This window comes from Xenorhabdus sp. TH1, from assembly GCF_037260955.1.
In the GTDB taxonomy this organism is placed as follows: Bacteria; Pseudomonadota; Gammaproteobacteria; order Enterobacterales; family Enterobacteriaceae; genus Xenorhabdus; species Xenorhabdus griffiniae.
Window position 1 is genome coordinate 2843015 of sequence record NZ_CP147734.1, and the last position, 115343, is coordinate 2958357.

The 115343-nt window shown below is 46.8% G+C and carries 53 protein-coding genes, 1 tRNA gene and 3 pseudogenes (1 of these 57 cut by a window edge); 24 read left to right on the forward strand and 33 right to left on the reverse strand.

Going from position 1 to position 115343, the window contains the following annotated elements; all coding sequences use genetic code 11:
* The 4 genes in view from WDV74_RS12610 to WDV74_RS12625 are tightly spaced (at most 38 nt apart) and all read right to left on the reverse strand, a layout consistent with a single transcriptional unit that may run on beyond the window.
* Positions 1 to 4581, reverse strand: partial view of a TcdA/TcdB pore-forming domain-containing protein gene (locus tag WDV74_RS12610; RefSeq protein WP_338883113.1) — the 5' portion only. It extends 1701 nt beyond the left edge of the window; the window shows 4581 of its 6282 coding nt (coding positions 1-4581); it begins with the start codon at positions 4579 to 4581; the stop codon falls past the left edge of the window.
* A gap of 38 nt (positions 4582 to 4619) precedes the next feature.
* A complete protein-coding gene (locus tag WDV74_RS12615; protein WP_338883114.1) occupies positions 4620 to 6785 on the reverse strand; it encodes a type I secretion system permease/ATPase in 2166 nt (721 codons plus the stop codon).
* Complete coding sequence (locus tag WDV74_RS12620) at positions 6785 to 8170, reverse strand: HlyD family type I secretion periplasmic adaptor subunit (RefSeq protein WP_338883115.1); 1386 nt, start codon at positions 8168 to 8170, stop codon at positions 6785 to 6787. The genes WDV74_RS12615 and WDV74_RS12620 overlap by 1 nt, the downstream gene beginning before the upstream one ends.
* A complete protein-coding gene (locus tag WDV74_RS12625) occupies positions 8170 to 10299 on the reverse strand; it encodes a type I secretion system permease/ATPase (RefSeq protein ID WP_338883116.1) in 2130 nt (709 codons plus the stop codon). Before WDV74_RS12625 ends, WDV74_RS12620 begins: the two co-directional genes overlap by 1 nt.
* 428 nt (positions 10300 to 10727) lie before the next feature.
* Here WDV74_RS12625 and WDV74_RS12630 point away from each other — a divergent pair, with 428 nt between their 5' ends.
* On the forward strand, positions 10728 to 11594 hold the full coding sequence (locus WDV74_RS12630) for a GyrI-like domain-containing protein (RefSeq protein WP_338883117.1): 867 nt from the start codon (positions 10728 to 10730) through the stop codon (positions 11592 to 11594).
* A gap of 495 nt (positions 11595 to 12089) precedes the next feature.
* Here WDV74_RS12630 and WDV74_RS12635 read toward each other — a convergent pair whose 3' ends face one another.
* Positions 12090 to 12713: a helix-turn-helix transcriptional regulator gene (locus tag WDV74_RS12635; protein ID WP_338883118.1), complete on the reverse strand. Its 624-nt coding sequence runs from the start codon at positions 12711 to 12713 to the stop codon at positions 12090 to 12092.
* A gap of 383 nt (positions 12714 to 13096) precedes the next feature.
* Between WDV74_RS12635 and WDV74_RS12640 the strand changes: the two genes are divergently transcribed.
* Positions 13097 to 13792: a LuxR C-terminal-related transcriptional regulator gene (locus WDV74_RS12640; protein WP_338883119.1), complete on the forward strand. Its 696-nt coding sequence runs from the start codon at positions 13097 to 13099 to the stop codon at positions 13790 to 13792.
* A 37-nt stretch (positions 13793 to 13829) separates the two neighbouring features.
* Here WDV74_RS12640 and iolB read toward each other — a convergent pair whose 3' ends face one another.
* From iolB to iolG, 6 genes are all read right to left on the reverse strand, one after another.
* Entirely contained in the window at positions 13830 to 14660 is an 831-nt protein-coding gene (iolB, locus tag WDV74_RS12645; RefSeq protein WP_338883121.1) for a 5-deoxy-glucuronate isomerase, read from the reverse strand.
* A gap of 24 nt (positions 14661 to 14684) precedes the next feature.
* Positions 14685 to 15575 (reverse strand): myo-inosose-2 dehydratase, encoded by an 891-nt coding sequence (gene iolE, locus WDV74_RS12650; protein WP_338883122.1) that lies wholly within the window; start codon positions 15573 to 15575, stop codon positions 14685 to 14687.
* Positions 15576 to 15630: 55 nt separating this feature from the next.
* Positions 15631 to 17535 (reverse strand): 5-dehydro-2-deoxygluconokinase, encoded by a 1905-nt coding sequence (gene iolC, locus WDV74_RS12655; RefSeq protein ID WP_338883123.1) that lies wholly within the window; start codon positions 17533 to 17535, stop codon positions 15631 to 15633.
* Between the two features lie 89 nt (positions 17536 to 17624).
* Positions 17625 to 18758 (reverse strand): Gfo/Idh/MocA family oxidoreductase, encoded by a 1134-nt coding sequence (locus WDV74_RS12660; protein ID WP_338883126.1) that lies wholly within the window; start codon positions 18756 to 18758, stop codon positions 17625 to 17627.
* Between the two features lie 193 nt (positions 18759 to 18951).
* The gene (locus WDV74_RS12665) at positions 18952 to 20664 is read right to left on the reverse strand and encodes a solute:sodium symporter family transporter (protein WP_338883128.1); all 1713 of its coding nucleotides are present in this window, start codon (positions 20662 to 20664) and stop codon (positions 18952 to 18954) included.
* 185 nt (positions 20665 to 20849) lie between these two features.
* Positions 20850 to 21836: an inositol 2-dehydrogenase gene (gene iolG, locus WDV74_RS12670; RefSeq protein WP_338883129.1), complete on the reverse strand. Its 987-nt coding sequence runs from the start codon at positions 21834 to 21836 to the stop codon at positions 20850 to 20852.
* A gap of 565 nt (positions 21837 to 22401) precedes the next feature.
* On the opposite strand from iolG, the gene WDV74_RS12675 reads away from it, so the two are divergent.
* A complete protein-coding gene (locus WDV74_RS12675) occupies positions 22402 to 22551 on the forward strand; it encodes a hypothetical protein (protein WP_338883130.1) in 150 nt (49 codons plus the stop codon).
* A 483-nt stretch (positions 22552 to 23034) separates the two neighbouring features.
* Here WDV74_RS12675 and WDV74_RS12680 read toward each other — a convergent pair whose 3' ends face one another.
* The 5 genes and pseudogenes from WDV74_RS12680 to WDV74_RS12700 form a co-directional block, all read right to left on the reverse strand.
* Positions 23035 to 24045, reverse strand: a complete 1011-nt coding sequence (locus tag WDV74_RS12680) for an NAD(P)-dependent alcohol dehydrogenase (RefSeq protein ID WP_338883131.1) — start codon at positions 24043 to 24045, stop codon at positions 23035 to 23037.
* A pseudogene (locus tag WDV74_RS12685) lies at positions 24017 to 24866 on the reverse strand (acetolactate decarboxylase). Before WDV74_RS12685 ends, WDV74_RS12680 begins: the two are co-directional and overlap by 29 nt.
* Positions 24856 to 25278 carry an aldo/keto reductase gene (locus WDV74_RS12690; RefSeq protein WP_338883132.1) on the reverse strand — a complete coding sequence of 141 codons (423 nt, stop codon included), beginning with the start codon at positions 25276 to 25278 and terminating at the stop codon, positions 24856 to 24858. The pseudogene WDV74_RS12685 and the gene WDV74_RS12690 overlap by 11 nt, the downstream one beginning before the upstream one ends.
* 776 nt (positions 25279 to 26054) lie before the next feature.
* Positions 26055 to 27989, reverse strand: coding sequence for a 3D-(3,5/4)-trihydroxycyclohexane-1,2-dione acylhydrolase (decyclizing) (gene iolD / locus WDV74_RS12695; protein ID WP_338885608.1), 1935 nt, complete (start codon positions 27987 to 27989; stop codon positions 26055 to 26057).
* A gap of 22 nt (positions 27990 to 28011) precedes the next feature.
* Positions 28012 to 29523 (reverse strand): CoA-acylating methylmalonate-semialdehyde dehydrogenase, encoded by a 1512-nt coding sequence (locus WDV74_RS12700; RefSeq protein WP_338883133.1) that lies wholly within the window; start codon positions 29521 to 29523, stop codon positions 28012 to 28014.
* A 234-nt stretch (positions 29524 to 29757) separates the two neighbouring features.
* On the opposite strand from WDV74_RS12700, the gene WDV74_RS12705 reads away from it, so the two are divergent.
* Both WDV74_RS12705 and WDV74_RS12710 read left to right on the forward strand, forming a co-directional pair.
* Positions 29758 to 30582: a MurR/RpiR family transcriptional regulator gene (locus WDV74_RS12705; RefSeq protein ID WP_338883134.1), complete on the forward strand. Its 825-nt coding sequence runs from the start codon at positions 29758 to 29760 to the stop codon at positions 30580 to 30582.
* Positions 30583 to 31188: 606 nt separating this feature from the next.
* Complete coding sequence (locus tag WDV74_RS12710) at positions 31189 to 32853, forward strand: condensation domain-containing protein (RefSeq protein WP_338883135.1); 1665 nt, start codon at positions 31189 to 31191, stop codon at positions 32851 to 32853.
* A 39-nt stretch (positions 32854 to 32892) separates the two neighbouring features.
* On the opposite strand, the gene WDV74_RS12715 is transcribed toward WDV74_RS12710, so the two are convergent.
* Entirely contained in the window at positions 32893 to 34101 is a 1209-nt protein-coding gene (locus tag WDV74_RS12715) for a transposase (protein WP_338883137.1), read from the reverse strand.
* 22 nt (positions 34102 to 34123) lie between these two features.
* Between WDV74_RS12715 and tnpA the strand changes: the two genes are divergently transcribed.
* Complete coding sequence (gene tnpA / locus WDV74_RS12720; RefSeq protein WP_338885521.1) at positions 34124 to 34540, forward strand: IS200/IS605 family transposase; 417 nt, start codon at positions 34124 to 34126, stop codon at positions 34538 to 34540.
* Positions 34541 to 34612: 72 nt separating this feature from the next.
* Here tnpA and WDV74_RS12725 read toward each other — a convergent pair whose 3' ends face one another.
* On the reverse strand, positions 34613 to 35179 hold the full coding sequence (locus WDV74_RS12725) for a transposase (protein WP_338883139.1): 567 nt from the start codon (positions 35177 to 35179) through the stop codon (positions 34613 to 34615).
* Positions 35180 to 35236: 57 nt separating this feature from the next.
* Entirely contained in the window at positions 35237 to 36082 is an 846-nt protein-coding gene (locus tag WDV74_RS12730; RefSeq protein WP_338883140.1) for a transposase, read from the reverse strand.
* Positions 36083 to 36338: 256 nt separating this feature from the next.
* Between WDV74_RS12730 and WDV74_RS12735 the strand changes: the two genes are divergently transcribed.
* Positions 36339 to 37376 (forward strand): zinc-dependent alcohol dehydrogenase family protein, encoded by a 1038-nt coding sequence (locus tag WDV74_RS12735; RefSeq protein WP_338883141.1) that lies wholly within the window; start codon positions 36339 to 36341, stop codon positions 37374 to 37376.
* A 202-nt stretch (positions 37377 to 37578) separates the two neighbouring features.
* Here the strand turns inward: WDV74_RS12735 and hpaR are convergent, their stop codons facing one another.
* Complete coding sequence (hpaR, locus tag WDV74_RS12740; RefSeq protein WP_338883143.1) at positions 37579 to 38028, reverse strand: homoprotocatechuate degradation operon regulator HpaR; 450 nt, start codon at positions 38026 to 38028, stop codon at positions 37579 to 37581.
* Positions 38029 to 38415: 387 nt separating this feature from the next.
* Here hpaR and WDV74_RS12745 point away from each other — a divergent pair, with 387 nt between their 5' ends.
* The 10 genes from WDV74_RS12745 to hpaA all read left to right on the forward strand — a co-directional run bounded on the left by WDV74_RS12745 (position 38416) and on the right by hpaA (position 48379).
* The gene (locus WDV74_RS12745) at positions 38416 to 39048 is read left to right on the forward strand and encodes a fumarylacetoacetate hydrolase family protein (RefSeq protein WP_338883144.1); all 633 of its coding nucleotides are present in this window, start codon (positions 38416 to 38418) and stop codon (positions 39046 to 39048) included.
* Entirely contained in the window at positions 39045 to 39809 is a 765-nt protein-coding gene (locus tag WDV74_RS12750) for a fumarylacetoacetate hydrolase family protein (protein ID WP_338883145.1), read from the forward strand. Before WDV74_RS12745 ends, WDV74_RS12750 begins: the two co-directional genes overlap by 4 nt.
* Entirely contained in the window at positions 39806 to 41272 is a 1467-nt protein-coding gene (hpaE, locus tag WDV74_RS12755) for a 5-carboxymethyl-2-hydroxymuconate semialdehyde dehydrogenase (protein WP_338883146.1), read from the forward strand. The genes WDV74_RS12750 and hpaE overlap by 4 nt, the downstream gene beginning before the upstream one ends.
* A gap of 32 nt (positions 41273 to 41304) precedes the next feature.
* Positions 41305 to 42186, forward strand: coding sequence for a 3,4-dihydroxyphenylacetate 2,3-dioxygenase (gene hpaD, locus WDV74_RS12760; protein WP_338883147.1), 882 nt, complete (start codon positions 41305 to 41307; stop codon positions 42184 to 42186).
* A 12-nt stretch (positions 42187 to 42198) separates the two neighbouring features.
* Positions 42199 to 42588, forward strand: coding sequence for a 5-carboxymethyl-2-hydroxymuconate Delta-isomerase (locus WDV74_RS12765; protein ID WP_338883148.1), 390 nt, complete (start codon positions 42199 to 42201; stop codon positions 42586 to 42588).
* Positions 42589 to 42790: 202 nt separating this feature from the next.
* On the forward strand, positions 42791 to 44263 hold the full coding sequence (locus WDV74_RS12770; protein WP_338883149.1) for an NAD-dependent succinate-semialdehyde dehydrogenase: 1473 nt from the start codon (positions 42791 to 42793) through the stop codon (positions 44261 to 44263).
* 5 nt (positions 44264 to 44268) lie between these two features.
* Positions 44269 to 45072 (forward strand): 2-oxo-hept-4-ene-1,7-dioate hydratase, encoded by an 804-nt coding sequence (hpaH, locus tag WDV74_RS12775; RefSeq protein ID WP_338883150.1) that lies wholly within the window; start codon positions 44269 to 44271, stop codon positions 45070 to 45072.
* 18 nt (positions 45073 to 45090) lie between these two features.
* Positions 45091 to 45858, forward strand: coding sequence for a 4-hydroxy-2-oxoheptanedioate aldolase (hpaI, locus tag WDV74_RS12780; protein WP_338883151.1), 768 nt, complete (start codon positions 45091 to 45093; stop codon positions 45856 to 45858).
* Between the two features lie 170 nt (positions 45859 to 46028).
* Positions 46029 to 47396 (forward strand): 4-hydroxyphenylacetate permease, encoded by a 1368-nt coding sequence (hpaX, locus tag WDV74_RS12785; RefSeq protein ID WP_338883152.1) that lies wholly within the window; start codon positions 46029 to 46031, stop codon positions 47394 to 47396.
* Between the two features lie 56 nt (positions 47397 to 47452).
* Positions 47453 to 48379 carry a 4-hydroxyphenylacetate catabolism regulatory protein HpaA gene (gene hpaA / locus WDV74_RS12790; protein ID WP_338883153.1) on the forward strand — a complete coding sequence of 309 codons (927 nt, stop codon included), beginning with the start codon at positions 47453 to 47455 and terminating at the stop codon, positions 48377 to 48379.
* A gap of 194 nt (positions 48380 to 48573) precedes the next feature.
* Here hpaA and WDV74_RS12795 read toward each other — a convergent pair whose 3' ends face one another.
* Positions 48574 to 48768 (reverse strand): hypothetical protein, encoded by a 195-nt coding sequence (locus tag WDV74_RS12795; protein WP_338883154.1) that lies wholly within the window; start codon positions 48766 to 48768, stop codon positions 48574 to 48576.
* A complete protein-coding gene (locus tag WDV74_RS12800) occupies positions 48752 to 49066 on the reverse strand; it encodes a hypothetical protein (RefSeq protein ID WP_338883155.1) in 315 nt (104 codons plus the stop codon). Before WDV74_RS12800 ends, WDV74_RS12795 begins: the two co-directional genes overlap by 17 nt.
* A 327-nt stretch (positions 49067 to 49393) precedes the next feature.
* On the opposite strand from WDV74_RS12800, the gene hpaB reads away from it, so the two are divergent.
* The 3 genes from hpaB (at position 49394) to dtpB (ending at position 53532) form a co-directional block, all read left to right on the forward strand.
* Positions 49394 to 50956 carry a 4-hydroxyphenylacetate 3-monooxygenase, oxygenase component gene (gene hpaB, locus WDV74_RS12805; protein ID WP_338883157.1) on the forward strand — a complete coding sequence of 521 codons (1563 nt, stop codon included), beginning with the start codon at positions 49394 to 49396 and terminating at the stop codon, positions 50954 to 50956.
* 23 nt (positions 50957 to 50979) lie between these two features.
* Positions 50980 to 51498 (forward strand): 4-hydroxyphenylacetate 3-monooxygenase, reductase component, encoded by a 519-nt coding sequence (gene hpaC / locus WDV74_RS12810; RefSeq protein ID WP_338883158.1) that lies wholly within the window; start codon positions 50980 to 50982, stop codon positions 51496 to 51498.
* A 579-nt stretch (positions 51499 to 52077) separates the two neighbouring features.
* The gene (gene dtpB, locus WDV74_RS12815) at positions 52078 to 53532 is read left to right on the forward strand and encodes a dipeptide/tripeptide permease DtpB (protein ID WP_338883159.1); all 1455 of its coding nucleotides are present in this window, start codon (positions 52078 to 52080) and stop codon (positions 53530 to 53532) included.
* 141 nt (positions 53533 to 53673) lie between these two features.
* On the opposite strand, the gene fbaA is transcribed toward dtpB, so the two are convergent.
* From fbaA to tkt, 4 genes are all read right to left on the reverse strand, one after another.
* The gene (fbaA, locus tag WDV74_RS12820; protein WP_338883161.1) at positions 53674 to 54750 is read right to left on the reverse strand and encodes a class II fructose-bisphosphate aldolase; all 1077 of its coding nucleotides are present in this window, start codon (positions 54748 to 54750) and stop codon (positions 53674 to 53676) included.
* A 57-nt stretch (positions 54751 to 54807) separates the two neighbouring features.
* Positions 54808 to 55974: a phosphoglycerate kinase gene (gene pgk, locus WDV74_RS12825; protein WP_338883162.1), complete on the reverse strand. Its 1167-nt coding sequence runs from the start codon at positions 55972 to 55974 to the stop codon at positions 54808 to 54810.
* Positions 55975 to 56048: 74 nt separating this feature from the next.
* The gene (gene epd / locus WDV74_RS12830; protein WP_338883163.1) at positions 56049 to 57068 is read right to left on the reverse strand and encodes an erythrose-4-phosphate dehydrogenase; all 1020 of its coding nucleotides are present in this window, start codon (positions 57066 to 57068) and stop codon (positions 56049 to 56051) included.
* Between the two features lie 289 nt (positions 57069 to 57357).
* Positions 57358 to 59352: a transketolase gene (gene tkt / locus WDV74_RS12835; protein ID WP_338883165.1), complete on the reverse strand. Its 1995-nt coding sequence runs from the start codon at positions 59350 to 59352 to the stop codon at positions 57358 to 57360.
* 574 nt (positions 59353 to 59926) lie between these two features.
* Here tkt and WDV74_RS12840 point away from each other — a divergent pair.
* The gene (locus WDV74_RS12840) at positions 59927 to 60478 is read left to right on the forward strand and encodes a GNAT family N-acetyltransferase (protein ID WP_338883166.1); all 552 of its coding nucleotides are present in this window, start codon (positions 59927 to 59929) and stop codon (positions 60476 to 60478) included.
* 46 nt (positions 60479 to 60524) lie between these two features.
* Here the strand turns inward: WDV74_RS12840 and WDV74_RS12845 are convergent.
* A tRNA-Asp gene (locus WDV74_RS12845) sits at positions 60525 to 60601 on the reverse strand.
* Between the two features lie 137 nt (positions 60602 to 60738).
* Positions 60739 to 61488, reverse strand: coding sequence for a DNA polymerase III subunit epsilon (dnaQ, locus tag WDV74_RS12850; RefSeq protein WP_338885610.1), 750 nt, complete (start codon positions 61486 to 61488; stop codon positions 60739 to 60741).
* Between the two features lies 1 nt (position 61489).
* Between dnaQ and rnhA the strand changes: the two are divergent.
* Positions 61490 to 62022 (forward strand): annotated as a pseudogene (gene rnhA, locus WDV74_RS12855) (ribonuclease HI).
* 8 nt (positions 62023 to 62030) lie between these two features.
* Here rnhA and WDV74_RS12860 read toward each other — a convergent pair.
* The gene (locus WDV74_RS12860) at positions 62031 to 62747 is read right to left on the reverse strand and encodes a methyltransferase domain-containing protein (RefSeq protein WP_338883167.1); all 717 of its coding nucleotides are present in this window, start codon (positions 62745 to 62747) and stop codon (positions 62031 to 62033) included.
* A gap of 52 nt (positions 62748 to 62799) precedes the next feature.
* Between WDV74_RS12860 and gloB the strand changes: the two genes are divergently transcribed.
* Both gloB and mltD read left to right on the forward strand, forming a co-directional pair.
* Positions 62800 to 63555: a hydroxyacylglutathione hydrolase gene (gene gloB / locus WDV74_RS12865; protein ID WP_338883169.1), complete on the forward strand. Its 756-nt coding sequence runs from the start codon at positions 62800 to 62802 to the stop codon at positions 63553 to 63555.
* A gap of 72 nt (positions 63556 to 63627) precedes the next feature.
* On the forward strand, positions 63628 to 64959 hold the full coding sequence (mltD, locus tag WDV74_RS12870; protein ID WP_338883170.1) for a murein transglycosylase D: 1332 nt from the start codon (positions 63628 to 63630) through the stop codon (positions 64957 to 64959).
* 12 nt (positions 64960 to 64971) lie between these two features.
* On the opposite strand, the pseudogene WDV74_RS12875 reads toward mltD, so the two are convergent.
* The 4 genes and pseudogenes from WDV74_RS12875 to WDV74_RS12890 form a co-directional block, all read right to left on the reverse strand.
* Positions 64972 to 65104 (reverse strand): annotated as a pseudogene (locus WDV74_RS12875) (IS982 family transposase); the annotation flags it as partial.
* Between the two features lie 167 nt (positions 65105 to 65271).
* Positions 65272 to 66945, reverse strand: a complete 1674-nt coding sequence (locus WDV74_RS12880) for a cyclic peptide export ABC transporter (protein ID WP_338883172.1) — start codon at positions 66943 to 66945, stop codon at positions 65272 to 65274.
* Positions 66946 to 67049: 104 nt separating this feature from the next.
* The gene (locus tag WDV74_RS12885) at positions 67050 to 88274 is read right to left on the reverse strand and encodes a non-ribosomal peptide synthase/polyketide synthase (protein WP_338883173.1); all 21225 of its coding nucleotides are present in this window, start codon (positions 88272 to 88274) and stop codon (positions 67050 to 67052) included.
* Positions 88271 to 114211 carry a non-ribosomal peptide synthase/polyketide synthase gene (locus WDV74_RS12890; protein ID WP_338883175.1) on the reverse strand — a complete coding sequence of 8647 codons (25941 nt, stop codon included), beginning with the start codon at positions 114209 to 114211 and terminating at the stop codon, positions 88271 to 88273. Before WDV74_RS12890 ends, WDV74_RS12885 begins: the two co-directional genes overlap by 4 nt.
* Between the last annotated feature and the right edge of the window lie 1132 nt (positions 114212 to 115343).

Here is a 115343-nt window from a genome sequence, read left to right on the forward strand (position 1 = left end):
GGTCTGTTCCTTCGGGGGTGCCAGATTCGGTTTAATCAGTGTTCCATCGCTACGTATCCAGTAACGATGTGCCACACCGGCCGCATCCGTACCGAATAGAGTGACCAGCTCGGCACTGGTCGGTTGGATAAGCCGCGCACCCAGTGTATACACCGAAGTCTCACGTTGCGTGCTATTGCTCTCGTAACCTCGCAGTACAGTCTTAAGTGCATCACCGTGCCGATCTCTGTTTGCCGAAAGCTGGAGTAACTCATCATCACCCACCGCACTGACTAACTCCATGCGGTCACCGGTGATCCGGTAGCTCAACTCAGCTTCTCTCTCCTTCAACTGATAACGGCGCGCCAGGTAGACCGCATCACCTTCTTGCCATAGCCGACTGATCTTGCCTGCATTCTGGTTGAACCATGGTTCAAACTGCGCGTTGACTTGCCCAGTGGCAATGTCTACCCGCCATGCCACCGCATTATCGGCATCGTAGAAATAAGCATGGTCGTCCATTACTGCACCCAATTGGGCATGTTTAGCTTGTTCGTGAGTCGTATCGGTGAACAGCATTCGTTTGTTGGAGACATCATAGAAAGCCCGGCCAACATCATGCCCGTTGTGATTGTAGTTCTCCACTACCACATACTGCCCGTGCAACTGATGTGCCTTGGCCAGGTCATTTAAGTGTTGCTCAATTTGCTGGCCGGGCACTTGCCACTTGCTCGCATCTTCGCTTATCACCTGTGTTGTCAAATTGGAAAAATCGACTTCGCTCACTTCATTTTTGCCGTTGACTACCAATATCTGGCCGTTCTGAGTGGGATCGAGTTCGACCACAACACCACCAATTACCAATCGGTTCTTCGAGACGCTGATAGTATTACTGGCGAGTTGGCTGCTATCGATGATCCAGCGCGACGGTACAGGGTTACTGCCAGCCACGACGTCACTTATGAGCTTCACGCTGGTGCCTTCATTCAACCCGATCAGGTATTCACCTCCTGCCCCCTTGATCTCGTAATGCAGATAGCCGTGCAGTTCTTTAGGAAGCTCAGGCACGATCAGTTTCCTGTTGCGTTGATCGAGTACCACTTCAATCGGGGTTGCTACATATTCCTGATGGATCCTGCGGATCGTCGCCTCACCCGGGAAAATGTAAAAATCATAATCAAAGCGTTTATCCTTTTCGAGTCTGCGAATGACATCGAAACCCGTGTCATGACGCGTAGTTGCACCAGGAAGTTGCATATATTCGTACCTGATAAAGGATTTGGGTGTCCCCGGCAGGATTAATACGCTACTGTCACTGTGATCGAGTTTATGAGAGGCATCCTTGTAGCCGATCCCGCTACGTATCTCGATCGCCTGGCTGCGGTCATGAACCATCTTGGGAAAGTCGCCGACCCAGAAGAAATAATTGATTTCTCCTGAACCAGTAGAGCCTGAATGGGTGCGATAAATGTACTGACTGTCAAAGCCAATCTGGTTATTGCGCAGATCCAGAGTTTTAATCACAGCGCCGGCTAATGGTATCAACACCTTCTTCTCGCTGTCATACCGATAGCCATTACCCTTGTAAGCCTTGTCGAGCATATCGAAGTAACGACCCACCTCTTTAACATCGTCAGCAACGGCACCAAACGCTTGCGCCAACGCGGTAAAGCCCACGGCGAGTCCGCCAAGGAGCACTCCTGCGCCACCCAGTACAGCGGAGGCCGTTGAAGCACCAAGCAGCCCCGCACCCACCCCGGCAGTACCTGTAACAAAGCTGGCCGAATCGAATGCGAGCTGGGTTCCGAACACCGCCTTCTGTGTATCCGTTTCGGCATGGGCGAGTTCATAGGCATCCAACCCAACCAAAGCTCCACCAAGAAGCACGCCTATACCTTCATTAGCGGTATGAGCCAGAGTTGAAGAAAACTGATTGAGCGAGGTTTCAGCAACCACCACTTCACCACGTAATGCCGTGCGCACCAACTCGATAACGTTGGTGGCATCGTTCACACCAGCGTGAATCATCTGGGCGTAATTAAGGTAACTGTGGATTTTGAGTGCGGTGGCCAGATCAGGCGAAACATTCTCATGGGCCGCATCATTGCGATTTTTGTCGGCAAACCATTGGATTAGCGTCTGTACTGCAAATCCAGCATTCAGCCCATCAACCGGAGCTACCTCACCACCAACGCCATTAAACTGTAACTTGCCGCGTTCAAGATCAAAATGTTTACCCAAAGTGAGTATATGTTCATCGACAAAGCGGCGGAATTCGAAAACAGTGGCATCGTTACTGCTCACCAAAAGCGTCTCCTCAAGCTGATCGCGATTGATGAATTGGACACTATAACGGCCTTCCTCCTGTTCCTTAATGCTGCCAAGTACTGGCATCCAACGATGATCAAGCTTATGTTCCTGAGCCAGCGCTGTAATGGCCTTATCAAATTTTGCGCCCCACTGTTCGGTATCAAGAGTAGCCAATGAGGTGCGTAACTGAGCATCCTCGGCAATTTTCACTTGAGCATTGACTGCTTGCTTGACCCACTGTCGTTGTTCTATCACAGTGGCAAGTTCGTCTGGGCGGGTTAAATCGGCAACATCTAAGCCATTGCCTACGGGGACATTTGCCATTTTGACGGGATCAATCTCCACCAGATTGAAGGTAGGTGCAGACTGGCTACCAAACGCGCTATAGTGAACAGCCAGGCCACGCTTCACTAAATGTTTTTCCATCGCACGTAAAAAATTAGCTGAATTATCGAATGCAAATATCCCGAAATTTGGATCATAGAAATAGTAACGACGCCCTTTAGCGCCGACAGTGCTCCCCACCATCATGGCATGGTTTTGGGTATTGAGAGCGAACGTCGAAGTTCCAGTCGCTTCCTGCAACAAAGAAACCACCTTAGACAAGGTAACCTTCTCTTCCAGCACTTTTGACGCCTGGCTAGCCTCAACATTAGAGTGCAGTCTTGCCAGACTATTTTTTAGCAGTGTGGAACTACCCGCTTGGGGGGAAGCGGCGGCAAAGAAGAGTTTTTCCACCAGACTATTGATACTTGTTTCACCACCATTGGCGAGTGCTACCGCCATAGCTCTGACCAAGGGATAACAGCGGCCACCAGATGCGTCCCCAACCAACGACAGATAGAAATCTTGTGGTATCAGACGACTGAAGCTGCTACCTGCCCGCTGAAAGTCTTCACTGAACACCGCTGTCTGTTTCAATACCTTGTCGATATATTCAGCCCGACTAACTTCGGTAATACGACCGCTCAAAGCTCCTCGTTGTTTAGGGGTAAGCGGGCTGTCAAGAAACAGTTTTTTCATCTCCAGGATTGACATTCCATCATTAAAACCTGGAATAGTGATATCCTGAAAGTTCTGTAATCCATCAGAAAATTCAGTGCTTCTCGGCCCACTTCGCTGATAAGCTTCGACAATAGCATAACGCTCACCCACGTTATAATCGTGTTCCTGCCCACCTTGAATAGCGGTATCATCAATCCGCACTACTGCATCTGTACCATTTTTGGACTTGATCTGCTGCCACAACCAGCTTTGTTCCACAGAAAACACTTCGCGCAAAACTGAATCGTATTTCTCCTTGTAGTGATCCAGCGTGATATTGATATACCTTATCTTTTCATCAATCCGAGAAATCTCAGAACTGTCTCTGGTTTTTCTTCGCTTTTCATAGAGTGTACTGCGGGTATCCACCAACGGCTGGGTTTCTGCTCCGATCGCAGCCTGAACCTGGTCACGCAACTTAAGCCACCCAGTAATTGCCGGATGATGAGGAGAAAATTCCCCTTGTTCATATACACCATCCGAGATCCCTTCAACTGACACACCAAACTGCTCAGCAGCCTTTTTCAGTTTTTGATGGATCTTCTCACGATAAGTGGCGAATTGGGCCTTGCTACGCTCAGTCGCTTGACTGTCAGCTTCCTGAATTAATATGGGTTCCTCACCACGACGCAATGTCGGCCAAATATTCTGACCTTCTCGCTGATACTCCTGACGTTGGAACACCAATTGCCATTTACCCTCAACATATTGCATGTAGGCCGCGGCGAGACCTTCAGCGGTGTTTGCTACCTGATAATCCTTAAAATCCACTGCCATGACCACGTTATCATAGAGCAGCGAACTGTTGACGCGTCCGTCGTGATAGACTCGGTAAGTATCAGCATCAAGGTCGGTTACCACCAGTGAACATCCCGATAACGATCCCGTGAACAGAAAACTTCCCGGAATGGGATGCTTAGGAATATCTACATAGGCCGGCAACGCATTAGCCTGGTTTGCACCGTTATAGCCAAGGAAATAGGCTGGCACGCTGTTAGCATCACTACCGGCTATCTCATTCGGGCTTCGATCAGCATATTCAATCTCATATAAGCCTGACTTAACTTTCACCAATTTGGCGTTTCCTTCTGTCGGAAGTCGCCCTGCTCTAACCAGAGTCTCGGCACTGATAGTGTTGGATTTTGCAAATAATTCAGGATTGATAGCAAACTGCTGGATATCAGCACTGCCCTGGCGGGATACCGCCTGAGCGGGCGCAAGCAGTGATGGGTAGCTGTTATTGGGCATGAACACTTCTCCTTATAAAAAAATCCTACTGATGCTCTTTACGGGGTTACTTTTTCTTTCATCTGCAAGGCCCACAACCGGGCATAGAGTCCGCCCATGGCAAGCAATTGCTCGTGGCTGCCCTGCTCAACGACTTGCCCCTGATCGAGTACCAAAATTCGATCAGCATGGCGCAAGGTATTGAGGCGATGAGCAACACTGATCACAGTGCGACCTTGAGCAATGTGCTGCAAGTTAGCTATCACCGCCGCTTCCGATTCATAATCCAAGGCACTCGTGGCCTCATCCAGCAGCAGAATACCTGGATTAGTCAGCAAGGCTCTGGCCAGAGCAATACGCTGACGCTGTCCACCAGACAGAAGCACGCCCTTCTCACCCACCTGAGTGTTGTATCCCTGTGGCAGGTGGCGAATAAATTCGTCTGCCCCAGCCAAAGTCGCTACCTGAATCACTTCAGCATCACTGGCTTGCGGCCGACATTGGCGGATGTTTTCTGCCACCGAGCCTGAAAACAGTAAACTCTCTTGTGGTACGACACTCATGTTGCGACGCAGCTCCACCGGATCTGCAATCGCCAGATCGATCCCATCCACTAATACTTGCCCGTGTTGGGGGATATAAAGGCGCTGTAACAACCGCGTCAGGGTGGATTTGCCCGAACCTGATGGCCCTGTAATACCCACAAATTCACCAGGTCTAATTTCGATATTGAGGTTACGTAATACTTCCTGACCTTCCTCGCTATAGCGAAAACGTACACCTTTGAAGCTCACTCCACCTTGTAATTTGGGGATTGAAGCCAGACCTCCGCTACCGTTTTCTCCCTCTTCATCAAGGATGTCACCGAGCCGGTTCAATGAGATTAACGTGTGTTGAAAGTCCTGCCAGACCTGGGCTAAGCGCAGGATCGGTTGGGTAACGTGCTCCGATAGCATATTAAAGGCCACCAGCTCCCCCAAACTGAGTTTTCCCTCCATCACCATAATAGCTCCCCACCACAGTAGCAGGGCGGAGGTCAGTTTCTGGATCAGCCCTATCCCCTGTCCGGCGAGGAGTCCTACCACTTTGGCGCGAAACGAGGAACGAACAAACGCAGATAGCTGCTGCTCCCAACGACGCGCGAAACCCGCCTCAGTCGCACTGGTCTTAATCGTTTCAATGCCGGTCACTGATTCGATCAGGAAAGCAGTGTTGTCAGCCCTTAACTCATATTCCCGCAACACCCTGGCACGCAGCACAGGTCCAACGATCATCCAGAACAGGAAATAGAGCACCAGAGAGCCGAGTACCAGCCATGTTAGTTCAGGGGCATAGAAGAACATCACCGCCACAAACAAGCCGACAAAGGCCAAATCCAGTACCATCGTCAGTGCTGAACCGGTAAGAAACTGTTGTATCTGGCTCATTTCACGCACTCTGGCGATGATTTCTCCCGTCTGACGCTGCCGGAAATAGTCCATTGGCAGGGCAATTAAGTGCTGATAGAGACGACTGGAAAGCTCAGCGTTGACTTTACTGGCAAGGTTCGCGAACAGCCAGGAGCGGAGAAAACTATAAACAGGCTCGCACACGGCCAAAATAAGCATGGCAAATCCGAGCACCTGTAAACTTGACAGACTGCGGCTGACCAGCACCCTATCGATCACATTCTCGAACAACATAGGGGTGACTAAGGCAATCAACTGTAGCATCAAAGACACGAGGAGCACGTTTCTGAACTGGGCGACATGCTTACGAATGGAAGGTATAAACCAGCCAAAACCGAATTTCTGTCGTTTCGGTTGCTCGGCCGCCTCCGCCAGTAACACAACCCTGCCTTGCCAATGGTCGGCGAGAAGAGTCCGGGGATAGTGCTTCTCTTTACCCAAGTTTGGCTGATACAAGACAACAAACTCGCCTTCAACCCTTTCCAGTACTAACCATCCCTGTTCTGTATCCAATAAGACAGGCAGGGGAAGATGTTCGAAACGGCTCATCTCTGTGGTGATATAGCGAGCCTTTAAGCCGATCCATCGGGCACAACGGCAAAGATCTTGGTAGTCCGTGCGCCCTTGAGTGTGTCCGAGACGGTGACGCAATAACTTCGGCTCCACCGCCACATTGAAATGGCGGGCGGCGTAGGCCAGAGCCAAAAGACCACTATCTACGACGGTAGACTCGTCTCCGCCAGATGGCTCTAATAGGGTAGATTCGATAGCTGGCATTAGCGTTCCTTCAATGCTTCGGACTGGTACTGTTGCAACGGACTGATCAGGTAGTCAATTACCCGTCTATCCCCGGTACGAATTTCGGCGGTAACACTCATACCTGCTTGTAATGGGACTTCACTCTCATCCACTGCAATAGAGGTTCGCTCCATTCGAACCCGAGCAGGGAATACCAGCCCCAGCTGCTCATCCTTAACTGCATCCTTAGAGATATGAGCCACCTTGCCCCGTACAGTGCCATAGCGGGTATACGGGAAAGCATCGACCTTAATTTCTACCGACTGACCTGCGTGCACAAATCCCACATCCTTGTTCAAGACCATCACTTCGGCTTCAAACAGAGTATCATCAGGGACGATCACCATCAGTTGTTGAGCCGATTGCACGACGCCCCCCAACGTGTGGATCGCCAATTGCTGCACCACCCCATCAACGGGTGCCCGCAGGGTATACAACCGCAACTTTTCGCGAGTTTTAATTAACTGCTGCGCCATGACAGCGATTGCGGTCTGTGCTGCGTTCAACTGGTCATAATATTCGCGGTTGATCTTCGCCAGGTAGCGCTCTCGGCTTTCCTGCAATCCTTGATATTGCTCTTCAAGGACAACCAATTCGGCATGTTGTTGGGAAAGAGAACGTTCTACCTCCAGCCTTTCTTTCTCTTGCCCCAGTAGCTCAACTTTTGATAGCAAATTTTTGGCAGCTAGGATCCGGTGCGCTTCAAGACGTACCTTGATATTGGCTGCAAGATCCGCCAATGCGGAGATATCGGCACGACGAGCGTACTGGTTCGCCTGATTAACCTTCATTTCGCCATCCAGACTGTTTAGATTGGCAACCACTTCTTTCCAGATACTCGCCAAATGCTCTCTCGCTTGCATGGCCTGTGCTGGTGGCGTACTTTGCGGAACCACGAAATTTTCGATAGGAGCATCGGTCAACAGGGCCTGCAATCTCGCCTGTTCCAACTGTTTGAAGTTAAGCTGCTCCTGCAACTCCTTCAACTCAGCTTCAACGCCTAAGGTGTTGAGTTTGATAAGTACATCTCCCGCTTTTACTCTCTGTCCATCGCGAACGAATATCTCTGCAATTTCACCAGTCTCAAGGGGTTGAATTACTTTAGAATTGCTGGATACAAGTAATTTCCCCACAGCATTGGCATGGATATCCAGCCGACCAACAATTGACCAGATCAAAGCGATTAGTAATAACAGAGTCAGTGCTCCCGCAGTGAGCCTTGCCCAAGGTGCTGGAGGACGTTCAATGATCTCCAGATAGCCAGGCTGAAACTCGTACTCGTCACGGGTACGCTTTGGTGCCTTGGGTGCATAACGTTCCTGACGCCAAGCCAAAAGTGCGGTTTTCAGATGCTTGAACGACATCACACCACCTCCTGCCGCAATTCCTGTTGCAACTGCCACAGTCTGGCGTAGCAACCGCCCTTAGCCAGCAACTGGTGATGGCTGCCCGATTCAGTGATCTGGCCCTGTTCTACCGTGATGATGCGATCACAATCACGCACCGTAGACAGGCGGTGAGCAATGGTGATAACGGTACGTCCCTGGGAAATCTCAGCCATGTTAGCCTGGATTAAGGCTTGAGACTCATCATCAAGGGCGCTTGTCGCCTCGTCAAAAATCAAAATCTTGGGATTAGCCATCAGCGCCCGAGCGATAGCAATGCGTTGGCGCTGCCCTCCAGACAGAGAACTACCTGCTTCAGCCAGCACAGTGTCATAACCCAGAGGCAACTGGAGGACAAAATCATGAGCACCTGCTAATTTGGCAGCAGCTATCACCTCCTCCAGCGAAGCAGTAGGCTCCTTGAGTGCAATGTTATGGCGCACACTGCGGTTAAACAGGTAATTCTCCTGCAATACGACACCGATCTGGCTACGCAGGCAGGTAGGATTGAGTTGATGCAGAGGAATACCATCGATCAAGATCTCTCCTCCATCTGGAGCATAAAGTCTTTGTAGCAGACGGGCCAGAGTGCTTTTCCCTGAGCCGGAAGGACCAACTATTCCCAAAGACTCGCCGGCCTTGATATGCAGAGTGATCCCTTTCAGTACAGGCTCTTGATCGGGTTGATAACGGAACACCACATTACGCAGCTGTAAATCACCGTTAAGCGGCGTCTGGGGATAAATATCCCCTTGCGCCTGCTCAACAGGCAGATTGAGCATGTCGCCAAGTTTGTCAACAGCGACTCTGGTCAGGACAAATTGCTGCCACAGGTCGATCATCTTAGCGATAGGTTGGCTGATGTGTGACACCATCATATTGAACGCGATTAGCTGACCAATGGTAAGCTCCAGAGCAATAACCTTGTTCGCTCCTAACCAGATAATCCCGACACTCGTTACCTTCTGTAGCAACATCACCCCGTGGCTGACGAAGCTATTAAGAACCTGAGTACGGAAACTGGCTTCAACCATATTTGCGGTCTGAGACTCCCAACGCCGCTGCATATTAGGTTCCACCGCCAGACTCTTGATGGTTTCGACACCGCTAACGGATTCGTTCAAAAAAGAAGTATTGCAGGCCGCAGTCTGGAACTGCTGTTCAATCCGTCGTTGCAGCGGTTTTGAACTCAACCAGGCCAGCAAGAAATAGAGAGGCAATAACGCCAGTACCACGCAAGTCAGAGGCCATGACAGCCAGGCCATGACTCCAAAGAAAACAAAAGTGAAGGCAACATCTACACATAAGGTCAGCATAGAGCCAGTCAAAAAGTCACGAATACTATCAAGCTCTTGCACCCGAGTGATAATAGAGCCTACCTGACGGTGTTTGAAGTAGAGCAGAGGCAAACCCAGCAAATGCCGGAAGAGTTTAACGCCCAAGGTAATATCGATACGGTTAGCGGTATGCGCAAACAGGTATTCACGTAACCCTCGAAGTATCACTTCGAACACCCCTACCACTATTAACACGATCACCAGCACATCCAGGGTGGACAATGCCCTGTGTACCAACACCTTATCCATCACTACCTGGAAAAGCAAAGGAGCCACAAGCGCGAGTAGTTGCAGCATCAGGGAGAAAATCAGCACCTCACCGAGGAGGTGACGGTGATGAATAAAGGCAGGAATAAACCAGGAAACATCGAACCTGTGGCAACCCTCCCGCAACTGGATCACTTCACAACTCCACCTGGCTTCAAGTTCATCAATAGGAAGCACTTCAGGTGAAGCAGAATAAGGAGACTGGATCAGCGCCTGATTAGGAGAGAGGCGTACTAATACAACAAACCCTCCCTGTTTGTCCCGAAAAGCCAAAGGTAACTGTTTTGGTGTTAGCTTATGGAATTTTAAACGGCATAATGCCATATCAACATTATGTACTTTACCGTATTCTTTTACTGCAAATTTCAGCTTGCTATCAGAGGACAAAGAAGGCGTTTCTTGAGCTTCACCTTTAATCAACTGCAACAATAATCGGCAACAGTTAAGGGCAGAAGACAACGTATCGGTAGATATATTGTCCTTATCAATCGTAGTACCCATCATGTGATTCCATTCTCATGTTATTGGAAAAAAGCATATTAATAGGATGGTTAATCCACATTAACTAAGGATATCTGTATGGCTGTGGAAAAATTTTTTCATAGTTAAAATAACTAAAAGGTATGATCACAAATAATGATAATTACAAATACTATAATTATTACCAACATCAATCCAGAAAAATAATCACCATTAAAATCAATTACTTAAATTAAAATAGCAATATTTGTTATTGGATTGTTTTTTATTTCTGCCTGTTTTGTATCTATATAAGTTGCAATTGACAACACGATATGAAACCTGATTTCTCCCCGCTTCGCGGGGAGAAATTACACGCATCTTGAAGTTGGATTGGTATAACTCAGCAATAATCATCATGTTCTGCTACAGGAAACTAAATAACATCGCCTTGTACCAGATAGGTTGGATATATGACGATGATTAAACAACGATTGGATGCCCTTCTTCATTACATTGATGAACATATCGATACACATATGGATGGAGAAAGTTTGAGTAACATTGCAGCTTGTTCTAAATATCACTTTCACAGATTGTTTTCCGCAACTTACGGTATTGGTGTTGCTGCATATATCAGGCAAATTCGATTGAAAAGAGCTATTTATGAATTAGCGTACAACGATAATTCAGTCATAGATATTGCTCTTGCATGTGGATATGAAAGTCCTGAAGCATTCTCCAGGGCGTTCAAAAGTTCGGTTGGTCAAAGTCCTATTGAATTCAGAAAAAAACCTGATTGGTCTGTCTGGCATACCCACTACCAAATCATAAATAATATTAGGACTAAAATGATGAGTGAGAAATTATCTCCTGTTGAAGTAAAAATCGTCAATTTTCCAGAAACCACCGTGGCAGTAATGGAACACAAAGGCTCACCCTCAAATATTGGTAATACAATTAGAGAGTTCAAGGCGTGGAGAATAAGCAATAAATTATCCCCAGAGCGTCACCGAACTTTTAATTTTGTTTATGCAGATCCTGCAAACGTTGAACCACAAGAGTATCAGTTTGATTTGTGTGTAGAGATCTCGCCAAAGTTTGAGGTTAAGAACGAAAAAATTGCATTAAAAACCATTCCATCAGGAAAATATGCTTATGTTAGATACACGGGCTCAGATGAGGGAATCACCCCCATAGTCAATTACTTATATAGAAATTGGTTATCAGAGCATAATCAGGAAGTTCGGGATTTCCCACTATTTTTTGAACGAGTAAAGTTGTTCCCAACAGTGACTGAAGCCGAAGCTGTCACTGATATTTACCTGCCTCTGGCGTAAAGTTTTGCTACGTTAGCTTGTAGCATATTAGCTTGACGATAGTTCCAGTCTCTTAATCAGATCTCTTCGATTAAGAGACTGGCTACTATGTTTATAGTTCAAAAAACGAACTAAAATTGCCCTGGTGTGGGCGAGTAACATTTTAATTCAAAATAATGAAAATAATTTGTCTGCGTAGAAGGAGAAGTATCTTCCTACTTTAACATCTAAACAAAATATAAATTTTATCTTATGTTTTGATAATGAAATTAATACACCAGACAAATATCAAAATCAACATATAAAAAAACAAATGTTGATTTTAGGGATGAATAAGTGTGTCATTATTTAATGATGAGTAAACAAAAAAACAAACAAATAAATTTAACTTTATGATATTCCTTAATAACGTGATATATCTGTTGTCAATAGCAAAGCGAAAACCAAGAGTATTATTTACCTCACATACAGTATGGCTATTAACCTCTAAGTTGTATAAATATTCATATGATACATCTATGTGATAAGGAAGTTTTCTCTATATCCGAACCTTTCTTCCATTATGTCTCCAATAACTATCCAATTATCCAAACTCTCTCTATTCGATTCTTTGATATGAAACTGCTGCTGTTTTGGATCGAAACATAGTTTTGGATTGTTACCCTGGTAGTTACCTCTCCTGATTATTAATAAATCACCTGAATTATGTTGACCTGATAAATCATCCTCAAGTAAAACGGCAACAATATTAGGCCCTGTGCCAAAATAATAAGTCAGCTGCCTTCCAACAATCAGGGAACCTATCTTACCGTCCAGAAATTCGGGAGTAACACATTCAGATTGCATAAATAATGGAACAGCACAGGGATTCATGTTCCCCTCATAAGAAACGATCCCATCCAAACGCTCTTTTTCTGCGATATCAGTTGATTCTATTTCACTATATGATACGCCAAAGAAATTAGAGATTTTCTGTATTGTGGAAGAGTGAACGTTTTGAACCCTATCTTCTAAGATATTATAAATAGTTGTACGATTAAGACCTGTTTGCTCACAGAGCGATACTCTTGTCTCTCCTCTGGAATCGAGTAAATATTGCAAGTTTTTTCTCAGGTGTTCCACTTTTTGCTTCTTATACATACTAACGCCCAGAAAAATATATAACTAGTTAATTTATATGATTTTTTAGACTAAACGCTTTTTATAAGGGGAGGAAAGGGTGAAAAACACTCTTGTTATTTAACGGTAAAAGTGATAATGGTTTTTTCTTAGATGTAATTATTTTATATAGAAAATATTAATTGAGTAAATTATATCTTTGAATAGACTAGCAAAAATAGATAATAAATAGCATAAAAGCAGATAAAAATAGATAAAATATGGCTTTCACCGATATCTTAAATTTCAATTTTCCAATTACCTTGGAAAATTAACCTTGATGAATATCGAGTCAATACAAGTAGAAAAATAAATACAAACGTCCTTATTTACAATGAATAAACTAACAATTATTTGAGATAGAGATGAGTTTATCCTATAAAAATAATGAACCCTATTTCAAGGGACTAATTGCCATGATGGAACATCTCAGCGATCCTTGGGGTATTAAGGATCTGGATTCCAGGCATATCTATATGAATAAAGCAGCTTATCTTTACACCAACACACCAGAATATTTTGACATTGAAGGTAAGTTAGACTGTGAATTTCCAACTGATTGGTCCGATGACGAATTTTCACAAGATCTCAAAGAGCATGATCGGAGAACTGAGGAAGCAAAAGATAGAGTTTCCATTATCGAAACACATTATTGGTACGGAAAAAACAGTTTGGCCCCTTTCATCAGTGAAAAATTTCCCGTGTATAACGATGAAAAAGAGTGTATTGGAATAGTTTGGAATGCTAAACCGTTAAGTAGCTTCTCTCCCTTAAAATACATTAATCGCCACAAACCCAGCATACTCACTACAGAAGCAACCACAGACCTGTTTACTCGTGGTGAGCTGGATATTATCTTCTTCATGCTGCAAAGACGCTCAAATAAGGAAATTGCCCAAATATACAACGTTAGCCACAAAACGATAGAAAATAGAGTTTATAACATCTATCAAAAAGCGAACGTTCATTCACTCCAGCAATTTGAGGAGTTTTGCAGACACTTACAGTTAGACAGCTACATACCAGAACGCCTCATTGAGAGAGGCATTCTATTTCTCTGAAGAAGCCAAATATTGCTCCCCTAAATGGGAGCAATACCTAACGGCTGGCATGTTTCTCCGCATATTCTTTGCCATTAACCCATTGATGATCTTTTTCCCAGGTAAATAACCACTTGCGTGTCGGACCAGCCATAACATTGAGGTAGTAACTGTCATAACCCGCAATGGTAGCCACAGGATGATACCCTTTTGGCACCATCACCACATCCTTGTTATAAACCGCCATTGTTTCATCCAACGAGCGGTCGTCGGTATAGACTCGCTGGACACAGAAACCCTGGGGTGGATTAAGGCGATGGTAGTATGTCTCTTCCAAGTAAGTTTCTTGCGGCTCATTGTCAGTATCGTGCTTGTGGCTAGGATAAGAACTGGTGCATCCTTCATCGGTATAGACTTCAACAACCAGCAGACTATCCGCCGGTTGATCATCTGGCAGGATATTATGGACATAGCGTCGATTATTACCATTGCCGCGCTGTTCAGCCCCAATATCTTGTGGGGCGATTAAGCGGGTGGGATAACTGCCTTTTCCTTTCGCCTGACATACCGCCAGTTCCAGTTGAGTCTCGGCAACGATTTCCATCATTTCATTAGGTGCCACATAGACGGCATAAGGCTTTTTACGCTCAAATGGATCCATGCGCTCCCCAATTTTTTCAAACCGTTGCTGAGGTGTTACTACCGTGGCTTTTCCTGCCACCAGTACCAAACACGTCTCATTTTCTGAAGCGGGTAACGTGATGATTTCCCCTACATTCAGTTCATAAACCGCAAAATGAACATATCCCCAGTCTGCTGTTTCCGGCGTAATATGCTGCGTTCGTTTGCCCTGATTTGGTGCGTGGTATTTTGACAGTAGTTTAGACATTTAACCTCCCCTCAATCTCCGCGTTTAAATCAATCCCGCTTCTTTGGCAAATTTATGCAAATTACGATACCCCAGCGTGGCATAAGTCAGTGGGTGGGCAACAGCAGGATCTTGCTCTGCTTCAACCACCAACCAACCGTGATAGTTATTCGCTTTCAAGATCGCAAAAATAGCCGGATAATCGACGCAACCATCTCCTGGTACGGTAAAAACACCGCTCAATACCGCATCCAGAAAACTGGTTTTGCGATTTTTGATATCTTTTAACACGTCTGGACGAATGTCTTTGCAATGCACATGATTAATACGTGTGCACCAACGTCTTGCCACCGTTAACGGATCATCCCCCGCAAAAGTGAGATGTCCGGTATCCAATAACAATCCCACTTCCTCACCCGTATTTTCCATCAGGTTATCGATGTCTTCGGCACTTTCAATCACCGTTCCCATGTGATGATGATACGCAATCTGTATGCCTTGTGACTGAGTATAACGGGCAAATTCTGTCAGTTTTTCACCATATTCCTGCCAACGCTCTGCCGGAAACAGTGGACGAAGATACACTGGCTTATCCTGATTGCCATGAATGCAATGAGTCACTTCGGCAAACACCATCACAGTAGCCCCCAATTCCCGCAACAGGGTTAAATGCGGTTGAACAGCAGCTATTTCTTCTTTAACACTGCGTGTTAATAGTTCAGCAGAATACCAGCCAGATACGAGTTTTAAATCATGAGCGGCCAAAATGGGGCCTAAAATCTGTGCCTGGCGAGGGAATTTATTACCCAACTCAAAACCTGCAAACCCTGCTTGTCGCCCTTCTGTCAGGCAAATTTCTAACGGTGTTTCTGCCCCCAAGGACGGCAAGTCATCATTGGTCCAGGTCAGGGGGTTGATGCCAAGTTGAACAGCCATGAGGTTCCTCCTGTAAGGTGAAAAAAAATGATGTTCTATTTGCTTTTTTATTCAGTTAGCTACGCTGATTCCAGTAGTCAATCAGGTTGTGATAATTAGTTTTTATTTTCTGGATAAGCGTTTCATCATCTATTTCTTCCGCCAGCCATTGCAGTGAAGGCTGACCAAATAGCGTTCTGCCAACAGCAAAACCTTTGACGATAGATTTACCCGCTGCTGCATTGAAACTGGCTTTTAAGATCGTTTCCGGTGCATCAAGGCCAAGGATCACAACCCCATGACAATAAGGGTCACGCTGTCCAATTAATGCAGCGATTTGGTCCCAGGTTGCAGATTGCATCGGTGGCAATTTCCACCAGTCCGGTTTAATACCAAGATTGTAAAAACGCTGGAGCGCCCGTAGATAAAGCTCATCAGAATGGGGCATATCGACTGGCAAAATCACTTCCAGCAACAATTCATGACCAGACTGACAACAGGCGGCATAAACTTCTTGTACGGTTTTTTCCTGTTCCAGACGCAGTGGGTGGCGATCTTCTGGATGAAAGAAAACTAAACATTTAACAATATGTTCCCGCGGCCAACTAACTAGCTGGGAACCAATATCACCATGTTCGAGGCAAAGTGGTCGGGAGCCAGGCAGTTCAATCGGACGACCAATCCATAACCCTTTCCCTGTTGCAGCATTCAGTACATCTTGACCAAAACTGCTGTCACATAATATCCCCGCTCTTCCTGCCAAATAAGCTTCTGTGCTGACTTCCTGACTGGCACGGAACAGGAGTTGTTTCAACTGTGGAATTCGCTCAAGACCAGCATTCACCTCGCGCGCCATTTCGACAAACTGGATACGATGATCAAATGCCATGACACATAATTCATCCCATTGTTTATGACGATTGCTAACCCGATGCAGGTGATTGAGATGTGGATCTAAATCTGGGGATCGTACTTCTGTTGCTCGCCTTAAATAGTTATCTAACTCCGTCTTATCTGGCATAGCGGGCGCACACCCATGACGGGAAACAACCAACGCTCCACAAGCATTGGCATAAGTGCAAGCCTGTTCCCAACTTTCGTTATTAAGGTAGCCGCGCAATAAACCAGACATAAAGGCATCCCCAGCCCCCAAAACGTTCAAGACTTCTACCTTGACGCCCCGTACAGTGATCCCCTCGTCTAAGGTATCGGGAATATTGGCAGCAAATACCGAACACCCTAATGCACCACGCTTACAAACCAATGTTGCCGCCGTTAATGTCCGTATTCGACGCAAAGCTTCGACAGTATCCGTAGTGCCACCCGCAATATGAAATTCCTCTTCGGTTCCCACAATCAAGTCAAACAGGGAAAGCACTTCTTGCAATTGTGCTGTCACTGGTTCAGAAGCGATATAACGAGTTTCACCGTCACCTAATGATGTCAATCCCCACAGTACCGGACGATAATCGATATCAATAACAGTCCTGACACCATTGCGGCGGGCGTAAGTCAGAGCAGTCAAAACAGCATCACGAGTTTGTGGATGGGAAAGGTGAGTTCCGGTGATCGCCAGACAACGGGCAGATGCAATATAATCTTCACTGAAATCATCTCGGGAGATCGCCATATCAGCGCAATTATCACGGTAAAAGATCAGCGGAAAAGTTTCGTTATCTTTAATGCCGAGTAAAACCAAAGCCGTTAGCCGCTCTTTGTCGGTGATCAAATGGCTGGTATCACAACCCACCCGCTCCAGTTCTTCACGCAAAAATCGGCCCATGTGTTCATCACCAACCCTTGCCAGCATTGAGGATTTTAATCCTTGACGTGCTGTTCCATAGGCGACATTACCTGAAGAGCCACCTAAGTATTTTGCAAAGCTTGTCATGTCTTCCAGACGGGAACCAATTTGTTGACCGTACAGATCAACCGCAATACGTCCCATGCAGATCACATCCAACTTTCTATGCTGTTCCATTGATTCACCTCTTACCGGATACGCTATTTTGCTGAACGCCTTATATTGTTCGCTTTCGTTACCCCTTTGAGCCTGCCGGAAACCAGACTTTAGTTAATTTCAGTGGCATTAACCCAGCGTTTCTCTTGGTGGGAGCACAAGATAGCGTCCAAAATGCGTGAAACTTTCCAACCTTCAGTAAAATCAGGCCACATATCTTTTCCCAAAGCGATACCCTCTATCAGGTCTCGAATTTCCACGGTTTTTTGGTCATTGAAGCCGATGCCATGCCCTGCACCATTGCAGAAAGGGGCATAATCGGGATGCTCAGGCCCCACTAGAAGAGTTTTAAATCCCTGGCGATTTGCAGGCTCGTCATGACGATAAAGCTGCAACTCTGCCATCCTTTCCTGCGTAAAACTCAGTGTGCCTTTAGTGCCTGTGACTACATAACTCAACCCCATTTTGCGGCCACACGCGATACGGGATGTTTCAATGACTCCCATTGCTCCTGTATCGAAACGCACCATTGCATGTGCCTGATCTTCATTTTCAACCGGGAGCATCACAGAAGAGCCTGCTTTTTCAGGGCGCATTTTCACTACCGTTTCCAGATCACCACAAACAGTCACAATATCCCCCACCAAATAGTGCGCCATGTTGATAATATGGGCTGCTAAATCTCCCAAGGCTCCCAATCCTGCATGTTCTTTAAAACAGTGCCAGTGGATTGGGCTAAGAGGATCAGCCATATAGTCCTCATTATGAGTACCGTAAAAATGCACAATCTCACCAATTTCACCATTGGCAATAATCTCTTTCGCCAACTGTGCTGTAGGGTTTTTCATGTAGTTAAAGCCAACCAGAGTCTTAACTCCTGCTTGAGTGGCAGCTTCTACCATCTGTTTTGCATCATAAGAGTTCAATGCCAATGGTTTTTCACAATAGACATGCTTACCGTGCCTGATAGCTTCCAACGCCATTTCTTTATGCAAAAAATTAGGCGTGCAGATATCAACAACATCAATTCTCGGATCAGAAACTAATTCATGCCAGTCGCCTGTCGAGCGCTTAAATCCAAGGACTTTTGCCTGTTCACCAGCCTGCTTTGCCGTCACATCAGCAACCATTTCACGTATCAATCGCCCCTTTAGCGGAAATACTGTAGGCGCCTGGGCATAAGCAATGGCATGAGTTCGGCCAATATAGCCTGTGCCAATTAATCCGATACGGATCTCTTTCATGCAATTGATCCTCTACGCTTTTAATCTTTGGTTTCACTATCTGGGTTCTTAGTTCTTAGCTTTGTTCTCCAGCTAACCAACTGAGATTGATTGCAATTCCTTCTGATTCCACAAGAAACATTTATTTTAAATAAAATTGGGAACATAAATTTGACATCGTGATCCAGTAAGGACTTTTCTGCTAATTGCGCTCTTATTTTTCTGATATCCCTGTTTTTTCTGATGTGCTCGCCACCACCGGACGTTTAAATAACACCCTGCCTATCTGGTAGAAAACATAGCCCAATATACTAGCGACAAAGAGATAGTAGAGCGCCATCACATAAGCCGGCACGTTCTCAGCAAGGAAAACATACATGGAGACAACAGCCAGTGTAATTAAGCATCCTGCCGGTTTAACCATCGACCAAGGGGTAATATCCACCTGTTCTGTATACACTTCCTGATAAGATTCAGCTGGGAAAAAATACCCAATCGTCAACATGAAAATGATATTCAGGACAAACAGAATGCCAACCAGATGGAAGAAATGAATATTGAAGTTCAGGATAAAGTGACAAATGATGTAAGCCGACATACCAAACAACAATCCCAGCTTTGCTGCAATCGGGGGAACCCGTTTTGTCATCAACCCAACCAGAACGACACTGAGGATCGGAGCATTGAAGATCCCTTGTAGCTGTTGAATCAGGTAGAACAAGCCATCAGGTGCGTTAGCGACAAATGGGGCAATGAGCATCGTTGCCAGTGCAAGAGCAATGCCTAAATATTTACCGACTGTCACAGCCTGTGCTTCAGTGGCATTCGGATTAATCCGTGGCTTGTAAATATTGACGGTAAATAATGTCACGGAAGAGTTGAGACCACCGCTGAATGTCGAAAATACAGCTCCCACAACTACCGCGGCAAAGAAACCAACCAACACTTTGGGCAATACCAGTTGCACTAATGCAGGATAGGCATTATCTGGGTTGTCTATTTGGCCATTAAAAATATGGAATGCAATTATTCCTGGTAAGATAATAATGGTAGGAATAATGAGCTTAAATAAAGCACATAACATTACGCCTTTTTGCCCTTCCGCCAGATTCTTAGCGCCCAATGATTTCTGCACAATGGATTGGTTAGTACACCAAAAGAACATGTTGGAGATAAGTAGTCCTGTGAACAGGGTCGAGAATGGCACAAGTGAATCTTCACTGCCGATGGAATTAAACTTCTCTGGATGGGTCTGGTAGACATCAGTTAACCCTTTCCATACACTGCCATCTCCCACATACAACAGGGCAAACACCGTTACCATCAAGCCGCCCACAATCAAGCCTACGCCATTAATGGTATCGGCAACTGCAATCGCTTTGATCCCACCAAAGATGGCGTAAATTGCCCCCAATCCCCCCACTCCCCAAACCATGATCCAGAGTGCCGTGGTTTTATCGACTTGAAAAACTTGGGAAACCTGAAACAGACTTTCCAGAGCAATCGCTCCTGTATACAGAACGATAGGTAATAATGAGATCACATACATCGCCAAAAATAGGATTGATGTAATTAACAACGTGTTTTTATCAAACCGGCGTTCAAGATATTCTGGGATGGTTGAAATTCCTAATTTCAGATATTTTGGCAAGAAATAAATAGCAAATAGGACAATAGTTAAAGCCGCAATCACTTCCCAGGCCATAACAATAAAACCAGTCCTGAACGCCAGCCCATTCAAGCCGACCAAATGTTCTGTAGACAGATTCATTAGCAACATGGAGCTGCCGATATATATTCCTGTCAAGGAACGCCCGCCAAGAAAATAGCCTTCAGTCGAATCACTTAATTGTTTGTTGTGCGTTTTATAATAAGCAAACCCGGCTACCAATAAGGTAAAACCCATAAAAGAAAGAAAAGCTAACATATACCCTCCCCCCTGATTAACCGTTTAGAGCCATATAGTTACCTCCGCTGAGGATTAGCTCCTTTGCCACCGCCCTCAGAAATCTATTGGGTACAAAACGGCCTGCCGCAGTTATGGCTGCCGGAACAGATATGTGATTTTTATGAAATAAATGTTCCAGTAATGTTTGTTATTGAATATTATCGTTATAGTTTGATTTCTTTACCGGATTGCAAGGATTCGAGTGCCTTGTCTGCGAGATATAAAGCCCGTTCTCCATCAATACCATTTGTCTCAGGCATTACCCTGCCAGCCATGACATCAACAAAATGGCTCCATTCTGCGATGTATGCGTCACGGTAACGTTGCAAAAAGAAATGTTCTGGTTTCGCGGCGGTACAACCATTTTCTCCCCAGAATTCCACACTGTTTTCCTTTATATTTCCGGCAGTCAGAAGCCCTTTTTCGCCATGCAGTTCCAACCGTTGGTCATAACCATAACCGGAACGACGGCTATTGGTGATGGTTGCCATTACCCCCGATGGAAATTTTATGACAATAAACGCAGTATCGATATCACCCGCCGTACCGATAGCTGGGTCAACCAGATTGCTGCCCTGGGCATAAATAGCACATGGCTCTTCACCAATGATAAAACGAGCCATATCTAAGTCATGAATGGTCATGTCCCTGAACATACCACCAGATACACGCACATATTCAGAAGGTGGGGGAGACGGATCACGGGAGATAATAAGCAGAGATTCTGCCTTGCCAATGGTTCCGGCATTAAACAAGTTTTTCAGCTGCCGAAACTGCGGATCGTAGCGACGATTAAATCCGACAAACAGAGGAACCTGACACGTTTTTACCGTAGCAAGGCACTGGCGAACCCGTTCAAGATCAAGGTGAACCGGTTTCTCGCAGAAAATCATTTTATTGTGTCGGGCGGCCAGTTCTATCAGATCGGCATGGGTATCCGTTGCTGATGCAATCAGGACACCATGAACATCAGGATCTGACATCGCTTCTTCAGTGGCCTGTATTTTTGCTTGATATTGATGTGCCAATGTCTTAGCACTTGTCAGATGTGGATCTATCACAGAATAGAGGCAAGTTTCTTTGTGGTTGGCAATGTTGACAGCGTGAACCTGCCCAATTCGTCCAGCGCCAAATAATGCAATATTGAACATAAATGCTCCTTGATACCTTGGTATCTGCTTTTTGGTGTGGATGAAAACATATCAAATAAAATATTTATTTCAATTTTTCTTTATTTGAAAATTTTATTTTTTAGAGCTGGCTCATAACTTTCATCTGGCGTGCATCTTGCCGGCAATGTCTACGCTGCCTGACCGTTTCCATATCTTATGAGCAAAATCGCGGGACAATCTGCCTGTTATCACGTGTGATATCACCAGAAAGCGTGTAGTGACACAAACACAGAATTTTAACAACACCTAGACACATTAAACTCCAAGTTACAATTACAACACGCTATGAAACCTGATTTCTCCCCGCGAAGCGAGGGAGAAATCACATGCATCTTGAAGTTAGATTGGTATAAACAGAGTTGAATGGTGTTATTTTATAAATTTATAAAAAAGATATTAAAATGAGAAATATTTTTAATTTATTAATTAGTGGTAAAAAAATAGTTTTCCTGATTTTTATTCCTTCACTCATCAATGCATGTGCTCAAAATAGGGTAGAAGAGAAAAAATCCGATATATATGATCAGTCTCATGAAGTGAACCAATGGATATGGCCGACATCAGGAATAAAATTGGGCTTAATGAAAAAGAACCGGAAATCGATATATTTGGTGAGCGTGATCAAGCTATTTTGGCTACCGAAAATGGTCAGGTAGTCTATGCAGGAGATACTCTCAAAGGCTACAAAATCTGATTGTGATTAGATACAGTGATACTTTCTTAAGTGCCTATAGGAACAATAATACTATCTTGGTTAAAGTAGGGGGCATCGTTTTACGTGGAAATAAAATAGCCACTATGGGAGAAAATGTTTCTTCGGCATACTTACATTTTAAGATAAGAAAAAATGGAAATTCTATCGATCCGCGAAAATTTTTACCGTTAAATTTTGGATCAGCTCACAAAATGAAAAAAGCGCACTATAAAAGCATCTTCGGATAGTCAACATCGATTTATTTTTTTAAGCAATTCATCATTGAAGTTAAGGAATAAAACTATAGTACTATAAGTGGTCTTTATGAATCGATTTTAGATTCTAACCCTGACAAAAGACACCATGAGGTTCCCGTTTGCTAATAGCCAGAATGAGTTACAAACATTCCTCATGGCGTCTACCCCTTTAACATCAATGTTTGCAGTTATGAAAAGATAATAAATAGAAATTGACTCATTGATATTATTCATGGGTAATACAAATCTTTCCGGTATGCTTGGCACTAGCAATGTAACTATAAGCTTTAGTAGCTTCAGTAAAGGGAAATATCATATCAATGATCGGTTTAATATTGTGCCGAATCATAAAATCAATCATATTTTCAAAATGTACGCGCGAACCCACACTAATTCCACAAATTGTGGCATTGATTGATTGCAGACGCATAAGATTAGTTTGCGCACCAAAACCGGTTAAAACTCCAATTTGCAAAATATAACCGCCAGCAGAGAGGCAATTCAACGATAGAGAAAAGGTATCCGGTCCCCCAAGTTCTAGGATGTGCGTGGCACCTACCCCTTCAGTCGCTATCTTAACTTCTTTATCCCACTCTGGAATTTTCTGATAATTTATAAGCACATCTGCGCCCAATTTCTGCGCAAATTGGAGTTTCTGATCCGAAGATGAAGTTATAATGACTTTCGCTCCTACCGCTTTAGCAAATTGCAGGGCAAACAGTGCGACCCCACCTGTTCCTTGAATAAGTACGGTTGAATTTTCATTTAAATTTCCACGAACAAAAAGTGCTTGCCATGCAGTTACTGCGGCACAAGGTAACGTAGATGCCTCTATGGCAGAAAATTGCTCGGGTATTACGACAACTGATTTTTCGTCGATAACAATCTGCTCGGATAATACGCCAGGGAAACTGCCACCTAATGCAGACTGAATATCGGTTTCCTTGAACGAGCCTGTTCTCCAGTCATGGAAAAAAATAGGACAAACACGTTGCCCAACTTTAAGGCGACTAACATTTGTACCAACCTCTACGATAATTCCGCTACCATCAGAAAGTGGTACCAGACCTTCGCGTGAAATGTCAGAATTGAAAGCAGAAATCAGCAGATCGCGATAATTTATACTCCAAGCATCCATTGCGATTCGAATCTCACTAGGTTCAAGCTCTGGTAATTTAGCATCTACCATCACAGGAATATATTTATCCTTATGAATTTTCAACTGGTACTGTTTCATTTTTTTCTCCTTTTCTTAAAGTATTTTTTAGCGTCGACATTATATTTTGTGCCGTTTCAAAACTTTCAATATAAGAATCCGGCCGCACAAGCATTACCCGATTATCAGAAGAACCGCACTTCTGACATAAAGCTTTATAATAAGAATCAGGTAATACACTTATCTGACAATTCTCAGATATAAACATGAAGTCATAGATATGGCCTCCTTTTGTTCGGTTGTCAGAAATAAAATGTAAATGACTGCCGGGATAATCAATCCCACTCTTGATATATTCTGGACTTATAAAACCTAGGATAGTCCCAGACTTGTCCTCTAATTTCATGGGATGATCAATGAATTTTGCATAAATAGGATTCGTATATGGTGATTTCTGCTTAACCAGAGTTCGGTAGTTCAATGTAGAATATGTACCATGTATTTTTACTGATATTTGATGTTTCAAATGTCAGTTCAGGAAAAAATGTAGTAAATTTTGCATAAGTTGCATGGTCATCATTATTGGAAACAATAGGAACACCATCATAGGGTATTTTATAAACTTGTCCATCTAATAATATTAACTCACCTGAAAAAGAAGAAAATCCACCTAATCCGAAATTACCACTTTCTTTCAGTTTTTTTACGCTGACGTTACTATAGAGATCACCATCCTTGATCGACCCCATAAGGAAATACCATTCAAGTGGATATTCCTGTGCTATAGTGGAAAATGTAACCATTATAAAAATAGAAAATATTTTCTTGCGCATAAATTTTTTCTTATCTTTTTCAAAAAGTCTGAAGTTGAAAATATTCAGACTAAGAATATTATAAACCATACTCTCTTAACATAGTATCGGAGTAACGCTTACCAAAAATTTCATAAACTGAAAGAATATCGTTTATACTTTCAAAAATATTTTTCGGTAATACCATACTATTAACCGCGCTGTTTTCCTTTAGATATTTAAGAGTCTTTATTCCTGGAATAGTGATGATATTCTCTCTTCTATTTATCACCCAAGAAATAGCAAGCTGTGTTGGTGTGATACCTACTGATCTTGCAATTTCTTCAATTTTCTTAAATATTACGTAGTTTTTTTCAATAGCTTCATCAGAAAAACGTGGAAGTGTTCGTCTAAAATCATTATGACCAAGATCAGCGCTAGTTTTATATTGTGCAGATAATAACCCTCTGCTTATAGGACTATAAGCAATAAATACAATGCCGTTAGTTTCACAGGTATTCAAAATTCCGTTATCTTCAACATCCTTCCTTATTTAATATATATTATTTTGTGAATAGTTCTCTTTCTCTCAATATCCTCAAATTGAGATTATGCTGTTCTTGCACTGTATAAACATTTTCTACAAGATAATTTCCTGATTCAGTTTTTCTAGTATAACGCCCATAATCATCGGTCGTCATGAAACAGATATTAAACGAAGATAATAAATCGAGCATTTGCGGCAGATTGCCTCAACTCAAAAGTGAAATACATTGGGCTATCACCTGTTTTCTTTTTTATATTAAAAGCATATCAAAGAAAATATATACGCATTAAACTTCAAGCTGCAATTTACAACACAATATGAAACCTGATATCTCCCCGCGAAGCGGGGAGATATCACACGCATCTTGAAGTTAGATTGGTATAGCTGTTTTTTATCACCTACAGAAAAACCATTGCTTATTTATTCCACAAATGAATCTAAAAAGCATAAGGATATCAAATTAATACTTTGGAAGCGTGAAAAAAAGAAGTAGTAATCCTGTTTCTCTGGGTATCAGTGACAAAACACTGTATATCTGGGTGACTATGCACATAAACAAAATGAAGTCGGACGCAATGATAATGGCTTTTCCCCCTAATTTGGCAATAACCAACCTGGTACAAATAAAGAATAACGTGGCCGTTTATCGGCAAATATTTTAAACACGGGCTGAGCACAGAAACCACAGCGTCTATATAACACATGGATTTTGCGCTCAGTCTTGATCAATGCTATCCAATATCGGCTAATACTTAATACTGACGCACTTTTTTCTCCACATATTCCCTGATTTTTTCCGCTGATGCAGCAATGTCTGGATTATCAGCAACCTGCGCAGTTCCTATTCTCCACCATGATTCATAATCATGCGTCATGGTTTTTGGTAAAACTTTAATGTCGATTAACGTTGCACATGGCTGCTTCTGCGCATTCTGCAAAGCGGCAATTAATTGTTGTTCATCATGCACCCGATAACTTTTACAGCCGTAGCTTTCCGCATTCCTGGCAAAATCCACCGGTATTAAGGCGCCATCCAATCTGCCGTTTTGCTGATTGCGATAACGATTCTCCGTAGCAAAACTGCCCATACCTTGGCTCATCTGTAAGTTATTGATGCAACCAAATCCCGCATTATCAAACAGCAGCACAGTGATCTTAATGTTTTCCTGAATAGCCGTTTGTAATTCACTGTGCAACATCAAATATGAACCATCACCAACCATTGCGTAAACCGGCTGTTCAGGACACGCGAGTTTTGCCCCCAATGATGCAGCAATTTCATATCCCATACAGGAATAGCCATATTCAAGATGATAAGTATCAGGCACTTTCGGTTGCCAAACGCGCTGTAAATCGCCCGGCAGAGAACCCGCAGCCCCCACAATGATGGCATTGGGTTCCAGATACTGATCCATCAAACCAAGTACACGGGTTTGGGTCAGACTGGTTTGTAACGTTTCACTGTACTCTTCCAATTTTTCATCCAAATGTCCGGCAATCTCTGGCTTGATTCCGGCCTGATATTGAATGGAAAACAATCTTTCCAATTCCTGCTGCCAAGCTGCCTTCGCCTGAAAAATTTCTTGCTGCCACGCCGAACGCCATGCTGTTTTTGATAATGCCTGTGCAATGGCATTGAGTCCTTCTCTGGCATCCGCCAGAACGCCTACAGCATCCAGTTTGCAGGCGTCAAATTCTGCAACATTGATGGTAAGAAATTCCACTTCTGGGTGTTGAAACAGTGACTTTGAGGCCGTCGTAAAATCGGTAAAACGGGTGCCAACGCCAATAATCAAATCGGCTTCTTTAGCTAACTGATTCGCCGCCAAACAACCTGTCGTGCCAATGCCGCCACAATTTAGGGGATGGGCAGCCACAATCGCACTTTTTCCCGCCTGAGTTTCAGCAAATGGGATATGGAAGATTTCAGCAAAATGGCGTAAAGCGTCATGAGCTTCGGAGTAACGTACGCCACCACCACAAATCAACAGCGGCTTTCTCTTGCGCTGAATCAGTGCAATTGCCTGTTGAATTCGCACCTGAGAAGCAGGACGACGTTCAATATGGTGAACTCGTTTCTGGAAGAAGTCATCTGGATAACCCCACACTTCTCCCTGAACATCTTGCGGAAGACAGATCGTGACCGCCCCCGTATCTGCCGGATCCGTCAATACCCGCATGGCGTGGAGCATGGCTGTCATCAATTGCTCCGGCCGCGAAATGCGATCCCAATAACGGGATACTGGCCGGAAACAATCATTGGTACTTATGGTGCCATCGCCATATTGTTCAATCTGCTGTAAAACGGGATCAGGCTGACGACAAGCAAAAGTATCTCCCGGCAATAATAGTAATGGGATACGATTCGCTGTTGCTGTTGCGGCGGCCGTCACCATATTGGCCGCGCCAGGCCCAACAGAGGAGGTGACGGCAAAAATCTGCCGACGTTTTTTCTGTTTGGCAAACCCCGTCGCAATATGTGCCATCCCCTGTTCATTACAGCCTTGATAAACGCGAAGATGCCCAGGCTCCTGCTCCAATGCCTGCCCTAATCCCACCACATTACCGTGACCAAATATGGTGAACACACCTCGAAGAAAAGGATATTCTTCCCCATCAACATTGATATATTGCTGGTTAAGAAATTTGACCAAGGCTTGAGCCATCGTCATTTTCTTGGTCTTTATTGCTCCGTTTTTCATGACATGGCTACTCCATCGTTGGCATCACAAAATGGCTATCGTGATGTTCTAAACGCACACTGGCGGGCCAACGGCTGGTGACGGTTTTCATGCGGGTATAGAAGCGCACCCCGTCATTACCATGTACATTCAGTGGCCCAAAAATGGAACGCTTCCAGCCACCAAAACTATGAAATGCCATCGGTACTGGAATGGGGACATTCACACCAACCATACCCGCTTGAACGTCTTCACTGAACTGACGCGCCGTTTCACCATCACAGGTAAAAATTGCCGCTCCGTTGCCATATTCATGCTGGTTAATCAAGTTCAATGCTGTGTCATAATCCGGTACGCGGACAAGGGTAAGCACCGGGCCGAAAATCTCTTCCTTATAGATTTTCATATCCGGCGTGGCATAATCAAACAGCGTTGGCCCCACGAAATAGCCATTTTCATGGCCTGCCACCGGATATCCTCGCCCATCAACCAATAATTTTGCGCCCTGTTCTATTCCACTGCAAATGTAGTCACAGATTTTTGCCCTGTGCTGCTGAGAAATCACTGGCCCCATGTCGTTTTCTTTTCCATTGGAAATACCAGGGCCCACCGACATTTGAGCTATTTGTTGCCGGAGTTTTTCTACCAATCTATCTGCAACTTCATCCCCAACCGCGACGACAACCGACAATGCCATACAGCGTTCCCCTGCCGCACCGAATGCCGCCCCCATGATGGCATTTGCAGCCATGTCCATATCCGCATCTGGCATCAAGACACTGTGGTTCTTTGCACCACCTAATGCCTGACAACGTTTGCCGTGCGCTGAAGCAGTGGCATAGACATACTCTGCTATCGGGGTTGAACCGACAAAACTCACTGCCTGAATGCGCGGATCGGTCAGTAGTACATCAACAGCTTCTTTATCCCCTTGCACAACATTAAACACACCATCCGGCAAACCGGCTTGTTGCAATAATTTCGCCAGTTCAATCGAAAGTGAGGGATCTTTTTCAGAAGGTTTCAGGACAAAGGTATTTCCCGTCGCTAGTGCGATAGGAAACATCCACATTGGCACCATGGCAGGAAAATTAAATGGCGTGATACCGGCACAAACACCCAAAGGTTGCATCAGGGAGTGACTGTCAACTCCCGTTCCTACATTGGCAGAGTGCTCCCCTTTTTGCAGATGCGGGATACCACAAGCAAATTCGACCACTTCGAGGCCACGAGTTAACTCCCCCACCGCATCAGAATAAATTTTTCCATGCTCTTCAGAAATCAACCTTGCCAGTCTATCCTGGTTTTCTTCAAGCAATGATTTGAATTTGAACAAAATCCGTGCACGTTTCAACGGCGAGTTTTTTGACCACTCCTTAAAGGCCAGATGGGCAGATTCAATGGCATGTTCAGCCTCATGGGCTGCACTCAAGGCAACCGTTCGAATCTCCTGTCCTGTAGCTGGATTGAAAATGAGTGAAATGCGATCGCTTTGGCTATCAACGAGTTGCCCGCCAATAAAGTTTTTAATCTGTTCCATTCTGAGCCTCTCTAAATTCAATTAAGATTGAACTGGCAAGTTGCTATTGAACTATACGATTAAACTTCAAGTTGCAATTTACAACATTACACGCATCTTGAAGTGAGATTGGTATATAAGCGTTTAATCACGATGCTACAGATATATGAAATATATATTTCATTTTCAATTGAATTTGAAATGCGCTTTAATTAATGTGATCAACACGCTATTTTTATGCAAATGGAGGGCCTGATGTCTGCTGCATCTAATCTGAATGAACTTCAAGAACAAGTACGATCCCGTTATGGTGAGTTGAGTAAACGGTTACAACAAGTTGCAAGATATGTACTGGATAATACGAATAGTGTCGCATTTGATACTGTTGCCGTTATTGCCAAAGAAGCCAATGTTCCACCTTCCACTTTGATCCGCTTCGCCAATGCCTTTAATTTCAGTGGATTCAATGAAATGAAGCAACTGTTTCGCCTGAATTTGGTGGAAGAGACCGCCAGCTATACCGATCGGGCACGGCTGTTTAAAGAGCTGGATAACGATCATCAGATACCAGAAGATCCTCAGCATATTTTACAGGAGTTTGCTCATTCCAACGCTCAAGCCATGCAGCAACTCGCAGCCCGTACTCCCGCAGAGGATTTGGATAAGGCAGTGAATTTACTGGCGAATGCCGACAATATTCACATTATCGGCCTGCGCCGCTCTTTCAGTGTTGCCTCATATTTTGCCTATGCCCTCAGCCATCTGGAATGCCGCCCCCTGCTTATCAATGGCTTAGGGGGGATGTTCCACGAGCAGATGAATATGATTGGCCCTCAAGATATCGTGGTATCTATCAGCTTTACGCCGTATGCCGAAGAAACGGTGATGGTCAGTGAAAAAGCGGCACAGGCGGGTGCGAAGCAAATTGTCATCACGGATAGCCAAATTAGCCCACTCGCAAGTTTCAGCGATATTTGCTTTGTGGTGAAGGAAGCCCAAGTTGATGCCTTCCGTTCTCAATCTGCCACCTTATGTTTGGTGCAATCTTTAACGGTAGCACTAGCGTATCGGCAGGGATAATAGGGGTCAGGTAACACCGTTTTCATAAAACCGGAAATAAATGTCAGCGTGATCATATGAGATTAAAGCATATTGATCACGCCTACCATGATCAACACAGCCATTAAATAACTGCCACTAAAATTTTAGTTCTTAATATTTTATGGATATTGATTTACTTAAAATAGTCTTTAATCGTTTCCGAGCTATAGGTATCCTTTTCAAACACATATACCAATCTAACTTCAAGATGTATATGATTTCTCCCCGCTTCGCGGGGAGAAATCAGGTTTCATAGAGTGTTGTAAACTGCAACTTGAAGTTTAATGCGTATAACTTAATAATGGCAAAACTGCATCAATGAATAAGTTTTTTATAAATCAATGCACTGACAAAAAAATCCCCTTCTTTGCCAGACAGAAGAATCAAATTAAGAAAATGTATAATGTCATAAAGCGGTAATATTAAATATCAATAAATTACTTCCTGCGATAACGATTAATTTCATTATTGGAGTAGATTTAATTCACTGTTCTTTTCATTTAACAAATGATACGGACTAAATATGCTTAAAAACAGTTATCAGTCTGTATTGAATATAATTTATAATCATAGCGGAGTATTCACATGGACAAGATTTTGGCTTCTCCATTTATTCATTTCTTTTGGAAATCATGGGTTCTCGAACCTCACTCACCTAAATACAATATTGTTATAGAACAGAATATTAAGGGAAATTTAGATGAAAGTAGATTAAAATGGACTCTGCAAGAATTTATTAATCTTTATCCTTTATTCAAATATCGGATTGAAGAAGAAAATGATGAGTTATATTGGATATTTGGCTCAGATGATATTGAGTTTACATACCTTTCTAATAATGAAGAACAATTGAATCAGTTTGCTCTGCGCCCATTTGACCTCAGAAAAGGGCCAGTAGTTCGTTTTGGTTTAATCAAAGAGACAGAACAGCAATTTCACTTGCTCATTGTACGGCACCATATCATCTGTGATGGACAAGGTATAGAAGAGTTTTTTCACAATATCGCTGATCTGTACAACCAACGTCCTCTGCGCCATTCCCCCATGACGCTGCAACAAGCATCAGAGAAATTTGAACAAGATCGTCAACTTTTACAATTATTGGGCAAATATAACCCCAAACAATACTGGAACAAATATTTGTCAAAAATAACGACCAGTAATCCATTGCCCTATTTACCTCAACAAGCGATAGGTGAGCCTGAATTACCTAATGAATTTCGTTTCAACTTGCCATTGGAAGATTGGAATAGTCTCACAAAATCTTTATCCCCTTGTAAACCGTTCCTCGTATTTAAAACGTTATGGGCAACATTAGTGGCCCAGTATACTGGAACTGGTGTCGTTCATCTTATTTATCCTATTGCAGTCGCTGGCGGGGCATCCGTTTCGCTCGGTGCACAAATCAATGCGACTATTTTCTCCCTACATTTTAGTGAGATGGATAGTTTTAATTCTCTCTATCAGGCTACGTTAAACTATAGCGCATCATTGAAGGCTCAGCCTGATTTGCGTTTTTCAAGTTTGCCTATATTCCAAGCCGTACCCACCGATCTTATCAATAAGTTCAATGTCGGTATCAATCAGGCCAGTTTTAAGGATCTCAATCTGGAATTAGACGGATGTGAGGTCCATTACGGTAATCGTTTCAATAACGATTTAGCCGTCACAGAATGGATATTAGAATATCATCTGAAAGAAGGTCATTGGGCTTTTCGCATCCGCTATCATCCTAACCTTTTCCATGCAAAACAAATCAAAGCGTTAGGTGAACAATTCCAGCAATTGTTGGTTAATGCCTTGTCTCATCCCGAAACGCCAATATTACAGTTTCCTTTACTAACGCCTGCTCAGATACAGACATTACTGGAATACGGTAGATCAAAACAACCCGATCCTCTATTGTTTGATTTGGTACGGAAACATTATCAACAGGCAATTGGACAATCACAATCTGCTGAAATATCAGATATCCAAGCCTATGTGTTGAATGAACGATTACAAATGGTGCCTATGGGGTTAGAGGGCGAGCTTTATCTCTCTGGGCCAGGATTGGACAATAAATATTGGGAGAAATCAGTATTGGCAGCAAAACAGCTTATTGCCAACCCGTTTGTTCAATATACCAAGCATAAGTGGCTCTATCGCACTGGCGAGCAAGTACGCTGGTTGCCAAATGGAGAGCTGGAATCTCTGGGAGCAAAAAACTACGATTTTCTGAAAGAAGCAAGTAAAATTAACAACTGTTGACATCCTCCCCGCCCTAAAGGACGGGGATTCCTACAGCGTTCAGACCGAAGCCTGACTCACCTCGGTGGGTTCCTGCTTCAACGGGCGGTCTGACTGCACCATCCCTCCACAGGCAAGCACGGCATGTCCTGCCGCTAAAATATTACGTGCGGCGTTTACATCCGCGTTCGCGGTGTAGCCGCATACCTGACACACGAATTGACTTTGCGTCTGACGGTTTTCTTTCGCCGTATGACCACAGCAGGCACACCGCTGGCTGGTGTATGCCGGAGGTATCGCCACTACCTGACCACCGCGCCAGAGCTGCTTGTACTCAAGCTGACGGCGCATTTCATGCCAGCCTTGATCCCGTATCGAGCGGTTCAAGCCTGATTTGCCTCTGACGTTTCTTCCGTGCTTCTCTGCCGTGCCTTTTGCCGATTTCGACATGTTACTGACCTTCAAGTCTTCAATGACGATCATCGCGTGGTTTTTGCTGATTTCACTGGTGACTTTGTGAAGGTAGTCGCGCCGGATATTGGCAATGTGCGAGTGCAAACCCTGGATTTTCCGTTTTTGTTTCTGCCAGTTTGCGCTGAATTTTACTTTGCGACTCAACTGCCGCTGGAGTGTTGCCAGCTTACGTTGGTTTGCTTTGAAGCTGCTTACTGGCTGATATACCGTGCCATCTGAAAGCGTGGCAAGTTTTGTTACTCCGGCATCCAGTCCGACCATTGATTCTGCATTGTGAGCAGGGTCAGTCACTTCGTATTCAGTCTGGATACTGACGTACCATTTGCCGCATGACTGGCTGACCGTGACGTTTTTCACTTCGCCAATGACTTCACGGCTGTTGCGATAGCGTATCCACCCTAACTTTGGCAACGAGATTCGACTGTTGGGCTGATCGAGCTTCACGCCCTGCGGGTAGCGGAATGAGTCATGTTGACCACGTTTTTTGAAGCGGGGGAATGCAGCCCGCTTCTGGAAGAAATTTTTGTAGCCGCGCTCCAGATCTTTCAGTGACTGCTGCAACGGTTGCGAGGGAGATTCTTTCAGCCATTGTGTTTCAGGTACGGATTTCCACTCAATCAGCCATGAAGCCATTTTGGTGTAGGGGAGATATTTATTCCCTGCTGCAGGGTTCTCATTCTGGAGTGCCAGTGCACGGTTAAAAACGAAGCGACAAGCCCCTGCGAAGCGTCGCATATCGCGCTCCTGCTGACCATTTGGTCTTAACTGGAATTTGAAGGCTTGAAGTCGTATCATGACTATCATTATACTTTGGTCTATGACAAAAGAAACTGATATTCGACGCGGAAGACACGGTGTTTTCCTGATGCAAGTCCACTTGGTATTCGTCGCCAAGTATCGACGAAAGATATTCGATCTTGATGCCATCGAAAAGCTACGCAGCTACTTTAGCAGCGTATGTGCTGATTTTGGGGTTGAACTGGTTGAAATGGACGGCGAATACGACCACGTGCATTTGCTGATCAACTCCCCGCCAAAGCTCGCAGTATCGAATCTGGTCAACAGTCTTAAAGGCGTTTCCAGCAGGCTGCTTCGGCGTGACCGTCCAGATATTGCTCTACGCTATTACTACAAAGGCGTTCTGTGGACACCGAGCTATTTTGCAAGCAGTTGCGGAGGTGCGCCGATCTCGATCATCCGGCAATACATCGAGCAGCAGAAAACACCAGGTTAGTCGGAAAACCGCGCCTTATATCCCGCCCTGAAGAGGGTGTCGTAAAAGGGGGGAGGTCATTTTTGCAACGCGTTAAGTTGAGATCCTCTCCCATTTTTCAGTGCCTGTTATTTGAACCAATAACAGGCTGAAAATCATCCATAATATCAGAGCCACTGCTCTTGATAAGTTATAGGCCATCGCATGCAGGGTAAATTCCAGCTTTACCGCTGATAATCCTCTACGCCGAAAGCGCTCCAGTCCCTGAATTCCCCGCAAAGCTGAAAATACCGGTTCTACTCTGCTCTTTCGTTGACTCAATATCCGTTTTGACTCAGGGTTAGCCATATGCAAACGCAGTTCATCCCGCTTTTCATCTTCCCGATAGCGTTTTATTTTTCTTCCGCCTTTGGCCCGTGTACATTGGGTTTTTTGCCGACATTGGGGGCAATTGGCACGGCTATAGACCCGATAACCTCGCGCTTTTTCTGACGCGGCCACGGGGCTTTTCAACGATAATGAATGATGGGCAGGACAGAGATAAGTGTCTTTCTCAGCCTCATAGATAAATAACGATTTGGGGGAGATTGTTCGGGGGCTCTGCCGGGTTGAATTTTCAGAGCAAAACAGCGGGATCTGATATTTTTGTGCCTCAGCCATCACCGCGTCATGGAAATAACCGGCATCCAACAACAATTTGTCCGGATGATATCCCGATCAATTGAAATTCTGCACCAATAAATCCGCCATTACCCGTGTCTCACTGGATGGATCTACGGTTTGGGCGACGATAATACGTCCTGTGTTGACTAAAACAGACGGTTTATAGGCTGTTGAAAATCCCTTTCCCCGCTTGAGTTTCTGGACGACAGCGTCTGGCTCTGTGGGATTAATACGTAACTGGCTACCATCTTTCCCCTTTTTTTCCCGGTTTTCTTGCCGGCGTCGTAATACTTCTGTGCCCTGTTCCAATTGCTGAAGACGTTTCTCTGTCTGCCCCGTGGCAGGCGCTGCACTGAGGGGCTTTTTTTCGCGGGAAATGGCTGCCTGAGTCAAAAGATGATAATGAGAACACATGGCCTCAATCACTGTCCCGTCACCAGCCAGACACGAAATACCGGATTGACTGCGGCGCAAAACAGATAAGGCCAGCTCTTTAAAAAACATCCCCGTCAGGACAGTTTGATGCTGATAAATGAAACGTCCAAGACTGGCATGATCAGGGGTAATTCCCTGACTGACCCAAATACAGCCCAAATCTAAACGCGCCAAGCGTTCAAGTGCTCTGAGCGAACGCTGTCCTTTCATGATCCCATAAAGCAGGATCCCCATCATGGAGCGGGGAGAATAAGGAGCCCTGCCTGTTGAAGCATAATGACGTTCGAAAGGTCCCCAGTCTTGTTCATCCAGGCTCTCCGCGACAATAAGTGCACTGCGTTCTCCCATTTGCTTGAGATAATCCCCAAGGGAAAGAGAGCCATCCAATACAGGTAAATGCTGCGCTTTGACAAATTGACGTTGGGTGTGAACAGACGATTCCAGTTTTCGGGTGAATAAGGTCATAAAAGATCGGCGCCTAAAGGAAGAGCGCCGATCTTAATGGATAACATGAGCTTTTACGACACCCTCTGAAGGACGGGGTTTTACGGCGCACCTGATAAACAAACTCTACTTTACGGCTGACTCTGGGAAGCACGCTGAAAATCGAAAATGTTTACATCTGCTAAACTTTAAGCAACAGATAACGTCAATCGTGTGCTCTGGATTACTGTCATTCTTAACACCATAAATCACAACCATTACCTGTGAAGGGGGTTATATGAAAGCACTTGTTTATCATGGAGCCGGAAAAAAACGCTGGGAAGAAAAGACTCTACCCCAACTCATTGAACCAACAGATGCTATCGTCCGTATCGTCAAAACCACCATCTGTGGTACAGATCTGCATATCCTCAAGGGCGATGTTCCTACTGTCGAGCAAGGCCGAATATTGGGCCATGAAGGTATTGGGATCGTTGAATCAACTGGGGAATCGGTACGCAATATCAAAGTCGGTGATAAGGTAATCATTTCCTGTATCACCGTCTGCGGCAGTTGCAACTATTGTAAACGCCAGCTTTATGCGCACTGTAAAGATGGTGGCTGGATCCTGGGACACAAAATTGATGGTACACAGGCAGAAAAAGTGCGTATTCCCCATGCTGATAATAGCCTGCATCGCCTGCCAGAAGGCGTCGATGAAGAAGCAGCATTAATGCTCAGCGACATTCTGCCAACTGGCCTTGAAATTGGTGTTATCAATGGCAAGGTCCAACCAGGCCAGACTATCGCTTTAATTGGTGCTGGGCCAGTTGGGCTATCGGCGTTACTGGCATCACAATTTTACTCCCCGGCACATATCATCATGATAGATACTGATGATAACCGCCTTAGCGTCGCCCGGCAGTTTGGTGCTAATACGGTTATCAACCCGGCAAGACAAAACGTCGTAGAAGCTATCAATAAACTGACTGACGGCATTGGTGTAGACGTGGCTATTGAATGTGTGGGTATCCCTGCGACCTTCAAAATATGCCAAGACATCATTGCAGCAGGTGGATTCATTGCCAATGTTGGTGTCCACGGCAAATCTGTTGACCTGCATCTGGAAAGCCTCTGGATCAAAAACATTACCATTACCACTGGACTGGTAAACACAAGCAGTACTCCCATGCTGCTGAAAAGCGTTCAATCCGGCAAAATTGCACCTGAAAAGCTGGTCACTCATCATTATCCATTGAGTGAAATAGAAACCGCTTATGAAATATTTGGTAATGCGGCTCAAGAAAAAGCACTGAAAATTGTCTTGTCAGCTTAGTGGGTATAGCAAAAAGAGGGCAATCCGACTCCCTCTTTCTGCTAAATTATGAGCTATACGTTTCGACTGATACAGAAAAGCCGCCGCAATATACTGCATCAATACTCTTGTGCAATTCATTACGGCGGCCTTTATACTGTACCTGGTATTAAACTTGATTTTTTGGTGAGTTAACTAATTCACACATTAATGAACCTTCAAGCTACAGTTCGCATTCTTCATCCAAATCTTGTTGAGAAAGGTTCCCAATAGCAATAAATTCATCCAATAACCCTAAAAGTTGGACCAATTTTTCTGGAGAAAAAGCGTCCTCAATCGCCTTATATCCCTCAGCAATCTGTCCTTTTGCTTGCTCATAAAGCTCTTGCCCAGCCGGAGTCAAAGAAACATACAGCTTACGCTGATCATTCATAGGCTTCAGGCGGAAGATAAGCCCATCACGCTCCATACGTGTCAAAATGCCTGTCAGACTTGGGCGTAAGATACAAGTGAGACAAGCTAAGTCATGAAAATCAATAGAACGGCTACTCGCAAGTACACGAATAATACGCCATTGCTGTTCAGTTAAGTTATAGCTCTTCAAAATAGGTCGAAAAAAACCCATAGCGGTTTCTCTCGCTTGAAGCAATGCAATTGTCAAGGATTCATGCATAAGTAAAAGTGACTCTTTAGTTAATCGCTAGTCATTCTCTATAAGTTTAAAGCCCATGCTATTTATTATAGACAACATGAACACCAAAAAGCCTAACACGCTCAAAATCATCCACAAAGGGGAAAGACTTCAATATTAACAAATAAATAAAATCATCCCACCCACAAAAAGTTAAATAAAAGTTAAATTTAATCTCAAATGACCTTGATTAAAAATATAACAAGCTGATCTTTATGTAGTAAAAATGATCAACAATAAAGTGTTGTTACATAGATCACAATTAAAATTAACAATGCATTTAACATATTGAAGATTGTCCACACATGATTTATTAATATATTAATAAGTGATCTTGCAACACGTCATCCAGGTTTCAAGGAGCTGTTCATGAAAGGCACTGTCTTCGCCGTTGCCCTCAACCATAGCAGCCAGATCAATTTCTGGCATGAGGCATTTAACAAAGAACCTTATAAAACACCACCCAAAACACCTATTTGGTTTATCAAACCCCGTAATACCGTGATTAGTTCAGGGGATGTTATTCCTCACCCTGTCGGGGAAACGGTACAGAGCGGTGCAACCCTAGCGCTATTTATTGGAAAAACAGCACGCAAAGTTTCAGTTCAGAATGCCGAACAGTATATTGCTGGTTACGCATTGGCAAACGAAATTAGCCTGCCTGAAACATCATTCTATCGTCCTGCCATTAAAGCAAAATGTCGGGACGGTTTTTGTCCGATAGGTCAAATGATCAAAGCCAACTCGGTAGCATCACTCGATATTGTCACTGAAATCAACGGCCAGGAAGTTGATCGCTGGTCTACCCAAGACCTTATTCGTTCAGCAGCTGAATTATTGGCAGCATTGTGCGAATTCGCCACCCTAAACAAGGGTGATGCCATTCTATTGGGAACGCCCCACCAGCGCGTTACCCTTCATCCTACCGATAAAGTCACAATCAAGGCCAACGGCTTCCCTAACTTAGAAAATACGGTTGTATTGGCAGGAGGTCAGGCATGAGATACGCCAAAATTCATTATCAGGGACAAGATCTCAATGTCACCGTTGACGAACAAGAAAATGTCTTCTTACCAGATGGAAATATGGTCAGCGGTGAAGAAGTTATTTGGCTTCCCCCTGCCAGCGGAACGCTGTTCGCATTGGGACTAAATTATGCCGATCACGCAACAGAGCTGGAATTTAAGCCCCCAGAAGAACCACTGGTATTTATCAAAGCAGCCAATAGCTTAACTGGGCACCGCCAGGTTTCTGTCCGTCCTGATAATGTGGAATATATGCATTACGAAGCAGAATTGGTTGTCGTGATGGGTAAACCCGCTCACAAAGTTGCCAGAGAAGAGGCCATGAATTACGTTGCGGGTTATACCGTTTGTAACGATTACGCCATTCGTGATTATCTGGAAAATTACTATCGGCCTAACCTACGGGTAAAAAGCCGCGATACGCTTACTCCAATCGGTCCGTGGATCATAGATAAACAACAGATCGCTGATCCGCACAATCTAACATTGCAAACATGGGTGAACGGTGAACTCCGTCAACAAGGTACAACCGCCGATTTGATCTTCGATATTCCTTTCTTAATCACCTATCTCAGCGATTTTATGACATTGCAACCAGGCGATATGATCGCCACCGGAACACCTAAAGGGTTGTCCAATGTTGTTCCTGGGGATGAAGTCATCGTAGAAGTCGAAGGTGTTGGGCGCTTAGTTAATCGTATTGTCAGCCAGCAAGAATATGAGGAGAGTTTGTCATGACCATGATTAACCATTGGATCAACGGCAAGAATGTCGGCAGCAAAACCTATTTCACAACGACTAATCCTGCAACAGGCGAGGTGCTGGCTGAGGTTGCATCAGGCGGGCAGGAAGAGATCGCCCAAGCTGTTGCGGCAGCCAAAGAAGCGTTCCCAAAATGGGCAAATACCCCAATGAAAGAACGCGCTCGTTTGATGCGCCGTTTGGGTGAATTAATCGACCAAAATGTTCCCGGTATTTCTGCGCTGGAAACCAAGGATACGGGCCTTCCCATCCATCAGACACAAAATGTCTTGATCCCACGGGCTTCGCAAAATTTCAATTTTTTCGCAGAAATTTGCCAGCAGATGAATGGGCGCACTTATCCTGTTGATGACACAATGCTCAACTACACATTAATCCAGCCTGTTGGTGTTTGTGCATTGATTTCCCCATGGAATGTGCCTTTTATGACGGCGACGTGGAAGGTTGCGCCTTGTCTGGCTCTGGGAAATACGGCTGTTTTGAAGATGTCCGAACTTTCCCCGCTGACAGCCAACCGCTTAGGCGAATTGGCGTTGGAAGCCTGCATTCCGGCTGGGGTATTGAATGTGGTACAGGGCTACGGTAACACCGCAGGCGATGCACTGGTAAAACATCATGATGTGCGGGCAGTCTCTTTCACCGGTGGAACTGCAACAGGTCGCCTGATCATGCAAAATGCCGGACTGAAAAAATACTCTATGGAATTAGGCGGAAAATCCCCTGTCCTCATTTTTGAAGATGCAGATATTGAACGCGCACTGGATGCCGCTCTGTTTACCATTTTTTCCCTTAATGGCGAACGTTGTACGGCAGGTTCCCGCATTTTCATCCAAGAAAGTATTTACCCCGAATTCGTCAAACGCTTTGCTGAACGCGCTAATCGGTTACGTGTCGGTGATCCCCAAGATCCGCAAACTCAGGTTGGCAGCTTGATAAGCCAGCAGCACTGGGAAAAAGTCTCCAATTATATTCGGTTAGGGATCGAAGAAGGCGCCACCCTACTAGCTGGAGGCCCCGATAAACCTGCCGATTTACCTGCCCATCTAAAAAATGGCCACTTCTTACGTCCTACTGTCCTGGCAGATGTGGATAACCACATGCGCGTAGCACAGGAAGAAATCTTCGGCCCTGTCGCTTGTCTGCTGCCATTCAAGAGTGAAGAGGATGGGCTACGCATGGCTAATGATGTGGAATATGGCCTTGCTTCTTATATCTGGACACAGGATGTCAGCAAAGTTTTGCGTCTGGCACGTCATATTGAGGCCGGCATGGTGTTCGTTAATTCCCAAAACGTTCGCGATCTACGTCAGCCATTTGGTGGCATAAAAGCTTCCGGTGTGGGGCGTGAAGGCGGGGAATACAGTTTTGAAGTGTTTGCTGAAGTGAAAAACGTCTGTATCTCAATGGGAGAGCACCCTATACCTCGTTGGGGTGTTTAAATAACGGCCATCCTGATTCCAAGTGAGGGTTTATGGGAAAGTTAGCGTTAGCAGCGAAAATTACACATGTCCCTTCTATGTACCTGTCTGAATTGCCAGGCAAACATCACGGTTGCCGCCAAGGCGCTATTGATGGACACAAAGAGATCAGCCGGCGCTGCCGTGAAATGGGTGTGGATACGATTGTTGTCTTCGACACGCACTGGCTGGTTAATAGCGCCTACCATATTAACTGTTCCGACCATTTCTCCGGCATCTATACCAGTAATGAATTGCCACATTTTATCCGCGATATGACCTATGAGTATGACGGCAACCCAGAGCTAGGCCGGATGATTGCACAAGAAGCACGCCAGATGGGTGTTCGTGCCCAGTCACACGAGATCCCAAGCCTGAAACTGGAATATGGCACGCTGGTCCCCATGCGTTATATGAACAGCGACCGCCATTTCAAGGTGATTTCAATTTCGGCCTTTTGTACTGTCCATGCGTTTGAAGACAGCCGCAAACTAGGAGCAGCGATTTTACGGGCAATTGAGAAATACGATGGTACGGTTGCGGTGCTGGCTAGCGGTTCGCTGTCACACAGTTTCATTGACGATCAACGTGCCGAAGAGGGCATGAACAGCTATACCCGTGAGTTCGATGAGCAGATGGATCGCCGTGTCGTGCAGCTTTGGAAAGAAGGCAAGTTTGAGGAATTTTGCAAAATGTTACCGGAATATGCGCAATATTGTCGAGGAGAAGGCAATATGCATGATACCGTGATGCTGCTAGGGCTGCTTGGATGGGACAAGTATGACGGCAAGGTGGAATTTTTAACGGAATTATTCGCCAGTTCAGGGACAGGACAGGTTAACGCGGTTTTCCCGCTGCCGGATTATATTGTGAATCAAAATAAAACTGATGCCTGATAGGAGAAGACCGTGCCACATTTTTACGCTGAGTGTACTGAAAATATCCGTGAAGAAGCCAGGTTGCCGGAATTATTTGCCAAAGTGAATCAGGCGCTGGCAGATACGGGCATTTTTCCGCTGGGCGGTATCCGTAGCCGTGCCATTTGGCTGGATACCTGGCAAATGGCGGATGGTAAGCAAGATTATGCCTTCGTTCATATGACACTGAAAATTGGTGCCGGACGCAGCCTTGAAGATCGGCAAAAAGTCGGAGAAATGTTGTTCGGCTTAATCAAGGCGCATTTTAGTGAGTTGATGTCACAGCGTTATCTGGGTCTCTCTTTCACCATGGAAGAACTTGATCCGGTGCTGAATTATAAATCCAATAACGTTCATAGCCTATTTAAAGTAAAAGAGTAACGGCGATAGAGCATTCCAATGCTATACCAATCTAGCTTCAAGATGCATGTGATTTCTCCCCGCGAAGCGGGGAGAAATCAGGTTTCATAGCGTGTTGCAACTTGAAGTTTGAAATCGCGGTCAACAAAGTTATGGCTTGCAAGATGAGGGATATAATTGGAGGACACTAAATTTATTCGCCTTTATTTATTGAGAGGAAACTATGACAGATCATCTGGATACAACTTTGCTGCGTCACCAGGCCTATATCAACGGTCAATGGGTTGACGCGGAAAATAAAGCAACTTTTGAAGTTATTAACCCTGCCAATGGTAAAGTCATTGCTAATGTCAGTGATCTGGGAGCCAAAGAGACACAATCTGCCATTGAAGCTGCCCAGAACGCCCTTCCTGCATGGCGGTCACTGACAGCAAAACAACGTAGCCAAAGGCTTAAACAATGGTTCCATCTGGTGATGGAAAACCAAACTGCCTTAGCGAAGATACTAAGCACAGAACAAGGTAAATCTCATACCGAAGCAATGGGGGAAATTGCTTACGGTGCCAGTTTTATCGAATGGTTCGCAGAAGAAAGCAAACGCACTTATGGCGAAACATTACCGTCCCCAATACCGGGTCGCCGTCTCGCTACGATCAAACAACCGATTGGTGTCGTTGCAGCCATTACACCGTGGAATTTCCCTAATGCAATGATCACCCGCAAAGTTGCACCTGCGCTAGCGGCAGGATGTACAGTTGTCCTGAAACCTGCCGCTGAAACCCCCCTTTCTGCACTGGCTTTAGTCGTCCTGGCGGAACAGGCGGGCATTCCAGCTGGCGTTTTCAATATTGTCACGGGAATGGATGCTAAAGCGATTGGTGAGGTGCTGACCTCAAGCCCTATCGTGCGCAAACTTTCGTTCACTGGCTCTACGCGGGTCGGCAAGTTATTAATGGCACAAAGCGCCGATACTGTGAAAAAACTCTCCCTCGAACTGGGTGGCAATGCACCTTTTATTGTGTTTGATGATGCCGATCTTGATGCTGCGGTAGAGGGTGCCATGGCGGCGAAATTCCGTAATAGCGGGCAAACCTGTGTTTGTGCCAACCGTATTCTGGTACAGGAAGGCATTTATGAGGCTTTTGCAGAACGTTTGGCACACGCGGTAAAACAGCTTCGTGTTGGGCCAGCCACTGATAGCTCATCACAACAAGGTCCACTGATTAACCAAGCAGCAGTAGAAAAAGTACGAACACATATCCGTGACGCGGTTTCCAACGGTGCGCACCTGCTGGCAGGAGGAAAATCCCACGCGCTGGGTGGGTTGTTCTTTGAGCCAACAGTGCTGGCAAATGTGACCGATTCTATGTTAGTTGCCCACGAAGAAACCTTCGGCCCGCTGGCACCACTGTTCAAATTCCGTGATGAAGAAGAGGCTATCCGTATTGCTAACAGCACTGAATTTGGCCTGGCTGCTTATTTCTATTCCCGTGACATTGGCCGAATTTACCGTGTGGCGGAAGCGTTGGAAAGTGGCATGGTAGGTATCAATGAAGGTTTGATTTCCAATGAAGTCGCACCATTTGGCGGCATTAAACAATCGGGGCTGGGACGTGAGGGGTCACGTTACGGTATTGAGGATTATCTGGAAGTGAAATACCTCTGTTTTGGAGGGTTGGAAGCGAAAGGAGCTTAACCCCTATGCTACAGCAAGAAATCGTATCACGAGTCGCACGCCGTTTACATCAGGCAGAACAAAGCCGTGAGCAAATCCGACAAATCTCACTGGATTATCCAGAGATAACGATTGAGGATGCTTACGCCATTCAACGTGAATGGGTAGATTTAAAAATCAGGGAAGGCCGAATTCTGAAGGGACATAAGATTGGCCTGACATCCAAGGCCATGCAAGCCAGTTCACAGATTAATGAACCGGATTATGGTGTCTTGCTGGATGATATGTTTTTTCAGGACGGCGGTGATATTCCTTGCGAACGCTTTATTGTGCCCCGCATTGAAGTTGAACTGGCCTTTGTGCTGGCAAACCCCCTGCGAGGCCCGAACTGTACGCTGTTTGATGTGTATAACGCAACAGATTACGTCGTTCCTGCATTGGAACTCATTGATGCCCGTTGCCACAACATCGATCCCGAAACCCAACGTCCACGCAAGGTATTCGATACGATTTCTGACAATGCCGCCAATGGCGGTGTGATTATTGGGGGGCGGCCGATCAAGCCAGATGAATTGGATCTGCGCTGGGTCAGTGCGCTGCTCTACCGCAATGGCGTGATTGAAGAATCCGGCGTCGCCGCCGCGGTTCTCAACCATCCCGCCAATGGTGTGGCATGGCTTGCCAATAAACTGGCACCGCATGGTGTTCAACTAGAAGCAGGCCAGATTATTCTGGCTGGATCTTTTACCCGCCCTGTTCCTGCGCGTAAAGGCGATACCTTTCATGTGGATTATGGCGTGTTAGGTTCAATTAGCTGTCATTTTGTTTGAGTCTATTGAGGTAACACCATGGATCAGCTAACAAATAAATTTAAACATGCCCTGAAAGCAGGGCGTCCACAAATCGGATTATGGCTTGGGCTATGCAGCGGGTATAGCGCGGAAATACTGGCAGGAACGGGGTTTGATTGGTTGTTGATTGATAGTGAACATGCTCCCAATGATATTTCCACCATTCTTGCCCAATTACAGGGGATCGCCCCTTATTCAAGCCAACCTGTTGTTCGTCCGGCATGGAATGATCCCGTGATCGTCAAACAGTTGCTGGATATTGGTGCACAAACGTTATTGTTCCCGATGATTCAAAATGCCGCGCAAGCGCGTGAAGCTGTCAGGGCAACTCGCTATCCTCCCGCGGGTATTCGTGGCGTAGGCAGTGCCCTGGCACGTGCTTCTCGCTGGAATCGTATTCCTGACTATCTGTCCCGTGCTAATGATGAAATATGTGTATTAGTACAGGTAGAAACCCGTGAGGCTTTGCAAAACCTACCGGAGATAGCGGCTGTCGAAGGTGTTGATGGCGTGTTTATTGGCCCGGCCGATCTCAGTGCGGATATGGGACACCTCGGTAACCCGCAACATCCTGAAGTTCAGGCTGCCATTGAACAAGCTATTGTTCAGATCCAGTCTTCCGGCAAGGCCGCTGGCATTTTGATGACCAATGTCGATACAGCTAAACATTATCTTAATTTGGGTGCGCTGTTTGTTGCCGTAGGGGTTGATACCCTCTTACTGACCGGAGCAGCCAATGCTTTGGCAAAGCATTTCGGCAAATAAGCAGCCAATCATCAGCAATAAACAATGCCCCAGAATGGCTGATGTTGATCGCGACACCAGCCATAACAATTGAAGTTCCTAATCTCTGTGCAAACAATCACATATAGCCAATAGATTTCAAATCCCCGCTCGAAGGAAAATCAAACCACTAACAAAACAAGGAAACACCGATGAGCATTTCACCTGACACGATACCAAAATCCGAAAATCCCTCTCAACAACCTAACAAGCTGACCGCCCAACAGCAAAGTGTTATCAATAAATTATTCCGGCGCCTGATCCTCTTTCTCTTTGTCCTGTTCGTTTTCTCTTTTCTGGATCGCATTAATATTGGATTTGCGGGTTTGACGATGGGAAAAGATATTGGTTTAACATCCACCATGTTCGGTTTGGCCGCTACGCTGTTTTACGCTACTTACGTTATTTTCGGCATTCCCAGCAATGTGATGTTGAGTATTGTGGGAGCGCGTCGCTGGATCGCGACCATCATGGTGTTATGGGGAATCGCTTCTACCGCCACAATGTTTGCCACTGGTCCCACGAGCCTGTATATCTTGCGGATGCTGGTGGGCATTGCAGAAGCCGGCTTTTTGCCGGGTATTTTGGTTTACCTGACTTATTGGTTTCCAGCCTATTATCGCGCACGCGCCAATGCGTTGTTTATGATTGCCATGCCCGTAACGATGGCGTTTGGTTCACTCATTTCCGGTTATATTTTGGCAATGGATGGCATCTGGGATTTGCGCGGTTGGCAATGGTTGTTTTTGCTGGAAGGCTTCCCTTCTGTTTTGCTGGGTTTTGTTGTCTGGTTTTACCTGGATGACTCACCAGAAAAGGCCAAATGGTTAACTCGTGAAGATAAGCAATGCCTTCAAGAGATGATAGAAAACGATAAACTTTCTATCACCCAGCCCAATGAAAAGATTCAACAGCAAAAAACCAACTTATGGCGCGAGGTTTTTACCCCAATTGTATTGATGTACACCTGCGCTTATTTCTGCCTGACCAACACCTTAAGTGCTATTAATATCTGGACGCCACAGATTATGCAGAGTTTCAATCAGGGCAGTAGTCATGTAACCATTGGCATTTTGACTGCCATTCCACAATTCTGCACGATTTTGGGTATGGTTTATTGGAGTCGCCGCTCAGACCGTCTGCAAGAACGCAAAATGCACACGGCCTTGCCCTATCTGTTTGCTGCCGCTGGATGGATTTTAACTTCACTGACGGATAACAGCATAGTGCAACTGTTGGGGATCATTATGGCTTCCACCGGATCGTTTACAGCTATGGCGGTATTCTGGACAACGCCAGATCAATCGATTAGTTTGCGCGCCCGTGCCGTGGGGATCGCTGTGATCAACGCTACCGGCAATGTGGGATCTGCCGTCAGTCCTCTGCTAATCGGCTGGTTAAAAGATCAAACGGGAAATTTTAACGCTGGACTTTATTTCGTAGCCGGATTACTAATCATCGGTGCATTAATCGTTTTTCTGATCCCGATGAAACATTCACAGCCACAGGTAAAATTGTAAATAACGAGCAATATATTGATATACCTTAGCCAACAATAAGATACAGGAGGAAATTGATGACTGTATCCAATGTGCTCAAAGCCAATAAATCCATCATCACTAATATTGATATCAGCAAGGACTATGATGAAACCCGGGGATCGGATGATGTTCACTACCAAACCTTTGGTCGTATGGCGGCATTTTTCGGGCGTAATATGCAGGCGCATCGCCATAATGGGTTTTTCCAACTCCATTATCTGGTGACAGGACGAATCGAACTGCAATTAGACGCACAGCATTATTCCGTACAAGCCCCTCTATTTATCCTGACTCCACCTTCCGTTCCTCATGCTTTTTTTACGCAGGAAGATACGGATGGTTATGTACTGACCGTCCGTCAGGAGCTGATTACATCCTTGCTTAATTCTCTTTATCCCACCCATCGAGAACTCGCTGACATTCCGGCTATCTGTCTTTCCGTCGCGGATAAATATGATGAATTGGAAACATTCAACCATTATTGGGCACTGATTGGGCGTGAGTCTGCCAACCAATTTACCGGACGAGAACAAGCACTAACTTTCCTGGCTCAATCTCTGTTTACCTTTTTGCTACGTAGTATTCCCCTTGACGATCATCATTGCGGTAGTGTCAGAGGAGAATTGAAACTATTTCAACATTTTAACCAATTGATTGATCAACACTATCATCAACATCTTGCCGTGCCAGAATATGCAGAAAAATTGGGAATTACGGAATCACGGCTAAAGGATATGTGCCGACGCTTTGCCAATCGGCCACCAAAAAAGCTGATCTTTGACCGACTATTGAGGGAAGCAAAACGGTTATTGCTGTTTAGTGATAGCCCCGTATTTGAGGTAGCGTATCAGCTTGGATTTAAAGATCCTGCTTATTTTACCCGATTTTTTAATCGGTTAGTGAGATGTTCACCGAGTGTTTGGCGGGAAAGAAATGTAATCAGGGGGGATAAAATAGAGTGATGAAATTATGGATAGCCCACCAAGAAAAAAGTGAGAACACGTCTAAATTCAAGTTACGTATTCAACGCGTTGAATATACGACTGCCAAAATTATTGGCATACCAGTTATCACTTTAGTACTACAGACATCACTAAAAAAACAATACGTTAATGCTGAGAAAATCTCTTACGGCTGTAGTACTAAATGTCTGAAATCACGCAGGCAGCAACTGTAAAATAGTGGGTATTGTTACCAGTGCAATAAGCAGAGAAATGATAATAGAAAAAGAAACAATTTCCTGTTTAAAACCATACTTATTAGCAAAATCCGCCGTAAACCCTCGCCCAATGCGAGGGTGTGCAGCCATGACAATCGCGGTAATCAGCCAAATATTATTTGCCTGCTGCATACCGAATAAAATCAGGAATAGATAAAAATGTACGTTCAGTCAACCGTGCGGCATCCAATACAAGGGAACTATCAAGATATTTACCATTAATAGAAATTGATTTCTCTTTGAAAATAAAATTTAGAATTTCAATTACAGGCAATCCAGATTTATTTCCAGTACCAGCAAATTCTCCTTCAATTAAATTGAATCCGTTATAAATAGATACTAAAGCATTCTGTAATCCCAAACCTCTATCATTATGGGCATGCAGGCAAAAATTAACTAAAGGGTAATCATGGCGTAGGTTAGTAGCCAAAAAAGTGCAATAGCATATGGATTAGGGAATAGATTTCAAATTGCAGATCTACGACCAGGAAAAGGGCTATCAGAAACATAGCCAACGATGTAACTGGGATAAACGAGCGAGCAAAAAATAATTATTACCAAAACACAAAGTCGGTCACATTTACGCAACAAACTATCGGTTTTTATCGAAAAGTACCAGTAAATCCTCCGAAAGTCTCTTCTAAAAGGGCCGTTTAATCGCTTCAATCAAACAATGAAATAAACATAAAATTAACACCCTTCCCCCCATATGGATAACAAATCAAAATAAGGGGATTTTTTGGAACATGAGGTTGCTATGAGACTAGAAAATTTGCGTGCTGATAATAAACGCCCATTTACCAGTAAAGAATACCTAAGTTCACTTCAGGATAGCCGCGAGATTTACATCTATGGTGAACGGGTCAAAGATGTTACAACACATCCAGCTTTCCGCAATGCGGCTGCTTCAATCGGTCAACTGTATGATGCCCTTCATGCCCCAGAAACCCACGATGTACTCTGTTGGGATACCGATACTGGAAGTGGTGGCTACACGCACAAATTCTTCCGTTTCGCCACCAGCTCTGATGATATCCGCCAGCAGCGCGATGCCATTGCCGAATGGTCACGCCTAAATTATGGCTGGATGGGGCGTTCACCCGATTATAAAGCGGCATTCTGCTGCTCGTTGGGGGCTTATCCTGAATATTATGGACAGTTCGCTGACAATGCCCGCATCTGGTATAAGCGCATTCAGGAAAGCTGCATCTATTTCAATCATGCGATTGTTAATCCACCAATTGATCGCCATAAGCCCGCCGATCAGGTCAAAGATGTTTTTATCAAGATAGAAAAAGAGACAGATGCTGGAATTATTGTCAGTGGCGCTAAAGTTGTCGCAACCAATTCAGCCCTGACTCACTATAATTTTATCGGTTTTGGCTCTGCACAAGTTATGGGAGATAATCCCGATTTTGCCCTCATGTTTGTTGCACCAATGGATGCCGAAGGTGTGAAATTAATCTCCCGCGCCTCTTATGAATTAGTGGCCGGTGCTACTGGTTCACCTTTTGATTACCCCCTTTCCAGTCGGTTTGATGAAAATGATGCCATTTTGGTCATGGATAAGGTATTAATTCCGTGGGAAAACGTGTTAATTTATCGCGATTTTGATCGTGCCCGTAATTGGGCGGTGCAAAGTGGTTTTGCGCGACTATTCCCCATGCAAGCCTGCATACGCCTTGCCGTTAAACTCGATTTCATTACGGCACTGTTGCAAAAAAGCCTTGAATGCACTGGCGTGGTGGAATTCCGCGGTGTTCAGGCCGATTTGGGAGAAGTCGTTGCGTGGCGCAATCTGTTCTGGTCACTGACAGATGCGATGTGGGCAGAAGCCAAGCCGTGGGAAAATGGTGCTTACCTGCCTGATACTCAAGCGATTCAGACTTATCGCGTGATGGCGCCCATGGCTTACACAAAAATCAAGAATATTATTGAAAGCAATGTCACCAGCGGCTTGATTTATTTACCATCCAGTGTCCGTGACATGAATAATCCTGAGATCAATAAGTATCTTGAAAAGTATGTCCGTGGCTCTAATGGTATTGACCATGTAGAACGAATCAAGATCTTGAAATTAATGTGGGATGCCATTGGCAGTGAGTTCGGTGGTCGCCATGAATTATACGAAATTAATTATGCCGGCAGTCAGGATGAAATTCGCCTACAATGTCTGCGTCATGCCTATGGCTCCGGCAATATGAAGAAAATGACGGAATTGGTTGATCGTTGTCTTTCTGACTATGATGTGAATGGTTGGACTCGTCCCCACTTACACAATAACTATGATATTAACCTGTTAGATAATCTACTGAAATAAATCAGTAGCAGAGGAGGCCTATTATGTCTGTAGAAAATAAACATCGCTTGCGTTTCAGGGATGCGATGGCAAGCCTTTCCGCTGCGGTGAATATCATCACCACGGATGGTCCTGCGGGGCGCTGCGGTATGACTGCAACGGCGGTATGCTCTGTGACAGATACGCCTCCGACTTTGATGGTATGTATCAATCGCAATAGCGCCATGAACCCGATAGTTCAAAAAAATGGCCACTTGTGTGTCAATATCCTGAATCATGAACAGGAATTGATGGCACGCCATTTCGCGGGTATGACGGGTATCAGCATGGAAGAGCGCTTTAATTGGGATATCTGGAAAACGGGAATACTGGGACAACCCTTGCTACAAGGGACACTCGCCAATTTAGAGGGCTGTATTAAGCAAGTACAAGAAGTCGGTACTCACTATGTATATCTGGTAGAAATAAAACAGATTATTGTTCGTGAAGAAGGCCATGGTCTTATTTACTTTAAGCGTAATTTTCATCCAGTGATGGATGAAAATATGGCAACCGTTGTTTAAAACAAGCACATTAAAACAGAAAGATTCTCAATATCGCCTCCTAACATGAAGGTTCCTTAACAAAGAGCCTTCATTTCTAAATTCTTATCAATCTCTTTTTAATTGATATTTAATAGGATTAGTACTGAATATCAGCCTGAAATTTCAGTCTAAAGATCCACAATCCTATCTCAAAATACATAACAAAAACTTTACATATAGATTAAAATGATTCAATTTCATCCTCATTTTTATTTAATCTACCTCTTTTCAACAAACAATAAACGAAAGGGATTAAATAACAATCAAATTGATTTTTTAGTGAGCACAAATCCACTTATTAACAATTTTTGATATTAATTTAGTGAATATCCTGCCAGATCCGGCATTACTTTTTTTCGTTAGTGTGATCAACCATCGAGAAGATACCATACCAGTATATTAACCTACCTCACCTCACAATCACTTTGAATAAATAAACAAAATAACAACTTTTTCGATACATTTAAGTTAAAAATATATTAACAACAGTATAATTATCTGAATATATATTTAGTTGAGTGTACTGCCCATCTAATGATAGCAAACAGAGGCATCACTATGAGTAAAACCGCTCCGATAGGTTTATGGGATCAACCCAAGCCTTTCTTCATGATATTTTTTGTAGAATTGTGGGAACGATTTGGCTACTACGGCGTTCAAGGTATTCTGGCTGTTTACTTCGTTCAACAGCTCGGTTTTTCAGAAGCACAATCATTTATCACTTTTGGTGCATTTACTGCGCTGGTTTACGGCCTGATCTCCATTGGTGGTTATGTCGGTGATCACTTACTGGGGACAAAACGTACCATTGTTTTGGGAGCTATCATACTAGCAATAGGTTATTTTATGATTGGCCTTTCCATCATAAATCCTGAGTTGATTTTTTATGCCTTGGGAACCGTCGCTGTCGGTAATGGCCTTTTCAAAGCTAACCCAGCCAGTCTGCTGGCAAAATGTTACTCGCCGCAAGATCCACGTTTAGATGGTGCATTCACACTATTCTATATGTCCATCAATCTTGGCTCTCTGGTTTCCCTCTCTCTTGCCCCCGTTATTGCTGAAAAATATGGTTATGCAGTCACCTACAATATCTGCGGTATCGGTCTGATTATTGCTTTGCTGGTTTATATTGCCTGCCGTCGTATGGTACATAGCATCGGTTCAGAGCCAGATCATGCCCCTTTGAACTATGCCACCTTATTTTTGGTTCTGGTGGGTGCAGTAGCTATGATTGGCGTCTGTGCATGGTTATTGCACAATATCAAAATTGCCAATATTGCCCTCGTGGCAATCTCAACCATTGTTGTGATGATTTTTTTCTGGCAGGCATTCAAACAGGATAGAGTCGGCCGCAATAAAATGTTTGTGGCATTTATTCTGATGCTTCAGGCTATTGTGTTCTTTATCCTGTATAACCAGATGCCAACTTCCCTCAACTTCTTCGCCATCAATAATGTTCACCACCAGATCCTCGGTTTTAATGTCAATCCCATCAGTTTTCAAGCACTGAACCCATTCTGGATCATCGTCGCTAGCCCTGTTTTGGCCGTGGTTTACACCAAACTGGGTAACAAAGGTAAAGATTTTTCCATGCCAACCAAATTCACCTTCGGCATGTTCTTATGCTCCCTGGGTTTCCTGACCGCCGCGGCTTCTGGCTTATTTGCCGATCAGAATGGTATTACATCGCCATGGTTTATCGTACTGGTGTATTTGTTCCAGAGCGTCGGGGAGTTAATGATCAGTGCGTTGGGATTGGCAATGGTGGCAACGTTTGTTCCTAGCTACCTGACAGGTTTTATCCTGGGCATGTGGTTCCTGTCACAAGCCGCAGCATCAGTATTGGGTAGTTATGTAGCGACCTTTACTGCTGCACCAGAAGGCGTGACGAATCCACTGCAAACCCTGCCAATTTACACTAGTGTATTTAGTAAAATTGGGATTACCACCTTGATTGTCGCCGTGATTATGGCCTTTATGGTGCCATGGTTAAACAAGATTATGAAAGCGTAACCCGCTTAACCCTGTTTGATTAAGCAAATATTCTACTGATTGATAAGCCAAATAACGGGAGGGAAAGGCTGGCTAATTCAAGAAGAACTTAGCCAGCTTTTACATGTGCTGAGTAATAAATTTTATCTAAATAACAATGTATTACAGCACATCAATCGCATTCAGTTCTTTAAAGGCCTGCTCCAGACGAATAACCATAGACGCCTGAGCAGCACGCAGCCAAACACGTGGATCGTAGAACTTCTTGTTAGGCTTATCTGCGCCTTCCGGGTTACCCAACTGGCCTTGCAAGTAGCCTTCGTTCTTTTTGTAGTAGTTCAGGATACCTTCCCAAGTTGCCCACTGGGTATCAGTATCGATATTCATTTTAACTACACCGTAACTAACGGCTTCCTGAATCTCTTCTGCGGTAGAGCCTGAGCCACCGTGGAAGACAAAGTCCAGGCTATTGTGTGGCAGGTTGAATTTTTCAGAAACGTAGTCCTGTGAATTGCGCAGAATTTTTGGTGTCAGTTTTACGTTACCTGGTTTGTATACACCGTGGACGTTACCGAAAGATGCTGCAATGGTGAAACGCGGGCTAATGGCGTTCAGTTTCTCATACGCATAAGCTACATCTTCCGGCTGAGTGTACAGGGAAGAGCTGTCCAGATGGGAGTTATCAACACCATCTTCTTCACCACCAGTACAACCCAGTTCGATTTCCAGTGTCATGTCGATTTTCGCCATGCGTGCCAGATATTGGCTGCAAATCTCGATATTTTCTTCCAAAGATTCTTCTGACAGGTCGATCATATGAGAAGAGAACAGAGGCTTACCCGTTTGTGCGTAGTGTTTCTCACCTGCTTCCAACAGTCCGTCGATCCATGGCAGCAGTTTACGTGCGCAATGATCGGTATGCAGGATAACAGGCACACCATAATATTCTGCCATCTGGTGAACGTGGTGAGCACCAGAAATAGCACCGATAATCGCTGCTTGCTGACCTTCTGTTTTCAGACCTTTACCGGCAATGAAAGAGGCACCGCCGTTAGAAAATTGGATAATGACCGGAGCACGTACTTTTGCCGCCGTTTCCAACACTGCGTTGATAGAATCAGTACCAACACAGTTAACTGCTGGTAACGCGAAATTGTTCTCTTTAGCGACGGCAAAGACTTTTTGAACATCATCACCAGTGATGACACCCGGTTTTACGAAATCAAAAATTTTAGACATGTTACGTGGTCCTGTATTGACATTGAACAGGCAGCCAATGCTGCCTGTTATTACAACTTAATTACTTTTAGCACGTTCTTCCAGCATCACAACGGCTGGCAGTTTTTTGCCTTCAACGAACTCAAGGAAAGCACCACCACCAGTAGAGATGTAAGAGATCTTGTCAGCAATTTCGAACAGATCGATTGCCGCCAAGGTATCACCGCCACCGGCAATTGAGAAAGCATCGCTTTCAGCAATTGCGCGGGCAATAATTTCGGTTCCTTTACGGAAGTTAGGGAATTCAAAAACACCTACCGGACCATTCCACAAAATGGTCTTGGCGCTTTTCAGGATTTCAGCCAGACGTTCGGCAGAAGCATCACCCAGGTCAAGGATCTGCTCTTCATCTTTAATTTCGCTGGTGGATTTCAGCGTTGCTTCTGCAGTCTCAGAGAACTCTGTCGCAACACGAACATCGGTAGGAACCGGGATGTCACAACTTTCCATTAATTTTTTCGCTTCCGAGATCAAATCATCTTCATACAGCGAACGGCCAACGTTATGCCCTTCTGCGGCAACAAACGTATTAGCAATCCCACCACCTACAATCAGCTGATCGGCAATTTTGGACAGTGAGTCAAGAACAGTCAGTTTAGTTGAAACCTTAGAGCCTCCTACAATCGCCACCATTGGACGGGCAGGATTGTGCAGTGCTTTACCCAACGCTTCCAGCTCGCCAGAAAGCAGAGGGCCAGCGCAAGCAATTGGGGCAAACTTAGCAACGCCGTGCGTTGATGCTTGCGCACGGTGCGCCGTACCAAAAGCATCCATGACATACACATCACACAGTGCAGCATATTGCTTTGATAACGTTTCATCGTCTTTTTTCTCACCTTTATTGAAGCGAACGTTTTCCAGCACAACTAATTCGCCTTCCGCCACTTCAACACCATTCAAATAGTTTTTTTCCAGACGAACAGGAGAAGAAAGTGCTTCTTTCAAATAATCAACGACAGGTTGCAGTGAGAACTCTTCGTTGTATTCTCCCTCAGTTGGGCGTCCCAGGTGAGAAGTAACCATGACCTTGGCTCCCTGATTCAACGCAGCCTCAATCGTCGGCAAAGACGCACGGATACGTGCATCAGAGGTAACTTTACCATCTTTTACAGGCACATTCAGATCAGCACGGATCAATACGCGTTTACCCGCTAGATCTAAATCAGTCATCTTAATTACAGACATGGTGAATCCTCTCATTGATTCTTTATAAAATTACTCAATCTTCTGCTGTGGGCCGTTTGTGACACAACAAATGATTATTTGAAACCGGTTGCGGCCATTGCCAGCGTCGTATCAATCATACGATTGGCAAAGCCCCACTCATTGTCACACCACACAAGGGTTTTAATCAGGTGCTTACCGCTAACCCTCGTTTGTGTACCATCCACAATAGCACTGTGGGGATCGTGGTTAAAATCCGTTGAAACCAACGGTAAATCAGTGTAATTCACTATACCACGAAACTCCCTGGCCGCTGATTTTTGCAGGAGCCGGTTCACATCTTCCACACTCACAGCCGAACAGACTGTTACGCTCAAGTCAATGGCTGTCACATTGATAGTGGGTACTCGAACAGAAATCGCCTCAAACCGATCATTAAATTTAGGGAAAATACGTGTGATCCCCGCCGCCAGTTTTGTATCAACAGGAATAATGGATTGACTGGCTGCCCGGGTTCGACGTAAATCACAGTGATAAGCATCAATCACGGGTTGATCATTCATCGATGCGTGAATGGTTGTCACCGTACCAGATTCAATATTGAACGCATCATCCAACACTTGGATAATTGGAATAATGCAGTTTGTCGTACAGGATGCATTAGAAACAATACGATCTTCGGCAACCAATGCGTGGTGATTAACACCATATACGACAGTTGCATCCAGATTATTTCCTCCCGGATGTGCAAACAGGACTTTCTTGGCTCCGCTGGCGATATGAGACTCTCCGTCTGCCCTTTCACCATACTTACCTGTGCAATCAAGAACAATATCAATACCCAACTCTTTCCACGGCAGAGCCGAGATATTCGGTTGATGAAATAACCGGATACTGTCGTCCCCTACTTGCAGTAAATCATTATTCAGGCGTACATCCCATGCAAAACGCCCATGACTGGAATCGTATTTCAATAAGTGAGCAATGCCTTGTGCATCTGCCAACTCATTGATAGCGATCACTGAAATTTCAGCTTGACGCCCTGATTCGTAAAGAGCACGCAAAACGCTGCGCCCTATCCTTCCGAAACCATTAATCGCTACCCTGATAGTCATGTTACTCCCTGAATTTCTCTGTAGTTACGCAACCGCTTAGGATAACTGAGCAATGTCTACTTGTACTGATAATTCATCATAAAATTAACCAGATTGTGACAGACAAAACATTTTATTATCTAATTTATGCACCTAACTGAAACGGTTCAGCAACTATAAAAAGCAGATTACGAGAAAAAAGGAATGATGGCAAGCGCCATTCGTCACATTATGGAAGAAAAGTTGAACAAAAAAAGAGCGCACTCGCTCTAAAATTGATACGAATGCGCTTATATGGATTATTTGCCGATTATTTCAGCAAAGCTGTTGCCTTGGCTACTACATTTTCAACAGTGAAACCAAACTCTTTGAACAGAACATCAGCAGGTGCAGATTCACCGAAAGTATTCATACCAACGATAGCGCCATTGATACCAACGTATTTGAACCAGTAATCAGAAATACCCGCTTCGACAGCAACACGAGCAGAAACTGCGGCTGGCAATACTGCTTCACGATATGCAGCATCTTGCTTATCAAAAGCATCGGTTGATGGCATAGAAACCACACGAACCTGACGACCTTCGGCGGTCAGTTGCTCAGCCGCTTTCACTGCCAATTCCACTTCGGAACCCGTAGCAATCAGGATCAATTCAGGCTGGCCTGCACAATCCTTCAGGATGTAAGCCCCTTTCTCGATATTCGCCAATTGCTCAGTAGTACGCTCCTGCTGTACCAGATTTTGACGAGAGAAGATCAGTGAAGTTGGGCCATCTTTGCGCTCAATGGCATATTTCCACGCAACCGCAGATTCAACCTGGTCACATGGACGCCATGTGCTCATGTTTGGTGTTACGCGCAGGCTAGCAATTTGCTCGACTGGTTGGTGAGTTGGACCATCTTCACCCAGCCCAATAGAATCGTGGGTATAAACGAAAATGCTACGCACTTTCATCAGTGCCGCCATGCGTACAGCGTTACGGGCATATTCCACGAACATCAAGAATGTTGCGCCATAAGGCACAAAACCACCATGCAGTGCGATACCGTTCATGATGGCAGACATACCAAATTCACGTACACCATAGTGAATGTAGTTACCATCCTGAACTTCGTTCAGAGGCTTAGAGCCAGACCACATAGTCAGGTTACTTGGTGCTAAGTCAGCAGAGCCACCCATAAATTCGGGTAGAACTTTACCGAACGCTTCCAGTGCATTTTGTGATGCCTTACGGCTGGCAATGGAAGCTGGGTTCTGTTGCAGCTTTTCAATAAATGCCTTGGATTCAGTTTCCCAGTTCGCTGGCAGTTCGCCACGGGTACGACGGTTAAATTCAGCAGCCAATTCTGGATAAGCTTGCGCATAGGCAGCAAATTTTTCTTCCCAAGTAGCTTCCTTACTCTTACCTGCTTCTTGGGCGTTCCAGCCAGCGTAAATGTTCTGAGGAATTTCAAACGCAGGATGTTCCCAACCTAGCGCTTTACGGGTTGCTTCAATTTCAGCATCACCCAACGGCGCACCATGACATTCTTCTTTGCCTGCTTTGTTTGGTGAACCAAAACCAATGATGGTTTTGCACATCAACAGGGATGGTTTGTTTGTTTCTTTGCGTGCTGCTTCAATGGCTGCCGCAATAGCGTCAGAATCATGACCATCTACGCCACGGATAACATGCCAGCCATAGGCTTCAAAGCGTGCTGCGGTATCATCAGTGAACCAACCTTCAACTTCACCATCAATAGAAATACCGTTGTCATCATAAAATGCGATCAACTTGCCCAGTTTCAGTGTACCCGCCAAAGAGCAAACTTCATGGGAGATCCCTTCCATCATACAGCCGTCACCCATGAACACATAAGTATAATGATCGACGATATCATGGCCTGGACGGTTGAACTGCGCCGCCAGTGTACGTTCTGCAATCGCAAAACCAACTGCATTGGCAATACCCTGTCCCAATGGACCAGTAGTGGTTTCTACGCCTGGAGTATAGCCATATTCGGGATGGCCTGGCGTTTTAGAGTGCAGTTGACGGAAGTTCTTCAAATCATCAATAGAAACATCATAACCCGTCAGGTGAAGAAGGCTATATATCAGCATGGAGCCGTGGCCATTAGATAACACGAAACGGTCACGATCAACCCAGCTAGGATTAGAAGGGTTATGGTTCAGATAGTCGCGCCACAGCACTTCAGCAATATCGGCCATTCCCATTGGTGCGCCAGGATGCCCTGATTTTGCTTTCTGCACAGCGTCCATGCTTAAAAAGCGGATAGCATTAGCAAGGGTTTTACGAGTGGTCATTCTTTACTCCAAGTCGGATAAAAGCGTTAGTGAACTAAGGACTAATTTTCGCAGCGCAGCATACAAGCCGCAATCATTAATGTCAGATAAGGAGAACTATCTTAATTGTTCTCAGACAATAATTCTTTGATTTACCCTGTCGTTTTGATCCTCTTCAAAGTAATGCATACAACGAAAGTTACTCTTGCGCAAATAGGGAGTCATTTCCTTGTTTGATTTGCGCAATAGAAAGCCACGTATTAGACACGATATTCAATAGGTTAATCAAGGCTAAAAAGGTGAGTTTTTCGGCCCAATTAGGTTTATGATGCAAAAGTAATACATCCTCTAATTCCGAACATTTACTCACTTCAAAGAACAGTAGTTTTGATAAATTCACTTGTAATATAATGCATTAAACTTCAAGTTGTAATTTACAACACGCTATGAAACCTGATTTCTCCCCACGAAGCGGGGAGAAATCACACACATTCTGCTTCATTTTATTATTGACATATGCATTTATTTTCATATACATGGCAAAAATATTATTGTACGGTATTTAACTTTCCTCTTACTCTAAGATCAATAATAAATGACAAGACCTATACCTGATTCAATATTAACTCCAGCCATCATACAATTAGATTCCATCAATACAAAACGCGATGAGCTTATCCAATTACTCCATAACTGTGTCGAAAGTAATGCCTCTATCGGCTTTATTGCGCCATTGAAAGAAAACGAAGCAGAACAATATTGGCAAGATGTCGAAGCAGATCTTATATCAGGTCATCGATTACTGCTTGTCGCGCTAGCAGGTGAAAACATCGCAGGTTCAGTGCAACTTTCCCTCTGCAAGAAAAAGAATGGACTGCACCGTGCCGACGTGGAAAAACTGATGGTACATACCGCTTACCGCCAGCGTGGGCTTGGTAGAAAGTTGATGAATGAACTTGAACGCCTGGCGAAACAATATCAACGCCATTTATTGGTATTGGACACGCGCACTCACGATCCAGCTTCTACACTGTATCGAAAATGTGGTTTTATTGAAGTCGGGCAGATCCCCAATTTTGTTATCGATTCCAACGGAGAATTTTCAGGGACAACGTATTTTTATAAATGGATTGAAGATGTTCTGTAAAAAAACAAAAAACCCTGAGTTAAAAAAACTCAGGGCTTATAAATTCTGGCGGTGCGGACGGGACTCGAACCCGCGACCCCCGGCGTGACAGGCCGGTATTCTAACCAACTGAACTACCGCACCGCATGGCGTTCTGGTTGAGAACGGGGTGGATAATACGGGCTACGATAAAATCCGTCAATCGCTTTTTATAACAAAATAGTTTATTTGCGCAGTATTTCGCCGCAATTATGCATTTACCCCTATTTTGCGGCTGTTTCTCAATGTATCTGTTCAGGTTTTATACGCCAAAGACAGCTTCCCCCCTTCTTTTCCACCAAATCCAAACGAGATTCATGCTGAATTAATTCTTCATCGGAAGCATAAACAATTCTCAGCCCTGACTGTGGGCGAGTAATCTTCTGGATTTCTGCAACCTGCGTACTGCCTGACGTTTCCCCTTCCATCGAAAAAGCCAATGATGTCTGACCACCTGTCATTGACAGATAAACATCAGCCAGAATCTCGGCATCGAGCAACGCCCCGTGGAGGGTACGTTTTGAGTTATCAATATGGTAACGATCACATAACGCATCGAGATTATTGCGTTTGCCGGGGAAAAGTTTCCTCGCCAATGCCAAAGTATCTGTAATAGTACAAAACTCAGCAGTGGGTGGAATATTGCGATTCAGTTTACTGAATTCATAATCCATAAAGCCAATATCAAACGTTGCGTTATGAATAATCAACTCAGCACCACGGATAAATTCAATGAACTCATCAGCGATATCAGCAAATTTCGGTTTATCCTGCAAAAATTCATCACTAATGCCGTGAACTTCAAACGCTTCGGGATCAACTAAACGTTCTGGCTTGATATAAATATGAAAATGGCGTCCAGTCAGACGACGGTTGATAACCTCCACGGCACCAATTTCAATGATGTTGTGTCCTTCATAGTGAACCCCTAGTTTGTTCATACCGGTTGTTTCAGTATCGAGGACTATTTGGCGAGTAATAGCAGTGCTCATCATGTTTTTTTGTGTCAGACTTAGATTTTTGATTAAAGACAATATAGGAAGAGTCTACCAAAAATGAACAAACAGGTAGAAATTTTCACCGATGGTTCTTGCCTCGGCAATCCTGGCCCTGGCGGATATGGCGTTTTACTCCGCTACCAACAGCAAGAAAAAACCTTGAGTGGCGGTTATTTTCGCACAACCAATAACCGTATGGAATTAATGGCAGCCATTATAGGATTGGAGGCTCTTAAACGTCCTTGTACCGTGATCTTGACGACGGACAGCCAGTATGTACGTCAAGGGATCACCCAATGGATCCATAACTGGAAAAAACGCGGCTGGAAAAAAGCGGATAAATCTCCCGTCGTCAATGTCGATCTCTGGCAGCGGCTCGATCAAGCTATCTCACGGCATGACATTGATTGGCGCTGGGTAAAAGGCCACGCTGGACATCGGGAGAATGAACAGTGTGATGAACTGGCTCGCACAGCCGCTAGTAACCCGACTCAAACGGATAATGGCTATATAGAAAGCGAAAATTAACCCGTCAATTAATAGCGTCGGTGAATATTTTTTGCTGCCCCCAACGCATTACTGAGTCTTGGTTTCATCAATGTTGCCCGCATGGGGTTCAATGTCAACGGTATTGTCCGTTTGCGGGCGATAATCACATTCAGACAACCAAATATTGACATACAGGAGTTATCAAAACGCTTTCCGTTTTGCCACGGTAAAACATGGAAGTTGGCGTGGTGGATAACTTCGTAATTAAGAAGACGCAGCCAATCCAATTGGCGCAGCATTGTAAACATTTGAGCTTTGCAAGATTGCCGACGATATACCGGAGCAATCATTTTCCTGAAACCTAATATACTCATTGGATTAAAACCACTGATAACCAACCAACCATCGTCTATCATGATCCTATCAACTTCTCTCAAAAGCCAGTGTGGATCAGTACTATAAGTCAACATATGCGCCAACAAACAGGCATCAACAGATTTAGTTGCAAAAGGGAGATAATTGGGATCAGTAATGACATCCATATTTTGCCCTTGTGATCCTATATTGACTTGATGGCTGACCAAACAGGAACGAGTATCAATTTCGGCACTTAAGTTACCAATTTTCACTAAATGAAAACCAAAGATTTTGGGCCACCATGGTTCCAATTGACGTTCCAGAGCGACACGGTAATATTCTCCCCATGGTAACTCGGCCCAAGAAGCAGGGAGGGTTATTTGCTTGATTAAACGTGCTGATCGCATGTCATCTTCCTTTCAACCTACTTATAAACCTACTATGAAAATGAGGCATATAATGGAGCTTATCAGGATACCGGCCCTTTCAGATAACTACATTTGGTTACTTTGTGATGAAAACAAGCATTGCGCTATTATCGATCCTGCTGAATCACAACCTGTGATTGATATTTTAGCAGCAAATCAACTTACTCCCGCTGCGATACTGCTGACGCACCACCATTATGATCATGTTGGCGGGGTTCCTGGACTACTCAAACAATATCCTGAGTTACCCGTATACGGCCCTGAAGAGACAAAAAACAAAGGAACAACTCATATTGTCTATGAAGATAACACGGTTGAAATAGGAAATTTTTCTTTCCGAGTCATCGCGCTGCCAGGACACACACTTGGCCACATTGCATTCTATCAGGCTCCCTATCTGTTTTGTGGAGATACTCTATTTTCTGGTGGTTGTGGGCGATTATTTGAAGGTACAGCTGAACAGATGTTTTCCTCTCTGGATAAAATTTCATCATTACCTGATGATACATTGATCTGCTGTGCTCACGAATACACGGCGGCAAATATGAAATTTGCAACAGCAGTATTACCCAATAATCAGATTATTCATGATTACTATCAAGAAATTCTTAAATTACGTAAAAATAACCAAGCAACAGTCCCAACAAATTTACAAACAGAGAAAAAAATTAATGTTTTCTTAAATTGCCACGATACTGATTTACAAAAAAATATCGGAATCAAATCTAATTCAATGTCACTTCCTTCTATTTTTCAGCAACTAAGGGCTTATAAAGATCGATTTTAACTTTATTGGGTTGTCTTCTACATAATAGGCCAGTATTATTGCTCGCCTTTTAGGCAAGCATCAGAAAAGAACATGAAGGCAAAAGTGATCTTGTTCAGCTCTGTTCTTCTTGCTGGGTGTCAATCGAGCCTACAGACAAAGGCTCCTTCCCAGCAACAAGCACAGAAGATGTTTTCAACGAACCAGAAAACGGACGGTATTGCAAAACCAGATGATACTGCAAACTGGAAGATAAGTCCGACAGCCCAACAAGATTTGTGGGGACATATTCGCGATGAGTTGAAAATGGAAGTTCCTGATAATAGCAGAGTGAACGAACAACAAAGTTACTACTTGAAACACAAGAGTCATATCCAAAACGTGATATCGCGTGCAGAACCATACATTTATTGGATAGTTGAGCAACTTGATAACCGACATATGCCAATGGAATTGGTATTGCTACCTGTAGTGGAGAGTGCTTTTGACCCCCATGCTACTTCCTACGCCAAAGCGGCAGGATTATGGCAGATTATCCCAAGTACCGGCCATCATTATGGTCTGAAACAAGATAAATGGTACGATGCTCGTCGTGACATTGCTGCATCAACAACCGTCGCTCTTGATATGCTTGAATCCCTCAACAGACGATTCAATGGTGATTGGCTTTTAACTATTGCCGCTTACAACAGTGGCGAAGGCAGGGTCATACGTGCAATCAAAGATAATAAAGCACAAGGAAAACCAACTGATTTTTGGTCGCTGTCACTACCACGGGAAACAATGCATTATGTTCCTAAGATATTGGCACTGAGTAATATCATTCACCATAATCAAAAATTTGGTTTCAAACTCCCTAAGCCTAACAACCAACATGCGCTGGCGAAGGTTGAAATAGGGCAACAAATAATGTTGTCACAAGCAGCTGAATTATCTGGGCTATCGTTGACATCAATCAGGGCATATAACCCAGGCTACAAACAAGGTATGACATCTCCTTATGGACCGCATTACATCATGCTACCAAAAAAGAATATCAACCAATTTAAGGCGTCTTTAGCAGATAAGGACATCTTGAACGACATCCGATTAGCAACTGAATACAATACACACAAATTACAGCAACGAAGCCACTATACCGTTCGTGCTGGAGACACATTGTCAACGATTGCAAAACGTTTCAAGACTACCCATCAAAAGTTGCAAAAACTAAATAGCTTAAAAACGGTAGATCGGCTCAAGATCGGTCAAGTGCTAAAAATCGATAACAATAGCCCGGTTACTTATCATGTGCGCAAAGGTGATTCATTCTTCAGTATCGCTAAACGTCATGGCGTGAATCTTAATGATTTGATTAGTTGGAATAAAAACTTAAAAATCAAAGAGATAAAACCTGGCATGGCGTTAACGCTTTATCTTAATTAACCCCAATTCCGTTTAAGCCATCATTGAAAAATCTTCTTCTGAGTAGAAGACTTCCAGTGATGGCTTATTCAATTTAAGGTAATAAGCAATCAATTAAAATACACAACAGAAGGCCTTTTATACTTCGGGGACGCGGATGCTCTATTTAAGACTAATCAACATCTTGAATATATGACTCGAAATACAGCTGATGGTTATTCACGATGGGCCGGAATATGCCTCCTCCGGCAAGCTTATGTGCGATCAGTGCGACTGATCCGGAAAGTGGGTTTACGAATCTCTCATTGGTAAAACCCACTGCATCCAGTCATATTACTGAACTATTACGGTACTATCATTCTTGATAAGTAGTCGACCATTTTCCAGCTTAATACAATGGTCAGCCAAGTGGAAAAAACGATCGTCGTGTGTAATAGCCAGTACTGCTTTACCGCGTGCGGCTAATTCGGGCAATAGTTCCTGATAGAATACCGCCTTAAACAGTGGATCCTGATCAGCCGCCCATTCATCGAACAGGTAAAATGGCCGATCTTCCAAATAAGCGACCACCAAGGCGAGGCGTTTTCGTTGTCCCAATGATAAGTCACGGGTTGAGAAACAACCATTTTCAATCTTTACCTTGTGATCTAAATGTAGTTTAGCGAGCAATGCGTTAGCACGTGCATCTAATGTCGAACCTGCATCACCCAAGCCTACCAATGTTTCGAAAAGGTGAAAATCAGAGAAAATCGCTGAAAATAATTGTCGGTAGTTTGCTCTGTTGCTGTCAGTGATTACCTGTCCATCAACAGTAATGACGCCGCTTTCTGGTGTATAAAGACCCACTAATAGCTTGGCAAGTGTCGTTTTACCACTGCCGTTACCACCAATTAGAAAAGTAATTTCTCCCCTTTTAAGTTCCATATCAATGGAACCGAGTTGGAATACTTCATCTTCTCTCTCTCGATAATAGCTGTGGGTAATGCCAGACAAGTGTAGTGAGTGAACTTCACCGAATTCGTTAGCACAGATTTGTGGGTCAAAGCGATCTTGTTCATTCAATTCAGAAAGTACATTTCCGATGCGATTCAGCGATACACGAGCTGCATTCAATGCTGGGATACTGTTGAGTAGCCCATCCAGAGGCATCAGCATAAAAAGAAAGATAATCAAATAGCCAGCCAGAGTCGTTGTTTCAAGGCCTGGTATCACAGTCGGGGCAAATATCACCACGCCTAAAAACACATAAAATAAGAAGAGGATCCAACCAGCACCAAAAGCATAAACACTAAAAGCACGGGTACGATGCTGACGTACCGCATCAATCTCGCTGCCAAGCGAGTGGGTAAAAAAAGATTGAGCACGTGAGAAGTGTAACTTCAACTCTTTCGCACCAGAAAATAAAGCGTTGAAATGATTGAAGAGACGGTCTTGTGCTTTACCCGCTTCCTTGAATGAATTAATCGCTCTGATTCCACCAAGGCTGTAACCGAGTGAGCCAATGATGACCACAGCCAATGCTAAGAAGAATACGGGCCAGGATAACCAGGCCAGATAACCCAGACAGCCTAGTACGATCGAACCCTGCATTATGATATTAGGTAAGGTGAAGAATAACATTGATACATTAGTTGCATCATCTGTGATGATAGATTGACCTCGAGAGGAACCCAGCAGTTCAATCTGGCGAAAGGGGGCACGTGCAACGCGTTCTGAAATAAGTTGTCGCATCTTCGCCATGGTATTCTGGCTTAATTTAGCGAAAATCACGCCACTGAGTATGCGACAGGTAATAGCCAACACAGCCAAGATACCAAAATACCAAGCGAGAGAAGAATAGTTATCACTGGGATTTGTCACAGCTCTATTAATTAGAGTGATCAAAGAGACGCTGGAAATACCATTGGCTATACTAGCAAAAATAGCAATGGCAAGTGCCCAGCGCGAACGGTACAAAAGTGAGAGTAAGATCTCATGGGCGGTTTTTTTTATTGTCGACGTGTTCATTTATAGTCCATAGATTATGTACATAACTAGCTGGTGTACTTATTGGTTAGAGCGATAAAATGCCAGCCCTGTAAGGCTGGCTAAAGTCATCGGGTTGAGTCACTTTACTTCATGAAATACCTTTCAAAATTAGGATTATTTACATAATCCAACTTTTCCCATAACCAAGCGGCAAGCTGTTTAACTTGTGGGTTGGACAGCATAGTCATGTGATTACCAGATACGATCATCGTATTTAGCTGAGTGACATGTTTGGACCACATATTTTTGCGGGTTTCTGTTTCATTCAGGTCTCCTTCTTTGGCGTTGACCAGGTGGACGAGGCCTTCATAGCGGGCAGAAGGTGTATAATTTGCGTTCAGGTTGGCGTGCATAACCTGAACGATACCTTGCAACAGTGACATTGATGCTTGCGCAGGGAAAATACCGGCATTCACCAACGTTTTCAGCAGGAACTGAATTTGCTCATCTGATCCCTGGTTTTCAAAGTCTTGTCTCGTAAACGACAATGGTTGAGTCAACACCATGTTGTAGATATCGATCAACTTCATGAATGTTTCAACACGGTCAATCGCTTTAGGAACACTATCCTTTCGGTCAGGGGCTCTGCTATCAACGAGTATAAGATCGGTCACTCTTTCTCCTTGTGCCTGTAGTTGTAACGCAATCTCAAAGGCTATCCAACCACCGAAGGAATGACCTAACAGGTGATAGGGGCCATGAGGTTGTATTTGACGGATCGCTTGAACATAAGCATGAGCCGTACCTTCAACACTGATATAAGGAGGAAGCTGTGACTCTATTAGGCCACGAGGCTGCAAAGCGTGTACAGGTAGCTGGGGCGGAAATGACAATGCCAACGCAATAAAACTAGAGGCACTGGCACCTGCACCCGGAATACAGAAAAGCGGGGGAATCGTTGTAGTTCCTTTTTGGATAATGACACCCGGAGCATAAGAAGTAGGCAACAAGTGCTCAGTGATCGCATCGACCAATTGATTGATCAAAGGTTGTTGCATGATAGTGCTATGAGTTCCACCAATAGGATAAAGCACGGAATGCTCTGCAACAATATCGCGCCAACCACGCCAAGAGTCGTACCCAGAAGGTAACTGATCTGCTGTATAGAGAGAGATGGGTAGCGATGATGCGGGAGCAATATAGCTTCGACCAAATTGTAAAATGGTTCTTTGGGTATCGATACGAAGGAGGACATCCTCTTTTGTAATACCCGTTGGCAACCACTGACGTTCTTCACAAAAAGTAAGAACTTTGTTCAGGTCATTGATATGATAAAGTTTATCAAAATCAGGCTCATTAGCAATGTCCATATGATCACGTAAGTATTTAATAACCATATCGATATCTTTCTGCGTATCATTTATCGATCTGTTGGCATCAATACCAGTTTCACGGCTATACCCACTTTCAATATCAATTTTGAGGCCGCTAAAATTATAGGAATCGATCATCCCAAGGTATTTGATTTCTTCACCACTGTTAATCAATTGTAAAGCCATCTCGTAAACAATCACCCCCCCGATTGACCAACCTGCGAGGTAATAAGGACCGTGGGGTTGAACCCGACGAATAGCCTGGACATGGCAAGCAGCAAGCTCTTCAATAGACGTCGGAGGATTTTCTATTGTGTGGAAACCTAGTGCCTGTAACCCATAGACAGGTAATTCTGACGGTAGCAAAGTGGCTAGTAGCGAATAAACCAGCGGATCACCTGTGGTCTCGTGTACCAAGAATAATGGCGGTAAACTGCCTGAAGGGCTTAATGGCACAGGATTCACGTCAAAAGGCGAATTTGGTTTGATTGAGGCATCGCTACTATCGCTAATAGCGAGAGCCAAATCACATAACGTCGGATAAGAGAATAAAGTAGCCAACGAAATCTCCATACCTTGCTTACTCACGTAATTCAGTAATTGCACAGCTAACAGCGAATGACCGCCTAGCTCAAAGAAATGGTCATGACGGCCGACACGCTCCAGCCCCAGCAGGTCTTGCCAAATCTGCACCAACAGGGTTTCAACCTCCCCCTGTGGCGGCTCATAGCCACGCGACACAATAGCCAACTGGTCAGGGGCGGGCAGGGCCTTGCGGTCGAGTTTGCCGTTAGGGGTCAGCGGGAAAGTGTCAATCACGACAAAGGCGCCGGGCAGCATATACTCAGCCAAATGCTGTGCCAGCTCCTGACGCAGGTCAGCCGGGACCAGCTCAACCCCGGACTGGGCACGGAGATAGGCCACCAAACGGATATCACCGGCAGTATCTTCGCGGGCGATAACAACCGCTTCGCGCACGCCAGTACATTGAACCAGACGCGCTTCAATTTCCCCCAGTTCAATACGGAAGCCACGCAGCTTGACCTGAAAGTCGTTACGGCCGAGGTATTCGATACTGCCATCGGGCAACCAACGACCGAGGTCACCGGTTTTGTATAACCGGGCACCAGCCGTGTTGGAGAACGGGTCAGCCATAAAGCGTTCCGCCGTCAGTTCCGGGCGGTTAAGGTAACCACGGGTGACACCCGCCCCGCCGATATACAGCTCGCCCGTTACCCCAATCGGGACCGGCTGAGCATGGTGATCGAGGAGATAAGCACGCAGGTCAGGTAATGGCTGACCAATCAGGCTGCCACATCCTTCGGTGATATCCTCCCCGGTCAGTTCCCGATAAGTGGCATGGACGGTGATTTCGGTAATGCCGTACATATTCACCAGACGGGTCTGCTGAAGTGGGTTATTAGCAATCCAGGGGGCCAGCATCGGCAAGTCCAGTGCCTCCCCACCAAAGATAATACAACGCAGGGAATGCGCCGTGTCATCCTGTGCAGGGATAAGCTGACGGAAAGCACTGGGGGTCTGGTTCAGCACGGTCACACGTTCCTGACACAACAGCGCATAGAATGCCTGCGGTGAACGGGCACAGGCCGCCGGGACGATAACCAATCGACCACCATAGGATAAGGCGCCCCATATCTCCCATACCGAGAAATCAAAAGCAAATGAGTGGAACAGCGTCCAGACATCGTTGCTATTGAACTGGAAATCCCCTTGTGTTGCCGCTAACAGGCGAATGACATTCGCGTGTTCAACCATCACCCCTTTGGGCTGACCGGTGGAGCCAGAGGTGTAGATCACATAGGCCAGATGGCGTGAAGTCAGTCCCCGTGCCCGGCTGTCAGGATTGTTGGCCGGTTCTCTGTCAAAGACGCCTGGTGAGCGGGCATCAAGCACAACCGTAGGTAAGCGGCTGTCCACCCTTTCCACGAGCGCAGTCTGGATAAGTAATGCGACGGGAGCGGCATCCTCAAGCATATAGGCGAGCCGTTCAGTAGGATAGGCCGGGTCGAGTGGCAGATAGGCCGCGCCGGCTTTGAGTATCCCCAACAAGCCGACGACCATTTCCAGACTGCGTTCCACACAGATAGCAACGCGATCATCAGGCTGTACACCCAGTGCAATCAGATGATGAGCCAACTGGTTAGCCCGCTGGTTCAGTTCACCGTAACTGAGGGATTGTCCTTCAAATACCACGGCGATGGCGTCTGGGGTCAGCTCAGCCTGTTGCTCGAACAATTCATGGATCAGGGTTTCTCGTGGGAAGTCAGCCTGTGGGGCGTTGAAATCGACCAATACCTGCTGGCGTTCGGCGGCAGGTAGGATCGGCAGGCTCAAAACAAGTCGCTGAGGATCATTGATCAGAGCTTCAACCAGACCGCTAATGGCTGTTATCAGATAGTTAGCCACTCGGGTAGGATCGATTCCCGAAACGCTCTGGGTTAACAAACTGAATCTTTCTCCTAAGTCATCCACCGAAAGAGTCAATGGATAGTTTGTGCGCTCTTCTGCTGTCAACATGCGCATGCCACTCCAAACACTATCATCTGCTGCACCTGAGTGGCTATGACGGTAATTGAACAGAGTACTGAATAATGGCATTGGTAACTTCACCCCACTACAACGCTGGGCTAATGCCAGAGGAGCCTGCTCATGCTCAAGCAGTGCCGTTAAATCATGATAGGTGGCCTGCACCATTTCCAACACGCTACGATCTGCAAGAGATACCCGTACTGGCAGGGTGTTGATAAACATCCCCATCACCTGATCAGCACCAGAATAACCTTGCAGGCGCCCGAGCAGCACAGAACCAAAGACGACATCATCACGGTTGCTGGTCTGCGCCAACACCTGTGCCCAGGCGACATGGAACAGTACACTCGGGCTAATGCCCAAGCGGCGTGCCTGACTGCGGATCGCCTGTCCCAGCGTGATATCCAACTGCAAATAGGCTTCAGTCACTTCTTCACCGTCTCCCTGTACGTTAAGCAGACCAAAGGGAGCTGTTGGTGTATCAACGTCGGCGAAGCGGGCACGGAAATAGTCTTCGTGCACTGATTCCGGCACACTCAGGATTTGGGCAATAAAGTTACGGTACGGTAGTGGCACAGGAAGCGCTTCTGCATGTTCCTGTAACAGTAAGGTGATTTCGGATACGATAAGTTCCAGTGTCAGATGATCGCTGACTAAATGATGGAAACTCAGTGCCAATAACCATTCATGGTTGACCGGGTCATAGGCGATATCTGCAGCGAACAGCGGTGCCTGATTCAGGTTGAGACGGCACTGGCGTGGATCTGTGTGTACTTGTAACTGAGCCGGAACATTGTCCTTTGAAATCGGAACAAAGGTGTTCACTGGCAGCGATGCTTGACGCCAAACGACCTGAACAGGCTGTGTTAATCCTTGCCAACAGACGGCAGTACGCAAGATATCGTGGCGATCGATCACTTTTTGTAAAGCATTAAGGAAAGCATCAAGACGCTCACGGGTATCGAAAGCCACCATACTACGTAATAAATAGGCGTCTCCTTTCTCCTGTAATTGGTGATGGAACAGAATCCCTGCCTGCAATGGGGCAAGTGGGTAGATATCTTGTACATTCGCAGCTCCGCCGGGAACGGTGCTGACAATAATATCGATTTCCGCCTGAGAAAGGGTCACCAACGGTAGCAGATCTGGAGTAATCGCAGTGCAATCTTCGCCAATGAGATTAGGTGGTACGTTAAAAGCAGATTTACCCGGATTCGTTTGTATCATCTGAGCCATTTCAGCAAGCACAGGTGCGGAGAATACACTACGGACATCAAGTAACCAGCTAGCACTACGCAATCTTTCAATCAGGCTGACGGCCATTAATGAATGACCGCCGAGTTCAAAGAAGTGATCATGACGGCTGACGCATTCCAATCCCAACAGATCTTGCCAAATCTGTGCCAATGTAGTTTCCATCATACCCACAGGTGCTTCATAAGCACGCGTTGCCACAGCTAACTGGTCAGGAGCGGGAAGTGCTTGTCGGTCAAGTTTTCCGTTAGGCGTAAGCGGGAAGGTTTCTAGCGTGACAAAAGCACTAGGAAGCATATATTCAGCCAGATATTGTGCAAGATGCTGACGCAAATCAGTCGGCACAAGTTCAAAATTGGGCTGAGGCCGGAGATAAGCGACCAGACGTTTGTCACCAGGGATATCCTCGCGGAGGATAACAATAGCTTCCCGTACACCCAAACATTGAGTAAGACGCGCCTCGATCTCACCCAGTTCAATACGGAAACCGCGCAGTTTGACCTGAAAATCGTTACGGCCCAGATATTCGATGTTGCCATCGGACAGCCAGCGGCCGAGATCCCCGGTTTTATACATTCGAGAGCCAGAGACTGATGAAAACGGATCAGGAATAAAGCGGTCTTTCGTGAATTCCGGACGATTCAGATAACCACGGGCTACACCCGCACCGCCGATATAAATTTCACCCGCTACGCCAATCGGTACAGGTTGTCCCTGCGTGTCCAGAATATAGATCCGAGCATTGGCGATAGGATGGCCAATGGGAACATTAAACTGACTGTGAGAAATAACCTGATAAACAGATGCCCATACTGTCGTTTCTGTCGGGCCATATTCGTTATAGAGCGCAATAGGTAACTCTAATTGTTCAATTCGAGCATGAAGTTCAGGTAAGCAGCGTTCACCAGCGACAATGAGGGTCTGGAGAGATGCCACATCTTCTTTAGTCGCAAGTTGCAACAGATTCAGTGCCAATGAAGGAACACATAATAAGCAACTGATGTCATTCCGGCGTAGAGCCTGCAAAATAGTTGCAGGATCAACGGCACTCATTTGTTCTGGAAGGCACAAACATCCTCCACAAGTAAGCGTGCTGAAGATGCTGGCGAGGGAACTGTCAAATGCGATTGAAGACAAAAGCAAAAGCCGTTCAAGATGTTGATACGTCAAGTGGCGAGCATAGGTAGAAGCAACAATATTCCTATGTTCAACCATCACTCCTTTGGGCTGGCCGGTGGAGCCAGATGTATAGATGATATACGCCAAATGGTGTGGCGTTACCCCCAGTGTTTGAGCATCGGGATTATTCTCTGCGTAGATACTGAAAACTGAAGTATCGAGAAACACAGCAGGCAGGCTACTGTCCAGAGTCTTACTCAGCGCTGATTGGGTGAGAAGGGCCACAGGTTTAGCATCTTCAAGCATATAGGCCAGCCGTTCGGCCGGATAGGCTGGATCAAGTGGCACATAAGCACCACCCGCTTTAAGAATAGCCAGCAGCCCTACCACCATCTCCAGACTACGTTCAACACAGATAGCTACTCTATCGTCGGGCTGAACGCCCAGTGTAAGCAAATAATGAGCTAGACGATTGGCGCGACGATTCAGTTCACAGTAACTCAGCGACAGCCCCTCAAATATCACAGCAGTGGCGTCAGGGGTAAGCTCAGCCTGCTGTTCAAATAGTTCATGGATCAAAATATTCCGTGGGAAATCCGTCTCAGTGTCATTGAAATCCGCCAGTAACTGCTGACGTTCTTGTACAGGCAGGATAGGCAGGCTCAGAACAGAACGCTGGGGATCTGTTACCAGAGAATTCACCAGTCCATCAATCGCTGTCATCAAATAGGCGGATACTCGTGCGGGATCAATTCCTGCGATAGCCTGAACTGTCAGATTGAAACCTTCACCCAGATCATCCACGGAAAGACTCAGCGGATAGTTGGTGCGATCTTCGGTAGCCAGCACGCGGATACCGTTCCAGGTTGTATCAGTTTCACTTGTTTGACTATGACGGTAATTGAGCAGTGCACTAAACAGCGGCATTGGTGGTGCCACGCTACTACAGCGTTGCGCCAGCGTCAGAGGGGCTTGTTCATGTTCCAGCAGTGTCATTAGATCATGATAGGTATTCTGCACGACTTCCAGCACACTACGATCAGCGAGAGATATTCTTAATGGCAAGGTATTGATAAACATCCCCATTACCCGATCGGCACCAACAGAACCTTGTAGACGACCGAGTAACACGGAACCGAAAACCACATCGTCACGACCACTGGTTTGTGCCAACACCTGAGCCCAGGCAACATGGAACAGAACCCCAGGACTGATACCCAAACGGCGAGCCTGGCTGCGGATCGCCTGTGCTAGTACTGGGTTCAGAGGTAAACTGGCTTCAGCAATATTTTCTCCATTATCCTGTATATTAAGCAGACCAAAGGGGGCGGTTGGAGCATCAACATCGGCAAGCTGAGCGCGAAAATAATCCTCATGCACCGAAGCTGGCACGCTCAGAGTTTGGGCAATGAAGTTACGGTACGGCAGTGGATTGGGCAAATCCTCAATACGTCCCTGTAATAACAATTGAATTTCATCAACAATAAGCGCCAGAGTCATGTGATCGCCAATCAAATGGTGAAAATTCAGCACCAGCAGCCATTCGTGGCTAGCCGGATCATGGGCGATGTCTGCTGCAAACAGGGGTGCCTGACTAAGATCAAGCCGGCGTTGACGCGGATGAGTGTAGGCCTGCAATTGTGCCAACACATTGTCCTCTGAGGCTGGCACAAAGGTATTTACTGATAGTGTCGCCTGTCTCCAGACTACCTGAACAGGTTGGGACAGTTCTTGCCAGCAAGTGGCAGTGCGCAAGATATCATGGCGATCAATAACTTGTTGCAGAGCGTTAAGGAAAGCATCGAGACGTTCACGCGTATCGAAAGCCATCAGACTGCATAATAGATATGTATCCCCTTGTTCTTGCATCCGATGGTGGAACAAAATGCCTTCCTGTAACGGTGCAAGCGGATAGATATCTTGCACATTGGCGGCGCCGCCAACCACGGTCTCGACAACACGATCTATTTCTGGCTGGGACAAGGTTACCAGTGGCAGCATATCGGGGGTAATAACAGTACAGCTTTCAGGAATTCGGTTAGGTGGCACAACAAAGGTTGATTCAGCCTGAGTAGCCCGGATAGTTTTAGCCATATCGGAGAGCACCGGTGCTGAAAAGACACTGCGGACATCAAGCAACCAACCCGCACTGCGTAACTGTTCAATCAGACTGACAGCCATCAATGAATGGCCACCAAGTTCGAAGAAGTGGTCATAACGACCAATGCATTCCAGGCCTAACAGATCTTGCCAGATCTGTACCAGCGTGGTTTCCAGCTCACCCACTGGTGCTTCATAGCCACGTGTGACTACCGCTGACTGATCAGGAGCCGGTAATGCCTGACGGTCGAGTTTGCCGTTAGGCGTAAGTGGGAAAGTTTCCAACACCACAAAAGCACTGGGCAGCATATAATCTGCCAGATGCTGTGCTAATTCTTGGCGCAAGTCAGCCGGCACCAGTTTGATATCAGGCTGAGTTCGAAGGTAGGCCACCAAACGTTTGTCGCCGGGGGTATCCTCGCGGGCGATAACAACGGCCTCATCTATTTCTGGGCATTGAACCAGACGCGCTTCAATTTCACCCAATTCAATACGGAAACCACGCAGTTTAACCTGAAAATCGTTACGCTCGAGGTATTCGATATTACCGTCCGGTAACCAGCGACCGAGATCACCTGTTTTATAAAGGCGAGCGTCTGGCACTGTTGAGAAAGGGTCAGGAATAAAACGCTCCGCGGTGAGTTCAGGGCGGTTGAGATAACCACGAGCAACGCCAACACCGCCGATATGGATCTCTCCAGCCACACCGAGAGGGACTGGCTGGCCTTGCATGTCCAGAATATAAATTTGAGTATTAGCAATAGGTCGGCCGATAGGCGGCACTTTCTCATCTTGAGCATTGCACAGATAAAGCGTTGCACAGACCGTACTCTCCGTTGGGCCATAAGCGTTGAACATCCGTCGTCCTGTTGCCAATCGCTTGATCAGCGTTGGTGAACAAACTTCACCGCCTACAACCAAAGTCTGTAATGTCGCAGGTACTGAATCCAATGCAGCCAATGCTGTCGGCGTCAAGAGCATGTGGGTAATGGCATTTTCCTTCAGGGTATGGAACAGTTCAGCCCCCGGCAAAAGGTTAGTACGTTGGGCGAGATAGAGACAAGCACCTGTCAGAAGTGCCATACAACATTCCTGCATACAAACATCAAAGCTGAAAGAAGCAAGCTGCAATAGACGGCTATCAGCGGTAATGTCGAGAGTTCTTGTCTGAGCATCAATCAGATTACATAAGCTACGGTGCTCAACCATGACGCCTTTCGGTTGTCCAGTGGAACCAGAAGTATAAATTACATAGGCCAAATGGCGTGAGGTTAGCCCCAGTGTCTGAACATCAAGGTTTTCTTCTGATTCTTTATCAAAGGCAGTTGATTCCTGGGAAACAGAGAGTCCTTGAGCATCAAGCACCACAGTAGGCAGATTGCTGTCAAGTATTTCAACGAGTGCGGATTGGGTGAGCAGAGCAACCGGTGCTACATCATCAAACATATAGGCCAGTCGTTCGGTCGGATAGGCGGGATCAAGTGGAACATACGCACCACCAGATTTAAGAATAGCCAACAACCCTACTATCATTTCCAGACTACGTTCAACACAAATAGCGACTCGATCATCGGGTTGTATCCCCAAGGCAAGCAAATAATGAGCCAGACGATTAGCGCGACGGTTCAGTTCACTGTAGGTAAGCGCCCCCCCTTCAAACACCACAGCTGTGGCATCAGGAGTACGATTAACCTGTTGCTCAAACAGTTCATGGATAAGCACCTCCTGCGGGAAGTCTGTTTGTGTCGCATTGAAATCTACCAATAACTGTTGACGTTCTGTGGCAGGCAGGATTGGCAGGCTCAATATCGGCCGCTGGGGTTCAGTTGCTAACGTATCTACCAATCCGCTGATAGCAGTGATCAAGTAGTTGACCAACCGTAACGGATCAACACCCGCAACGGTCTGGGCAAGCAAACTAAAGTCTTCCCCTAAATCATCTACTGATAGGGTTAGCGGATAGTTGGTACGTATTTTTTCGTTCAATATACGCATACCATCCCAGACGTTATCAACCGTACCTGGCTGGCTATGGCGGTAATTGAGCAAGGCACTGAATAGCGGCAGCGGCGGATTTACGCCACTACAGCGTTGTGCCAGTGTCAGAGGGGTTTGTTCATGCTCCAACAGTGCCATCAAATCACTGTAAGTAGCTTGCACAGCTTCCAGCACACTACAGTCAGCAAGCGTTATCCGCACTGGTAGCGTATTGATAAACATTCCCATGACTTGATCGGCTCCGGCCGAGCCTTGCAGACGACCAAGTAGCACAGTGCCGAAGACCACATCATCGCGGCCGCTGGTTTGAGCCAACATCTGAGCCCAGGCAACATGGAACAATACACCGGGGTTGATCCCCAGACGACGAGCCTGAGTACGTATCGCCTGTGCCAGAGTGGTATCCATCAGCAAACGGGCTTCGGTAATATCCTCACCATCACCCTGTATATTAAGCAAACCAAAGGGAGCAGTTGGGGCATCAAAATCAGACAATCGCGTGCGGAAATAACTCTCGTGTACTGAGGCGGGTACGCTCAGGACTTGAGCAATAAAGTTACGATAAGGCAGAGGGATCGGCAGGGTTTCTGCCTGCCCCTGTAATAACTGGATAATTTCGGCAATGATAAGCCCTAATGTCATATGGTCACAAACCAGATGATGTAAACTCAGAGCCAACAGCCATTCATTGTTGGCTGAATCGAGAGCAATATCGGCAACACATAGCGGCGCTCGACTCAGATCGATCTGACGCTGACGTGGATCGGTGTGGGCCTGTAATTGGGCCGGGATATTGTCTGCGGAGGTTGGCACAAAAGTTGTTACAGACAGTGGTGCCTGACGCCAGACCACCTGCACAGGCTGTGTTAATCCCTGCCAGCAAACAGCGGTACGCAGGATATCATGACGATCGATTACCTGTTGTAGCGCCTTAAGGAAGGCGTCGAGGTGCTCACGAGTATCAAAAGCAATCAGGTTATTTAACAGATAAGCATCGCCTTGTTGCTGTAGCCTGTGGTGGAACAAAATCCCTTCCTGTAACGGTGCCAGCGGATAAATATCCTGTACATTAACGGCTCCGCCCGCCACCGTGTTGACAACCGTGTCAATTTCCGCCTGAGACAATGCCACCAAAGGCAACAGGTCAGGTGTAATCGCTGTACAGCCTTCGGGGATCCGATTAGGCGGCACCAGAAAGGCCGGTTCCCCCTGATTCGTCTGGATAACCTGTGCCATGTCAGTGAGCAGAGGCGTGGAAAAAACCGTGCGGACATCAAGCAGCCAGCCGGCATTACGCAGTTGTTCAATCAGGCTGACCACCATGAGTGAGTGACCGCCAAGCTCAAAGAAATGGTCATAACGGCCGACGCGTTCCAGCCCCAGCAAGTTTTGCCAAATCTGTGCCAGTGTGGTTTCCAATTCCCCTTCCGGTGCCGCATAGTCGCGTGTAACAACCGCTGACTGCTCAGGGGCAGGCAGGGCTTTGCGGTCAAGTTTGCCGTTAGGGGTCAGCGGGAAGGTCTCCAGCATCACAAAGGCGCTGGGCAGCATATAGTCAGCCAGATGCTGTGCCAGTGCCTGACGTAAGTCAGCCGGCGCCAGTACCACACCGGACTGGGATCGGAGATAGGCCACCAGACGGGTATCCCCCGGCATGTCTTCACGGGCGATAACAACTGCCTCATTCACGCCGGAACATTGAACCAGGCGCGCTTCAATTTCCCCCAGTTCAATGCGGAAACCGCGTAACTTAACCTGAAAGTCGTTACGGCCGAGGTATTCGATGCTGCCATCCGGCAACCAGCGGCCGAGGTCCCCGGTTTTGTATAACCGGGCACCAGGCGTGTTGGAGAACGGGTCAACCATAAAGCGTTCCGCCGTCAGTTCCGGGCGGTTAAGGTAACCACGGGCCACCCCCACGCCACCGATATGGAGTTCACCGGAAACCCCCATTGGCACGGGCTGACCCAGAGTATCCAGAATATACATTTGGGTATTGGCAATCGGGCGGCCAATAGGGACAAAGTGACGCTTATCGTCAGGCTGGCAAGCCCAATAGGTGACATCAATTGCCGCCTCAGTTGGGCCATACAGATTGTGCAGTCCAGCATGAAAACGGGCGAAGAAGCACTGTTGCAGCTCTGCTGACAAGGCCTCACCGCTGCAAATCACCCGTTTAAGGGTGGCACAGGTGTGCTGGGGTGCAATCCCCTGCACAAACTGTTGCAACATGGACGGGACAAAATGCAGTGTCGTGATACCTGCGGTATCAATCAGCCGAGCCAGATAATCCACATCTTTATGGCCTTCGGGACGGGCCATCACCAGACGGGCACCATAAAGCAGAGGCCAGAAGAACTCCCAGACCGACACATCGAAACTGAACGGGGTTTTCTGCAAGACCCGGTCATGGACGGTCAGGCCATAAGTTTCCTGCATCCAGACCAGACGGTTACAGAGGGCACGATGGCTGTTCATCACCCCTTTCGGTTGCCCGGTGGAACCGGAGGTATAAATGACATAGGCCAGGTGATGTGACGTCAGCCCCAATGTCCGGGCATCAAGGTTTTCAGCCGGCAAGCTATCCCAGACAGATAATGCCGGGGTATCCAGCACAACGACAGGCAGACGGCTGCCTAAGATTTTCACCTGGGCGGCCTGAGCCAGCAGGGCCACGGGGGCGGCATCCTCCAGCATATAGGCCAGCCGTTCAGCCGGATAGGCCGGGTCGAGGGGCACGTAGGCCGCACCGGCTTTCAAGATAGCCAACAGCCCGACGACCATTTCCAGACTGCGTTCGGCACAGATAGCCACCCTGTCATCAGGCTGGACGCCCAGTGTCAGCAGATGATACGCCAGTTGGTTGGCACGGCGGTTGAGTTCACGGTAACTGAGGGATTGTCCTTCCAACTCCACCGCGATGCTTTCAGGCGTGCGTTCCACTTGTTGCTCGAACAGCTCGTGGATCAACGCTTCTTGCGGGAAATCCGCCTGCGTCGCATTGAAATCCACCAACAGTTGTTGACGTTCAGCAGAAGGCAACACTGGTAAACTCAGAATAGAGCGCTGGGGTTCAGTTATCAGCGCATTAATCAGACTGCTAATAGCGGTGGCCAAATAGTTTGCTATCCGTACGGGTTCGATACCTGTAATGGTTTGAGCGACTAAGTTGAAACCTTCTCCTAAATCATCTACCGAAAGAGTGAGTGGATAGTTGGTACGCTCCTCAGCGGTCAGTAGACGAATGCCGTTCCAACCGCTATTCGCCGAATTTGATTGGCTATGACGATAATTGAACAGCGTACTGAATAACGGTAATGGTGGAGTCACTCCACTACAGCGTTGCGCTAACGTCAGGGGAGCTTGTTCATGCTCCAGTAGTATCGTCAGGTCACGGAAAGTGGATTGCACCACTTCCAGCACACTACGATTGGCAAGAGCTACCCGTACTGGCAGCGTATTGATAAACATCCCCATTACCCGATCAGCTCCGGCCGTACCGTGTAGGCGACCTAGCAGCACGGAACCGAAAACCACATCATCACGGCCGCTGGTCTGTGCCAACACTTGAGCCCAGGCGACATGGAACAGCACACCTGGGCTAATTCCCAGACGGCGAGCCTGATCGCGGATCGCTTGTGCCAGCGTGTGATCCAAAGGTAAACGGGCTTCTGTGATATCCCCACCGTCACTTTGCACATTAAGCAGCCCAAATGGAGCGGTTGGCGCATCGACGTCGGCAAGTTGGGCGCGGAAGTAATCCTCATGTACCGACATGGGTACACTCAGGTTCTGGGCAATAAAGTTACGATAAGGCAGTGGTACTGGCAGAGCGTCTGTTTGCCCCTGTAATAACAGGTAAATCTCATTGATGATAAGCTCTAAGGTCATATGATCACCCACCAAATGGTGGAAATCCAAGCCCAATAGCCATTCATTATTATTAACCGGATCGTAGGCAATATCGGCGGTAAGCAATGGTGCTTGACTGAGATCGAGCCGACGTTGGCGTGGATCAGTATGCGCCCGCAATTGAGCCTGCACATTATCCGTGGAAGCAGGTACAAAATTAGTTACCGCCATCGGTGCTTGACGCCAAACTACCTGTACGGGCTGCGCCAGTCCTTGCCAGCAAACAGCCGTGCGTAGGATGTCGTGGCGGTCAATGATTTGTTGCAAGGCGTTAAGGAAAGCGTCGAGCCGTTCACGGCTATCAAAGGCAATCAGGCTGTTTAACAGATAGGAATCGCCTTGTTCTTGTAGCCGATGATGGAACAAAATACCTTCCTGTAGTGGTGAAAGAGGATAAATATCCTGCACATTAGCGACTCCACCTGCCACGGTTTTAACGATAGTGTCAATTTCTGTTTGAGACAGTGCCACCAATGGCAGTAGATCAGGAGTAAGTTCAGTACACCCTTCAGGAATCCGGTTAGGTGGTACAGTGAAGACAGATTCACCCTGATATGTCTGAATAATCCGCGCCATATCAGAGAGGATCGGTGCTGAGAAGACAGCACGGGCATCAAGTGCCTGTCCCTGTCGGCGCAGTCGTTCAATCAGACTGACAACCATCAATGAATGACCGCCAAGCTCGAAGAAATGGTCATAACGACCAATGCGTTCCAGTCCCAACAGGTCTTGCCAAATTTGCGCTAGTGTTATTTCCAGCTCTCCCTTAGGAGCCTCATAGCTTCGTGTTACTACAGCAGACTTTTCTGGTGCAGGCAGAGCCTTCCGATCGAGTTTACCGTTAGGCGTAAGCGGGAACGTTTCCAGTGTCACAAAAGCACCAGGCAACATATATTCGGCTAGATGTTTGGCAAGTTGTTGGCGCAATTCGGCTGGCACCAGTTCAATATCAGGTTGAGCCAACATATAGGCCACTAAGCGTTTATCGTCAGGCGTATCCTCACGAGCTATAACAATGGCTTCACGTACTCCCGTGCATTGTGTGAGGCGCGCTTCGATTTCACCCAGTTCGATACGGAAACCGCGCAGCTTGACTTGAAAGTCGTTACGGCCGAGATATTCAATGTTGCCATCTGGTAGCCAGCGGCCGATGTCACCCGTTTTATACAGACGAGCCTCTGATATTGCAGAGAATGGATCAGGAATAAATCGCTCCGCCGTCAGCTCTGGACGGTTCAGATAACCACGGGCTACACCAACACCGCCGATATGAATCTCTCCAGCCACACCGAGCGGAACTGGCTGACCTTGGGTATCCAGAATATAAATTTGCGTATTGGCGATAGGCCGGCCTATCGGTGGCACTCTCTCATCTTGGGAGTCGCATGGGTAGAAGGTTGCACAGACTGTACCTTCCGTCGGTCCATAAGCATTGATGAGGTGCCGTCCTGTTGCCCAGCGCTTAACCAACGATGGTGGACAAATTTCACCGGCCAGAACCAGAATGGCCAGGTCAGGCAATTCAGCATCAGATCTTAAGGTACTGGCTGCAACAGGTGGCAGTGTTACATGAGTGATCGCCTGAGTTTTCAGTGTATTAATCAGCGCCTCACCAGGTAACAGAGCTTCACGAGATGCCAAAACAAGGCAGGCACCTTGACACAGTGTGGTCGCAATTTCAGAGATGCAGGCATCAAAGCTGAAAGAAGCAAACTGCAATAGTCGGGTATTCGTTGTGATATGGAATGCTTCAATTTGTGCCTGAATCAGATTGTACAGACCACGATGCTCAACCATCACCCCTTTAGGCTGACCGGTGGAGCCAGAGGTATAGATAACATACGCCAGATGGTGTGAAGCCAGCCCCAGAGTTCGGGCATCAGGATTACTTGTTGCGTAGGCATCGAAGACTGGAGCATCAAGCAGTACAGTAGGCCTGTCGCCGCTCAGTGTTTTAACCAGTGAAGTCTGGGTTAGCAGTACCACTGGCGTCGCATCATTCAGCATATAGGTCAGCCGTTCGATCGGATAGGCGGGATCAAGCGGCACATAGGCGGCACCTGCTTTTAGAATACCTAGTAATCCCACTATCATTTCCAGGCTACGTTCAACACAAATGGCGACACGGTCATCAGGTTGGACACCCAGCGCAAGCAAATGGTGCGCCAGTTGGTTGGCACGATGGTTTAGTTCAGCGTAACTGAGGGTACGCTCTTCAAACACCACAGCCGTAGCGTCAGGGGTACAGGCTGCCTGTTGCTCGAACAATTCATGAATGAGAGCCGTCTGTGGGACGTTCCGTTCAGTGGCATTAAAGTTCACCAGTAACTGCTGACGTTCTGAAGCAGGCAGTATATCCACACTCAGGGCTGGAGTATTCGGTGCGTCTGCTAATAGCAATATCAATTGTTCCAGCGCTCTGACCAAATAAGCGTTCACTCTGACCGGATCGACCGTGTTGATGGTTTGGGCTGATAACGCAAAAGAGTCACCATCATCGTCAATCGAAATCCCCACCGGATAGTTAGTGCGTTCGCGTCCACCCAGACTTGTCACGCCAAATTGATCGAGATTAGGTGAGTCGGCATTCATATCACTCATATGCCGGCAATTTAATAGAGAACTGAACAACGGCATATTACCGAATCCACTATAACGCTGCACAAGAGACAAGGGAGTCTGTTCATAACGCAGTAAATTGGCACATGTGTCATTCGCTGTTCTGACTAGTTCCTCAACACTGATCCTGTTCAGTTTCAGTCTGACAGGCAGGGTATTGATGAACATTCCCAGCGCACTCGGACTCCCTGCCAAGCCCGACATACGGCCTGACAAGGTGGTGCCGAATACGACATCGTCATGGCCACTGGTACGGGCGACAACCAGTGCCCAACCTGCATGGAACAAGGCCGCGGGGCTAGTACCCAGCCTGCGTGCTGTTTCACGGATCGTACGTGAGAATGTGGCAGTAAGGTACTGACGGGCTTCTGTAATATGTTCGCCCCCTTCCTGAACATTAATCAGGCCAAAAGGTGCTGTCACTTCATCGAAGTCCGCCAGATATTCCCGGAAAAAAGTTTCCGCTGCCTGAATGTTGTCTTTCTGGCGTGTATAAGCAACAAAGTTCCGGTAAGGTACCGATGGCGGTAAATCGCCCCCCTTCCCCGTTAAGAAAGCGGCCGTTTCTGTGAGAAAGTTCCGCAATGAGAGGTTATCGTCGATGATGTGATGGAATTGAAGCAATACATATAACTTGGATGAACCTGGGTCAGCCGCGATTTGTAAATGTATCAATGGTGCCTGGGTTAAATCCATGTACGAGTGTGATAACGTCATACGCGCTTGCAGACTGGCAACCACGTCATTGTCATCTTCAACTGTCAGGTAATAAACAGGCAAAGGGGCGTGCCGATGCACAACTTGAACGGGTTGAGGCAGTTCATTCCAATGGATAGCGGTACGCAGGATATCATGCCGGTCGATGACTGCCTGTAATGCCGCTGTAAAGGCTTCAAGATCTGTCTGGTTTTCAATGCTCAATAGTGACGAAATAACGTATGGATCTTTGGCCGGTTCTAGCAAATGGTGGAACAGGATACCTTCCTGCAATGGGGCAAGCGGATAAATATCCTGCACATTGGCGGCTCCACCAGGAACTGCATTGACGATGGTGTCAATTTCCGTCTGTGACAGCGCTACCAAAGGCAACATGTCGGGAGTCAATACTGTGCAGCCTTCAGGAATATGGTTAGGCGGCACAATGAAGGCCGGCTCCCCTTGATATGTCTGAATAGCCTGAGCCAAATCAGCCAGAACTGGTGCAGTGAATACCGTGCGGACGTCCAACTCCCAACCAACGTGGTGCAGTCGCTCGATAACACGGACAATCAGCAATGAGTGACCGCCGAGTTCGAAGAAATGGTCATAACGACTAACGCGTTCCAATCCCAGCAGGTCTTGCCAAATCTGCGCCAGCATAGTTTCCAGTTCACCCATCGGTGCCACGTAGTCGCGTGTAGCCACTGCTGACTGGTCAGGGGCCGGCAATGCCTTGCGGTCGAGCTTGCCGTTAGGGGTCAGCGGGAACACATCAATCATGACAAAAGCGCTGGGCAGCATATACTCTGCCAAATGCTGCGAAAGTGTCTGACGCAACTCAGCCGGCACCAACTCAACACCGGATTGTGGCCGAAGATAGGCTACCAGACGGGTATCACCCGGAATGTCTTCACGGGCGATAACAACCGCCTCCCGCACGCCTGCACATTGAACCAGACGCGCTTCAATTTCCCCCAATTCAATGCGGAAACCTCGTAGTTTGACCTGAAAGTCATTACGACCGAGATATTCGATACTGCCATCCGACAACCAGCGACCGAGGTCACCGGCTTTATACAACCGGGCTTCGGGTGTGCTGGAGAATGGATTAGCAATAAAACGTTCCGCAGTGAGTTCAGGGCGGTTGAGGTAGCCACGGGTGACACCGGCACCGCCGATATACAGCTCACCCGTAACGCCAATCGGGACTGGTTGAGCGTGATTATCGAGGAGGTAAACGCGCAGATCGGGTAATGGCTGACCAATCAGGCTACCACGTCCTCCGGTAATATCCTCCTCGGTGAGTTCCCGATAGGTGGCATGGACGGTGATTTCGGTAATACCGTACATATTCACCAGACGAGTTTGTTGAACAGGATTATTAGCAATCCAAGGCGCCAGCATCGGCAATTCCAGTGCTTCACCGCCGAAGATAATGCAGCGCAGGGAATGTGCCGTTTCATCCTGAGCAGGGATAAGTTGGCGAAAAGCACTGGGGGTCTGATTCAGCACGGTCACACGTTCATGGCACAACAGCTCATAGAACGCCTGTGGCGAACGGGCACAGACCGCCGGGACGATAACCAGCTTGCCACCGTAAGACAAGGCTCCCCATATCTCCCACACCGAGAAATCAAAGGCAAATGAGTGGAACAGGGTCCAGACATCATTGTGGTCAAATTGGAAATAGTTTTGTGTTGCGGCTAACAGGCGAATAACATTCGCGTGTTCAACCATCACCCCTTTGGGTTGACCAGTAGAGCCGGAGGTGTAGATCACATAGGCCAAATGGCGTGAAGTCAATCCCTGTGCGCGGCAGTCCGGATTACTATCCGATTCTTTGTCAAAGACGGATGAGGAATGGGCATCAAGCATAACAGTAGGCAGTTGGCTGCCTAAGATTTCCACTTGAGTAGTCTGGGTCAGCAAAGCCACGGGAGCGGCATCGTTAAGCATATAGGTCAACCGTTCAGCCGGATAAGCCGGATCGAGCGGCAGATAGGCTGCGCCGGCTTTGAGAATACCCAACAGGCCGACGATCATTTCCAGACTGCGTTCGGTACAGATAGCCACCCGATCATCGGGTTGTACGCCCAGAGCAAGCAGACGATGGGCCAGCCGATTAGCGCGGCGGTTCAGTTCATCGTAGCTAAGGGATTGTCCTTCAAACACCACGGCGATAGCGTCAGGGGTCAGTTCAGCCTGTTGTTCGAATAGTTCATGGATTAGCACTTCTTGTGGAAAGTCAGCCTGTGGGGCATTGAAATTCGTCAGCACCTGCTGGCATTCTGTAACAGACATCATGGGCAGAGATGAAATAGTCTGTGTCACATCTGCGACCATTGCCTTTAGTACGTTCTCAAGGTAACCCGCTATACGAATGACAGTATCCTGATCGAACAAATCAGTCGCATATTCCAGTTTCCCAATCAAGCCAGAGGTAGTTTCTGTAAGTAACAGTGTCAGGTCAAATTGGGCATTGCGTTGTGGTTGCTCAATGAGTGAAACTGCCAGATCTGGCAGTTTCATCTCCTTCTCTGGGGTGTTGTTCAGCGCCAGCATGACCTGAAAGATGGGATTGTAGCCCAGACTGCGCGCTGGCTGCAGAGCTTCCACTACCTGCTCGAAAGGTAAATCCTGATGTGCATAAGCGGCGATCGTCCGTTCACGAACCTGTGTAAGTAGTTCGGACAAAGTACTGCATTGGCCGGGTTCAACACGCAAGGCCAAGGTATTGGCGAAAAAGCCAATCAGACCTTCCAATTCTCTGCGTGTGCGATTGGCAACGGGAGTACCGATGACGATATCGTCCTGACCACTGAGGCGAGCAAGGACAACCGCCCAGGCTGAGAGCAGAGTCATAAACAGGGTCGTATCCTGTTTTTGGCTCAGCGCTTTGATGGAGGCGAGTACTTCAGCGCTCAGGTGGACAGGCACTTGACTGCCGGTATAACTCTGTACCGACGGACGTGGCCGATCAGTAGGCAATTCAAGCAGGGCCGGTGCTCCTCGGAGTTGGTGGCACCAGAAATCACGCTGCTTGATAAAGTTGTCTCCTTGCAACTCGCGGCGTTGCCAGTCGGCATAGTCAGCATATTGAATAGGCAGCGGGGGTAACAAAGCGTTGTGGCCATCAAGAGCAGCGTGATAGAGCGCAGTGAGTTCACGAACCATGATGCCGATGGACCAGCCATCAGAGATAATATGATGCTGAGTCAGCAACAACACGTGCTCATCATCGGCCAATTGCAGCAATTGACCACGAATAAGTGGGCCTTGGATGAAATCAAAAGGCGTGCATGTCTCATCTTCGGCAAGTTCGGCAACCCGATTATTGCGGGCGTTTTCGCTTAAAGAACGCAGATCCAAACAGGTGAGTGAGAAACCAATGTCTACAGGAGCGATCTGCTGACAGGGCTGACCATCAACCAATGTAAAGTGAGTGCGCAGACTCTCCTGGCGGGCGACAAGGCTATCAAGCGCTGAGGTGAGTGCCTGCGGATTCAGCTTACCTGAAAGCCGCAAGGCCACAGGTATATGGTAGGCCAGACTGGCGGCAGAATCGAACTGTCCGAGGAACCACAGCCGCTGTTGAGCAAAGGACAATGGTAAAGGTTTATGGCGATCGGCTTTCCTTATCGATAAATGCAATTGGCGATCTCCGTGTTTTTTTAACTGTTCTTTAAGTTTTTTCTCTAAAACGGCCCGCTTGAGCATCTCGATATTCATGTTATTTTTGGTCATTGATTAGTATCTCCATCTAAAATCGCCATTAACTCTTCTATCGACATTGAATCGAGGTCACTCTTTATTGATTCAACACCATTCCCCCATGCAGAACTCATTTGCGCAGAGAGAATGACTTCTGCTAATTCTGATAATTTTGGGGATTGGAAAATTGAGACGATGGGTATGTCTATTAAAAATTCAGTTTGTATATGCGTTATTAATTGCACAGCGATGAGCGAATGACCGCCTATCTCAAAGAAATGGTCATAACGTCCAACGCGCTCCAATCCCAACAATTCTTGCCAGATCTGAGCCAGAGTGCTCTCCACTTCTCCAACAGGTTCCTCATAACCGCGTACTGCCACGGCTGACTGTTCAGGAGCAGGCAACGCTTTACGGTTAAGCTTGCCATTAGGAGTCAGCGGGAAAGTTTCCAACGTCACAAAGGCACTGGGCAGCATGTATTCTGCTAAATGCTGGGCGAGTTGTTGGCGCAATTCAGCTGGCACGAGTTCAGCGTCAGGTTGAGGAAGCAGATAAGCCACAAAGCGAGTAGCCCCCGGACTATCTTCACGGGCGATGACAACTGCTTCGCGCACCCCTGAACACTGAGAAAGACGTGCTTCGATCTCGCCAAGTTCAATGCGGAAACCACGCAGTTTGACTTGAAAGTCATTGCGGCCCAGATACTCAATGCTGCCATCCGATAACCAACGACCGAGATCGCCAGTTTTATACATTCGAGCACCCGTGACCGATGAGAATGGATTAGGCATGAAACGCGCTGCCGTCAGGTCTGGACGGTTCAGATAACCGCGCGCAACACCGGCACCACTAATATAGATCTCACCGACAACACCGAGAGGGGCTGGTTGGCCTTGTTTATCCAGAATATAGACCTGGGTATTGGCAATAGGATGACCGATGGAAGACGACATTCGGGTCAGGTTGTTTAACGTGGACCAAACTGTCGTTTCCGTTGGCCCATATAAATTCCAGAGCATAGGAACCTGTTGGAGCAACTGCGTTGCTAGTGTTTCCGGCAACGCTTCCCCACCGCACAACACTTTAAACTTAGCTGGCAGAGTGAAATTCGGTAGTTGCAACAACATACGCCACGTTGAGGGAGTTGCCTGCATGAGTGAAACATCATGGCGAATAATCAAGGCGGCCAATTGCTGTGCATCTGCTGCTTGCGCCTGAGTCGCCAGTATGATTCGTGCCCCTGTCAATAACGGCAGGAATAGCTCCAAAATGGAAATATCAAAGGAGAGAGAGGTCACACTTAGTATAATATCCTCTTCCGTAATACCGGGTTCCTTGCTCATCGAACACAGGAAGTTAACAACATTACTGTGTTCAACCATGACTCCCTTTGGTTTCCCCGTCGAACCCGAGGTATAAATCACATAGGCCAGATGATGGAAGGCCAAGCCTAATGTCCGGGCATCAGGATTACTTTCTGTGCAAACATTGCATAGAGGAACATCAAGCAATACAGTGGGCAAATTGCTGTCCAGTATCTCCATCAAGGCAGTTTGAGTCAGCAATGCCACGGGAGAGGCATCATCAAGCATATACGCCAGTCGTTCGGCCGGATAGGCTGGATCAAGCGGTACATAGGCTGCACCTGCCTTGAGGATACCCAGTAATCCCACTATCATTTCCACACTGCGCTCAACGCAGATGGCTATCCGATCATCCGGCTGCACACCAAGTGTGAGCAAATAATGGGCCAGCCGGTTGGCACGTCGGTTCAACTCGCTATAGCTTAGAGATTGCCCCTCAAAAACTACCGCAGTGGCGTCCGGCGTGCGGACTGCTTGTTGCTCAAATAACTCATGGAGCAGAGACTCTCTTGAGAAGTCAGCCTCGGTGGCATTAAAGTCCACCAATAGCTGCTGGCGTTCAGTAGCAGGCAAGATTGGTAGACTTAAAATAAGTCGCTGAGGTTCAGTTGCCAGTGCTTCAACCAGACCGCTGATAGCTGTAGCTAAGTAGTTCACCAATCGGGGGGAGTCGATACCTGTAATAGCTTGGATCACCAAATTAAAACCTTCTCCCAAATCATCCACCGAGAGAGTCAACGGATAGTTATTACGCTCTTCTGCCGCTAACAGACGCATACCATCCCAGGCTGTATCATCTACACCTGGCTGGCTATGGCGATAATTAAGTAGGGCACTGAATAATGGCATCGGTGGTATCACACCACTGCAACGTTGGGCTAATGCCAACGGAGCCTGCTCATGCTCTAGCAGTGCAGTCAGGTCACGGTAGGTGTTTTGCACCACTTCCAACACACTATGCTCAGCAAGAGATATTCGTACTGGCAAGGTATTGATAAACATCCCCATTACTCGATCAGCACTGGCAGAGCCTTGCAAGCGACCCAGCAGTACGGAACCAAAGACCACATCATCACGATCACTGGTTTGCGCTAATACCTGTGCCCAAGCGACATGGAACAATACTCCCGGACTGACACCCAAACGACGGGCTTGGCTACGGATCGCTTGTGCCAGTGTGGTATCCAGAGGTACACGAACTTCGGCGACATTATTTTCACCGTTGCCCTGCACATTAAGCAGACCAAAGGGAGCGGTTGGCGCATCGATATCGGCGAGCCGGGCACGGAAGTAATCTTCATGCTCGGAGGTCGGCACGCTCAGGATCTGGGCGATAAAATTGCGGTACAGCGGTGAACTCGGCAGTTCCTCTGCCCGTCCTTGTAACAGCATACGAATTTCGTCGATGATAAGCATCAATGTCATATGATCGCCGATCAGATGATGGAAGCTCAGTGCCAACAACCACTCGTGACTGTTCGGATCATGAGCTATATCGGCAGTAAGCAATGGTGCCTGATTAAGATTAAGTTGGCGCCACCTCGGATCAATATGATCCTGTAACTGGGCTAAGACATTGTCCTCTGAGGCTGGTACAAAAGTGTTCACTGGCAACGTCGCTTGACGCCAGACTACCTGTACGGGCTGAGTCAGACCCTGCCAACAGATGGCGGTACGCAGGATATCATGGCGATCAATCACTTGCTGTAACGCTTCAAGGAAGGCATCAAGACATTCACGGGTATCAAAGGCCACCAAATTGTTTAACAGATAGATATCCCCTTGCTCCTGTAACCGGTGGTGGAACAGAATGCCCTCCTGTAATGGAGCGAGTGGATAAATATCCTGCACATTGGCTATTCCACCGGGAACAGTATCGACAATGGTATCAATCTCGATCTGGGACAATATCACCAATGGCAATAGATCAGGAGTTAGGGCAGCACAATCTTTAGTAATGCGATTAGGTGGAACAATGAAGGTTGGTTTCTCTTGGAGAGACTGGATAGCCAGAGCCATTTCAGAGAGCATTGGCGCGGTGAAGATACTACGGACATCAAGTGTCTGGCCTAAATTACGTAGCCGTTCAATCAGGCTGACCGCCATCAGTGAATGGCCACCGAGTTCAAAGAAATGATCATGTCGGCCGACACGCTCCAGTCCCAGCAGATCTTGCCAAATCTGTGCCAGTGTTGTTTCCAGCTCTCCTTCTGGTGCTTTATACCCACGCATTGCTATCGCAGACTGTTCAGGGGCGGGTAGTGCTTTACGATCGAGTTTACCGTTAGGGGTCTGTGGGAAAGTTTCCAACGTGACAAAGGCACTGGGCAGCATATATTCGGCTAAGTATTGTGCCAGTTGCTGGCGCAGTTCAGCCGGTACTAATTCAATGCCGGCATGAGGACGAACATAAGCTACAAGGCGTTTGTCACCAGGAATGTCTTCACGAGCAATAACAACGGCCTCATCTATTTCTGGGCACTGAACCAGACGCGCTTCAATTTCACCCAGTTCAATACGGAAACCACGGAGTTTGACTTGGAAATCATTGCGACCGAGATATTCAATATTGCCATCAGAACGCCAGCGACCGAGGTCACCAGTCTTGTACAGACGAGCATCTGAATCTACTGAGAATGGATCGGAAATAAAACGTTCTGCCGTTAATTCCGGACGGTTGAGGTAGCCTCGAGCCACTCCAGCGCCGCCAATGTAAATCTCCCCGGTCACACCAAGGGGAACCGGCTGATCCTGTGCATCCAAAATATAAATCTGGGTATTGGCTATCGGTTGTCCGATAGGAATATTTTCGGCGGTACTATTCTGATGATTAGTATCAAACACGACGCAACCCACTACCGTTTCGGTTGGGCCATACTCATTGATAATGCGTGATTCAGGAGATAGTTCATGCCAAAGTGCTACGATCGATTGAGGGAGTGCCTCCCCACCGACGATGAAACAACGTGCAGGACAAGTTTGCTTTGCAGCGCGTAATTCCTGGCCAATTGCAGCAAGATGAGTAGGGGTAATCTTAACCAGAATAGTCGGTTCCATCGGTATAGATAACAGTAAGGACACCAACTCAATAAGTTCCTGGCCTTCACGGATCAGGTGCATTTTGCCCCCACAAATCAGAGGCAAATAAATACTGGTGACTGTGGCATCAAAGGCAAAAGGTGATGACACGATGCTGTCTATCTGTCCGGCAGTTGCATAATGACTGAAAGCCCACTGCAGGTAATTTCTGAACCCACCGTGTTCAACCATCACGCCTTTGGGCTGACCAGTAGAGCCGGAGGTATAGATGACATAGGCCAAATGATGCGAAGTCAGCCCCAGTGCTTGGGTATCCGGATTACTTTCTGCATCATTGTCGAAGGCCGGGGCATCAAGCAGCACGATAGGCAGGCTACTGCCTAGTCTTTCAATCAGTGAAGTCTGGGTAAGCAGTACCACTGGCGTCGCATCATCCAGCATATAAGCCAGACGTTCGAGTGGATAAGTTGGATCGAGTGGCACATAGGCGGCACCCGCCTTGAGCGTAGCCAATAATCCCACTACCATCTCCGGGCTGCGTTCAACACAAATGGCGACGCAGTCATCGGGTTTAACGCCCAACGCAAGCAAATGGTGCGCTAGCTGGTTAGCACGGCGGTTCAGTTCAGCGTAGCTGAGGGTACGCCCTTCAAACACTACAGCCGTGGCATCAGGGGCACGTTCTACCTGTTGTTCGAACAGCTGGTGGATAAGAGCCTCTTGTGGGAAGTGCCGTTCAGTGGCATTAAAGCCCAGCAGCAATTGCTGGCGCTCTGAGACGGGCAGCACATCCACTTTCAGGGCAGAGGTACTCGGTGTGTCCGCCAATATCGAGACCAATTGTTCCAGCGTCCTGACCATATAGGCATTCACTCTGGCCGGATCGATCGTGTTGACGGTTTGGGTGGATAACATAAAAGAGTCACCATCGTCATCGATAGAGATCCCAATCGGGTAATTGGTGCGTCCGTAGCTAGATAGACTTGTCACGCCAAACCGCTCCAGATTAAGCGCACTAGTGTCTTTGTCTCTCATGTGTTGGCAATTTAACAGCGAACTGAACAACGGCATATTGCCGAACCCGCTATAGCGTTGCACAAGAGACAATGGGGTCTGCTCATAACGCAGTAAACTGGCACATGCGTCATTCGCTGTTCTGACAAGTTCCTCAACACTGATCCCGCTCAGTTTCAGCCTCACAGGCAGGGTATTGATGAACATTCCCAATGCACTTGCACTACCCTCAATGCCTGACATACGGCCTGACAAGGTGGTCCCGAATACGACATCGTCACGGCCACTGGTTCGTGCAACGACCAGTGCCCAACTTGCATGAAACAAAGCCGCGGGACTAGTGCCTAGCTTGCTGGCCGTTCCACGGATAGTGCGTGATAATTCGGCCTTAAGAATTTGGTGTTTTTCTGTCGTATTTTCACCTCCTTCCTGAACGTTAATCAGGCCAAAGGGTGCCGTCACCTCATCAAGATCTGCCAGATATTCCCGGAAAAAGGTTTCCGCTATCTGAATATTGTCTTTCTGACGTGTATAAGCAACAAAGTTCCGATAAGGCACCGATGGTGGTAAATCGGCGCTTTTTCCCGTTAGGAAAGCAACCGATTCTGCCAGAAAATGCCGTAATGAGAGGTTATCGTTGATGATATGGTGGAACTGAAGCAAGACATACAGCTTGGATGAGCGTGGGTCAGCCGCAGTCTGTAAACGTATTAGTGGAGCATGGGATAAATCCATGTGTGAATGTGACAATGTCATATGGGCTTGCAGACTGGCAACCACGTCACTGCTCTCTTCCAATGTCAGGCGATGAACAGGTAATGGGGCATGTCGGTGTACAACCTGAACCGGTTGGGATAACCCGACCCAATGGATAGTGGTGCGCAGGATATCGTGCCGATCGATGACCGCTTGTAATGCGGTTGTGAAGGTTTCAAAATTTGCCTGGTTATCGATACATAACAGCGACGAAATAACGTATGGATCGTTATGCGGATCAAGTCGGTGATGGAATAGGATACCTTCCTGCAATGGGGCAAGCGGATAAATATCCTGTACATTTGCAGCCCCACCAATAATTTCGTTAATAATAGTGTCAATTTCCGATTGTGACAGTGTTACCAGAGGCAGCATCTCAGGGGTAATTACCGTGCAATCATCAGGAATACGGTTGGGAGGTACAATAAAGGCTGGTTCCCCCTGATACGTCTGAATAGCCTGAGCCAGATCAGCCAGAATCGGTGTAATGAATACCGTACGAACATCCAGCTCCCAACCAACGTGGCGCAGCCGTTCGATCACCCTGACGACCAGCAACGAGTGGCCGCCGAGTTCAAAGAAATGGTCATGACGGCCGACACGCTCCAGCCCCAGCAAGTCTTGCCAAATCTGCACCAACAGGGTTTCAACCTCCCCCTGTGGCGGCTCATAGCCACGCGACACAATAGCCAACTGGTCAGGGGCAGGCAGGGCCTTGCGGTCGAGTTTGCCGTTAGGGGTCAGCGGGAAAGTGTCAATCATGACAAAGGCGCCGGGCAGCATATACTCAGCCAAATGCTGTGCCAGCTCCTGACGCAGGTCAGCCGGAACCAGCTCAACCCCAGACTGGGCACGGAGATAGGCCACCAAACGGATATCACCGGCAGTATCTTCGCGGGCGATAACAACCGCTTCGCGCACGCCAGTACATTGAACCAGACGCGCTTCAATTTCCCCCAGTTCAATACGGAAGCCACGCAGCTTGACCTGAAAGTCGTTACGGCCGAGGTATTCGATACTGCCATCGGGCAACCAACGACCGAGGTCACCGGTTTTGTATAACCGGGCACCAGCCGTGTTGGAGAACGGGTCAGCCATAAAGCGTTCCGCCGTCAGTTCCGGGCGGTTAAGGTAACCACGGGTGACACCCGCCCCGCCGATATACAGCTCGCCCGTTACCCCAATCGGGACCGGCTGAGCATGGTGATCGAGGAGATAAGCACGCAGGTCAGGTAATGGCTGACCAATCAGGCTGCCACATCCTTCGGTGATATCCTCCCCGGTCAGTTCCCGATAAGTGGCATGGACGGTGATTTCGGTAATGCCGTACATATTCACCAGACGGGTCTGCTGAAGTGGGTTATTAGCAATCCAGGGGGCCAGCATCGGCAAGTCCAGTGCCTCCCCACCAAAGATAATACAACGCAGGGAATGCGCCGTGTCATCCTGTGCAGGGATAAGCTGACGGAAAGCACTGGGGGTCTGGTTCAGCACGGTCACACGTTCCTGACACAACAGCGCATAGAATGCCTGCGGTGAACGGGCACAGGCCGCCGGGACGATAACCAATCGACCACCATAGGATAAGGCGCCCCATATCTCCCATACCGAGAAATCAAAAGCAAATGAGTGGAACAGCGTCCAGACATCGTTGCTATTGAACTGGAAATCCCCTTGTGTTGCCGCTAACAGGCGAATGACATTCGCGTGTTCAACCATCACCCCTTTGGGCTGACCGGTGGAGCCAGAGGTGTAGATCACATAGGCCAGATGGCGTGAAGTCAGTCCCCGTGCCCGGCTGTCAGGATTGTTGGCCGGTTCTCTGTCAAAGACGCCTGGTGAGCGGGCATCAAGCACAACCGTAGGTAAGCGGCTGTCCACCCTTTCCACGAGCGCAGTCTGGATAAGTAATGCGACGGGAGCGGCATCCTCAAGCATATAGGCGAGCCGTTCAGTAGGATAGGCCGGGTCGAGTGGCAGATAGGCCGCGCCGGCTTTGAGTATCCCCAACAAGCCGACGACCATTTCCAGACTGCGTTCCACACAGATAGCAACGCGATCATCAGGCTGTACACCCAGTGCAATCAGATGATGAGCCAACTGGTTAGCCCGCTGGTTCAGTTCACCGTAACTGAGGGATTGTCCTTCAAATACCACGGCGATGGCGTCTGGGGTCAGCTCAGCCTGTTGCTCGAACAATTCATGGATCAGGGTTTCTCGTGGGAAGTCAGCCTGTGGGGCGTTGAAATCGACCAGTACCTGCTGGCGTTCGGCAACAGGTAGCATAGGCAGGGACTGGATAACTTGTGTGGCATCTGTTGCCATTGCTGTCAGAATGTTTTTGAAATAACTCCCTATACGAATCACAGTTTCCTGATCGAACAAATCAGTTGCATACTCCAGTTTACCAACCAAACCGGCGTCGGTTTCAGTAAGCGACAGTGTCAGGTCGAATTGGGTACTGCACTGTGATTGCTCAATAAGGGTGAGTTCCAGACCGGACAGCTTCAGTTCCTGAGCCGGAGTATTGTTCAAAGCCAGCATGACTTGGAAAATTGGGTTGTAACTCATGTTGCGGGCGGGCTGTAATACTTCCACCACCTGTTCGAACGGCAGATCTTGATGAGCATAGGCAGCCAGTGTGCGTTCGCGAACCTGGGCAAGCAACTCCGCCACAGTATTGCACTGACCAGATTCGATACGTAAGGCCAACGTGTTGACAAAGAAGCCAATTAACTCCTCGGTTTCTCTGTTCTGGCGGTTGGCAACAGGAGTGCCAATAACGATATCATCCTGACCACTGAGGCGAGCAAGGACAATAGACCAAGCCGCGAGCAGGGTCATAAATAAAGTTGTATTTTGGTGCTGTCCAAGTGCCTTAAGTGCGGTTAGTAATCCTGCGTCGAGATGGAAAGGCACCTGGCTGCCAGCATAGTGCTGTACTGATGGTCGTGGCCGATCCGTAGGCAGTTCCAACAGGGCTGGCGCTCCTTGAAGCTGAGCACACCAGAAATTACGCTGTTCAGTAAGTACGTCGCCCTGCAACTGGTTGCGCTGCCAGACAGCATAGTCAGCGTACTGGATGGGCAATGGTGGTAAGGCAACATCGTGACCGGAAAGGATAGCCTGATAAGACGCTGCCAGCTCACGAATTAAAATACCCGTGGACCAGCCATCAGAGATAATATGGTGCTGGGTAAACAGCAGCACATGCTCCTCGTCAGCCAGTTGCAGCAATTGACCACGAACCAGCGAGCCTTGAGTAAGATTGAAAGGCGTACGAGCTTCACATTCAGTGAGTTCAGCAACGCGATGGATGCGAGCCGTTTCGCTCAGGGAACGCAGATCCAGATGGGAAAGCGTAAAACCAATATCTGCATGGTCAATCTGCTGACAAGGCTGACCGTCAACCAACGTAAAGTGAGTACGCAGGCTTTCTTGACGGGCAACAAGAGTATCAAGAGCGGTGGTAAGCGCTTGATAGTTAAGATTACCAGAAAGTCGCAATACCACCGAGATATGGTAGGCCTGACTAGCGGCGGGATCGAGTTGGTCAAGGAACCACAACCGCTGCTGAGCAAGAGAGACAGGTAGCGGCAGGCTGCGATCGGCAACAGGTATCGCAGTTTGGGTGGTTACGGAAGTATCAATAAGCGTTCGAGCAAGATCAATAAGCACAGGCTGGGCAAAAATCTGAGCAAGCGGCAGATCCCGTGCCAACATCTGGCGTATACGTGTCGTGCATTGAACCGCAAGTAACGAATGACCGCCAAGTTCAAAGAAATGATCATAACGACCCACGCGCTCCAGTCCCAACAAGTCTTGCCAGATCTGAGCCAGCACCGTTTCTACTTCACCAACCGGGGCTTCATAATCGCGTACAGCCACGGCAGACTGATTAGGTGCGGGCAGTGCCTTACGGTCAAGTTTGCCATTAGGCGTAAGCGGGAAGGTTTCCAACATCACAAAAGCGCTGGGGATCATGTATTCAGCCAAATGCTGAGTCAGTTGCTGGCGCAGTTCAGCCGGGGCCAGTTCAACGCCGGATTGCGGCTGGAGATAGGCCACCAAACGGGTATCGCCCGGAATATCTTCGCGCGCAATGACAATAGCTTCATTGACACCCGGACACTGAGTAAGTTGTGCTTCGATCTCACCAGGCTCAATACGGAAGCCACGGATCTTGACCTGAAAGTCGTTGCGACCCAAATAGTCAATATTGCCATCGGACAGCCAGCGACCGAGGTCACCGGTCTTGTACATTCGGGCATTAGGTGCGGCTGAGAACGGGTCGGGAATAAAGCGCTCCGCTGTCAACTCTGGGCGGTTAAGATAACCGCGGGCAACACCGACGCCACCAATATAAATCTCACCAACAACACCAAAGGGCAGCAACTGGCCTTGTTTATCTAGAATATAGATATGGGTGTTAGCAATTGGCCGGCCAATGCTGGGTTGCGACAATGATAAATCAACCGGACAGAGAGTGGCGTCTACTGTACATTCTGTTGGTCCGTAGACATTGATGAAACGGGTAGTTTTTATATATTGCAGTCTGAACCACATTAAAGGCGAAATAGCATCCCCACCAATCAGCGCCAATTTGGGTTGATAATCGGCACGTGTTCCCAGCCCAGCGTCCAACAGCCACTGTAATTGAACCGGCGTACAGTCGAACATGTCCACAACGTGGCGTGCAAAATAATGCCAAAGCTGCTGACCATCGGCACGAATATCTTCAGGAACGATGATCAATGTATGACCTGAAAGCAATTGGAGCCAGATTTTCACCGAAGCGTCGAACACAATACTGGCGTTCATCGCTATGCGACACGGTTGTTTGAGGGCGAGCGCTGCATTCAATCCAGTATAAAGATTGATGACATTCCTGTGCGCCACCATCACCCCTTTGGGCTGTCCCGTGGAACCGGAAGTATAAATCACATAGGCCAAATGGTGTGGGGTGAGTCCCAGTGTTTGAGCACCGGGATTGTTTTCAGATCCCTCATCAAAAACAGATGGCGTCTGATCGAGTAATATGCTGGGTAGGTTGCTGTCTAGCAGATCAACGAGTGTGGACTGCGTAAGCAGGGCTACCGGTGCAGCATCATCGAGCATGTAAGTCAATCGTTCGGCTGGGTAGGTTGGATCCAATGGCACATAGGCCCCACCCGCTTTGAGGATAGCCAGCAGTCCCACCATCATCTCCAGGCTACGTTCAACACAGATAGCCACCCGATCATCCGGACGTACCCCTATAGAGAGTAGATGATGAGCCAGACGATTGGCTTGGCAGTTCAGTTCACTGTAACTGAGAGACCGATCTCCAAATACCACAGCAGTGGCGTCAGGCGTGCGCGCTGCTTGTTGTTCAAACAATTCATGGATCAGCGTTTCTTGTGGGAAGTCAGTCTCGGTGTTATTGAATCCGATCAATAATTGCTGGCGTTCATAGGCAGGCAGGATTGATAGATCCAAAACAGACTGCTGGGGTGCGTTTGCCAAAGATTCAACTAAGTTGTTGATAGCTGTGACCAGATAATCAGCTATCCGGGCAGGGTCAATTGTAGTGACGGATTTAACGACGAGGCTGAAATCTTCCCCAAAGTCATCCACCGAAAGGGTCAATGGGTAGTTAGTGCGCTCTTCAGCAGACAACAGACGCATACCCTCCCAGACGGTATCATCTGTCTCTGGCTGGCTATGGCGATAATTGAGTAAGGCACTGAACAATGGCATTGGTGGCATCACACTGCTGCAACGTTGGGCCAGAGCTAAAGAAGCCTGCTCATGTTCAAGCAATGCCGTCAAATCATGGTAAGTGTCCTGCACCACTTCCAATACACTGCGACCGGCAAGAGATATCCGCACTGGTAGCGTATTGATAAACATTCCCATCACCCTATCGGCTCCGGCGAAGCCTTGCAAACGGCCAAGCAATACGGTGCCGAAAACGACATCCTCAAGGCCGCTGGTTTGTGCCAGTACCTGTGCCCAGGCAACATGGAATAATACACCCGGACTGATACTCAGACGGCTGGCTTGATTGCGAATTTCCTGTGCCAGTGCCAGATCTAGCGGGAGATTCACTTCGAGTATGCCTTCACCATCACCCTGTACATTGAGCAGGTCGAATGGAACCGTTGGTGTGTCGATATCGGCAAGTCTGGAACGGAAATAGGTCTCATGTGCCGAGTTTGGCACGTTTAGTGTCTGGGCAATAAAGTTGCGGTAAGGTAATGGAACTGCCAGGGTTTCTGCTTGCCCCTTCAACAGTAAGCGAATTTCGTCAGTGATAAGTTCCATCGTTACATGGTCGCCTATCAGATGATGAATACTTAAAGCAAGTAGCCACTCATTGCTGGTCGGATCAAGAGCAATATCGGCAGTGAACAATGGCGCCTGATTCAGGTTGAGCCGCCGCTGACGCGGATCGGTGTGCGCTTGTAACTGATCCAACACATTGTCTGAAGAGGTTGGAACAAAAGTGCTGATCGACAACAGTGCCTGACGCCAGACAACCTGTACAGGTTGAGACAATTCCTGCCAATAGACGGCGGTACGCAGGATATCATGGCGATCAATAACTTGTTGTAGGGCACCGAGGAAAGCATCAAGACGTGAGCGACTATCAAAGGCAATCAGGCTATTTAACAAGTAGACATCGCCTTGTTCTTGTAACTGATGATGGAACAGAATGCCTTCCTGTAACGGTGCGAGCGGATAAATATCCTGCACATTAGCGGCCCCACCAACCACGGTCTCAACAATGATGTCAATTTCCGCCTGAGATAATGTTACCAGCGGCAGCATATCTGGCGTAATAGTGTCACAATCAGTGTTGATAAGGTTGGGTGGCACGTTCAGGGCAGTTTTACCAGTCGCCTCTGTTGTCAGGCGCGTCGCCATCACCTCCAGAGTCGGCGAAGTGAAGACAGCTTTGACATCAAGTGCAAGATGTCTTTGGCGCAGTTGTTCAATCAGGCTAACGACCAACAGCGAATGACCGCCTAGCTCAAAGAAATTGTCGTAACGGCCGACACGCTCTAACCCCAACAGATTTTGCCAGATTTGAGCTAATGTCGTTTCCAGTTCGCCAACAGGAGACTCATAGTCACGGGTTACCACCGCTGATTGGTCAGGGGCGGGCAGTGCCTTGCGGTCAAGTTTGCCATTGAGTGTAAGCGGGAACGCTTCTAACATCACAAAGGCGCTGGGCAACATATAATCTGCCAAACGGGTACTCAGTTGTTCTCGCAGGTTAGTGACATCCAGCGTGACATTAGGCTGTGGCACAATGTACGCCACCAGACGTTTCTCGCCATTATTTTCTTCACGTGCAATAACGACGGTATCCTTGACACCTGTACAATGGGTCAATTGTGCTTCGATTTCGCCCAGCTCAATACGGAACCCGCGGATTTTAACCTGAAAGTCATTACGGCCGAGGTAAACTATCGTGCCATTTGGCTGCCAGCACCCCAGATCGCCGGTCTTATACATTCTGGAATTTGGTTGCATACTGAATGGATCGGTGACAAATCGCTCTTCTGTCAGTTCTGGACGATTCAGATAGCCACGAGCCACCCCCGCACCGGCAATATAGATCTCTCCGGTGACACCGAGTGGTACAGGTTGTCCTTGTGTATTGAGAATATAAATGCGGGTATTGGCAATCGGGCGACCAATCGACAATGTTTCGGCTGCATCCAGTACCTCACCGCTGTCCAATGTCATCGCGGTGGTAATGACCGTAGTTTCGGTTGGTCCATAGGTATCGATCCAGCGGCAGTGCCGGGTTTCAGGCATGGATTGCCAATCGATAAGATGGCGGGATTCAGCTTTTTCACCGCCGACAGTGATTGAGCGCAGAGAAGAGCTGAAATCACAGCGGCCTGCTTTCATCTCTTGTACCCACTGGTGCCAGAAGGCAGTCGGCAGATCTACTACGCTGATAGCCTGTTCCTGTAGGAAATGGCTGAAGTTAGTATCCGGTATCCGAATATGCGCTGGGCGCAGGATTAAGGTGGCTCCGACAGACAATGTTGGGAAAACTTCAGACACTGCGGTATCAAAGGCAATCGTGGCGAATTGCAGGACACGATCAGTAGATTTGAGTTCACTGATCTGACACTGGGTATGGATAAAGTTCACCACATTGTGGTGTTCAATCATCACGCCTTTAGGTAATCCAGTGGAACCGGAGGTATAAATCACATAGGCCAGATGACGTGCTTGTAACCCCAATTGTCTTGGATCAGGATTGGCAACAGATTGTTGGGCAACTGAGTTCAGATGTTTGGCATGGTCTAATAACCATACAGGGATATCGGCTATCGGTAAATGCGCGTGTAAATGTTGCTGAGTGAGCAGTAATTTGGGCGTACTGTCAGACAAAGCATGTGCCAGCCGTTCATTTGGATATTCAGGGTCGAGCGGAACATAACCCGCTCCGGCTTTTAATATACCCAGTATACCAATCACCATATCCAGGCTGCGCTCGACACAAATCGCCACCCGATCATCGGAGCGTACACCAAATTCAATCAGAGCATGGGCTATTTGGTTGGCACGCTGATTGAGTTCGTCATAGCTAAGCGACAGTTTCTCAAACACCACAGCTGTAGCATCAGGTGTACGTTTAGCCTGTTGCTCAAACAGTTCATGGATAAGCATCTCCTGCGGGAAATCCACTTGTGTCGCATTGAAGTTCACCAGTAGCTGCTGACGTTCTGCAGCAGGCAAAATTGGCAGGTTCAGAATAGGCCGCTGTGGCTCAGTTTTCAGCGCTTCAATTAGTCCGCTGATGGCAGTAACCAGATAATTGACTACCCGGACAGGATCAACCTCCGCAGTACTTTGAACTATCAAATTAAAACCTTCCCCTAGATCATCCACGGAAAGATCAAGTGGATAGTTGGTGCGTTCTTCTGCGCTCAATATACGCATACCATCCCAAATCTGGTTCACCGTATTTGGTTGGCTATGGCGGTAGTTAAATAGGGCGCTAAATAGTGGCAATGGTGGATTCACACCACTACAGTGTTGTGCCAATGTCAGAGGAGCTTGTTCATGCTCTAGCAGTGATGTCAGATCGCGATAGGTAGCCCGTACCACTTCCAGCACACTACGATTCGCAAGAGTGACCCGGACTGGTAGCGTATTGATAAACATCCCCATCACCTGATCGGCACCGGTGAAACCTTGCAGGCGACCAAGTAGTACAGTGCCGAAAACCACATCGCCACGGTCACTGGTTTGCGCCAGTACCTGTGCCCAGGCAACGTGGAACAGTACGCTGGGGTTGATACCCAAACGACGAGCCTGAGTACGTATCGCCTGTGCCAGAGTAGTATCCAGCAGCAAACGGGCTTCGGTAATATCCTCACCGTCACCCTGTATATTAAGCAGACCAAAGGGGGCGGTTGGCGCATCAACGTCGGCAAGTTGGGTGCGGAAGTAGTCCTCATGTACAGAGGCAGGTACGCTCAGGGTTTGAGCGATAAAATCGCGGTAGGGTATTGCAGCAGGCAGCATTTCTATTTGCCCCTGCAACAGCAAACGGATCTCGGCAACGATAAGCTCCAGGGTCATATGGTCGCCAATTAAATGATGAAAGTTCAGAGCTAACAACCATTCATTGTTGGCTGGGTCGTGAGCAATGCTGGTGGCCAGTAATGGTGCCTGACTCAAATCAAGATGACACCGACGTGGATCGGTGTGCGTCTGTAATTGGGCCGGGATATTGTCTGCGGAGGTTGGCACAAAAGTTGTTACAGACAGTGGTGCCTGACGCCAGACCACCTGCACAGGCTGTGTTAATCCCTGCCAGCAAACAGCGGTACGCAGGATATCATGACGATCGATTACCTGTTGTAGCGCCTTAAGGAAGGCGTCGAGGTGCTCACGAGTATCAAAAGCAATCAGGTTATTTAACAGATAAGCATCGCCTTGTTGCTGTAGCCTGTGGTGGAACAAAATCCCTTCCTGTAACGGTGCCAGCGGATAAATATCCTGTACATTAACGGCTCCGCCCGCCACCGTGTTGACAACCGTGTCAATTTCCGCCTGAGACAATGCCACCAAAGGCAACAGGTCAGGTGTAATCGCTGTACAGCCTTCGGGGATCCGATTAGGCGGCACCAGAAAGGCCGGTTCCCCCTGATTCGTCTGGATAACCTGTGCCATGTCAGTGAGCAGAGGCGTGGAAAAAACCGTGCGGACATCAAGCAGCCAGCCGGCATTACGCAGTTGTTCAATCAGGCTGACCACCATGAGTGAGTGACCGCCAAGCTCAAAGAAATGGTCATAACGGCCGACGCGTTCCAGCCCCAGCAAGTTTTGCCAAATCTGTGCCAGTGTGGTTTCCAATTCCCCTTCCGGTGCCGCATAGTCGCGTGTAACAACCGCTGACTGCTCAGGGGCAGGCAGGGCTTTGCGGTCAAGTTTGCCGTTAGGGGTCAGCGGGAAGGTCTCCAGCATCACAAAGGCGCTGGGCAGCATATAGTCAGCCAGATGCTGTGCCAGTGCCTGACGTAAGTCAGCCGGCGCCAGTACCACACCGGACTGGGGCCGGAGATAGGCCACCAGACGGGTATCCCCCGGACTGTCTTCACGGGCGATAACGACACTTTCCTGTACCCCTGAACATTGAGCAAGACGCGCTTCAATTTCCCCCAGTTCAATGCGGAAACCGCGTAACTTAACCTGAAAGTCGTTACGGCCGAGGTATTCGATGCTGCCATCCGGCAACCAGCGGCCGAGATCCCCGGTTTTGTATAACCGGGCACCAGGCGTGTTGGAGAACGGGTCAGCCATAAAGCGTTCCGCGGTCAGTTCCGGGCGGTTAAGGTAACCACGAGCCACCCCCACGCCACCGATATGGAGTTCACCGGAAACCCCCATTGGCACGGGCTGACCCAGAGTATCCAGAATATACATTTGGGTATTGGCAATCGGGCGGCCAATAGGGACAAAGTGACGCTTATCGTCAGGCTGGCAAGCCCAATAGGTGACATCAATTGCCGCCTCAGTTGGGCCATACAGATTGTGCAGTCCAGCATGAAAACGGGCGAAGAAGCACTGTTGCAGCTCTGCTGACAAGGCCTCACCGCTGCAAATCACCCGTTTAAGGGTGGCACAGGTGTGCTGGGGTGCAATCCCCTGCACAAACTGTTGCAACATGGACGGGACAAAATGCAGTGTCGTGATACCTGCGGTATCAATCAGCCGAGCCAGATAATCCACATCTTTATGGCCTTCGGGACGGGCCATCACCAGACGGGCACCATAAAGCAGAGGCCAGAAGAACTCCCAGACCGACACATCGAAACTGAACGGGGTTTTCTGCAAGACCCGGTCATGGACGGTCAGGCCATAAGTTTCCTGCATCCAGACCAGACGGTTACAGAGGGCACGATGGCTGTTCATCACCCCTTTCGGTTGCCCGGTGGAACCGGAGGTATAAATGACATAGGCCAGGTGATGTGACGTCAGCCCCAATGTCCGGGCATCAAGGTTTTCAGCCGGCAAGCTATCCCAGACAGATAATGCCGGGGTATCCAGCACAACGACAGGCAGACGGCTGCCTAAGATTTTCACCTGGGCGGCCTGAGCCAGCAGGGCCACGGGGGCGGCATCCTCCAGCATATAGGCCAGCCGTTCAGCCGGATAGGCCGGGTCGAGGGGCACGTAGGCCGCACCGGCTTTCAAGATAGCCAACAGCCCGACGACCATTTCCAGACTGCGTTCGGCACAGATAGCCACCCTGTCATCAGGCTGGACGCCCAGTGTCAGCAGATGATACGCCAGTTGGTTGGCACGGCGGTTGAGTTCACGGTAACTGAGGGATTGTCCTTCCAACTCCACCGCGATGGTTTCAGGCGTGCGTTCCACTTGTTGCTCGAACAGCTCGTGGATCAACGCTTCTTGCGGGAAATCCGCCTGTGTCGCATTGAAATCCACCAACAGTTGTTGACGTTCTGTTACAGGCAGCATAGGCAGGGAAGAAATAGCTTGTGTGACATCCGTTACCATCGCCGTTAATACGTTCTCAAAATAGCCTGCTATGCGAATTATCGTTTCCTGATCAAACAAGTCAATCGCATATTCCAGCCCGCCAACTAAACCGGCATCGGTTTCGGTAAGTGACAGTGTCAGGTCAAATTGAGTACTGCGCCGTGGTTGTTCCAGAAGAGTGAGTTCCAGACCGGGCAGCTTCAGCGCCTGAGCCGGAGTGTTGTTTAAAACCAACATAACCTGAAATATCGGGTTGTAACTCAGGCTACGATCTGGCTGTAGTGCTTCGACCACCTGTTCGAAAGGCAGTGCCTGATGCGCATAGGCCGCAATGGTTCGTTCGCGAACCTGAGCCAGCAGTTCCTCTACGGTCTTGCACTGACCGGATTCGATACGTAAGGCTAGCGTGTTAACAAAAAAGCCAATTAATTCTTCGGTTTCTCTGTTCTGGCGGTTGGCAACGGGAGTACCAATAACGATATCGTCCTGGCCACTGAGACGGGAAAGAACGATAGCCCAAGCTGCGAGCAGGATCATAAATAAGGTAGTATCCTGACCTTGGCTAAACATCTTGAGGGAAGCGAGTACGTCAGTGTTCAAATGGAGCGGTATCTGTTTGCCGGCATAGCTCTGTATTGGCAGACGTGGTCGATCTGTGGGAAGTTCAAGTAAAGCAGGTGCCCCTTGGAGTTGGGTATACCAGAAATCCTGCTGCTCTGAGAGCACATCCTGTTGTAACTCATTGCGTTGCCAGACGGCATAGTCAGCGTACTGGATGGGCAGTGATGGTAAGGCAACATCGTGATTGGAAAGGGCTGCTTGATAAAATGCAGCAAGTTCCCGAACCATGATGCCAATGGACCAGCCATCGGAGATAATATGATGCTGGGTAAACAGCAGTACATGTTCCTCATCAGCCAGTTGCAACAACTGACCACGGACCAGCGAGCCTTGAGTAAGATCGAAAGGCATTTGGGCTTCACATTCGGCGAGTTCGGCAACGCGATTTGTACGGTCTGTTTCGCTCAGGTTACGCATATCCAGATAGGAAAGAGTGAAACCAATGTCTGGGGGAGCTATTTCCTGACAAGGCTGACCATCAACCAATATAAAGTGAGTGCGCAGACTCTCCTGGCGGGCGACAAGACTATTAAGTGCCGAAGTAATCGCCTGATAGTTTAGTTTACCGGAAAGTTGTAATACTGCAGAAATATGGTAAGCCTGGCTGGCCGCAGAGTCGAGTTGATCGAGGAACCATAATCGTTGTTGGGCAAAAGAAAGTGGCAACGGCAGGCTGCGATCAACAGCAGGAATAATTGCCTGAGTGTTTACTGAGGCATCCGTGAGCGTTCGGGCAAGGTCAATAAGAACGGGCTGGGCAAAGAACTGAGCAAGCGGCAGATCCAAAGCTAACACTTGGCGTACGCGTGTTGCGCATTGAACCGCGAGTAATGAATGACCGCCGAGTTTAAAGAAATGGTCATAACGTCCGACGCGTTCCAGCCCCAGTAATTCCTGCCAGATCTGCGCCAGTGTTATTTCCAGTTTGCCAATGGGCGCTTCATAAGCATGGGTTGCTGTGGCTGATTGGTCAGGTGTGGGCAGTGCCTTACGGTCGAGTTTACCATTAGGCGTCAGCGGGAAGGTTTCCAACATCACAAAGGCGCTGGGGATCATGTACTCAGCCAAATGCCGGGTAAGCTGCTGCTGCAATTCAGCCAGTACGGGTTTAACACCGGATTGTGGCCGGAGATAGGCTACCAAATGGGTATCACCCGGCATGTCTTCGCGCGCAACGACAACCGCTTCATCTACACCCGGACATTGAACAAGTTGTGTCTCGATTTCGCCAAGTTCAATACGGAAGCCACGAAGCTTGACTTGAAAATCGTTGCGACCCAAATACTCAATATTACCATCAGGCAGCCAGCGACCGAGATCGCCGGTCTTATACATCCGGGCATGAGGTATATCTGAGAATGGGTTGGGAATAAAGCGTTCCGCTGTCAATTCTGGTTGGTTCAGGTAGCCACGGGCCACACCAGCACCGCCGATATAGATCTCACCGATGACACCAAGAGGAACGGGTTCACGTTGTGTATCTAAAATATAGATTTGGGTGTTAGCGATAGGGCTGCCAATAGGAACATTACCAGTGATATTACTCAGTTTATGGGTATCAAATGTGATACAGCCAACCACCGTTTCAGTTGGGCCATACTCGTTAACAATACGAGATTCAGGGGAAAGTTCACGCCAACGTGCTACGGTTGAACCAGGGAGCGGCTCCCCACCTACAATAAAATAATGTGCAGGACAAGTTTGTTTTGTCGCTAACAGTTCCTGACCCACTGTCGCAAAATGAGTGGGAGTGATCTTGACCAGAGCAGCAGTGTCCATAGACAACAGAGCGGGTATCAACTCAGTCAATTCTTGCCCGTCACGGAGCAGTTGTATTTTACCACCACAAAGTAAGGGCAGATAAATACTGGTAACCGTTGCATCAAAGGCCACTGGTGATGATACGATACTGTTTAGTTGACCTGCACCAGCATAATGTCCAAGAGCCCACTGTAGGTAATTTCTGAATCCACCATGCTCAACCATAACGCCTTTAGGCTGTCCGGTAGAACCTGAGGTATAAATCACATACGCTAAATTGTGTGAAGTCAGTCCTGGTACCTGAACATTGGGATTTTCTGCCGATTTTTTGTCAAAAATGGATATTTGGGGGGTATCAAGCACCACGGTAGGCAGTTCGCTCCCCAATTTCTCTCTCAGGACGGTTTGAGTAAGTAACACGACTGGTGCGGCATCATTAAGCATATAAGTCAGCCGTTCGACCGGGTAGGACGGATCCAGTGGTATATAGGCGCCGCCAGCTTTGAGGATAGCCAGCAATCCCACTATCATTTCCGGGCTGCGTTTAACACAGATGGCAACTCGGTCATCGGGTTTTACCCCCAGAGTCAGTAAGTGATGAGCCAGGCAATTAGCACGACGATTGAGTTCTTCGTAACTGAAAGTGTGTCCTTCGAACACCATCGCAATAGCGTCAGGCGTGCGTTCAACTTGTTGTTCAAACAATTGGTGCACGAGAACATTTTGTGGAAAGTCAGTTTTGGTAGCACTGAAATCCATCAGTAGTTGCTGACGCTCGTGGTTGGGTAAGATCGATAAATGACAAATGGGTTGATGAGGATTCGTTGTTAACATGTTGAGCAGATTAACAATAACCGTAGTCAAGTAGTTCGCTATTCTGGCTGGATCGATCTCCGCAATACTTTGAATCACCAAACCAAAATCTTCACCCATATCATCTACCGAAAGAGTGAGTGGATAGTTGTTGCGTTCTACTGTGGTCAGCACACGGATACCGTCCCAAGCAACACCAACGGAGCTTGATTTATTGTGGCGGTAGTTCAGCAAGGAGCTAAACAATGGCAATGATGGGGCGACACCGCTACAGCGCTGGGCTAATGCCAGCGGAGCTTGTTCATGTTCCAGCAGTGATGCCAGTTCACGGTAGGTAGTTTGCACCACTTCCAATACGCTGCGATCAGCAAGGGATACCCGTATTGGTAGAGTATTGATAAACATTCCCATTACCCGATCAGCACCCGCAGAACCTTGCAGGCGACCCAGTAGTACTGAACCGAAAACCACATCATCACGACCACTGGTTTTTGCCAACACTTGCGCCCAGGCAACATGAAACAGTACTCCAGCACTGATTCTTAAGTGACGAGCCTGAGTACGGAGTGCCCCAGCCAAATTTCTATCCAGTAATAAACGAGTTTCAACAATATCTTCAACGTTATTCTGTACGTTAAACAGACCAAATGGCACTGTTGGTGTATCGACGTCGGCGAGTCGAGCACGAAAATAGTCTTCATGCACTGAAGCCGGTACATTCAAGGTTTGAGCAATGAAATTACGGTACGGCAACGGATTGGGAAGTTCGTCAGTGCGCCCTTGCAACAGCAGGCGGATTTCATCGACGATAAGCTCCAGAGTCATGTGGTCACAGACCACATGATGATAACTCAGCGCCAGCAGCCACTCTTGGCTGACTGGATCATGAGCGATATCGGCGGTAAGCAACGGTGCTTGATTCAGATCGAATCGACGTTGACGTGGATCTGTGTGCATTTGCAACTGAGCTTGTACATTATCAGCTGAGGTTGGCACGAAAGTCGTCACTGACAGCGGAGCCTGTCGCCAGACTACCTGTACAGGTCGCGACACATCTTGCCAGCAGATGGCTGTACGCAGAATATCGTGGCGGTCAATGACCTTTTGCAGGGCATCAAGGAAGGCATTGAGATATTCACGATTATCAAAGGCAATCAGACTATTTAACAGGTAGGTATCACCTTGTTCTTGTAGCTGGTGATGGAACAGTATGCCTTCCTGTAGCGGTGCAAGTGGATAGATATCCTGCACATTGGCAGCGCCACCGATTACAGTCTTGGCAATAATGTCGATTTCCGCCTGAGATAGTGTCACTAGCGGCAGCATCTCTGGGGTAATAGCCGTGCAACCTTCAAAAATACAGTTAGGTGGTACAATAAAGGCGGAATCATTCTGGTTCGTCTGGATAGCTTGAGCCATATCGGCAAGCACAGGTGAAGAGAAAACGTGGCGAACATCAAGCAACCAACCAGCGCTACGCAATTGTTCAATTAGGCTGACCGCTGTTAGTGAATGACCACCAAGCTCAAAGAAATGATCGTGGCGACCGACACGTGCCAGTCCCAGCAAATCTTGCCAGATCTCAGCCAATATGATTTCAAGTTCCCCTGAAGGTGCTTCATAGTTACGCGTTATTACCGCTGACTGATCAGGGATCGGCAACGCTTTACGATCGAGTTTGCCGTTAGGGGTAAGAGGGAAGCTCTCTAGCACGACAAAAGCACTGGGCAGCATATAATCAGCCAAATGTTGTGCAAGTTGCTGACGTAATTTGGCGGGTATCAGTTCACTATCCGGCTGAGTCTGAAGATAGGCTACCAAGCGTTTGTCACCGGGGATATCCTCGCGGGCGATAACAACAGCTTCATCTATTTCTGGACACTGAACCAGGCGCGCTTCGATTTCACCCAGCTCGATGCGGAAACCGCGCAGCTTGATCTGGAAATCATTGCGGCCGAGATATTCGATATTGCCATCCGGCAGCCAGCGACCGAGGTCACCTGTCTTATAAAGTCGGGCATCTGGCACTGTTGAGAAGGGATCTGGAATAAAACGCTCTGCTGTCAACTCTGGGCGGTTAAGATAACCGCGGGCAACACCGACGCCACCAATATAAATCTCACCAACAACACCAAAGGGCAGCAACCGGCTTTGTTTATCCAGAATATAGATCTGGGTGTTCGCAATTGGCCGACCGATGCTGGGTTGTGACAATGATACATCAACCGGACAAAGAGTGGCGTCTACCGTACATTCTGTTGGTCCGTAGACGTTGATAAAGCGGGTCGTTTCTATTTCTTGCAGTCTGGACCACATTAAAGGGGAGATAGTGTCACCACCAATCAACGCCAACTTGGGTTGATAACCGGCACGTGTTCCCAGTCCGGCATCTAACAGCCATTGTAATTGCACTGGCGTACAGTCAAACATGTCCACAAGGTGGTGTGCAAAATAGCGCCAGAGTTGCTGACCATCAGCACGGATCTCTTCAGGAATGATGATCAATGTATGACCTGAAAGCAATTGAAACCAGCTTTGCACCGAGGCATCGAACACAATACTGGCGTTCATGGCTACGCGACACGGCGAGTTGAGGACGAGAGCTGCATTCAATCCAGTATGAAGATTGATGACATTCCGGTGTGTCACCATCACGCCTTTGGGCTGTCCCGTAGAGCCAGAGGTATAAATCACATACGCCAGATGGTGTGATGTTATCCCTAGAGCTTGAGCATTGGGATTTTCTTCCGGCTCTTCATCAAAAACAGATGGGGATTGGGTATCAAGTATCACGGTAGGTAAGTGATTATTCAGTCTTTCAATGAGTGAAGACTGAGTAAGCAACGCTATCGGTGCTGCATCATCAAGCATGTACGTCAGTCGTTCGGTCGGGTAAGCTGGATCTAACGGCATATAGGCACCGCCGGCTTTTAGGATAGCCAACAGTCCCACTATCATTTCAAGACTGCGTTCAACGCAGATGGCGACGCGATCATCGGGTTGGACACCCATGGCAAGTAAATGATGAGCCAGTTGATTGGCGCGACGGTTAAGCTCATCGTAACTAAGGGAGTGTGTTTCAAACACCACCGCAGTGGCATCTGGAGTACGTTCAGCCTGTTGTTCGAATAGTTGGTGTATCAGAGTGTGTTGTGGGAAATCAACATCGGTTGAATTAAAATCCACCAACAGTTTCTGGCGCTCTGCCGTTGGCAATAAGGGAGCGTTTCCAATAGGCATATCCAGAGATGTGATGGCAGTTTCCACCAATAGAGCCAAACGAGATTGAAGAGCAACAACTTCCTCGTGATTCAAGTAATTAGTATCGTAATTGAATTCGATTGTGGCAGGTTGGCTTATATTCTCAAGGTGAGTAAACTCGTATTGGTAGATGGCTATCGTGAGAGGGAACATGGCACCACGATGTGATTGTTTGAGTGTTGTGACGGTGCCTTGCATACTCATATCGGCTTTGAACAACTCAAGCGACAGTATGATATCAAACAGTTGAGTACGCCCTGTTTTCTGTTTGATTTGTGTGTGCTGGTTTATCTCTGCGATTGGCAGCCGCTGATGCTTATAGCAACGACGCAACTCCATTGCTGCTTTGCGCATGACATCAAGGAAAGAATCCTCAGAATGAATAGTTACTCCGATGGGAATGACTGACGAGAACATTCCCATAGTACCCTTTTGTTTTGCATTTCTGCGATTGTGTACAGGAGTACCAATAACAACATCCTCCACGTCTGTACTACGTGCGAAATAGCAAGCGAGAACGGCATACATAAAATGGAGGACGGATAGCCCATGAGCGGCCACTGTATTTTCAATCTGTTGAAAAAGTGTTTTGTCTAATTGCCAAAGAATGGGTTTTGCCTGTTCATGAGTGACAGATGTACTTAGATTTGAGGGTGGAATTAAGGCTGGGGGCAGTTTTTTATAGCGTTCCAACCAAAATTGCAGGTCACGTGTATACAATTTAGAGTCAAGATAGGCGCGATCTTCAACAATGAAGTCGAGATAGGAAGGAGCAGCGTCTGCCAGTGCTTCCCCCTTGACCAGACGATTGTAATTATCTGCAAGATCTTTGATAACCAGTCTCAAACCCAAACCATCTGAGATTAAATGATGACAACAAAATTGCCAGTACCACCGTGTCTCGCTAACTCGCAGCAGTTCAGAACGCCACAACTCTCCATACAAATCGAACGGACGTATGAAAGTAGCATAAGTTTGCTGCGTCGCCTGAGTTTCTGCGTCAGGATATTGCGAAAAGTCGTGTATGGATAGAGATACAGGGAGAGTATCGACAAGTTTTTGACGGGGTAATCCATGGGTATCTACGAGCCGTAAACGCAATGCATCATGACGAGAAACAACAGATTCAAGAGCCTGAATGAACAATACTTCATCCAGCTCTCCCTCCATACAGACTAGTGTACTGATATTATAATTGGGGGTATCAGGATGAAGAATTTGGTCAAGCCAAACAACTTGTTGAGTAGAACTAAGCGATAATTCACGAGAGGAAATCAAATGATTCTCTAATGAGGATGTATGGTTACGTGTCATATTCATTTTATAGTTCCAAAGTTTCAAATTTTGATCTATTAGTTAAATAATCGTTCTAATTTTTAATCTCTTAGGATCTAATTCCCCCACCACTCATGGCGTAAACTTAATGGTTTTCGATACCCCTCTGCTTGCTATAGGGTTCTTCATTTAGAATTGAATTATTTGATAATAGAAAAATGTAGAATTATGCTTATACTTAGTTCAGATCAAAAATAATATAAAAATAACCCGCTAGATATTTGTCACCGATCTAGCTGACTAAGTATGTTATTTAAACGTGAAATTTAGGTTAGGTAATATCTCAAAACATTAATCACAAAAAAATTCACAATTACTTAATGTATTTATATATGTGAATAAATTTCAACTCCAAGATATTACAATGTAAATACATAGTAAAAATGCCAGAAATGATATTCAAATTATCTTTACTCTCTTGATAGCGATAGATGTCAAATGAAAAAATACAGTAATTTCATTATCTTACAAATAGATATATTTATAACAGATAACTGAGAAGGGGTTAACCAGCTATGAATATACTATTGATAAAATCAATTGAAATTTAATATTAATCCTACCTCTTTATATACATCATATATCATATTTATTGGTAAAATAAATATCTATTATTATCTAATGTATTTAAATAGACATAAATGGTTATATTAAAAAATATTACACACTTACTTAATATTAGTAATGATAAACTCATTTGTTTCATATTTGTGAAATTTATTAAAATATCAGATAGATCGTGTAATATAAATACGATATAAAAATTTTTATTGGAAATGTATCTAAACTTTTATCTACCTATTGAAATTTTCCATAAAAATAATAAGAAAATTCATATTTCATGTTCATCTTTCTTTTCAATATATGGCGTACTATATCAACAGGTTTGTGAAATATTGTAGAATTTCAAATACACAGGTCAGGAAGTGTTACTATATTCTTTAGATAGCATAAAAATCTATGGTCTGAAGCGGTCAATAAAAATTGGTCACAAACTTAGCATTCCCCCAAATAATCGCTCTGATTCCTTGGGTGTCAACCCACTGTTATACCAATGGAGCCGGAACTAACTATAATAACCCGCTATATAATTTGTGATTGAGATAAAGGCAAATTC

Bases quoted from the DNA above. Each gene is read 5' to 3' on its own strand.
- WDV74_RS12615 (WP_338883114.1), bottom strand. From the start codon at position 6,785: ATGCCAGCTATCGAATCTACCCTATTAGAGCCATCTGGCGGAGACGAG.
- WDV74_RS12620 (WP_338883115.1), bottom strand. From the start codon at position 8,170: ATGTCGTTCAAGCATCTGAAAACCGCACTTTTGGCTTGGCGTCAGGAA.
- WDV74_RS12625 (WP_338883116.1), bottom strand. From the start codon at position 10,299: ATGATGGGTACTACGATTGATAAGGACAATATATCTACCGATACGTTG.
- WDV74_RS12630 (WP_338883117.1), top strand. From the start codon at position 10,728: ATGACGATGATTAAACAACGATTGGATGCCCTTCTTCATTACATTGAT.
- WDV74_RS12635 (WP_338883118.1), bottom strand. From the start codon at position 12,713: ATGTATAAGAAGCAAAAAGTGGAACACCTGAGAAAAAACTTGCAATAT.
- WDV74_RS12640 (WP_338883119.1), top strand. From the start codon at position 13,097: ATGAGTTTATCCTATAAAAATAATGAACCCTATTTCAAGGGACTAATT.
- iolB (WP_338883121.1), bottom strand. From the start codon at position 14,660: ATGTCTAAACTACTGTCAAAATACCACGCACCAAATCAGGGCAAACGA.
- iolE (WP_338883122.1), bottom strand. From the start codon at position 15,575: ATGGCTGTTCAACTTGGCATCAACCCCCTGACCTGGACCAATGATGAC.
- iolC (WP_338883123.1), bottom strand. From the start codon at position 17,535: ATGGAACAGCATAGAAAGTTGGATGTGATCTGCATGGGACGTATTGCG.
- WDV74_RS12660 (WP_338883126.1), bottom strand. From the start codon at position 18,758: ATGAAAGAGATCCGTATCGGATTAATTGGCACAGGCTATATTGGCCGA.
- WDV74_RS12665 (WP_338883128.1), bottom strand. From the start codon at position 20,664: ATGTTAGCTTTTCTTTCTTTTATGGGTTTTACCTTATTGGTAGCCGGG.
- iolG (WP_338883129.1), bottom strand. From the start codon at position 21,836: ATGTTCAATATTGCATTATTTGGCGCTGGACGAATTGGGCAGGTTCAC.
- WDV74_RS12675 (WP_338883130.1), top strand. From the start codon at position 22,402: ATGGATATGGCCGACATCAGGAATAAAATTGGGCTTAATGAAAAAGAA.
- WDV74_RS12680 (WP_338883131.1), bottom strand. From the start codon at position 24,045: ATGAAACAGTACCAGTTGAAAATTCATAAGGATAAATATATTCCTGTG.
- WDV74_RS12700 (WP_338883133.1), bottom strand. From the start codon at position 29,523: ATGGAACAGATTAAAAACTTTATTGGCGGGCAACTCGTTGATAGCCAA.
- WDV74_RS12705 (WP_338883134.1), top strand. From the start codon at position 29,758: ATGTCTGCTGCATCTAATCTGAATGAACTTCAAGAACAAGTACGATCC.
- WDV74_RS12710 (WP_338883135.1), top strand. From the start codon at position 31,189: ATGGACAAGATTTTGGCTTCTCCATTTATTCATTTCTTTTGGAAATCA.
- WDV74_RS12715 (WP_338883137.1), bottom strand. From the start codon at position 34,101: ATGATACGACTTCAAGCCTTCAAATTCCAGTTAAGACCAAATGGTCAG.
- tnpA (WP_338885521.1), top strand. From the start codon at position 34,124: ATGACAAAAGAAACTGATATTCGACGCGGAAGACACGGTGTTTTCCTG.
- WDV74_RS12725 (WP_338883139.1), bottom strand. From the start codon at position 35,179: ATGGCTGAGGCACAAAAATATCAGATCCCGCTGTTTTGCTCTGAAAAT.
- WDV74_RS12730 (WP_338883140.1), bottom strand. From the start codon at position 36,082: ATGACCTTATTCACCCGAAAACTGGAATCGTCTGTTCACACCCAACGT.
- WDV74_RS12735 (WP_338883141.1), top strand. From the start codon at position 36,339: ATGAAAGCACTTGTTTATCATGGAGCCGGAAAAAAACGCTGGGAAGAA.
- hpaR (WP_338883143.1), bottom strand. From the start codon at position 38,028: ATGCATGAATCCTTGACAATTGCATTGCTTCAAGCGAGAGAAACCGCT.
- WDV74_RS12745 (WP_338883144.1), top strand. From the start codon at position 38,416: ATGAAAGGCACTGTCTTCGCCGTTGCCCTCAACCATAGCAGCCAGATC.
- WDV74_RS12750 (WP_338883145.1), top strand. From the start codon at position 39,045: ATGAGATACGCCAAAATTCATTATCAGGGACAAGATCTCAATGTCACC.
- hpaE (WP_338883146.1), top strand. From the start codon at position 39,806: ATGACCATGATTAACCATTGGATCAACGGCAAGAATGTCGGCAGCAAA.
- hpaD (WP_338883147.1), top strand. From the start codon at position 41,305: ATGGGAAAGTTAGCGTTAGCAGCGAAAATTACACATGTCCCTTCTATG.
- WDV74_RS12770 (WP_338883149.1), top strand. From the start codon at position 42,791: ATGACAGATCATCTGGATACAACTTTGCTGCGTCACCAGGCCTATATC.
- hpaH (WP_338883150.1), top strand. From the start codon at position 44,269: ATGCTACAGCAAGAAATCGTATCACGAGTCGCACGCCGTTTACATCAG.
- hpaI (WP_338883151.1), top strand. From the start codon at position 45,091: ATGGATCAGCTAACAAATAAATTTAAACATGCCCTGAAAGCAGGGCGT.
- hpaX (WP_338883152.1), top strand. From the start codon at position 46,029: ATGAGCATTTCACCTGACACGATACCAAAATCCGAAAATCCCTCTCAA.
- hpaA (WP_338883153.1), top strand. From the start codon at position 47,453: ATGACTGTATCCAATGTGCTCAAAGCCAATAAATCCATCATCACTAAT.
- WDV74_RS12795 (WP_338883154.1), bottom strand. From the start codon at position 48,768: ATGCAGCAGGCAAATAATATTTGGCTGATTACCGCGATTGTCATGGCT.
- hpaB (WP_338883157.1), top strand. From the start codon at position 49,394: ATGAGACTAGAAAATTTGCGTGCTGATAATAAACGCCCATTTACCAGT.
- hpaC (WP_338883158.1), top strand. From the start codon at position 50,980: ATGTCTGTAGAAAATAAACATCGCTTGCGTTTCAGGGATGCGATGGCA.
- dtpB (WP_338883159.1), top strand. From the start codon at position 52,078: ATGAGTAAAACCGCTCCGATAGGTTTATGGGATCAACCCAAGCCTTTC.
- fbaA (WP_338883161.1), bottom strand. From the start codon at position 54,750: ATGTCTAAAATTTTTGATTTCGTAAAACCGGGTGTCATCACTGGTGAT.
- pgk (WP_338883162.1), bottom strand. From the start codon at position 55,974: ATGTCTGTAATTAAGATGACTGATTTAGATCTAGCGGGTAAACGCGTA.
- epd (WP_338883163.1), bottom strand. From the start codon at position 57,068: ATGACTATCAGGGTAGCGATTAATGGTTTCGGAAGGATAGGGCGCAGC.
- tkt (WP_338883165.1), bottom strand. From the start codon at position 59,352: ATGACCACTCGTAAAACCCTTGCTAATGCTATCCGCTTTTTAAGCATG.
- WDV74_RS12840 (WP_338883166.1), top strand. From the start codon at position 59,927: ATGACAAGACCTATACCTGATTCAATATTAACTCCAGCCATCATACAA.
- dnaQ (WP_338885610.1), bottom strand. From the start codon at position 61,488: ATGAGCACTGCTATTACTCGCCAAATAGTCCTCGATACTGAAACAACC.
- WDV74_RS12860 (WP_338883167.1), bottom strand. From the start codon at position 62,747: ATGCGATCAGCACGTTTAATCAAGCAAATAACCCTCCCTGCTTCTTGG.
- gloB (WP_338883169.1), top strand. From the start codon at position 62,800: ATGGAGCTTATCAGGATACCGGCCCTTTCAGATAACTACATTTGGTTA.
- mltD (WP_338883170.1), top strand. From the start codon at position 63,628: ATGAAGGCAAAAGTGATCTTGTTCAGCTCTGTTCTTCTTGCTGGGTGT.
- WDV74_RS12880 (WP_338883172.1), bottom strand. From the start codon at position 66,945: ATGAACACGTCGACAATAAAAAAAACCGCCCATGAGATCTTACTCTCA.
- WDV74_RS12885 (WP_338883173.1), bottom strand. From the start codon at position 88,274: ATGACCAAAAATAACATGAATATCGAGATGCTCAAGCGGGCCGTTTTA.
- WDV74_RS12890 (WP_338883175.1), bottom strand. From the start codon at position 114,211: ATGAATATGACACGTAACCATACATCCTCATTAGAGAATCATTTGATT.